The sequence below is a fragment of the Acidobacteriota bacterium genome (assembly GCA_026393755.1).
GTDB lineage: Bacteria > Acidobacteriota > Vicinamibacteria > Vicinamibacterales > JAKQTR01 > JBAXOX01.
This window is the reverse complement of the sequence record JAPKZO010000029.1, coordinates 9,048-124,390: the sequence shown is the minus strand read 5'-3', so window position 1 is coordinate 124,390 and position 115,343 is coordinate 9,048. Positions and strand designations below refer to the sequence as shown.

Below are 115,343 nucleotides of genomic sequence, written 5' to 3'. Positions count from 1 at the left end.
AGTTCTTGTCTTTCTCGACGCGGTCCCACGACTCCCCCACCATCTGCGCGAGTTGTGCGGCATTGAACTTGCCCGACTCGCCCACCACGATTTCCGTGGACTGGAGACGCGCTGCGGTCTGGATGATCGCGTCGCCGGCATTGGTGGACGGCACCACGAGCAGTTTGACCGGACGGCCTTCGCGCTCGGCAATGGCCACCACCTTGGTGAACAGCGTCTGCTCGTAATCCTTGAACAGCCGCGCGCTGTCGAAGTCGCGGTACCCGGTGTTGGGGCCCTGCAGCAGCCGCACGGTCATCACGACGATGTCGCGCGCGGCGTTGTCGGGGCCGTTTATCACCCACTTCAAGTGCGTCAGCGTGTTCGGATCGCGCACCGGGACCAGGACGCTGCCGGGCCGCACGGCCAGATCCTCCCGACTCACATCCGCTGACGGCTGCAACTGGAACTGATCGAGCTTGTGATCCTCACCCGCGCGCCGCCTGGCGGTCGCCCGCTCCGACACCACGAACGCTACGTACAGCACGAGCGTGAAGGCGATTCCGGAGATGGTCGCAACCCGCTTGGTGAACAGATTGACCATGGCGACGGAAAACAGCCCCATCGTGATCGCGGTCAGACCGATCGGCAACTCGATCGATCCGATCTTGAGATTGATCGGCACCCGCCACTCGCGCGCACCCGGGGATGTATATCGCAGGACGACCAGCGCCACCGCCTGCAGCGTGAAGCTCCAGATGACGCCGAACGCGTACGCTTCGCCCAGGATGTAGATGTGCCCGCCGCTCAGGACGACGGTAAGCAACTGCAGACAGAGAATGAGGTTGAGAAATCGGTGCGTCGTGCCGTACCGCTGATGCGGGTGCCGGAACCACTGGGGCAGCACGCCGTCTTCCGACACGCGGTTCAGGACCGCGTTCGATCCGACGATGGACGTGTTGACGCCGCCCGCGAGAATCAGGAATCCGACGATCACGACGAATGCCTGGAAGAGCAATCGCAGGCTGTGAGGCCCGACCAGGTGCATCGCGATGCCGGAGATCATGTTGTCGTAGTACTGCGGCCGGACCTCATCCGGAATCAGCGCGGTCGCGAGGAAGCTGACTGACACGGTGAGGACGACGCTGTAGACGAACACCACCAGCGCGGCCTTGCGAAGATTCAGGGCTTTCGGCGATTCGATCTCCCGGTACACCTGGGCCAGCGACTCATAGCCGCTCATCGCGAGAAACGAGTGCCCGAAGCCGATGAGCAGTGCCACAGCGGTAATGGCGGGAAACCGTGTGTCTTTCAGCCACCCAAGCGCATCGTCGGTGAATCTGAAGTGCTCCTGAACGAGCGGCGGCGGCAGGTGGCCGCCGCGCATGAACAAGGTGACGACCGACCAGAACAGCAGGATGACGACCATCACCGTCGTGATCTGAATGATCCTGAGCGCGTCGCCGCTCGACTCGTGGAGGCCGTGGGTATTGCGCCACCAGAAGTACAGGATCACCAGCATCGCGAACCCGGCCGCGAGCATGTCCTTGGGGAGCGGCAAGGCCACGCCGAACCAGGCGAGCACTTCACCCGCCAGGCCGATCATGTAAAGGCCGGCCGACACGGCGCTGATCGGACCCGTGAGGACGTAGTCAAACAACAGCGCCGAGACGGACAGCTTGGCCATGGTGCCGCCCATGGCTTCCTTGACGACGCGGTACACGCCGCCACGGACGAACATGATCGAGCTTTCGAGGTAGATCGCCCGAACGCAGTAGGAGAACAGCATCACGCCGAGGACAAACCACGGCGCCGCTCTCCCGACCGCCTGCTCCGCGATACCGCCGGCGTAGAAGGCCGACGACCCCAGGTCGCCCAGCACGATCGCCGCGGCGCGCCACAAGGAGATGAACGAGAGCAGGGCCGTCGTCGCGACGACGACACGGGTGGGCTGAATTCGGGACGGGCTCGACGCGGACGCCATCCCGGCGATTCTAACAGTCTTTCCCGAAGAGACGGGCGGAGGTAACCTAAACCGGACCCGGTGGATTCTGTCGTCGGTCTGCTGGCTCGGTCGTACGTCCGAGGTTGCGGGCGATCAGGTCCACCGCCCGATCGCGAGCGCCGGCCGACAGGTCGCCGGCCAGTTCCTCGATCGCCGTGCGCACGACATCCCGGTGGTGCACCTGCAGGCCCAGCTTCGCCACCGCGTCAAGCCACAGCTTGTGAATCAGTTCGAGATCTTCGGGCGTGAGCGGCGGGACGTGCAAACCGAGTTGGTACATCTCGAGCGCGCCGCTTCGCTGGCAGACGACCAGCCGCGATCGAAAGTCCCTGTCCTTGTCGATCCGGTCCCATGCCTCGCCGAGCATCAGCGCCATCTGGGCCCCGGAGATCTTTGCCGACTCGCCGACGACGATCTCGGTGGACTGCAGCCGCACGGCTGTTTGTGCAATCGCATCGCTGGCGTTGGTCGATGGCACGACCAGCAGCTTCACCGGACGGCCCTCGCGTTCGGCCACGGCCACGACCTTCGTAAACAGCGTCTGCTCGTAATCGGCGAAGAGGCGCGCGAGGGCCAGATCGCGGTACCCGGTATCGGGGCCCTGCAGCAGGCGCGCTGTCATCACGACGATGTCGCGCTTGTCTGTGTCGGTGTGATTCAACACCCATTTCAGGTGCGCCAGTGTATTGGGATCGCGCACGGGCACGAGCACGTTGCCGGCCCGCGCAGCCACTTCCGCCAGCCCCACATCTGGCGCCGGGAGCAACTGGAACTGGTCCAGCGGATGCCCGTGCAGCGCCTGCGCGGCACGCTTTCTCGCGGTGACCCGCTCCGACCACACGAACGCGCCGTACACCAGCAGCGTGAAGATCGATCCCGAGATCGTCGCGACCTGCTTGGTGAACAGGTTGACGACTGCCACCGAAAAGAGCGCCATGGTAATCGCGGCCAGCCCAATCGGCAGTTCGACGGACCCGACCTTCAGGTTGAGCGGCACTCGCCACTCGCGCTCGCCGGGCGATCTGAAACGCAGCACCAGCACCGCCAGCGCCTTGAACGCAAAACTCCAGATCACGCCGAACGCGTACGCCTCGCCGAGGATGTAGATGTGCCCGCCGCTCAGCAACACGGTCAGCAACTGGAGCCCGACAATCAGGTTGAGAAACCGGTGCGTGGTGCCGTACCGCTTGTGCGGCTGGCGAAACCACTCCGGCAGGACGCCGTCTTCCGACACCCGGTTGAGCACCGCGTTCGAGCCGACGATGGCGGTGTTGACGGCGCTGGCGAGCATCAACACGCCGACAACCACGACGAAGGCCTGGAACAGCAGCCGGAGGCTGAGCGGCCCGACCAGGTGCATCGCGATGCCCGAAATCAGGTTGTCGTAGAACTGCGGGCGCACAGCGTCGGGAATCAGCGCGGCGGCGAGGAAGCTGACCGATCCGGTGAACACGAGCGCGTAGACGAACACGACGACGCCCGTGCGCCGCAGGTTGAGCGGTTTGGGCGACTCGATTTCCCGGTAGACCTGGGCGAGCGACTCATACCCGCTCATCGCGAGGAAGGAGTGGCCGAAGCCGATGATGAGGGCAATGGCCGTGATTGCCGGGAATCGCGTGTCTTTCAGCCACCCGAGCGCATCATCGGTGAAATGGAAGTTCTCCGACACGGGCAGCGGCGGCATCGAACCGCCTCGCATCAGCAATGTGACGATCGACCAGCCGAGCAGGATCACGACCATGACGGTCGTGATGTACATGATGTGCAACGCGTCCGAGCTCGACTCGTGCAGGCCCTGTGTGTTGCGCCACCAGAAGTAGATGATGACCAGCACCGCAAACACCGCCGCCAGGTTGTCCCTTGGAATGGGCAGGGCAATGCCGAAGCGGGCCAGCACCTCTCCGGCCAAACCCATCAGATACAGGCCGGCGGACACGGCACTGATCGGCCCCGTCAGCACGTAGTCGAACAACAGCGCCGACACCGAGAGTTTGGCCATGGTGCCGCCCATGGCCTCCTTGACGACGCGGTACACGCCGCCGCGGACGAACATCACCGAGCTCTCGATGTAGATGGCCCGCACGACCCACGCAAACGACATGACGCCCAGGATGAACCAGGGGGCGGCCCTGCCTACGGCCTGTTCGGCGATGCCGCCGGCGTAGAAGGCCGACGACCCGAGGTCGCCGAGCACGATGGCGGCTGCGCGCCAGAACGAGAAGAACGACAGCAGGACCGTGGTGGCGACCACGACCTGTGTGGGTTGTGATCGGGGGAGCGCTTCGTTCACCTTCATCAGTCAATCCTCGACTTGTCAGCCGCCGCGGCCAGCGCTGGCGTTCTCATGCCCCGTGTGTCAGGCGTTCACGGGCACAACCTGGACCGTTGCGTCGGGCACCTCTGCCAGGAAGCGATCGATGACCGAACCGTGCATCAGGATTTCCCATCTCGATCGCAGACTCTGACCGAACACGACGTGTGTGATGCCCTCGCGGCGCGCAAACGATATCAGGCCGTCGGCGGGCCGCTGGGCCCTGACGCGTACGACGGTGCCGCCCAGCGCTTCGGCCAGCGCCGTGTTCTTCGACAGGGCTTCCCGATCCTTCGGGGCTATTCGATCGACCCGCTCTTTCGGGGTCTCGACGTAGACGGCGTACCAATGGGCGCCGAGACGCCCGGCAATCCTGGCTCCTATGCGAAGCACGCGCGTGGCCTCGGTGTTCGAGCTCATGCAGACCATCACGCGTTCGGGGATCAGAGCCGGCTCGAGACCCTCGCGTTGCCTATAGGACGCCGCCTGAGCGCCGACTTCGTCGGCCACGACCCGCAGGGCGAGTTCTCGCAGCGCGGACAGATTGCCTTTCCGGAAAAAGCTTCCGAGCGCCTGCTCGATTTTGTCTGGCCTGTAGATCTTCCCCTGTCTGAGCCGGTTACGCAATTCCTCGCCGCTCACATCGACGTTGACAACTTCATCCGCACGCGCCAGCAGCGTGTCGGGCACCGTCTCACGAACCCTCACGCCGGTCATCCTGGCGACCGTGTCGTTGAGGGTCTCAAGGTGCTGGATGTTGACCGCCGTCAAGACGTGGATCCCGGCGGAAAGCAGCTCGAGGACGTCCTCGTACCGCTTCTGGTTGCGGCAGCCGGGCACATTGGAGTGGGCCAGTTCGTCCACCAGCGCGACAGCCGGGCGCCTGGCCAGCACGGCATCGAGGTCCATGTCCTCTACCACGACGCCCCGATACGGAATACGCCGGCGCGGCACGATCTCGAGCGTCCCCACCTGGGCGTCCGTATCGGCTCGGTCGTAGGTCTCGACAAACCCGATGACGACATCCAGGCCCCGGTCTTTGAGGAGTTGGGCGTCGCGCAGCATCAGGTACGTCTTGCCCACACCTGGCGCTGCGCCGATGTAGACGCGCAGACGGGCGTGCTCGCGATCGTGGATCCGCGCGAGCATCCGGTCCGCGACGGCATCAGGTGTCTCGTCCGGCATCGTCTCATTGTAGGGGGGAGCGCCAACGGGGCCGTGTTCTTTACGGAATCTTTATGGACCTTTTAGCGCATCTTCATGTCCGTTTTTCTATTGTTGGGTAGAGAGGCAGCCATGAAGCGTGAGAGCACTCCCGACATCGACTCATTCGTTCTCCCGGCGCAGACCCTTCGCGGATCCCGCCACGAAATGCTCGCCACAATCGACCAGGCCATCGTCGGCCTGCTAGCCCTCCGGCATCTGATCGCCGGCGAGTCAGTGGTGATGCCCGGAGTAAACGGATCCCGACCGGCTAATCCCGGGCGGCGGGGGATCCCAGCCTCTCTGGCACAGGTCGGCCGGATCTTCGAGAACCTGATGTACCGACACGAGTGAAGGCTGGCTGACCATGTTCGATGCGGTTTATCTCGGCATCACCGTCGTGTTCTTCGCCGTCGCTGCCGCCTGCATCATTGGCTGCGACCGACTGAAGTGAGGAACGAGGCATGCCCGCCGAATACGTGATTCCGCTCGCGGTATCGGTCGCCGTGCTCGTGTACCTCGTCGTCGCCCTGCTCGCCCCGGAGAAGTTCTGACGATGACCCTCAATGGTTGGGCGCAGATCCTTCTATTCATGGCGGCCGTGCTGGCTGTCACCAAGCCGCTTAGCCTGTATCTGGTGCGCGTGTTCGAGCGACAGCGGACTTTCCTCGATCGCCTCATGCGGCCCGTCGAACGGGGGCTGTACTGGCTGACGCGCGTCGACGAATTGCGCGAGATGCGATGGACCGAATATGGCGCCGCCATGCTGCTGTTCAGCATGGTGTCGATGGTCCTGCTCTACGTCCTGCTGCGCGTGCAGCAATGGCTGCCCTGGAATCCCCAGGCGTTCGCGGCGGTGCCTGAAGACCTCGCGTTCAACACGGCGGCCTCGTTCACCACGAACACGAACTGGCAGGCCTACAGCGGCGAGAGCACCATGAGCTATCTCACGCAGATGGCCGGGCTGTCATTTCAGAACTTTGTGTCTGCCGGCACTGGCATCGCGCTGGCCGTGGCCTTCATTCGGGGTGTCTCCAGACGAGAACGCGACGCTCTCGGCAACTTCTGGGTGGACTTCACGAGAGCGACGCTCTGGGTGCTGCTGCCGCTGTGCCTGGTCGGCGCTCTGCTGCTGGTGTCGCAGGGAGTCGTGCAGAATCTGCGGCCCTACGACAGGGCGACACTGGTTGACCCGCAACGTGTTACGACCACAGACGCAAATGGCAGGATCACGACACGGATTGTCAACGAACAACTCATCGCCCAGGGGCCCGTGGCATCGCAGGAAGCGATCAAGGAACTCGGCACCAACGGGGGCGGCTTCTTCAACGCCAACAGCGCGCATCCATTCGAAAACCCGACACCCCTGACCAACTTCCTCGAGATGTTCGCGATTTTCGCTATCTCCGCGGCTCTGGTCTACATGCTGGGTGAGATGACGGGCTCGCGAAGACACGGATGGGCGGTGTGGGCGGCCATGGCGTTTCTTTTTCTCGCTGGCGTCACCACGACGTACTGGGCAGAGGCGCGGGGCAATCCGCTGCTGACGGGCACCGATCAGGCCGCGAGCGCGACGTCTCCGGGCGGCAACATGGAGGGCAAGGAGGTCCGGTTCGGTATTCCCGCCTCGGCGCTCTTCGCGACCGTTACCACTGATGCCAGTTGCGGAGCCGCCAACGGCGCGCACGACTCGTTCACGCCCCTTGGCGGCATGGTGCCTCTGGTCAACATCATGCTTGGTGAAGTGATCTTTGGCGGCGTCGGCTCGGGCCTGTACGGAATGCTGATCTTCGTGATTCTGGCAGTGTTCATCGCCGGCCTGATGGTCGGACGCACACCAGAGTACATGGGCAAGAAGATCCAGGCGTACGACGTGCAGATGGCCATGCTGGCGGTGCTGATCTTCCCTTTGACGATTCTCGTGCTGGCCGGCATCTCGGTGGTCTCATCGTCGTTCGGCACATCCAGCATCAGCAATCCCGGCCCCCACGGTCTGACTCAGATCCTGTATGCGTTTGTCTCCGGGACCGGTAATAACGGGTCGGCGTTTGCGGGTCTGTCGGTCAACACCCGGTGGTACAACGTGGCCATCGGCCTGGCCACGCTCGTCGGTCGGTTTCTGGTCGTGATTCCAACGCTCGCGGTCGCCGGGAGCCTGGGCCGAAAGAAACGGGTTCCCCCGTCGCCAGGGACTTTCCCCGTGACGACGCCGCTGTTCACCGTGCTGCTGGTCAGCGTCGTCGTGATTGTGGGGGCTCTGACGTTCTTTCCGGCGCTGAGCCTTGGCCCAATCGTCGAGCACTTGATGATGGGTCAAGGCCGCGTGTACTAGGGGTCTGTTGTGGCTGTTCGTCATTCGTCCGCCATCTGGGATGCCGGCATCGTCGGCACGGCGCTCCCGGGCGCGCTGCGCAAGCTCGACCCCCGTCTGATGATGCGCAATCCGGTGATGTTCGTCGTCGAGATCGGCTGCGTTCTGACAACGGCAGAGCTGGCGTGGCACATGACAACGGGCGCCGGCCACATCGGTTTTGAGGTGCAGATCACGTGCTGGCTGTGGCTGACGGTGCTCTTCGCCAACTTTGCCGAGGCGATGGCCGAGGGACGCGGAAAGGCCCAGGCCGCCACACTCCGGAAAGCCAGGACCGAGACCGTGGCCCGGCGCTGCCGCGCCGACGGGACGACCGAGACGGTTTCGGCAGCGATGCTACGAAGAGACGACGTGGTCATCGTCGCAGCGGGGGAGTTCATTCCGGGCGACGGCGAGGTCGTCGAAGGCGTGGCGTCGGTGGATGAATCGGCGATCACGGGAGAGTCCGCACCCGTCATTCGCGAATCGGGAGGCGATCGATCGGCGGTCACGGGGGGCACGAAAGTGCTGTCGGATTCGATCACGATCCGGATCACATCGAACCCGGGCGAGACGTTTCTGGATCGCATGATCGCGCTGGTTGAGGGCGCGGCGCGCCGCAAGACGCCAAACGAGATCGCGCTGAACATCCTGCTGGCGGGCTTGACGATCATCTTTCTGCTGGCGGTTGTGGCGCTTCAGCCGATGGCCATTTACTCCGGATCCCCGCAGTCGGTCTTCGTGCTGGTGTCGCTGCTGGTGTGTCTGATCCCTACGACGATTGGCGGCTTGTTGTCGGCGATTGGGATTGCCGGCATGGACCGGCTGGTGCAGCGCAATGTCCTGGCCATGTCCGGTCGAGCCGTCGAAGCCGCCGGTGACATCCATACGCTGCTGCTCGACAAGACCGGAACGATCACGCTTGGCAACCGCGAAGCCACGGAGTTTGTCCCGCTGAGCGGTGTCACGGAACAGGAACTCGCCAGCGCGGCGCAGATCTCGTCGCTGCCTGACGAGACCCCCGAGGGCCGGTCTATCGTCATCCTGGCCAAGACCAAGTACGGCCTCCGTGGCCGTGAGGTCACTCCGCGCGTGGCGTTCGTCGCATTCAGTGCCCTGACTCGAATGTCCGGCGTCGACACCGACGGGCGACGGATCCGCAAAGGTGCCGCAGACGCCGTGCAGCGCTTCGTGATTGAACACGGCGGCATCGTTCCTCCCGATCTGGATCCGCTGATCGCCCGGATCGCCCGATCGGGCGGGACGCCGCTGGTCGTGGCCGATGGCGGCCGCGCCCTTGGCGTCATCCACCTCAAGGACATCGTCAAGGGCGGCATCCGCGATCGCTTCGCCCAGCTTCGTGCGATGGGCATCAGGACGGTGATGATCACCGGCGATAACCCGCTGACCGCAGCGTCGATTGCCAGCGAGGCCGGCGTTGACGACTTTCTGGCGCAGGCCACACCGGAGGACAAACTGCGCCTGATCAGGCGGGAGCAGCAGGAGGGCAAGCTGGTCGCTATGACCGGCGATGGCACGAATGACGCCCCGGCACTCGCTCAGGCCGACGTCGCGGTCGCCATGAATACGGGGACGCAGGCCGCCAAAGAGGCCGGCAATATGGTGGACCTCGACTCGAACCCGACGAAGCTCATCGACATCGTCGAAATCGGCAAGCAGTTGCTGATGACGCGCGGGGCGCTGACGACCTTTTCGATCGCGAACGACGTCGCGAAGTACTTCGCGATCATCCCGGCGATGTTTGCGGTCACGTTCCCGGTCCTGATGACATTGAACGTCATGCGGCTCCACACCCCGGAATCGGCGATCCTGTCGGCCGTGATCTTCAACGCCGTCATCATCGTGGCGCTCGTGCCGCTGGCCTTGAGAGGCGTCCAGTACAGACCGATGAGCGCCGAACGGCTGTTGCGTCGGAACCTGCTGATCTACGGAGCTGGCGGGCTGGTCGTGCCGTTTGCGGGCATCAAGATCATCGACGTCATCATCACGGCGCTGCGTCTCGCGTAGTGGCGCAGGAAAGCGAGCGATTCGTCATGAACGTCTGGAAGAACACGATAGTGGCCCTCTTGATGACGGCTGTCATGGCCGTCGTGCTCGGACTCGGCTACCCACTCGTCGTGACGGCAATCGCGCAGGCTCTGTTTTCGGACAAAGCCAACGGGCAACTGGTGTACCGCGAAGGCAGAATTGTCGGGTCCAGGCTGATCGGCCAGCCGTTCTCCTCCGCCGGGTACTTCAGATCGCGGCCGTCGGCCGCTGGATCGGCCGGATACGACCCAACCGCGTCCGGCGGTTCGAACTTCGGCCCCACGAACAGGGCGCTGGTTGACCGCGTCGCCGCCGGCGTCGCGGCCGCTCGTCGTAAGGACCAGACGAAGCCGGTTCCGATAGACCTGGTGACCGCCTCAGGATCCGGCCTCGACCCGCACATCTCGCCGGCGGCGGCCGAATTCCAGATGGCGCGGGTCGCGCGAGAACGTGGGATTCCAGAGTCCGTGGTCAGGCGCGTCGTCGCGGAACACACGGAGGAGCGAGATCTCGGCGTGCTCGGAGAGGCCCGTGTGAATGTGCTGCTGCTGAACCTCGCGCTGGATGCGCGGTACCCGATGCGGAAATAGTCGAGGTCGATCGCCAGGTGCGCCGTGACTCCGGGGCGCCGGCTTCACTCGATGTCGGCCGCAAATCGATAGCCGACCCACGGCTCGGTGACGAGGTATCGCGGGCGGGCAGGGTCGGGTTCGATCTTCTTGCGCAACTGCCCCATCAGCACCCGCAGGTGTTCCGGTTGATCGACGCTGTGGGGTCCCCAGATGCTCTTCAGGATCACGCGGTGCGTCAGCACCTGGCCGGCATGGCGCGCCATGATGGCGAGCAACTCGAATTCCTTCGGCGTCAGCCTGACCTCGGTGTCGCCCCGGGTGACGCGTCGCCGGTCGAAGTCAATGACGAGATCGCCCCGCTGCAGTTGACCTGAATCGGGCTGGTCGCCTGCGAGCCTGCGGCGCAGCGCGGCCCTCACGCGGGCCAGCAGTTCGTCGGGGCCAAACGGCTTTGTCACGTAGTCGTCGGCTCCCTCGTCGAGCGCGACGACCTTGTCTTTTTCTGCGCCCCTGGCCGACAGCACGAGAATCGGAATGTCCCATCGCTCCCGCACGCGGCGGCAGACGTCAAGACCGTCGATGTCGGGCAAGCCGAGGTCCAGCACGATGAGGTCCGGCTGTTCCCGCTCGATCGACGCAAGCGCGTCCCGTCCAGTCCCCGCCACCTCCACGTCGTAGCCGCGCGAGCGCAGCAGTGGTGTCATTGTTCGCTGGATGGATACCTCATCATCGACGAGCAGGATGCGTGCCTGGCGTGTCATGGCGATTCCGTGCCCGGAGCCGGCCGGATGCGGCTTGCCGTCGGGACATGCATGGTAAAGCACGCACCACCACCGGGCATATTCTCGGCCCACACGCGGCCGCCCTGCGCGGCAAGCAATCCCCGGGTGATGGCCAGCCCCATCCCTGTGCCGAATGCGAGCCTGCGAGCGCTGGCCCCCCTGTAGAACCGCTCAAACAGGCGCGGCAGATCCTGCGCGCTGATGCCGGGTCCCCGATCTCTGACGGCTAGTGTCAGCCCCTCGTCATCGACCTGAGCGATGACCGCGATCGCTGTCCCCGCCGGTGCGTACTGTCCCGCATTCTCCAGGAGATGCGCGAGGGCCGCGGCGGTCAGCCTGGGATCGACCTGCACCACCTTCGTGGTCTCCGCGTCAATCACCAATTGATGATCCTGCACCGCGCGCTGCGCCTGTTGAACCGCCGCGTCGACGACCTCTGACGGATGCACCCACTCCAGCTCGGCATCCACGCCACCGGTATCGATGCGGGCCATGTCGACGATGTTCTGGAACAGGCGATTCAGCCGTTCGACTTCCGACACCACGATATCTAGTTGTTCGACGCGCTGCGTCTCGGTCAACCACGACGCTCGCAGGTTGTTGGCCGCGACCCCGATGGCCGTAAGCGGGGTTCTCAAGTCGTGGCCAAGCGACGCCAGCAGCGCCGATTTCAACTCGGCGCCATGCCGGACGCGTTCGGCCGCCTGCCGTTCCTCCAGGAACTTCACGCGCTCGATAGCGATCGCCGCCAGACCGGCAATCGCGTCCAGTGTGCCGGGGTCGACCTGGCGTCCTGCCGTTGCCAGCAGGCCGACTGCGCGAGTGCCCAGGCGAAGCGGCACCAGCAGCGCTTCCACCCCAGTGTCGGTGACGACGCGGCGGTGCCCGCCGTAGGTTCGCGTCTGCGCATCGAACTCCAGCGCTCCGCGCGCAGTCGCGAGCGCCAGGTCCAGTTCGTGTCGATCGAGGATGACGCCGGACCCGGATTCGTGCAGGTGCCATGCTTCGGGGCCAGGCAGACATATACAGACGTAATCGAGGCTGAACCGGCGCGTCATGTACCTGGCAAGATCATCGACGGCATCACGGCTCTCGGTGGTCAGCAGGATGTCCCGGCTCAGGTCGAAGAGCCGATTCAGCTCGTCACGGCGCTCAGTGGCATCATCGGCGCGCTGCCGCGCGACGAGCGAAAGCCGGCTCGCCACGAAACTGACCGCCAGGAAGGCAAGCAGTGCGACCCAGTTCTGCGGGTCCGCGATGGTGAAGGTGCCGACCGGCGGCAGAAAGTAGAAGTTGACCGCCAGGACGGCCAGCACTGAAGCCGCCACGGCCACACGCAGCGTCGAGGCGGCGGCCAGCAGCAGAATTATGAGCAGGTACGAAAAAGCAACGACGGTCGGGTTGGAAATACCGACCAGCCCACGGTAGATGAGCGTCACGAGCACGAGCGCAGCGACGCCGGCAGCGAGGTGCCACACCTCACGGAACCGTCCACCGAGTGCGAAGATCGCGTTGGTTGTCACCACACACACAAGCCTTGTCGATCGATCGCTGCGATTCTAACCCTTCGATTCACGAAAGCGTCTACCGGATCAGCAGAAACGGCAACGCTGCGCCGACGCCTTCGTAGAGCACAGCCATCTCGGCCGCAGATCGGAATGAGCAGGTGCCCTCAAACGGCACCTTCGCGATCATGCTCCGAATCCGCCAGTCTCTCGACAAGACGACCTCCAAACGGGCATCCTCGAACATGAAGGTGTCGTTGCCAACCAGGAGGGAACTCTCGCGCCCGCTCTCACGACGCCGAATCGCGTCGCCGTCGATGTGGAACGCATTGCTGCTTTCGGCCGCAAAGACGCCGGCATCGAGGAACAGACGCGGCTTGTCGGCGTAGGGCCGGCCGTGATGCACACAGAACGTCTGGCAGTTGTCGCACTCGTTGCAGAAATCATCGACGTGCAGGATCTGGCGATCCTGCATGATGATGAACTCCTCAGAACCCGTCACAACCAGCCGCCCGCCGTCGGCGCCAACGACGGGTAGTGTCCAGCGCACCGGACGCATCGCGAAGGTGTAGTTCGACCGGTTCGGGCAGACCTCGACGCACTTGTCGCACAACGCGGCGCACTGCACACAGCGCAACGCCTCACGGCGCGCGGCGGCAGCGGCGATCGTGGATTCGACCAGGGTGAAGCTCACGCGCTCGGCCGCCGGCGTCAGATTCGGCTTGAATTGATGAATCCTCTGCGCCCTCACGGCCTTGACGTCGATGATGTCCTGCGCCGAAAGACGCAAGGGCCGCGAAGACGGCTGCGCAAATGGCACGCCCAGGCGGTCGCAGATCGACTCGGCCGCTTTACGTCCGTCCGCGCACGCCGTGATGATGCTGCCGGGTTCAACGACCATGTCGCCGCCGGCGTACACCCGGTCCGGACCGGCACACCGCGTCGCGTGGTCAACCACCACGCCGCCTTTCGCGTGGCGCGTCACCTGGCTTCCATCGAGAAACGTCAACTCGGGACGCTGGCCAACGGCCACGATGACCGTGTCGCACGGCACAACAAACTCGCTCCCGGGAATGGCCTTGGGGTTCCGCCTCCCGTCGGCCCCGGACTCGCCGAGCTCGTTGCGCACGCACCGGACGCCGATGACGCTGGCGCCATCGCGGAGGATCTCCACCGGGGCCACCAGTTCCTCGAGGCGATTGCCTTCTTCGAGCGCGCCGTCGAGTTCCTCGGGGGCAGCGGGCATCTCCGGGCGCGTGCGGCGATACAAAATCGTGACCGGACTGCCGACAAGTCGCTGCGCCGTGCGCGCGGCGTCCATCGCCGTGTCGCCGCCGCCGATGATGACGGGGCGCTTCCCTATCGCCACAGCCTGCCCGCGCCGCGCACGTTCGAGCATGGCCAGGGCGGGAATGACACCAGCGCCATCGACCCCGGGCACGTCCAGCGGCGCATCGCGCTGAAACCCTGCGGCAAGGTAGACCGCGTCGAACCCTCGCGCGAGCAACTCCTCCGGGGGGCCGCTGATTCTCGTGTTGAGCGCGATCGTCACGCCGAGCGCGATGATCCGGCCGATGTCCCGCTCAATGATCTCCGACGGCAGGCGGAATGGCGGAACCATGCGCAACATTCCGCCGGCGACACCCTTCGATTCGAAGATCGTCGCCTGCACGCCATTGAGCGCGAGAAATGCGGCTGCGGCGAGACCGGACGGGCCGCTCCCGATAATCGCAACTCGCCGTCCGGTCGGCGCCGCCAACCTTGACACATACTCCGCGTGCCCGCGTTCTTCGGCGATTCGCTTCAACGCGCGGATCGCGACGGTCTCGTCGTAGTCGTTACGGGTGCACCGCGTCTCGCACACCCTCGTGCACACGTAGCCGGTGACCCCAGGCAGCGGATTGCGGGCCAGGATGACCTCGAGCGCCCGGTCGTAATCGCCCTGCGCAATGAGCCACGCGTACTCGGGCACATCCTGCTCCACGGCGCACGCTTCGACGCACGGAGCGACGACGCAATCCCATAGCCCCAGGCCTGATGCCACCTTCGGCAGGCCGTGTGGAAACGCGTTCTTCTTGTACCGCGGATTCGAGAGCGCCTCGGTGGCGGCGCGGCCGACGTTGGACAACCGATCCTGCGAGTAATCTGCGACACTGGTCGCCCCGGCGGCGTTCATCGCCGTGCCGGCGTGCGCCAGCCAGTCGGTGAGGCGTGCATAGCCTCCCGGCTTCAGCAGATCGGTACACCCGGTCACCGGCAGCGCACCGCACGACAGAACGGTGGCGACATTGAGCGCATCGACGCCCGCCGAGTAAGAAACGTGCAGTTCGCCGTTGAACGCATGGAGCAACCGGTCGAACAGCTTCATCGTCACCGGATAGAGTGACCGACCGGACATGTACACTTCGTCGCCTGGCAACCGCCCGGTGTGGTTGCGCGTGGCCAGCGTGTTGCTCAACTTGACGCCGAAGGTCAGGCCTCGTTCCGTTCCTGCGCGCTTGAGCCTGGCAATCAGGCCAACGGCCCCGTCGTAGTGCAGATCGTGGTCGAACACGGCGTCGGGAATCTCGATCTCGATAAAGCCCAGCTGGCCGTTGACGATGTCACGCACCTCGTCGCGGCCGAGCAGGGTGGGATTGAGCTTGACGACGGTGTGGAGGTTCCGTTGGTCCAGCAGGTAGAGGGCAATGCGCTCGATCTCGTCCGGCGGGCAGCCGTGCATCGTCGAGAGGGTGACGCTGCTGACAATGCGGGCGGGAATCTCGATATCGGAGAATCGTGGGAACTGGCGACGCAGACAATCAGTGATCTGGCCGATCTGGCCGGACGCGTCAGCCATCACATCCAGGAAGTGCGTCATGCGGGGGCTGGTGATGCCTTCGAAGTTGTAGCCGACGCTCATGTCGAAGATGACACCAGGACCGCCAGACGGACTGCTCGACTGGCGGTCCCATCCGAGCAGCCGGGGCAGGATGTGTACGATGGCCCAGGCAACGATGTACTCGTGTGCCGATTGATCGAGGGTGAGCTCCTGGGACCACTCGACGTTGTAGCCCTCGTCGGTCATGTCGATGCAGGGACGAGGGATCGTCAGCTGGTCCCGCACCTGAACCGTCTTCAACTCCATGAATCGGCCGCCGCAGAGGAAGGCCGAGATGATGTTCTGGCTGAGTTGGGTGTGCGGCCCGGCCGAGGGTCCCACTGGTGTCGCGAGGTGGCGGCCGAACAGATCCGGCACCGCAAATGGCGCATTCGGCGCCGGCGTGTAGAACATTGATTCGGGGATGTCGAAGATCGAGCCGTGGCGCTCGTATTCCATGAGAATCCGGGCGAGTTGCGTCGCAAACGGCTGGATTCGCATGACATCGGACATGGAAGACAGTGCTCTGAGGCCAGGACCGGCGTAAGTGAGACGGCCTCCGCCAGACAGCATACGCCAGCGGGGCTCTTGTTCCTTCCGTCAATGCGGAGCGGTACCAGGGCGGCGCGGTCAGGCTGTCCGCTTTACTCGACGCCTGCTCAAACGCATAATACCGGCGGCGGCGACGCGTTCCGTCGTCGCCAAGCCGGCACTTGGTTCTCGCTTCGGTTCCGGTCAATGTCGTCGCAATACTGTGGAGTGGCATGTACGACGCCCTCGTCATCGGGAGCGGTTTTGGAGGTGCAATGGCCGCGCACCGCCTGGTCCGGGCGGGATGGCGTGTCCTGATGCTCGAGCGCGGGGACTGGGTGCCCCGCGGGCCTGACAATCGGGACCCGGCCGCGAGCATGCCGTTCACGCCCCAGTACTCGAGAGAGAGCGCCTACAGATGCGGGGACAGCGGCTGGGAACCGCAGATCGGCAGCGTGTTTTGCGTGGGAGGACCATCGGTCTTCTACGGCGGGGTGTCGTTGAGGTTTCGCGAAGAAGACTTCGCTCCGAGCGCAGAGATCGCCGGCGATTCGGGTGCGGCCTGGCCCTTCCGGTACGACGAACTCGAGCCCTACTACGGCGAGGCCGAGCGCATCCTCGGAGTCGCCGGCGACGACAGCGAGGATCCAACCCGCCCGCCCCGGCGCGACCCGTATCCCTACGCACCGGCACCCCTGGCTCGGGTATCCGAGCGATTCCGGGATGCCGCGCGCGACCTGGGCCTGCATCCGTTTCCGCTGCCCCTCGCGATCAATTTCACCAGGAACAATGGACGGAAGCCCTGTGACGGGTGTCGAGCCTGCGACACCTATGCGTGTGCCATCAAAGCCAAGAACGATACCGGCGTCGCGGTCATTGGCCCGCTCGAGGCGCAGGGCCTCGACCTGCGGACAAATACCGTTGTCACCCAGCTCGTCGCGACGGGATCGCGCATCTCGGAGGTTCGGGCCTGGGACCGGACGCGGAGGGAAGCCGTCTCCTTCAATGCCCGGCACATCATCCTCGCTGCGGGGGCCCTGGCCTCTCCTCATCTGCTTCTCGCGTCCGGGCTCGAGCGCGTGTCCCCAGCGGGCCATGCCGTCGGAGCCTACCTGATGCGCCACTGCTCGGGGATGGTGTTTGGCTTCTGCAACGATCGTCCAGATCCCGAGAAGGTGTTTCACAAGCAGCTCGCCGTTTTCGATTACTACCGCGGTGATCCAACGACTCGCGGCCGTCGATCTGAACGGATTGGCAGCATTCAGCAACTCTCCCCGCCACCCAAGATTCTGGTGGAATCGCATGGGCCCCGCATTCTTGCCGGGGTTCCACTCGGAGGGTTCGTCGAACATCTCGTCAGTGCGCTCGTGATGGTAGAAGATGAGCCGCACGTCGAGAACCGCGTATCCATTGACTGGACCGAGACGGATGCGATCGGCCTCCCGCGCCTTGAGATTCGCCACGCTTACAGTTTGCGAGACGAGGAGCGACGTCGCATGCTCGTCGGCCGGGCAAAGCGCATCCTGAGACGGTTCGGGGCGTGGTCGTTCTACACGCTGGATGTGAGGACTTTTTCCCATGCACTGGGCACCGTGCGCATGGGCGCCAATTCGGCCACCGCGCCGTTGGACGGCTGGTGCCGCTATCGAGGACTGGACAACCTCCTCGTGGTCGACGGCAGTGCGATGCCGACCTCCGGAGCCGTGAACCCGAGCCTGACGATTGCGGCCACGGCCCTCAGGGCGGCCGATCATCTTGTGACGAAAGCGTCGGCATGAGCGATATCGGCGCCGATCGACCGATGCGGCTGTGTTTCCTCGGCTGCGGTCGCGTGGCCGACGCGCACAGCCGCACGTTGCGCCGCTTGCGCCCTGGCGTGACGTGTTCGTACGCCAGCCGGACGATCGATAAGGCCAGGGCGTTGGCGGAGAAGCATGGCGGGGCCCCGGTGTTTGGCAGTTACGGCGAGGCGTTGGCGAGTCCCGATGTGGATGTGATTGCGGTGGTGACGCCCCCGGGCAGCCATCTCGAGTGGACGCTGGCGGCGATCGACGCCGGCAAGGATGTCATCCTCGAGAAGCCGCCGGTTCTTCGCTCGTCGGACTTCGGCGCCATTCAGAAGGCGTGCGAGGCGCGGAGCCGATTTGTCTACATCGCGGAGAACTACTTTTACAAACCGATCCTGGCAGCCGTGCGCGACACACTTGGCGCTGGGATTATCGGCGAACCGCTCTTTATCAACCTGAACGCGGTGAAGCGGCAACGCGCGGAGACCTGGCGGGATGATCCGCGCGAGGCCGGGGGCGGGGCGCTGTTCGAGGGCGGGATCCATTGGATTAATTTTGCCGGCGCACTTGGCTTCACGATCCGCAGCGTCAAAGCGGCGCGGCCGGGGGCGGCGGCGGGCCTCGAGCGCAGCATGGCGCTGCTGATTGAGTACGACGAGGGGCCTGTCGGCGTGCTGTCGTACTCCTGGGAGGTCGCATCCCCGCTCAAGGGGCTTCGGGTGTCGCGTATCTACGGGCGCGAGGGGAGCATCGTGTTCGAGTCGAACGGGCTGTTTCTCGCGACCTCAGGCCACCGGTGGCGCATTCGATTCCCGAATCTCGGTGACATGTTAGGCTACACGGGAATGTTTGCCGACTTCCTGCGGGCGTGGCGGGCGCGAACAGAGCCGCGCATGACGCTGGCCCGGGCGAGGCGCGATATCGAAGTCATCGAAGAAGCGTATCGATCCGCCGGCGTGGCTCCCGGGTAGGCCCCTATGTTTGATTACCGCCGAACGCCGTATCTTGCCTTCCTCTACGCGGCCGTGATCGGGTCCACCGTGATCGCGATCGTCGAGATGCCCGCTCGGCCGCTGACCCTGGCCCAGTCGGTGCTGTTCTACGCGCTGTCGTACCTGCCGGCGCTCGGTCTTTCGATGTTGAGCGACCCCGCGTCGAAACGGGCCAGGGCGGAGTACATGAAGATCGACTTCTATGCGCCGAAGGACGGCACGGACGCAAGTGCCGCGGCGGCCCGCGCCTCACGCACGACGCACGTGACGCACGTAACGCACACGACGCGGAAAGGAAGGATGACATAGTGCAGGCCGGTCACGCCGCACTTGCTGGCACGATCGCCTCGTTCGCGCCCCAGATGACCGCAGCGGCGGGCGGCCCGACCATCCATGGGTGGGAGGCGATCGGGGTGGTGTTTGTCACGCATTTTCTTCCCAACCTCGACATCATCCCCATCAAGCTGAAGTGGGCGCCGGACCGTTTCCACTGCACGTATTCCCACTCGCTGCTGTTCGCCGCAGTGGTGGGGCTGGCGCTCTGGCCGATCAACGCCTCGTGGGCGCTGCTGGCCGTCGTCAGCCTGCTGCTGCACTTCGCCGCCGACCTCGGCAGCAGCGTCGGGCTCCCGCTGCTGCTGCCGTTCAGCCGAAGAAAGTTCTCGCTGTATCTGTGGGCGGACACCGGCCACTCCGGGTGGTTTGCCTTCAAGAGCACCTACGAGCAGGCGTGGACGTGGATCACTGAGGGCGGGATGTTCGTCGTGTTCGCGGTCCGATTGTACCAACTCGGGGTGTGGCCGCTCGGATGATACACGAGCCGGGCGAAAGGCCAACACCGTGAGCTTCGCGGATCTTCCTGCTCTGGGCACCACCGCGTTGTGGGCCGCCACGTTCCTGATCGCGCTCGTGAGCGGGCTCATCCCCTTCGTTATCAACATCGAGCTGTACCTGCTGGCCGTAGCGACGCTGACCAAGGCGTCTCCGGTCGCCATCGTGGCCTTGACGACGGCGGGGCAGATGCTGGCGAAGTTCATCTTGTACCAGGTCGGCCGAGGCGCGCTGAAGGTGAAGTGGATTCGGAGCAGTGCGACATCCAAGGCGGCGGACGCGTTCGTGAAGCACCCGGCGAGCGGCATGACTATCGTGGCGGTCAGTGCCGTCACCGGGTTTCCGCCGTTCTACGGCGTGAGCCTGATGGCGGGCACGCTGCGGCTTCCGCTCGTCGCGTTCCTGACGGTGGGAACCGTCTGCCGCGCGATTCGTTTCGGGGCAGTCTACTGGGCGCCCAGCCTGTTTGACTTCTCCAGGTAGCCCCTCCGGACACGACCCGGCTTCTCTTTGGCGCGCCAATCGAGTGGCGGTGGATCGACGCGTCTATTCCGGCCCGGGACGCTTGTCTTTCGAGCGTGGCCTTGTATCATGGGCGCGTCCGCCTTGTTCGCATACTGAGGCGGATCCGCCAACATCAGGAGGATTCCGATGGTACGCCGCGCCAGTCGATTGCCGGTTCCAACGCTCGTCATTCTGCTCGTCACTGTCGCGTCTCTGATTGCCGTTGTTGCGCAAGATCGCGCGAACTACGCGCCGGCAGCCGTCACGGCCGCCGATTACGCACGGGCCGAGAAATTCCTCGGACCGGGCGTGTCGGGACTGGTCGTCGGCGGTTCCGTGACTCCCGCCTGGCTGCCGGATGAACGCTTCTCCTACCGCAGCGTCACCGCCGATGGGACGGAGTTCGTCCTCGTCGATCCGGTCAGGCGCACGCGCGGGCCGGCGTTCGATCACGCGAAGCTCGCGGCCACACTGTCGGCGGCGGCGGGCATCACGGCCACGGCGCGTGAGCTGCCGTTTCAGTCGATCGAACTCTCGGCGGACACGAAGATGGTGTCATTCGACGCGGCAAAGCGCCGATGGTCGTGCGACGTGGCCGGGGCGAAGTGCGTCGCCACAGGCGATGCGATTGGCGGACGCGGCGCGGGCGGGCGCGGGCGGGGGGGACAGGGCGGCCGGGGTGGCCGGGGTGACGCCGCCGCTGGCGTGACATCGCCGGACGGCAAGCGCGCGGTCTTCGTCCGCGACTGGAATCTCTGGGTGCGCGAGATCGCCACGAATCAGGAGAAACCGCTCACCACCGATGGCGCGAAGAACTTCGGGTACGCCACCGACAACGCGGGGTGGGCCGGAAGCGATCGCGCGATCGCGCTCTGGTCGCCGGATTCGAAGAAGGTCGCGACATACCAGCAGGACGAACGCGAGGTCGGCGACATGTACCTGGTCGACACCAGGGTCGGCCATCCCACGCTCAAGGCCTGGAAGTACCCGCTGCCCGGCGACAAGGCGGTGGCCATGCTGCAGCGCGTCATCATCGACGTCGACGCCGCGCGCGTCACGCGTCTCCAGATGCCGCCCGACTACCACCGCGCGACGCTCGGCGACAATTTCAGCCTCAACGACATGAAGTGGAGCCCGGACGCCGCACAACTGGCGTTCGCGTCCACGTCGCGCGATCACAAGCAGGCAACCGTCCGTCTCGCCGACGCCGCCACGGGTGCGGTGCGTACGGTGTTCGACGAGACGGTGCCCACGCACTTCGAATCAATCGCCGGCTGGCAGGTCCTGTGGACGACCAACGAAGTGATCTGGTCATCGCAGCGCGACGACTGGGGACAGCTCTATCTCTACGACCTGGCAAGCGGGAAGCTCAAGAGCCAGATCACCAGCGGCGAGGGCCCGGTGACAGAGATTGCACGGGTAGACGAGAAGACGCGGACCATCTGGTTCACGGCGCTCGGGCGCGAGAAAGGCCAGGATCCGTATTTCCGGCACGCCTACCGCATCGGAATGGACGGCAAGAATGTCGTGTCCTTGTCACCCGACGATGGCGACCACACGGCGCAGTTGTCGCCGTCAGGCCGCTTCTTCATCGACACGTACTCGAAGCCGGATGTTCCGCCGGTGGTCACGCTGCGGGACGGCGACGGCAAACTGGTGATGCCGCTCGAGCGGGCTGACATCTCGAAACTGCTCGCCACGGGCTGGAAGCCGCCGACGCCGATTACGATGAAGGCGGCCGACGGCAAGACGGACATCTACGGGCTGCTCTTCCGGCCGACCAGCTTTGATCCTTCGAAGAAGTACGCCGTCGTCAACAACGCGTACCCGGGCCCTCAATCGGGCAGCACGGGCTCACGCACGTTCTCGGCCGCCAGAGGCGACCGGCAGGCCCTCGCCGAACTCGGCTTCATCGTCGTCACGATCGACGGCCGCGGCACGCCAAACCGGTCCAAGTCGTTCCACGACGCGTACTACGGGGCGATGGGCCGCGACAACACGCTGCCGGACCAGGTGGCGGGTATGAAGGATCTGGCCCGCAGATTCCCCTGGATTGACCTCGACCGGGCCGGCATGTGGGGCCACTCTGGAGGCGGCTTCATCGCGGCCGACGCGATGTTCCGCTATCCGGACTTTTTCAAGGTGGGCATCTCGGAGTCGGGCAATCACGACCAGCGGAACTACGAAGACGACTGGGGCGAGCGGTACCAGGGTCTGCTGGTGAAGAACGCCGACGGCACAGACAACTACGCGGCCGAGGCCAACCAGACGCTGGCGAAGAACCTCAAGGGCAAGCTGCTGCTCGCGCACGGGATGATGGACAACAACGTCCCGCCGTCCAACACCATGCTGGTGGTCGAGGCGCTCATCAAGGCCAATAAGGATTTCGACCTGCTGGTGCTGCCGAATCAGCCGCATGGATACGGCGATCAGGCGCCGTACATGATGCGCCGGCGCTGGGATTACTTCGTCAAGTGGCTGCTCGGCGCGGAACCGCCGAAGGAGTTCCTGATGCAGCCAGCGCCGTCGGGCGGGCGCGGGCAGTAGAATAGGCTCGTCCAATTTCTGGAGTCACATCATGCGCCGAATCCGTGTGTTCCGCACCACCCTCCTCGCGTCTCTCGTTGTCGTGCTGGTCGCAACGCTGGCGTCGGCCCAGCCGGCCAAACGCGCCATCACACTCGATGACCTGCACAAGATCAGGCCGGTCGGCGATCCGCAACGGTCGCCCGACGGGAAGTGGGTGGCCTACACCGTCGGGACCACCGACGTCGAGAAGGACAAGCGCGACTCCGACATCTGGATGGTGAGCTGGGACGGCACCCAGCAGCTGCAAATGACGTTCACCGCGGACAGCCGCGAGAGTGCGCCGCGCTGGAGCCCCGATGGCCGTTACCTGTCGTTTCTCACGAGTCGCGGCACGGAGGACGAAAAGAAGCTGGGCGCGCAGATCTGGCTGCTCGACAGGACTGGTGGTGAGGCGCAGAAACTGACCGACATCAAGGGGGGCGTCAGCGACTATTCCTGGTCGCCCGACGGCAAGAAGATCGTGTTCGTCGCCAGCGACATCGACCCGACCGATGAGCCGGAGAAGATGGAAGGCTGGAAGCGCAAGACCGAGCCCCCCATCGTCATCGACCGGTACCACTTCAAGCAGGACATCGAGGGGTATCTCAAGAAGCTGTACTCGCACATCTGGATCTTCGACGTCGCGACGAAGAAAGCGGAGCAGATCACCAAGGGCAACGTGGACGACAGCTCGCCGGCGTGGTCGCCAGATGGCACGCGACTCGCGTTTGTGGGCCGTCGCGATCCCGACGCCGATCGCAACGAGAATTCCGACATCTTTGTCGTCGACGCCCGCCCGGGCGCCGAACCGAAGAAGCTCTCGACGTTCGTGGGAACCAACGGAGGACGTCCCGCCTGGAGTCCGGATGGCCAGTGGATCGCGTTTCTGCAGGGCGACGAAGCGAAGTACTCCGCCTACCAGCAGGAGGTGCTCGCGATTGCCCCGGCGGCGGGCGGCGCGGTCAGATTGTTGACCACGGCCCTCGACCGGCCGGTGGCTGATCCGCTGGTCTGGACGGCCGATGGCAAGGCGCTGCTGTTCGAGGTGGCCGATGATCGCGTCACGTACATCGGCCGGACGACCACGGCTGGCGGTGCGGTCGAGAAGCTGACGTCTGGCCGCCGCACCGTGTCGAATCTCTCGCGCGGCAGCGACGGCGCGCTGACGCTGGTGACGGGCACCGCCACCGAATTCGGGGAAGTGTGCGCGTTCGAGAACGGAGCGTTCCGCAAACTGACTCACCAGAACGACGCGCTGCTCGCCCAGTTGCAGTTGGCCACCACCGAGGACTTCACGTCGAAGAGCAAGGACGGCACCGTCGTCAACGGCCTGATGGTAAAGCCGGCGTCGTACACGGCCGGCCAGAAGTACCCGATGGTGCTCTACATCCACGGCGGCCCGAACGGGCAGGACGAGCATCAGTTCAGTTTTGACCGGGAGTTCTTCGCCGCCAACGGGTACGTGGTCCTCTCTGTCAACTACCGGGGCAGCAACGGGCGCGGAGGCACGTATCAGAAAGCCATCTTCGGCGACTGGGGCAACAAGGAAGTGGTCGATCTGCTGGGGGCCGTTGATCAGGCGATCGCCGCGGGCGTGGCGGATCCCGAACGGCTGGGCATCGGGGGATGGAGCTACGGCGGCATCCTGACGGATTACTCGATCGCGACCGATCCCCGATTCAAGGCGGCCGTCAGCGGGGCAGGCAGCGCGCTCCAGCTCTCGATGTATGGCAGCGACCAGTACATCGTGCAGTACGAGCGCGAGATTGGCCCGCCCTGGAAGAGCCGCGATCTGTGGATCAAGATCTCGTATCCGTTCTTCCAGGCCGATCGGATCAAGACGCCGACGTTGTTTCTGGGCGGCCAGAAGGACTTCAACGTGCCGATCATCGGCGGCGAGCAGATGTACGAGGCGCTCAAGAGCCTGGGGGTGGACACGCAATTGGTGGTCTATCCCGGCCAGTTCCACGGATTGACGGTGCCGAGCTACCAGCGCGACCGGCTGCAGCGGTTCCTGGCCTGGTACGACAAGTACTTGAAGCCGGCCAAGTAGCGCCGTTACGCCTGTTCCACCGCCGCGGCCACGGCGTCGCGCAACGCCGTCAACCCTGCCGCCACATCCGGACCGAGGTGCACGCGCAGTGCGCGGCGGCCACGCTCGGCGAGCACCTGGAAGTCGCCCCGCGCCTGTGCCGCTTTCACCACGCCGAACGTGTACCTGCGCCCTGGCACCGGCAGGTCGAGCACGTCGTCGCATGTCACCTGCAGGAAGACGCCGCTGTTGGGCCCGCCCTTGTAGACCTGGCCAGTCGAGTGGAGAAAACGCGGGCCGAACCCGAGGCAGGTGGCCACCCGGCGGCGATCGCGAACCAGATGCCGGGTCGCCTGGAGCAGCGTCTGGTTGGCGGTGTTCATCGGAACGTAGGCGACAAGCGCCGCGTAGTCGCCGTTGCCAGCGCGGCCAAAATGAGCGCGGAGGTACGCCTCGGCCGATCGGTTGGCGCCGACCAGCGCCTTCAACTCGGCGGCGTTCCGATCGTCCGCGAAGAACATCAGCGGGCCATCGGCGAGGATCGGTGTTTCGGGAGGCAATGAACCCGCCGCCTCGTACGCCTCCGTCAACCGCTTTGTGGCGATCTTGCTGGCCTCGACATCGGGCTGATCGAACGGGTTGATGCCAAGCAGCGCGCCCGCCACAGCGGTCGCGATCTCCCAGCGAAAGAACTCCTGCCCCAGTGAGTACTCGTCCGCGACCGAGATTCGCACGACGGCGTGGCCGGCCTGCTCGATGGCCGCCACCGACACGTCCTGGTACACATCCGGAGCCGTCGCAAGACGCAGATACACAAACATGCGATCGTCTCGATACTGGCCCGGCATCCCGGGGGTTTCGAGATCGACCGGGATGATTCCCATCCCGTTCTTGCCCGTCGATTCCGCCACCAGTTGCTCCAGCCAGGCACCAAGGTCGCAGATTCCCGGCGATGCCAGAATGGTGAGCTTGTCCTTGCCGTGGCGGGCCAGCACGCCGAGCGTCACGCCCAGCAGCACGCCCGGGTTGGCGGAAGCCGGCACACCCGCGGAACACGCATGCACCATCTGCGCCGCGCGATCGAGGAACCGGGCGACATCGATGCCCATGATGGCGGCGGGCACCATGCCGAAAGCGGAGAGCGCCGAATAGCGGCCGCCGATACTCGGCGCGCCGTGGAAGATGTGCCGGAAATGGCGGCTGGTCGCGAGGGTTTCGAGCGACGACCCGGGATCGGTGATGGCGATGAAGCGCCGGCCGACCTCGCGGCTCCCGACCCGTTGTTGCACACGGTCGTAGAAGTACTCGAGCAGGATGTTCGGCTCGAGCGTGCTGCCAGACTTGCTCGATACGATGACGATCGTATTCGCCAGATCGACGCTCGACGCGACGGCCGCGATTTGCCCGGGATCGGTCGAGTCGATCACGTGGAGGTCCGGGGCCCCGCTGACGCGGCCAAACGTCATCCGCAGCACTTCCGGGCACAGGCTCGATCCGCCCATCCCGACCAGGAGCGCGTGCGAGAATCCCGCCTGCCTCACATCTTCTGCCAGCGCCCTCAAGACGGCGAGTTGCGCGATCTGATCGCCGACAATCGACAGCCAGCCAAGCCAGCGGGATTCGTCGGCATGACTCCACAACGACGCGTCGCGCGCCCACAAGCGGGTCGTGCTGTCGGAGGCCTGCCAGGCAGCCAGCGCCTCATCTATCGCCTCGCCAAGCGATCCCGCAACCGATCGGATCACCGCCCACCAGCCCGTTGCGGCACGGCCGCGCTCTTGGCGGCCACCGCGTCAAGCAGGCGGCTGAATGCCACGGCGAACTGCGTCACACCGTCGGCGAGCAGATGCGCGGTCACCTCGCGGATCGAAATGCCGCCGGCTTCGATCCTTCGGAGCGCAGCCGCGGCATCTTCCGGCGAGTCCTCGAGGCTGGCGCGAACCTCACCATGATTGCGGAAGGCCTCGAGTGTGGCCGGCGGAATCGTGTTGACGGTATCGGCGCCGATCAGTTCCTCGACGTAGATCACGTCGCGGTAGGCCGGGTTCTTGGTGCTGGTGCTGGCCCAGAGCAGTCGCTGGGTCCGGGCGCCCCGTCCGGCGAGCGCCTGCCAGTGCGGTGTGCGGAACGCCTGCAGGTAGCGATGATACGCGAGTCGCGCGCTGGCAATCGCCGCCTTGCCGGCCAGCTTCGCGAGACGGTCCCGCTCGTCGGCGTTGGTCGAGGCGGCGGCCTTTTCGGCGAGCCTGGCATCGATGACGCTGTCGATCCGGCTCACGAAGAAGCTGGCCACGCTGGCCACGCGGCTCAGATCGCCGCCGGCAGCCGCACGTGCGTCCAGCCCGGCGATGTACGCCTCGGCCACCTTCTCGTACATCTCGACCGCAAACAGCAGCGTCACGTTAATGTTGATGCCGTCGCTGATGAGTTGCCGGATCGCAGGGATGCCTTCGGGGGTGGCAGGCACCTTGACCATCAGGTTGTCGCGGCCGACCGCCTTCCATAACCGGCGCGCTTCATCGAGCGTGCCCGGCGTGTCGGCGGCCAGCGTCGGCGACACCTCCAGGCTGACGAACCCGTCGCGACCGTTGGTGCGCTCGTAGACCGGGCGCAGGATATCGGCGGCGTCCTGGATGTCGGCAATCGCCAGCGCCTCATAGAGCGGCTTGGGGCCGATGACGCCTGCCGCGACATGCCTCGCGAGCGCATCGGTGTAGTCGGTGCTGCCCGCGATTGCTTTTTCGAAGATGGCGGGGTTCGACGTCACGCCAGCCACGCCGTCTTCGTCGACCATGCGGCGCAGTTCACCGTTCTCGATGATCTGCCGGCGGATGTAGTCGAGCCAGACCGACTGCCCGTATTGCCCGAGTGCCTGCAACCGATTCATGCGAGTTGTCCTCCCAGCACGGTTCTGGCCACCTCCGCGACATGTTCGGACGTGAAGCCGAAGTGTTTCATGACGACCTTGAGGGGCGCCGACGCGCCAAACGTCTTCATCCCGATAACAGCGCCGCGCTGGCCGATGTAGCGATCCCATCCGAGCGTGGTCGCGGCTTCGACAGCCACGCGGGCGTCCACCGCCGGCGGCAGGACGCTGTCGCGATAGGCCCGATCCTGCTTCTCAAAGAGGTCCCACGACGGCATGCTGACGACGCGGGCCTTGATGCCCGATGTGAGCAACTGCTCGCGGGCGTCGAGGCACAGCGCCACCTCGCTGCCGCTCGCAAGCAGCAGCACGTCCGGCGAACCGTCGGCCGCATCGGCCAGCACGTAGGCGCCCCTGGCGACCCCCGAGGCCGGCGCGCACCGGGTCCGATCAAAGGTCGGCAGCGCCTGCCGCGTCAGCAGCAGCGCCACCGGTTCGTGCGTGAGCGGCATGATCAGGCGCCACGCTTCGAGCACTTCGTTGGCGTCGGCCGGCCGCAGCGTGATCAGGCCGGGCATCGCGCGCAGTGACGGCAGCTGCTCGACGGGCTGGTGCGTCGGCCCATCCTCGCCGACGCCGATCGAATCATGCGTAAACACGTAGATGACCGGCAACGCCATCAATGCGGCCAGGCGCAGCGACGGCCGCCCGTAGTCGCTGAAAATGAAGAAGCCCGACCCGTACGGCCGCACGCCGCACAGGCAGAGACCGTTCAGAATCGCGCCCATCGCGTGTTCGCGGATGCCAAAGTGCACGTTCCGGCCTTCGTACGCGCCAGCGGCGAAATCACTGGCGCCTGGCATCACGAGCCGTGTCTTCGTCGAGGGCGTCAGGTCGGCCGAACCGCCCATGATCCACGGCACCCGCGCGGCAATCGCATTCAACACTTTCGCCGAGGCTTCCCGCCCAGCCATGCCCTTGGCGTCGGCCGGGAACGTCGGCAATCCCGCGTCCCACGCTTCCGGCAGCTCCCGGCGTTGCATCCGCTGCAGATGATCGGCCTGCTCGGGGTATTCGCGCGCGTAAGCGTCGAGACGCGCCGTCCACTGCTCGCTCAATTGCCGGCCGCGACGACCGATGCCGGCCGCGAAGTGCTCGCGCACCTGGTCCGGCACGAGGAACTGCGCGGCTTCGGGCCATCCGTAGTTCTGCTTCGTGAGGCGGACTTCCTCCGCTCCGAGCGGTTCGCCGTGCGCCTCTCTGGTGCCCTGCTTGTGCGGCGCGCCGTACCCGATCACGCTCGAGACGATGACGAGCGTTGGCCGGTCTGTGGTGGCCCGAAATGTCGAGAAGGCGTCATCCAGTCGGGCGAGATCGTTGGCATCCGGAACGCGCACGACGTTCCATCCATAGGCCGCGAACCGTGCGCCGACGTCCTCAGAAAAGGCGAGCGTGGTTGATCCTTCAATCGTGATGTGGTTGCTGTCGTAAATCCAGCAGAGGTTGTCGAGTTTCAGGTGCGCGGCGAGCGACGCCGCCTCGCTCGAGAGCCCTTCCATCATGCAGCCGTCGCCAACCAGTGCGAAGACGTCGAAGTTGAACAGGTCGTAGCCGGGACGGTTGAAGTGCTGGCCCATCCAGCGGCTCGCCATGGCCATCCCCACGCTGGTGGCGGCACCCTGGCCGAGCGGCCCGGTGGTGGTCTCGACACCGGTCGTGATCCCGTACTCGGGATGACCGGGACACCGGCTGTGCAACTGGCGGAACTGCTGGATCTGGTCGAGCGGGACGGCGAGTTCGCTGGTTGTGCGCGAGTCGGCGTCAACCGCCTTCACGCCGATCAGATGCAGCATCGAGTACAGCAGCATCGAGGCATGGCCAGCCGACAGCACGAAACGATCGCGATTGGGCCAGAGCGGTTGATCCGGATCGAATCGCAGGAAGCGCTGCCACAACGTGTACGCGACCGGCGCCATGCCCATCGGCGCGCCCGGATGACCCGAGTTCGCCGCCTGGATCGCGTCCATCGACAATGTGCGGATGGTGTTGATGGCCAGTTGTTCGAGCTGGGCCGACGCGTCGATCACGCTGCTTCTCCTCTGGTCACGGGAAATGCACTCCTGGACACTTTCTGTGGGCTTCATCTTACCGAATGAAACAAGTGTCCGTCACCCCCGTGAGGCAACCGATCTCGCATTGAGATCGTCATGAGAGTGCTTTCGTGGGAGTCCGCCTCGCAACCAACCAGACACCGGCCGCCGCGACCACACCGAACTCCGTCGTCAACACCCACCAGGGCAGTTGCCAGCCTCCGCCCGAGGCCGACACGCGCCACACGAAGTACGTCAGCAGCGAGGTTTGCGTCCAGATCAGCAGCGGAACCGTCGCTCGCTCGACGAGAAACGGGCAGAGCCACAGGAGGTACCACGGGTAGACGGTCGGCGACAGCAGCAATGCCACACCCATCGGCCACGCCCACGCCGATGGCGCGAGCTCTCTGGATCTCCACCGGAACCACGCGGCCGCCACCAGGCCCGCAACCAGAGGCAGCGCCACCAGGGCGCGCATGCCGATCGCGCTCTGGGCCATCGCATACACCGGCCCGTTGAAGCGCCACTTCGCCAGGTAGGCAGGCAACGCCCCGATCGGCGCGGTCAGCGTGCCGCCCGTGAATGGCAGCGCCAGCAGCAGCCCGAACCCCGCGGCGATCACCGCGTCCCGAACACGAATCCTCCTCCAGAACAGTGGTGCGAGGACGATCGGCACGAACTTCAATTCGATCGCCGCCACAAACGCGATGGCCGCCAGCCATCCCATCCGATTCGACAGCGCCAGAAAGGACACCATCAGCAGCGCGGCGCCCACCACATCCAGATGGCCGCTCCCCGCGATTTCGAGAATGACCAGCGGATTCCACGCGTACACCAGCACGAGCCACGCGCTTCGACCGGACGCCACCAGCCATCGCATCACCAGAAAGATGATGATCAGATCGAGCAGGACGAAGGTCAGCTTGAACGCGATGACCGACTGGTCAATCGCGGCGATGCCTCGAAACACCCACTCCGCAAACGGCGGATACATCGTCGGCTGCCCGGGGTGATTCATCTTGCGCGTGGTGTCGGTGTGCAGGAAATCAAGGGCCGGATCGGCCGGAACGGCCTGGTAGGGATTGACGCCGAAGGCCTGGGCGCGGCCGTCCCAGATATACCGGTAGATGTCGTCGGACAGCGTCGGATCGGCCGGGACCAGGGGCGCGCGGCACAGTACAGCCAGCGCGAGGCACACCCAGAGACCCGCGCGGCCAGGCACCCGGCCTCGCGAAATCAACCACATCGCGAACAGGTAGATGGCCGACGCCACCGCGGCCAGCACCAGGACGATCCCGGTGTCGCGGCGGACATCAAGTCGGGCCGCCACCGCCATGGTTGCGGCCAGCGCGACGCCGAGTGGAATCAGCAGGGTGCGCAAGGGCGTGAACTACGGCGCGAGACGCGCTTCACGCGTCTGAACCAGAGACGCGTCCATCTTGTCGAGCACCACTTCGCCGCTCGGCCGCCGGAATCCGAGCGTCAACGCACCAGTCGGGCATTCGGCGACGCACGCGGAACAGCGGACACACTCGGGATCGACCACGGGAAGGTCCTTGTTCGCGAAGTTCATCACGTCCACCCCCGCGTGGCAGACCCGCGTGCATTCGGTGCACGACGTGCACAAGGCCTTGTCGGGGAAGATCCGGAAGCGAGTGCCGCGCGCGTAGATGTGCATCAGTGCGCCAAGCGGGCAGGCAAACCGGCAGAAGGCGCGGCCGCTCAGGAAGAAACACAGCCCCAGCCCGAACACGCCGGCCATCATGACGTCGACCAGCCAGGCGTAGTTGAGGTACGGGACGGCGTTGTAGAACCAGCCGAAGCCAATCGCCGCCCACGAGGACGCCCCGTTGGCCCAGCCCCACAGGTGAAGTCCCAGCAGCGCGACGGAGAGGGCGAGCACACCCTGCCCCAGCATGTTCAGCCGGTTCCACTGCGGCCCGTGCGGCATCTTCTCGCGCTGCCGGTCTCCCACCGTCTCGGCCACGGCGCCCCACGGACAGATCCACCCGCAATACCCGCCCTTGCCCCATCGACGCACCATCAACGGGAGGATGGCAGCCAACTGCAGGGCCGAGATCTCGACCCAGAGCCACATCGGGCGATCGGCAAAGACGTTGGCCACGTTGAGCGGAAACGGCACGATGAGCCCGTACGCCCGCCAATAGGCCCGCTCATGCCCGCGGAACCCGTCAAGGCGTTCGAAAAGAGCGTCGGCTAGAACCCGCATTCGCTCGCCGGGCTCGAAGTAGCCGTTGCGGCCAGCCCACGGCAGGAGGATCTCGGGCAGCAGGCAGAGAAAAAACCACTGCACGAACATGAGCGAGAGCGTCTGCCACAGCACGTAGCGAGTACGCGTGCGCCGGATGCGCCGAATGCCGAAGATGGAGACGACCAGGGCATAGACGAACGTGAAGTAGAACGATGGGCGGCCAAGCGCCAGCTTGATCGTGTACAGCAGATGGGGTTCGGTACCAGCCCGCTGGCCAATCGCGCCGCCGATCGCATCGATCATGCGAGGCACGTCGTAGGGAAAGGCCTGGTACCTGGCCACGACCTGCTGGAACGGGAACTCGGGATAGCTGCCCTTCCAATGCAGGACCAGGAAGCACAACAACAGGGACAGTCCCAGCCACGCCCAGGTCACCGCGTCCCAATCGCCGCGCAGCGGCAGATGCGAACGCCTGAAGAACCCGGCCGGCCCCTCGCGGCCGATCATCGCGAACACGGCGTGGTTCGGGATGGTCGTCTGCCGCTGGTCCGCATCGAGCAGCGTGACCGTGGCGGGTTCGATGCGGGCGACAGTGGTCGCCGGCAGGATCTGAATGGACCCCGGCCCCTCCGGGCTCTTCATGGTCCTCATCGTCGCCGTCGTCACATAGGGTGACACCGGAGCCTCGATGTGTACGTCGGCGGATGGATCTCGCTCCAGCGCGCGGAGCTTGTCGAGGTTCTCCCGGGACGGCTTCGAAAGCGCCGCCTGCCGATGACTCAGCGTGACCTTGGCACCGCAGGAGACCAGCGCGACGGCCGCCTCGACGGCGGCATTGCCACCTCCGACGACGAGCACCTGCTTCCTGGCGAATTCCTGCGGATCGTAGAGGCGGGTCTGGACCTTGTCCAGATGTCCGCCGGGGCAATCCAGTGTCCGGTGGATGCCGCGACGACCGATGGCCACCAGGACGCGTTGCGCCCGCGTCACGCTCGTGTCGGCGTGGTGCAGCCGGCATTCGTGGCCCGCCTGTTCGATGTGATCGATCCGCGAGACGATCGGCTCGATGCCTGCGGCCACGCGCTGGCGTTCGAGTTCGGCGAGCAGATCGGCCTTCTTGGATGCGGTGATCAGGAGGGCGCTCTCCGGGTCGCCGCCGGTCGGGTAGGCGTGAATCTCCATCCGCCCGGGAATGTCGGCGATCGTGGCAAACGCTCTTGTCGCGTCGTACACGGCACAACGGAGCCCGGCGCGCTGCGCCGCGATGGCCGCGGCGATGCCCGCTGCGCCGGCGCCTACGATGGCGACGTCGAGCACGCCGGGATCACTGGAGGCCTTGAAGCCAGGCTCGCTCAGGATGTATGTGATCGCGCTCGCGCCGCCTGCCGCCGAACGCTTGAGCAACGGCGTGCCGGCCAGATCGCCGATGATGCGAACGCCTGGGATGGCGGTGGTTCCGCCCGGGCCGGATTGCGGCAGCGGTTCAACCGTCCCGGCCGGCCATTGGGCGTGCAGCCATCGGCGATACGTCGCGAGCATCAGACGCGAGCTACCCTGAACACGCGTGCTGCACTTCTTCCACCGTCTTGGGAATGGGCGAACCGAGCACTCTGTGTCCGTCCTTCGTCACCAGGACGTCGTCTTCGATGCGGTAGCCGCGCGCGTCGCGATACTGCTCGACGGTGTCGTAGTTGATGAACGCGGCGCACGTCTTTGCGGCCTTCCACTGATCAATCAGCGCCGGGATGAAATAGAGTCCCGGCTCGACGGTCAGCACGAAACCCGGCTCGAGCTTCCGCGCGAGCCGCAGATAACCCAGGCCAAACTGCGTGCTGCGCGCCACACTGTCGTCGTAGCCGACAAACTGCTCGCCGAGATTCTCCATGTCGTGGACGTCCATGCCCAGCATGTGGCCCAGGCCGTGCGGGAAGAACAGCGCGTGCGCGCCGGCCGCCACCGCTTCGTCGACATCACCCTTCATCAGGCCGGCCGCCTTCAGATCGGTCGCGAACGTGCGCGCGGCCAGCAGGTGCACGTCCTTGTAGGGCACGCCTGGCTTGATGGCGTTGATCGCGCTCACCTGCACCCGGAGCACCATCTCGTAGATCTCGCGCTGGCGCGACGTGAAGGCCCCGCCGACCGGGATCGTGCGCGTGATGTCGCTGGCGTTGTGATTCGGCGTCTCCACGCCCGAATCCAGCACCATCGCGTCGCCGGCCTGCAGTTTGTTGAGGTGGAACGGATTGTGGAGCGTTTCGCCGTGCACCGAGCAGATCGGCGGGAACGAGAAGGCAAAGCCTCGCGCCGTCGCAATCCGCGCGATCTCGGCGACGATCTCGCGCTCGTAGCGCCCGGGGCGCGCAGCCGGCATCGCCGCCAGGTACATCTCGCGCGACACATTCACCGCCGCATCGATGTCGGCCACTTCGGCCGCGCTCTTATAGCTGCGGTGCGCCACGATGGCCTTGTGCAATGCGGCCGATCGGTAATCGCGCACCGCCGACGGGTGGAGCCCGAGCAGCCCTGCCAGTTTCAACGTGTGCTCGGGTCGATACGGCGCCAGGAAGTGAATGCGGCGCCCCTGGCCGATGGCCGCCGCCACGCGCGGCGCCAGCTCGCGTGCCGGCGCAACCGACGAGATGCCGGCCGGCCTGGCATGATCGGCCATGGTTGGCTGCGGGCCGTTCCAGACGATGTCGGCCACCGTGAGGTCGTCGCCGAACACCGTCTCTGTCCCCTCGTCGATGTCGATCGTCGCGGCCAGCCCCGGCTGGTCCACCGCGAAATAGTAGAGAAAGGTGCTGTCCTGACGGAACGCGTACGTGTTACCCGCGTAGTTCATCCCGACCTCGTCGTTGCCCAGCAGCAGGACGAGTCCGGATCCAACGCCTGTCCCGAGCCGGGCGCGACGTTCACGGTAGATGGCCGCATCAAACATATCTGATCACCTCGCGGGGGTCTGTCTCGTCGATAGTGTAGAACAGAAAGCTGTCAGGCTGGATTTCCACCACACCGTACTCCCATTCAGTTTCGTCCTGCCGACCAGGTGATGCCGCCATCCAGGGTGACAAAGCGGCGGCCGTCGCGCGCGGTTACGATCGCCGAGCGGCCGTCAGTAGCCTCCACCGCGACCAGATCGACGCGCTCGGGAAATGGGCGTGGCGTCCATCGCGCGCCGTCGGTCGTGACGATGACGGAGGCATTGCGGCCAACAATCCAGCAGACGGTGGCAGACGCCGCAGAGCCCGCAAGAAGATCCGCCAGCACACCGGTCGATTGTGCCTGCCACGTCGTCCCGTGATCGGTCGACCGGAAAACGCGATTACCCGGCTCGATGCGCCATGTGGCGGAACCGTCCGGAGACGCGATATCTCGCAGCACCGGGGCGGACACCTTCATCGCGAGTTGCTGTCGGGACGCGCCTGCGGCCTCGGCACGGGCGGCCGCCGGGACGGGAGCCGGAAGCGCCGCCGGGGCCGCGGCGAGACCCGCAGGCGGAGGCGCATCGAGGCGTGCCTCGTTTCCCGCGGTCGCACGACGTCCGGACACGCTCGCGACCTCTCTTGTCGCACGATCCGCGCTCGCGGCTCCAGATTCTCGTGGCGGAGTGCCGCGCCACTCCCTACTGGCGTCCGGTTCCGTCTTGATCGATCCGCCTTCCGGCAGTCGGATGTCCGCCATCACGTGCTCCGGGGCGGGAGACTGGTCTGCGCCCGAAGGCGGGACGCTCGAGGGGAAGTACGGCGCAATCACCGGACGGACGGCCACGTACATCACGACCATCGCCGCGACCGAGACGGGAACGAGCCACCGCATGGGCAGCGACCACCAGCGTTTCGATGCCATCGCTTGTGCGACGGCGGGTTCCGGCCACGCACGGGCGATGAACGCCAGCGCTTCCTGGCAGCGGTGGCAGTCCGAAAAGTGGACATCGAGATTGTCGCGTTCGCTGGCCGAGAGCGAGCCCTCCGCGTATGCAGCAAGCATGTCGGCACCGGGGCACGCCTCCGCATCCACACCCGGCTGCAGCGTGGCGCGCAGCAGCCGGTCCGTCTCGGCATCCCGCTGACGTTCCGTGCTCACGTGTGGCCTCCCCTCTAGAAGAACGAATCCAGCTCGATTTCTTGCACCGGCTCCGCAACACGAAGGCGTCATGCCGGCGGAAGCGCCTGCCCCAGATCGAACGCCTGATCCGTCCGTGCGCAGTCGAAGCAAGCGGCTACCTGCGCGTCTGAGAGCCGGTCGACTTCACGGAGCCGCCGTTCGACGGCCGCCCGCAGGTCACGGCGCGTCCGTTCCAGTTTGCGCGACACGGTCGCTTCCGATTCACGGAGCAGGCGTCCAGCCGCGGCCATCGTCAGTTCCTGCGCGTAGTAGAGCGAGAGTCTCAGCCGGGCACGCGCATCCAAGGCCGCCAGCGCCGCAAGCAGCGCCGCCCGGACGACTGGCTGGTAGCGGGCCCGATCGACGTCTGGCGGAAGGACATCGGCTGCCGGCTGCGCAAACCCGTCCCGTTCGGGCAGCGGTTCGAAACGCCGCGTGGCCCGATGATGATCGACCATTCGCTGCGCGAGGACCGCCCGCAGCCATCCGGCCAGCGAGCTTCGGCCATAAAAGTACTCGAACAACGACCGGCGGGATCCGTCGCGCTCCTGGATCCCAAACAGGTCGGCGTAGAGGGAATCGGACAGCTCGCGGGCCGTGTCCGGCGGAGCCACCTGACGGGCGGCACGAAGGAGAACAGGGCGAAACTCGGCGACGAAGTGCTCCCAGGCGACCGCGTTGCCGCGGACGCAGCCGCAGGCGAGTGCCAGATCCTCGAGTTTCAGCGACTCGAGGTACTGTTCGACCTCACGCGCCGACGGAGAGTAGCCTCGAAAGCGCTGACACGCGCTTCGGGAGAGACATGCGGCAAACTCCTGCTCGGTGATCGCCCATCGGTCCGCCTGCGCGATCTGGTGCAGACGCCGGACCGTTCCGGTATCGATGGAAACGTCGGGCGGGGTGGATCTGGTCGTCATCGTCATGCGCCGCGATCATCCTACACCCCGCCGGCGTCCCGATTGAGTATTGACGTAGCGGCTGCCCCTCGATACTGTTTGGCGGATTGCCTGCATCGATTCATCCCGACGTGTCCGTCGGCTGTCTGGTTCCCGCAAAGGAGTGATCGTATGCGCATGTGTCGTCCTCGTCCTCTTGCCAGGTTGCTCGCCGCGGTCGGCGTCCTGGCGCTGCTGCTGACGGTCGTATCTATCGATCTCGGCGCCCAGGCGCTCTCTCCCGATCTCGCGAAGACGTTCAAGTTCCGCTCCATCGGGCCTTCACGGCAGAGCGGCCGCTTCGTGGACTTTGCCGTTCCCGAAAAGGAACCGTGGACCATCTACGCCGCCACCGGGTCGGGAGGCCTGTGGAAATCGGTCAACAACGGCACGAGTTGGGAACCGATCTTCGACAACGAGGCGGTGATCTCGATTGGCGACATCGCCGTCTCCGCGTCAGATCCAAAGATCGTGTGGGTCGGCACGGGCGAGCATACGTCATCGCGCAGCACCTACTGGGGTGATGGCATCTACAAGTCGATTGACGCCGGCAAGACGTGGGTGAACATGGGCCTCAAGAACTCCCAGCACATCGGTCGTGTGCTCGTCGACCCGAAGGACCCGAACATCGTGTACGTCGCGGCGCTTGGCGCCCTGTATTCACAGAACGACGAACGCGGCGTCTACAAGACGATCGACGGCGGCAAGACGTGGACCAGGTCGCTCGAAGTGAAGGCCGACGGCCGGATGGTCGGTGCGGCTGACCTCGCCATGGATCCGGTCAACTCCAGGATCCTCTACGCGGCAACCTACGACAAGGAGCGCAAGCCGTGGACGTTCAACCTCGCGGGTCCCGGCGGCGGCATCTACAAGACGGTGGATGCCGGCAAGACGTGGACAAAGCTCGCGGGCGGGCTGCCGGGCGGCATGCTCGGCCGGATTGGCATCGACATCTACAAGAAGAACCCCCTCATCCTTTACGCGAACATCGAGAACGGCAACAAGCCCGGCATGTCGGATGCGGACCGTTTGGCCGAGCTGCGCGCGGGCAAGTCGAGCGACGGAATGATCGGCGAAGAGGTGTACCGCTCGGATGACGGCGGGAAGACGTGGAAGAAGGTGAACGAGAAGCTCGCGTCCGGACGCGGGGCGATGCCCACCGCGGTCGCCCAGGCTCCTGGCGACGCCCAGGCCCAGCAGCCGCCGCAACCTGCGCGGCAGGGCCGGGGGGGCGCGGCCGCACCCGCCGCGGCCGCCGGCACCAACGTGTCAATCGGCGGCGGTCCCGGCTACTACTACATGCAGATCCGCGTCGATCCGAACGACGCAGGTCATGTCTACGTGCTGACGGTCGGCGTGCTCGAATCGAAAGACGGCGGCAAGACGTGGACATCGCCCTTCCGGTTTGGCGGCGACAACCACGCGATGTGGATCGATCCGGCCAACTCAAACCACATGCTGCTCGGGTACGACCACGGCATGGGCATCACGTACGACGGCGGCAAGAACTGGTATCACCCGGACGAACTGCCGCTGGCGCAGTTCTACCAGGTGGGATTCGACTATCAGATGCCCTACAACGTCGCCGGCGGCCTGCAGGACAACGGCTCGGTCCGGGGGCCGAGCACCAAGCGCAGCGGCGGCCGCATTGTGTTCGAGGACTGGCAGACGGTGGGCGGCGGCGACGGTATGTACAACGTGACCGACGCGAACAACAGGTTCCTCTACAACGAATCACAGCAGGGATCGATCTCGAGGGTCGATCTCTACACGGGCGAGTCGAAGGGCATCCGCTACGCCGACAACACGCTCCGTTACGCGTGGACGGCGCCGATCCTGCTGTCGCCGCACGATCCGGCGACGGTCTACCACGGGGCGAACGTCCTGCTGAAATCCACGAACCGCGGTGACACCTGGACGGTCGTCAGCCCCGATCTCTCGAACAACGACAAGACGAAGCTCATCGTGCCCCCGCCCCCGGCAGTCGGCAAGGGCGGCGACGGCAACATTCAGTACCAGACCATCACGTCCATCGACGAATCCGCCCTCGTGCGTGACCTGCTCTATGTCGGCACCGACGATGGGAACGTGTGGGTGAGCAAGGACGGCGGCAAGAACTGGACGAAGCTGAACGACAAGATCGCCGGCAACCCCGGGTACTACGTGAGCCGCGTCATCGCGTCGCGGCATGCGCCGGGCACGGCGTACGTAAGCTACACCGGCCTCCGCAATGACGATTTCAGAGCTTTTCTCTACAAGACGACCGATTTCGGCGCCACGTGGGCATCGGTCACGGGCAACCTGCCCGCCAGGTCAGTCAACGTCGTTCGCGAGGATCCGTACAACCCGAATCTGCTGTTTGTGGGCGTGGACTGGGGTGTCTACGTCAGCCTTGACGGCGGCAAGAACTGGACGGAGCTCAAGAACGGCATGCCGACCCAGCCGGTGCACGATCTCCAGGTCCACCCGCGCGAGCACGAACTGATCGTCGCCACCCATGGCCGCGGAATCTTCATCACCGACATCTCGGCACTCGAGGAGATGAGTGGCGCGGTCCTTGGCCAGGACTTCTACCTGTTCGACGTGACGTCGAAAGTGAAATGGGTGACGCGTCGCGAGAACGTGTCGGCGTCGATCAACTACGCCGGACAGAGCGCGCCGAACGGCATCCTGATCAACTACTACCTCAAGGGCCCGGCCCAGGGTGACGTCGTGGTCAAGGTGATGCAGGGTTCGTGGGTGCTGGCAGAAACCAAAGGCCCGAATGCGGCTGGCATCAACCAGGTGCTATGGAATATGCGCGGAACGCTGGCGACGGCGCCAGGGGTGACCGCATCAGCCGGCGGCCGTGGCGGGCGCGGCGGCGGGGCGGGCGCTGGCGGCCTCGGTGGCGGGCGGGGCGGGCAACAGACTCCGCTGGCCTATGCGACGTTTGGCGGCAACGTTCCGGCCGACGCCGGCGAGTACGTCATCAGCGTCACCGCCGGCGGCAAGACGATGACGCGGAAGGCGAACATCCTCGAGGACGTCTGGTTCGACAAGGTTTACTGAGCCAGTTCCTCGTATGCGGCGGTCAGCACGCGCGGGATCAGCGGGCCGTGATCCGGGAAGCCCTTCAGCGGATCTGAAATCCCAAGGATCGCGTCCCGCGTCCTGCCGGCCTTGATCTCACCTCGGACGAACTCGAGCAGGGCGCCCAGGTAGTCCCGCATGTAGGCGAGGTCCGCCTTGCTGCCGGTTACCTGGAACTTCGGATTCGCGTGGCCGAAGATGTAGATAGTGTCGGCGGCGTGATCGGCGGCAACGACATCAAGGATCTTCGTCCAGCTGGCGATCGACGCGCCGGCGGGCTTGTCGATGTACGGGTGGCTCCGATTGAAGACCAGATCGCCCATGTGGACGACGTTCGCCTTCTCGAAGGTCACGACGGAATCGCCGCTGGTGTGCGCCGGTCCGTAGTACTTGAGCGCCATCGTGTCGGCGCCGACGGTCTCGCGCCACGTCGTCGTGTAGGTCGTATCGGCCACGACGATCTCCGGCGCCGGCGCATCCGGCCTGGCCGCAGCGGCACGCGCCGCGGCCTCGCGCTGCAGTCTCGGCTCGTTGACGTGCGCGAGGATCTTCTTCACCGCCGGCCTGAAGACGGGGTTGCCGCCGGTGTGGTCGCCGTGGTGATGGGTGTTGACCAGGTAATCGATGATCCTGCCGCCGCTGCGCTCTTTGATGCCATCAAGGCAGATCTTCGCGGTGGCCGGCATCTGGGCATCGATGACCACCACGCCGTCCTTGGAGATGTGGTAACCAATCGTGCCGCCCTGGCCGGTGAAGAAGCCCACCGTGCCGCGGAGGGCGGTGAACGCCGTCTGTGGCGCCGCTTGCGTGGCTTGCGCAAACAACCGGCGGACATTGAGCGTCGAGGCGGCGAGCGCCAGCGACGAGGACGTCAGGAACTGACGACGATTCAGGGACATCGGCGGGCCTCCTTCCGTAACAACAACCGGTTTCAGCACGTGTTCCGGCGCCCGGATCTGGCCGCCGTCACCAGGCCGTGAAGCCCTCTCTCAAGACTCCATTGTAGCCGGTCGACACGCATCCGATACCGGCGGGTCGCTTCCTGTTCCCACACCGAAGCCACCACGGGGGGGCTACGAGATTCGCGTGTCCGTAGGGGCACGGCATGCCGTGCCCTCCCTGGCGCGACGAATTGCACCCCGGCGGAACAGGTGGACTTCCGAACAACTGGAAGGCGATGCACCTACACAGATACACTGGGTGGATTCCAAGAGGCATGCAGATGGCGATAGAAGACCAGGCCAGCCTCGAGCTGACCGCAGAGCAGATGCAGCAGATGGGCGAGGAGACGCTTGCGCACGTCGTGGCGCACGTGGCCAGCCTCCATTCACAACCGTCACGTGGCAACGTGGACGCGGCCGACCTGTGTCTGTCGCTGCGCGAACCGGCGCCCGAACACGGATCCGACTTGGGGTCTCTGCTCGGCCCGCTCTTCAACGACTGGATTCCACGGTCCTTCACCACGCCGGGCCCGGGCTATCTGGCGTTCATCCCGGGAGGCGGGCTGTATCCGGCCGCGCTCGCCGACTTCATCAGTGCCGCGACCAATCGCTACACCGGCGTCTGGCTTGCCGCGCCTGTGCTGGTCCAGCTCGAATCCAACGTGCTCGACTGGTTTCGTGCGTGGATGGGATTTCCGGAGACCGCGCGAGGACTGCTGACGACGGGCGGATCGATGGCGGGGTTCAACGCGATTCTCTGCGCGCGGGAACGGGATCTTGGTGACGATATCCGGCGCGGTGTGCTTTACACGTCCACCCACGCGCATCACTCGATTGAGAAGGCGGCGCGGCTGGCTGGCATCAGGCCGGATCGGATTCGGCTGATCCCGGTGGATGCCGCGTTCCGCATGCGAATTGACGCGCTCGAGCACGCGATCCGGGACGACCGCGCGCGCGGCCTGCGTCCCTTTCTGGTGGCGTCCTCGGCCGGCACGACGAATACGGGGGCCGTGGACCCGCTCGACGCAATTGCCGATCTCTGCGCCATCGAACACGTGTGGCACCACGTCGACGGGGCGTACGGCGCGTTCTTCCACATGTGCGAGCCGCTTCGACCGCTGCTCTGCGGCTTGTCCCGGGCCGATTCGCTGACGCTCGATCCGCACAAGGGCCTGTTCATGCCTTACGGCATCGGCGCCCTCCTCGTGCGCGACGGCGCCTGGCTCCGCAGCGCACACGCCGTATCGGCCGGCTATCTGCCCGGCACGCCCGACCCGGATCTGTTCTACGACCCAAGCCAGTACGGGCCTGAGTTGTCGCGGGGATTCCCGGGACTAAGGGTGTGGCTCTGCCTGAAACTGTATGGCGCCGAGCGGTTCCGCGCGGCCCTTGCCGAGAAGCGGGCGCTCGCAGTCCAGGCGGCCGAGCGCATCTCGCGCCTGCCCGGCGTGGTGATGGTAGCGCCTCCGCAGTTGTCGCTCTTCGCGTTCCATCTCTCGTGGCCGGGCGCCTCACTCGAGCAGGAGAACGCCGCGACCAGGGCGCTGCTGGAACGCGTCACGGTCCGGGGCCGCGTGATGATCACCGGATGTTCTGTCGACGGCCGGTATCTCGCGCGCGTCTGCGTCCTCAGTTTCCGCTCGCGCCAGGCGCAGATTGACGCGTGCGTCGAGGACATCGCCGCCGAAGCCGCCGTGCTGTGTGGCTAGAACTTCTGCCTCGATCGGACCAGTGATGGGCCGGCCGGCCCCGATGTCCGCTTGGCGGAAATATCGCCAGGCAGCAGTGGGCGTTCGGCCAGCGTCAATTCCACCTGGCGTGGCTTTCCATCGCGGACGACGGTCAGGCTGAGCGCCGAACCCACCTTGAGGGTTCCCAGCAGCTGACTGAGCTTCCGCGGTTCGTCGAGTTGGATGCCATTCGCCACGGTAATGATGTCACCGCCCAGCAGGAGCGGCTGTCCCGTAATCACCAACTCGAACTCGCCGCCATGCAGTCCCTGCAGATCGGCCGGGCTGCCAGGCTCGACCACTTCGACGAGAAACCCGTCCACCAATGGCACGCGAAGCAGTTCCTTGAGCACCGGCACGACGAATTGCCCCTGGACGCCGAACCACGGCCTGATCACTCGCCCGTTGGTCAGGAGACTTGGAATGACGGACTTGATGAGATTGGCCGGCACGGCGAAGCCGATGCTCTGAGCGTCCGGCAGATTCGCCGTCGTGATTCCGACCAGGGCGCCGCAACGGTCGACGAGTGGGCCACCGGAACTTCCGGGGTTGATGGCGGCATCGGTCTGGATGAGCGGTTCGGTCAGCGACCAGGTCGATCCGGGCAACATGCGATTCACGGCCGACACGATTCCGCGCGTCAGCGTCTGTTCGAGACCCAGCGGGTTGCCAATCGCGTACACATCGTCGCCGACCAGCAGGCGCTCTGAATCTGCCAGATCCGTGACGGGAAGCGTGCCGGAGTTGGGCTTGGGAATGCGGATCAGGGCGATGTCAAACTGAGGATCCGCGCCGACCAACTGCGCAGGCAGGGTGACGCCGCCATCCAGGGTGACGGTGAGCAACTGCCGTCCGTACACCACGTGCGAGTTGGTGAGGATCAGGCCCGAGGCGTCGATGATGACGCCCGATCCGCTCACGTGCTCGATACGATGGTCGATGTCGTACGGGTTGATGGTGGACGACGAGATCGCGACGACGCTGGGCGACACGCGCTGATAGACCGCCGAAAGAGGCTCACGGCACGGCTCCACGGCAGCGGCCTGGCCGCCGGAGGCGATGGCCGGATCAGCCCCGGCGAGCCCCATCACGGCGAAACAGGCGGCGATTCGGACACCCGAGACGGTACTCACGCGCAGGCGGGCAGCGATGTTCATGGTGATACTCCTCTGGCGACGGGGTCCGCTTCCTTGATGCCGATGGGAGCAGTTGCGCGCTGGTGACAAACAGGGATATCCCTCACTATGGCTTACGCCTGGCGCGGGATCGGCATTTACACCCCGCGCTAACGGCTCAGTAACGCCATCAGATAGCGCAATTCGCCGCCTTTGGTCCCCGAGCCAGCGTATGATACGGGCGCGTTCAACGAGGAGACGAGATGATTCTCACCAGCCCGGCCGCGACCGCCGCGCCCACCCCGGATCGATTCCCTGTCCGAATCTGGCTCATCGCGCTCGCCGGATGGATGTTCGATTTCTACGACCTCGTCCTGTTTTCCTTCCTGCTTGTTCCGATCGGCCGCGATCTCGGGCTCACCAATGCGGAAGAGGCCGTGTTGCTCGGCGTGGCGCTCGGCGCCTCCGGCATCGGCGGCATCTTCTTCGGCTATCTCGCGGATCTGTACGGCCGCCGCAAGGTGATGACCTGGACGATTCTCATCTACTCGATCGGCACGGCGCTCACCGCCTTTTCGACCGGGTACTGGACGGTCCTGGTCTTCCGTTTGATCACGGGTCTTGGCGTCGGCGGCGAATGGGCGGTCGGGCACGCGCTGCTGGCCGAATCGTCCCCGCAGAGGATGCGCGGCCGCGCGTCTGCCCTGCTCCAGGCCGGCGAACCCATCGGCGTCGGGCTTGCGGCTGTCGCGGGATTCCTGCTTGCACCTGCGATCGGGTGGCGAGCCGTCCTGCTGGTCTCGTCGGCAACGGTCATGATCGCGTTCATCGCGCGGCGTCACTTGCCGGAATCCGTCCTGTGGAATGCCCAGCGAGACACGCACCTGTCGCCGGTCGCCGCCATGCGCGCCATCTGGCAGCGGAACCTCGTGTCGGTCTGCGCGCGGGGCTGGATTCTCGGCACCTTCAAACTGGGCACATACTGGACCTGCTACACGTGGCTCCCCAAGTTCCTCCAGCAGGAATTCCACCAGCCCATCGGCCGATCCACCCTGTGGATGCTGACGGCGCAGCTCGGTCAACTTCTCGGCATGCTCGCCTTCGGCACGCTCGCCGACCGCTACGGGAGACGAATGCTCTTTACCGGCTACTCCCTCCTCACGGCCGCAGCCATCTACCCGCTGGCCTTCCACTGGCAGTGGCTGCTCACTGAGCCGCTGCTCTTCTGGAGCGCGCTCTTCTGCCTGGGCCTCGGATCGGGATGCACGGCAGGCTTCGGCGCCTTGCTGGCCGAACTGTTCCCGACCGACGTCCGCAACTTCGCCATGGGCGCCACCTACAACATGGCGCGGGGCGTTCAGTTCTTCGCGCCGATTCTCGTCAACCAGGTGGTCGTGATCTACGGACTGACCGGCGGATTGAGCGTCCCGATGCTGCTCGCGCTCGCGACGGCTACGTGGGTCTGGACGCTGCCAGAGACGCGGCACCGCGACTTGTCGGCCATCCCCACGAAGTAGTGTCCTGAAGGACTTTGCGCCAGAGTTCTCCATAGAATGAATCGAGCGGGACACAGCGTGCACCTTGTCATCACTGATTCGGGACTCGGCGGTCTCGGCATTTGTGCCGCCATCGAGAGCGCGCTTCGGCTGTCCGGCAACGCGGCTGGCGTCCGGTTGACGTACTTCAACGCGTGGCCCGAACAGGGACGCGGATACAACTCCCTGCCCGACCAGGTCTCCCGGCTTGCGTACTTCGATTCTGCGCTCGCTCAAATGAACCAGCTGCGGCCCGACCGGATTGTCATCGCCTGCAACACGCTCTCGGTGCTCTTCGACCGCACCATGTTTGCACGCACCTCGGCAACCCCGGTCGTCGGCATCATCGACTGCGGCGTGGCTCTGTTCCACGACGCGTTGAGCGCCGAACCGGGAAGTTCCATCGCGCTGTTCGGCACGCGCATTACGATCGAGTCCGGCGTGCATCGCGATCGGCTCGTGCAACTGGGGACGGCGCCGGAGCGGATCGTTCCGGTGCCCTGCCATGGCCTGGCGGTGGCGATCGAGCAGGACGCTGGCGGCGCGGAGGTCGAGCGCTTGATCGACCAGAGCGCGTCCCTGGCGGCGGCATCCCTGCCGCAGAGTGGAGCGCTGTTCGCCGGGCTGTGTTGTACTCACTATGGCTACGTGGCGGATCGGTTTCGCACGTCACTCGAGCGCGCCTGCGGGCGCGCCGTCCGGACTCTTGATCCGAACATCGCCCTCGTACGACTGGTCGTTCCAGCATCTGTCGCGGCATCGCCTGGCGCGTCGAGCGGCGCGATCCGGGTTGACGTGATATCAAAGGTGGCGCTCGACGAGCGCACGCAAGACGGAATCGGACGGCTCGTCGCGCCAGTCTCTCCGGCAACCGCGCGCGCCTTGCAGTCGTATGCGCATGTGCCAGGTCTGTTCTGATTTGTCAGCGGAGATACAGCATGAGGGTTCTTCTGCTTACCGGCCCCGGCGGCGACGCGCAAGGATGGGGCGACAACAGCGTCACGCAATCGGTTGCCGACGCGATCGGCGCGTCCGGATACTCGGCGTCGATCGCCTACGTGGAAACCGAATCGGAGTTCCTCGCCCGGCTCGACCGGGGAGGATTCGACATCATCTGGAGCGCGCTCTACCACATCACGCCGAACGACAAGTTCATCGGCCGCAACGAGGGCGGCATGTGGGTGGCTGATGTGCTCGATGGCCGGTCGATCCCGTACATCGGGTCGAACAGCCAGACGATGAAGGACATGATCGACAAGTACCACACCCACGTCGCGCTCGCGCGCCGTGGCGTACCAGTGCCCGCCCACCATCTGCTGCGGAGCACTGACGATATGTCCGTCGTTCGGTATCCGGCATTCGTCAAACCGATGTGCGAGTCGCGCTCGGTCGGCATCTCGGATGACAGCGTCGTGGACAACGAGGAGCAATTGAGGCGCCAGGTGGCCTACATCGAACGCGAGTTCGACGAAGCCGCCCTTGTCGAGGACTTCATGCCCGGCGACGAGTTCACGGTTCTCGTGCTGGGCAACGGCGACCATCGCGAATGCCTGCCCGGCCTGGTAACGGTCGATGCGCAGCACTACGGCAAACACAAGGTCCTGCGGAGCGACCTGCGCGGCGTCGGACTCACACACATCCATCCTCCCGGGCCACGATCCGACGAGGCACAGGCGCTGGCCACGCAGACGGCCAACGCGATGAACTGCCTGGATCACGTCCGTATCGACGTCAAGACCGATGCCGGCGGCGCGCTCAGGATCATGGAGGTGAACGGGATCCCGGGTTTGAAGCCGCACAAGAGCTGGGGGCCTCAACTCTATACGCTGCATCACCACTCGCCCGGCGGCGAGATGGAAGACTATCGGCTCCTGGTCAAAGCGGTGGTCGATTCGGCACTGGAGCGGTACGGACTGTAGGGGCGCGTGAAGTATTCCTCCACCATCCGAGACGCCTCACGCGGGTAACCCGTCGGCCCGCCCGCCATCGTCGCGGTGAGGAAATCTCTCCACAACTCCACGTGCTGCATCGTCGTGATGCGGTTGCGGAACATCGCCGCGGCCTTCTGGGGCTCCGTCTTCATCCGGGCGAGGATGCCGGACACCTCTGCGGTAAAGCCCGCGGTGCCGTAGTTCGCGAGGTACGCGTGCCAGGCCCGATCGGGCCCGGACGCGGTTCGAAACGGTTTCGAGAGGATTGTCATGGTCTTGCTGAACGCCGCGTGTTCCTGCCTGTCGAGCCGGCGGAGTCCACTGTCGGTGATGCGATACGGAACCAGTTCGAGGCCGGCGATCCGCTTTCCGTCAAACTGCAAAGACACGCAGAAACCAATCTTGCGGTGGAACAACTCCGTGTGCTGATAGAACAGGAAATTGCCGAGGCTGTACACGATGGGCCGGCCGTTATGCCATTCGATTCCCTGCGGCACGTGCGGATGATGCCCGATGACGGCATCGGCGCCGGCGTCAATCATGGCGCGGAAGGCTGTCACGACGTACGGCGGCGGATAGGGCACGTATTCCAGGCCGCAGTGCGCGATGGCGATGACGACGCCCCTGGCCTTCCTGCGGTTGCGGATGGCGGCAACGGCCCGCGGAATGTCCCAGCCGAACACGCCTGGTCCGCCGCGCGACGCTGTCAGATCTTCGCCTTCGCTGATGTTGACCAGGTGGATGGCCAGGCCGTTGCGCTCGAGCGAGAGCGGCGCGTGGGCTTGATCCTCGGTGAGGCCGGCGCCGACGGTCGCCACGCCGCTGCGCGCCAGCACCCGCAGCGTCTCGCGAAGCCCGCGCACGCCGTAATCGAGGACGTGGTTGTTGCCGAGACACGCGACGTCGAAGGGCACGGCGGTCAGACCCTTGACGTGCCCGGGGGCGCCCTTGAACACCGCGCCGCTCTTCCACACGGGTTTCGCGGCCGTGGTCAGCGCGCACTCGCAGTTGACAATGCGGAGGTCGGCCTGGCGGAGCACGGGCAGCAGATCGCCATACGCGGCTTCGGGATCTTCGCGCACAAGCGAATCAAACGCGCGAATCGGGGCCCAATCTGACGCCACGAGGACGGTTGTTCGCGGTTTCCGCCCGGACCGACGTGAGGGGGTGGTTGTCGCCCGTTGGCCCGAGTGTGTCATTTCTTCATTCTTGCTTCTTGCTTCCTGGTTCTTGTCTCGTCATTCCGGCGAAAGCCGGAATCCAGCCAGCGTCTATGGCACAACCCGAAACGCCGTCAGCAACTCCGTCTCCGCCGATCCGACCTTGGCGCGCACACGCAGAAGGTATGTGCCTTGTCCGAGGCTGCCGACGGGCAGTTCAAACCGCGCCCGCCCGTTGACCAGGTCGGGCACCGGGAGCGCCGTCAGTTCGCGCCCGTCTCGGGTCATCACGTGCGCGTCGAGTTTCGGTGTCTCGCCCGTCCCGGGCGTGTAGCACTCTGCATCGACCAGCACGCGGTCGTTGTGTCCGAACTGGCGCACCACCGCCGGCACCGGATCTCTGGCCGCACGAATCGTCCGGAACTCCGCGAGGGACCTTGAACGGTAGAACTTCGGCGTGGCCAGTGACACCGGGGCCATCGCAAAGTCGGGCACCGTGAGCGCCTGGGTCCAGCGGTCCGCCACGCTGTTGTCGGCGGTGCGCGCCGAGTATCGAAGTTCATACTCTCCAGGATCCAGCGTGAAGATCTCGACAGGGCGTTCCGCCTTTGCGTCCGCCGCGGCCGTCAGTGTGTGCACGGGCCCAACGGGTGCTCCTCCCTTTGCGGACACGATTTCCACATCCAGCCTGTTGATGGGCAGCGGACGGGCGATGTCGGGGAGAGCCCAGGTCACCACCGCCCGGGGGCGGCCATCGCCGCCACGCGAGAGCCCGACCCAGATCTCCACAGGCCGGCGGCCGGGCTCCGTCGTCTTGAGGAGATCCTGCGCGCTGGCGACACCTGGCGGTAGCGTCCTGGCCGCCGCCACGGCCGCAGCCTCCATTTCCTTGGTGCTTGGCGCCCAGTAACCCCGGCGCGCGAGCACCCGAACGCCTGATCGGCGCACCTTCACGCTGATCTTGTGGTACTTCCCGTCATCGGTCGCCCTCGTCGGCATGTACCCGAGCACGTAGTAGGCGCTGGTTTCGTTGAGTACCTGCGCCATGCCAAGTTCCATCGCGTTGGTGTTGACCACCGCGCGCCCGCCCGTCTCGCCGGCAAGCTGGAAGAGCGACGCGCGCGCGTCTTCGCGGATGGGCATGCCGAGGCTCTCGGGATCCACCGCGTCGATGGTGACATTGGCGCGAACGGCGGCGTCGATCACGACCTGCATGTCTTCGCGCAGACTCGGCTGTCCGATGCCGAACAGGATCGGCGGGCCCTGGCTCACGAAGATGACCGTCTTTCGGCCTTCGCGCAGGCCGCCGAGTTTCACGCAGAGGCCGGCCAGCGCGGAGAATGTCACCTGCGCGCGCATCCTCCGCGGATTCTCCGATCTGAGCTGGGCTTCCTCGAGAAGGCTGCGCACCGGATAGTACTCTCCCTGGCGGCCTTCGAACTTCGCCACCACGTCGAGCAGTTCCTGCTTCACGCGTGTGAAGCGCAATGCGTCGAGCGGCGTCAATGGATCCATCATCGCCACGAGATCGGTCGGCCAGAGCCGCTCGATAAAGTCCTTCAGTGCGCGGCGGATGGGAATGGTGATCGCCGGGTGTTTGTCGACGTGGTAGTCATCGAGGAAGATCACGAACACGCGCACGTCTTCGCGGGCCGCTTCGGCTTCGGCGTGCTCCTGGGACCGAATCGCCAGCGACTCCTCGTCGCCTTGCGGCCGCCGCCCGTCGAGTCGTACGTACCGGAGTTGATCGACCTTCTGCGGCACGCCGTCTTCTGAGACGTCGAAATCGGCGGCCTGCAAGTCGGCTATCAGCAGGTCGCCCCGGCCCAGCACGGTCACGTCGACGCGGACAAGCTTGACGCCGGCCTTGAACACCGGCGGTGGCTGCTGCGGAGCGGCCTGCGATTGATCGGCGGCAGCAGTTGTCAAGGGCCCCCGGGGCGCGCCTCCGGGTGCCGCGGCCAGCGCCGCAGCCGCCAGGACGACGAGCATCGGAGTGACGGACTTTCGCCGCATGGGGCTGAACCACTCTCCCAGGATTCCGCACGTTCCCACTCCTGGAAGGCCTTGACGCGTTTGTTTGAACGGTATCATCAGACCCCCGGCCGGGTCCAACCGCGCCACCACGCGCCGGGCGCGGCGCCGCGTGGGGCGGGCGCGCAGCCTCTGTCTGCTATAGTGTGCGCCGGAGTCTCGCGTCTCTCGACAGGAGGACCTCATGTCTGTTGCGAAGCGTTCATATGTGTCTCACGCGGTGTTGACTCTCGTTCTTGCGGCCGCGATCAGTGTGGCCGGTTCTGCCCAGAATCCGCCTCCAGCCCAGAACCCGCCGGCAGGCCAGGCGGCAGCCGCCCGACCGCAACGGGAAAATCCGCGGGCAAAGGTCCCGATGGATCCGGATCGGGCCAGAGCCCTCTACGTATCGAAGGACCCCACCCATCAGTCCCTTGGCACCGACTACCAGCGCGATATCGATGCGCGAGTGGCGGCGGAGGCCAGGTATCCAGAACTCTGCAAGGGCATCATCGATTTCAAGAAGGTCACGTATCGGAGCAGCGTCGGCGACATGGACATCCCGGCCTACCTGTTCCAGCCGCTGCAGAAACGCGGTGCGAAGGGCCATGCCGCCATGGTCTGGGTCCACGGCGGCGTGCACGGCAACTGGGGCATCACGATGTTCCCGTTCGTCAAGGAAGCGGTGGAGCGCGGCTACGTCGTGATCGCGCCCGACTACCGCGGGAGCACGGGCTACGGGGAGGCGTATCACCAGGCCATCGACTACGGAGGCTACGAGGTCGACGACGTGGTGTCGGCCGCGGACTACCTGAAGACCCTCCCGCACGTCGATCCGGAGCGCCTGGGGATCATGGGGTGGAGCCATGGCGGATACATCACGCTGTTCTCCGTGTTCCGTGAGAAGACGCCGTTCGCGGTCGGCGCCGCCATCGTGCCGGTAACCAATCTCGTGTTCCGGCTCTCGTACAAGGGCCCTGGCTACCAATGGGATTTCGCCACACAGAAACGGATTGGCGGGCTGCCCTTCGAGAAACAGGCAACCTACATCGAACGATCGCCGCTCTATCACGTGGACAAGCTCCACGTGCCGCTCCTGGTCCATGTCGCGACAAACGACCAGGATGTGAACTTCGTTGAGGATCAGCAGATTGTGGATGCGCTGCGATCACGCAAACCGGATCTCGCGGAGACGAAGGTCTATGTCGATCCGGCGCCGTGGGGATCGAGCGTCGGCCACGCCTTCAGCCGCCGGGTTGATTCCACCACGCTGCAGCGCGTGGATTCTCCCGCGCAGATCGATTCGTGGAACCGCACCTGGGTGTTTCTCGAGTGGGTCCTGCGCCCGTACGAGGATCGATCGAAGCCGGCGCCCCCTGTGCGGGTGCGCTAACTGCCGACTTTTCGCAGCGTCCGGACGACACGCCCGACAGGTTTGCCGTCGACGCTGACCACGACACGCACGAGGTGGTCGCCGGGGGGAAGCGAACCGAGCGGGATCGCGGCGAGCGCAACCCGGCGGCCATCGCTACCCGGCGAGCCCACCCGGGCTGGCGCCGTCGCCACGACCGGGCCGGATGCCGACGCCGCAATCTCCACGGCCGCTGTCACTGCGGAGGTGTTCGGCACGCCATACACCTCGAAGGAGCCGAGCGCGCCGGTCTCGCTCTCGAAGATCAGCCGCGGCGCAAAGGCCTGCCCGCTCGCTATCCCAAACACCAGCGCGCTCATCTGCACAGCCCCGTCACCCTTCTCGAGCTCCACGGCAAGGTTCTGATCGACAGTGCCACCCCGGCCCGCCCCGTCTGTCGCTGCCACTCGCATGCGATACGTCCCGGGCCGTACTGTAAAGCCGGCCACCACCGGCCGGGCGCCAAGATCAGTCGGTTGCGAGGTCCACTGCACGACCAGTTTGCCCTTGTCGTCGAAGAGTCCGACGGCGGCCGACGCAAGGGGCAGGCTGGCTTCGAATGGCTCGAGCATCACCACGATCTTCAGGTCCTTGCTGCCGGCATCACGGGCGGGACACGCCACGGCCCGAATCGAGAGGTCGCGATACGCCGTTGCGACGCGGAGCATGTCTCGCGCCGACAGCGCCTTGGTGCCAGCCGCTGCTCCGGCGCTCTTGGCGATCTGAACCTCAGATCGCGCCCGGACTTTCACGTTCTCGCGGGTCACGCGAAGCTCCACGCGTGCGGCCGAGCCTGACCGCTCGGCCGCGTCGGGTTCGAACGAGGCCAGATAGTAGGCCGACGTCTCGCGCCCCACTCTCGCCATCTCGGCCTTGGAATCGCCAGACAGCCGAATCAACGCGTTACCAGACGCGCCAGCGAGCGTCTCGATCCCGGTGTCGGATGCGGCAGTCGAGCCGCCTTGAACGTCGGGTGGAAGGTAGACGGCGTACAAGTCCGCGGATGTCTTGTATGCGGCGGTCGAGATGTCATTGAACGCGCTTCGCCGGATTTCGCACGCCACCGCTCCTCCGCTGAAGGTCTTGCTGACGATGGCATCGGTGACGATGGGCGGGGCGAGTCCGCCGGAGATGAAGACGATGGTTGTTCGGGCGCCACCGGGGAGGCTGGCCATCACGCTCTGGATCGCGCCGAGAGAACGTTGCGTCCTGCAGGCAACATCCGCCGCGGCCTGGGATTGCGAGGCCTGGCTGACGAACTTCCCAACCGCGGTCCGAATGCCGTCATGCTGCGTGGTGGGGCCCGGTTCGAACTTTCCCTTGGAGATGACGAGGAGGCTGACCACATCGCGCACGGTCAGATTGTCCAGCAGCGCGTCCACGGCGTCTTTCACCGTCTGTTCGCGGCCCGACGGAATCGATTCGTCCTCCAGCATGAGAATGACGTTCCGGCCTCCGTCTGACGGATGGTTGCTCGCAAACGGAGGCGCCAGCGGCGCGAGAGTGGTGCCATTGGCCGCGACCTGTCGGCTGCCAAGCCGAATCAGTTCGAGCGACTGGATGTCGCGTGCGCGGCCGCCAATCCTCAACGACACCTCGGCCGGCTTGAGATCGAGAACCGGGGCGCCGGCGCTCCCGACCGCCCGGAAATCAACGGTCACAAGTCCAGCCCCTCTGGCGGCTTGATCCTGCGGCCGACCGCCGCCCCCGGCGGCTGCGCGGGGAGCCGTGAGTGGGCTGGACAAAAGGCAGGCGCAGACGTAAAGGACGAAACGGCGGCTTCTCATGCGCGTACCATACCCGGTTTGCGTCTCGGGTGCGAGTGCTTCGGTTAGCGGTTGGAGGTTGCCTTGCGGTGCCGGAAACGACAGGATAGAAGACTCCGGCGAGCCGGGGTCCCGATGCCCCCGTCTGGCGGCCGTGACGTGAGGCGCGTGAGAACAGGGGCGCTGTTGTGGAGGGAAGGAATGTCGTGAAGGCTGTTATTCTCGCTGCCGGCAGAGGAAGCCGGCTCGACAGCCGCCCCGTCAGCAAGCCGCTGTGCCCGGTCAACGGCCGGGCCCTCATCGAGTGGGTGATACTGGCCGCCCACCAGGCGGGCATCGCGGAATTCGTCGTCGTGACGGGCTACGCCAGGGAGGCGCTCGAACGCCATCTGCGCGACTTCAGCCGCGGGCGGGATTTCAATATCACCTGTGTGCCCAACGACGACTGGGCGAAGGAGAACGGCCTGTCGGTCTGCGCAGCCCGCAACCACGTCGGCGATCGGTTTGTGCTGCTCATGTCCGATCACATCTTCGACGCGGACATTCTCGCCAGGTTGATCGCTCAACCGCTCGGCGACGCGGATCTCATGCTCGCCGTCGATGATCGCCTTCTGGGCAACCCGACAGTGGATCTTGACGACGTGACGAGGGTACTGGTCGAAGACGGCCTCATCTCAAAGATCGGGAAGGGCCTGCCCTCCTACAACGCGTTTGATACCGGCATCTTCTTCTGCACGTCCGCGCTGTTTGCGGCGCTCGGCGACAGTCAGCAGTCGGGCGACTTCAGCCTCACTGGTGGCGTGCGCGTCCTGGCGGAACGGCGGAGAGCCGGAGCGATGAACATCTTCGGAGGATTCTGGATCGACGTGGATGACGAACGCGCCCTCCAGAAAGCCGTGGTGCTCGCAACATCGTGAGACGACCTGGCGCGCGACAGGCGATCCAGGGTGCGCTGACCGCGGTCGGCCTCGCCCTCCTGCTGTACCTGATCTGGCGGATTGGCCTCGCGGCGGTCTGGGAGAATCTCACGCATTTCGGCTGGTGGCTCCTGCTGACCTGCGCGCTGGGAACCCTGTGGCTGTTTCTGCAGGCGTGCGCGTGGTGGAAGATTCAGGACACGTTCTTCGAACGGGTAGCGCTCTCGGAGCTGTTCAAGGTCAAGATCATCAGCGACGCGTTCAACCTGCTTCTTCCATCGGCCAGCATGGGGGGCGACGCCATGCGGGCCTTCATGATCAGGACGCAGGTGCCGCTACGCGTCGGTGTGCCGGCGGTCCTGTTCGACAAGACCGTCGAGATTGCGGCGTCGGTGGTGTTCCTCATCACTGGCCTGGCGCTGGGCCTGGTGTTCCTCCGCCTCCCGCAAACCCTGGTCATTCCGGCGGTGGTCAGCATCGCGGCGACCATCGTCGGCATCGTCCTGCTGGTTGTCGTTCAGCGACGCGGCGTCACCAGCAGTCTGCTGAAGCTCGGGGTCTTTTCTCCCAGCGCCATCGCGTGGATCACGAGCAAGCAGAGTCAGTTCCTCGCGATGGACGATAACTTCCGATTGCTTTATTCGGGAGGCGTGAGCCGGGCAGCGCTTCCGCTGCTGTTCCACCTGAGCGGAAGAGTGATCGGCGCTCTGGAGTTCATGATCGTCCTGGCCGTCCTCGGCGCACCCATCACTCTGGTTCAAGCCCTGTTCATCAGCACGATCGTGACAGTGGGCAACACGGTCTTCTTCCTGCTTCCTGGCCAATGGGGCGTGATGGAGAGCGTCCACATTCTGGTCGTGCAGAGCCTGGGCTATCCGCCGGCGGTGGGTCTCAGTCTGTCGATTATCAGGAGAATTCGACGGCTGGCGCTGGTCGGCGTGGCGCTGGTGCTCTTCGCGATGAGGCGGGACAAGGGAGCCTCGGCGCCGCAACCGTCCCTCTAATGCGCGTGGGTCTTCGGTGCCGGCGTCTGTCCAGGCATGAGCCCGGCAGCCGTGAGCAGCAGCGGCCCGAGCGCCTCAATCGCGACATCGCCGTGGTGCCCGTCGCCATTGCGGCGATTGCTCCACAACAGATAGTCCGTGTCGCCGCTGGTCGGCCTCATGGCATCGTACACGTGCGGCATGATAGGCACGTGATCCCCGTACCAGCAGACGTGAACGGGACGCGATCGGCTGTCCATCCAGCTCTTCAGGGTGGCCAGCATCCGGTCGGCGTTCTTCAGGTGACGCAAATAGACGGTCAGATCGTGGAGCGAAGATGACGGCGGCAGGTCGGCCATGAAGTCGGCGGCCTCTCCTGGCCGCACCGATTCCAGGTGCAGCGGGCCGTGGTTCTCCATGGTGATGGCAAAGACGAAGACAGGTCTGTCGCTCTGGTCGACCAGGCGTGTGATCGTGGCGGCAACGGCCGCGTCGCTGACGTAGGGTCCGAACCTGTCGCCGTGTGAGAACGACCGCACGTCGACAATCTCATCGAATCCGAGGTGAGGAAACACCTCGTCTCTCGCATAGAACGACGAGAGATAAGGGTGCACGCACACCGTCCGGTATCCCAACCCGCGCAAGTGGCCAACCAGCGTGACCAGCGGACGGCGTGCCAGCCAGCGGTACGGGTTGAAGCGATCGATGCCGAGCGTCTCGCTGGCCAGGCCTGAGAGAAACGAGAACTCCGTGCGCACGGTGTTGGCTCCCCACGCAGGAACCAGCAGCCGTCCCTCCGCGGCCGCCACGCGGCGGATGGCGTCGAAGTTCTCGAGCACGTCCGGGCGGACGCCTGCATAGAGGCGCCGGACATCAAAGAACGATTCGCTCTGGATCGCCACGATGTCGGGGCGATCGGCAGTCTGAACGCCGCCCGCGCTGAAGGGCGTGGGCACGGGTCCCACGCGCGGGCGTCGTTTCGCTCGACGATACAACCAGAAGTTCGCAACCAGCCCGTAGCGCCGAAGGTCGACCACCGGATCCAGCGTGGGTTCGCCAACGATCCGTCCGCCGGCCCAGACCAGCACTGCCCCGAGTATCGCACTCCCGGCGGCGAACACCGCGAGCCCCGCGTCGGGGAGGGAACGCCTCCAGTTCTGCTCCAGCCGCCAGAGGCCAAAAGCCGCGGCGAACGCCACGCCGCCGTACAGAAGGAACCGCGCGACTCCGAAAAACGGAACGTACAGGCGCGGGTGACGCATCGCGTAGGACACGAACTCGAAATCGGTGAAGATCAGCGGCTCTTTGAGCCGGTCGTGTTTGACGTTGCTGACGGTCACCATCAGCACCCAGAACGCCATGGCCAGCACGAGAACCAGAAGTGGCCGCTGAAACGCGACGAGCGGCACGCCCACCAGCAGCAGCCAGAGACCGAGATGAATGGCATAGGCGCCGGCTGGACGAGATGATAACTGCGGCCGCAGCGTGAGATAGGACTCCAGCACGAGGGTCAGGCCCCATCCGGCCGCGACGATCAGGAGAAGTTGTGCGCTGGTCATGCCATCAGGACTGAGTCCCGTCGATTAGACCACGAAAGTCGACGCGCGCCCTGTGTGGTTCTGACAATGCGGATCGCGCCCACGCTAGAAACAGACCCCTATCTCATACGAAAAGCGTGCCTCGTGCGTGTGCGCGGCGATCTCGTGAAAGCGGCCTCGCCGATCAATCCCTTCCACTTTCAGCATGCCAAAGACGGGCGTCCGCGGAATCCGGACTGACACGCTCGCCGCCGATACGAGGCGCGAGTCGGTCAGGCGGCTGTCATCCGTGATGTCGCCCTGGTAGCGGTCCAACCCCTGGATCGAGGCAAACCGGCGGTAATCGGCGTCGGCCGTCGCACGCCAGACACCCATCTCCGCTTCGGCGTGACCGATGAGCGTGGTGCCGAGTGCGTAATAGTACCCCCAGTTGTGCAGCGTCGTCTTGCTCCCCCACGTGGAGTGTGTCGCCGAGTACTGATTGAACGGCAACGAATTGACCATGCTGAAATTCAGCGCGGCGCCCAGATCGATTCGGGTTCGGAGTCTGCCGGCGTACGTGGTCAGACTCACGGTCGGCCCTGGAAAGTGGACTGACGACAGCTTGTCGGTGAATCGCGTGGGCTGCTCGCGTGGAAGCCACTTGTCCTTCATCCCGAGGTCGTGGCCGTCATACGGGGCGACGGGGATCTTCTGAACCATGTCCCACGCCACCTGGGCTCCGAGCCAGAGATCGTGCCCGTGCCGCAGGCCCTGACCGTCCTGGCGGATGTCCCTCCACCACCAGCCCAGCAGTGTGGTCCGCGCGCTAATCGAGAACTCCTCCACGTTGAGACCGAGCGCCTTGGCATCGAAATGAAACCCGCTGTCGATGGTGCCGTCGGTGCGCCCGCTGCCGGTGCCGGCCTTGCCGTAACCCGGCAGCGTGACCGTGCGCAGGTCGAGACTCAGGACGTTCTGCGTAGCGGCATCGCTGTCTGCCAGCGGCGCCCCACGCAGGCCTCCCGTGGAGAGCCTGAAATCGTGCCATTGATCGGTCGCCACGCGTGGCGGCCGGCCCTTGCCGTCAAGCAGGTCATTGATGGCGACGAGGGGATTGGTCGCCAGCTCGCCCAGACGATTGGCCAGGCCGTGGCGGTTGCGGAAGTGATTGCTGACCTGGAACAGCGATTCGGCAATCGGCACGGATCCAATCGCGGTGTACACGTGATCATTGATGGAGGAGATTTCCCGCCATTCAGCCCCGTATTCCCAGAGCAGCGATCCGCCTGCGGCAAACAGGAACGACCCGCCGGGCCCGAAACCGTTGCTGCGCGCAAAGGAGTAGTAAAGCGCGCCCGCCGCTCCGTGAGTCCAGTTGAGGCGGAAGTTGTTGGAGTCGAGTCGCAGCCCTTCGGAGGTGAACCACTTCCTGGTCTGGTCGCGCCACGTCAGCTTGAACTGCCAGTCCTCGATAAACGAGGCGTACTTGCGCCAGTAGTTCGACGCGGAGTACGAGAGAAAGCCTCCCATCTCCAGCATCGCGCGGCCCGTGTTCGCGCGGCGTCGCTGACCTGTGGGCGGTTCCGCCTGACTGTCCTTGTCGGGATCTGGCGGATCAAACGTGACGTTGGCCAGAAGCGAGCGTGGAACCGCGCGGGTGTCTGGGGTGTGTATGACGTCTATCGGGACTGGCGCCTGTGGAACGTCCGCCCGGGACGCCGCCGGTATGGCGGCGAGGACGCCGAGCACAAGACACACAACAGCCACCGGGGAGGTCTTGGGGCCGGGACTAATTACACGCACGGTCTTCGGGAAAGTACAGAATTGTAATCGGGCGGTATTCCGGGCCGCCGCACCTCTTGATATTACAATTTTGTAACGAAAGAAGCGTGCCGTCGATAATTCGTCCCGACCCCTGGCGCTCTCTGTGCGGAAATTCACTCCGGGAGTTATCTGCCTATGGCAAGGCCGTCCTTGCGCGGGTCGGAACCGGCCATCAGCACCCCCGTAACCGGATCGATAAGAATGCCCTGGAACCCGCCGAACGCGCCCTTGCGTTCGATGACGCGGTGCCCTCGGGACGTCAGCCCGTCCCGGGCCTCGCGCGACATCGCCGATTCGAGCGCCACGCCGCCGGCCATGTGCCTGAATCGCGGAGCCTCCCCCGCCTCCTGCACGTTCATGCCGAAGTCGATGATGTTGGCGAGCACCTGCACGTGCCCCTGTGGCTGCATGTCGCCGCCCATCACGCCGAACGAGAGCCAGGGCCGGCCGTCTTTCATGACCATCGCGGGCACCAGCGTGTGCATGGGCCGTTTGCCCGGCGCCACGCGGTCGGGATGCCCCGCGTCCAGCCTGAACCCGGCGCCTCGATCGTGCAATACGATGCCCGTGTCACCCGCTACAATTCCCGCCCCAAACGCTTCGTACAAAGACTGGATGAGCGAGATCGTGTTGCCCTGATCGTCGGCGGCCGTCAGGTAGATGGTGTCGCCGCGGTCGCGGCCGTCCCGGAAGTTGTCGTAGGGCGGAGTGGCGGCGCTGGCCGTCCCCGTCGCCGGAACCACGCCGGGCAGATAGTCGGCGGCCGAGTGCGCAGGATCAATCTCGCGCCGGCGCGTGGCGGCGTACTCCTTTGAGAGCAGCATGCGGAGTACCGCGTCGGGGACCGCCGCGGGATCGGCGAGGTAGGCACCACGATCGGCAAACGCGATCCGCTTAGCCTCGACCATCAGATGCAGATACGCCGCCGAGTTGTGGCCAAGCGCCTTGAGGTCGTAGCCCTCAATGATGTTCAGCATCTCGAGCGCGATGATGCCCTGGGTGTTGGGCGGCATCTCGAACACGTCGTACCCGCGATACGACGTTGAGATCGGCGTGACCCAGTCGGCTTTGTGCGCGGCCAGATCCTCGGCGGTGACAAATCCTTTGCGCCGCTCGAGGTCGGCGGCAATCGCTTTTCCGATGGCGCCTCGATAGAACGCGTCGCGCCCATCGCGCGCGATGAGCTCGAGCGACGCGGCCAGCTTCGGATTCCTGAAGATCTGCCCGGTGCGCGGCGCATGACCGCCCGGAAGAAACACGCTGGCCGCCGCCGGATCCTGCGCCAGGATCGTCTCGACCTCCAGCCACTGCTGCGCGATGATCTCCGACACGGCAAACCCGTCTCTCGCGTACCCGATGGCCGGCGCGAGCGCTTTCGCAAGCGTGATGGTGCCGTGCCGCTTCAGCAGCTCGCTCCACCCGTCGACCACGCCCGGCACGGTGACGGCCAACGGCCCCCGATTCGGAACCTCCTTCAGCCCGCGCGCAGCAAAGGCCTCCGGCGTGGCCAGCCGCCCGGCGCGGCCGCTCGAATTGAGCCCCTGAAGCGCCTTGGTTTTCCCGTTGTAGACGATGGCGAACAGATCGCCGCCAACCCCGTTCATGGTGGGCTCCACGACGGCGAGGACGGCGGCGGCCGTCACCGCCGCATCAATCGCGTTGCCTCCCGATTCGAGCACGGCAAGCCCCGCAGCGGAGGCCAGCGGCTGACTGGTGGCAATCGCCCCTCGGCGAGCCATGACGACCGACCGCGTCGCATGCGGATTCGACGCGGGTCGGTCGCCTGGAAATTGGGCCTGGCTCGTGCACGTCACGACGGCAAGGATAGCAACAACCATGGCGACACGCACGGCAGACTCCTTTGCTTCTTACTTCTTACTTCTTCTTGCGTGTCGCCGATTCGAGCAGCGCTTTGAACGCGGCGTCGTCGGTCTTGAAGTCGGTGGCAGCCTGGCCGACCCGCGTGATCCGGATGCTCCTGATCGGATCGGCCTTCTTGATGTCCTTCAATGCGCTGGCCCCCGCGACGACCTTCCCGATCGCAGTGAATTTTCTGTCGAGCCCCGCATTCTTCTCGAGCGTGACATAGAACGCGTTCGGCGCCGACACGCCAATGATGCCTGCCGCGTCGTGCTTGAGCGCGGCGTTAGTTGCTTTCGGCAGGTTCAATACCGCGACGGACTTCTGAATCTCGGACGCGATCACGCCCTGGATCTGGGTCTTCGTCACGTCGACTTTGCCAATCGGCGGAGCCTCCGGCCCGCCGCCGCGCCCACCACCGCCGCCGCGTCCCCCGCCGGCCGGCGGTGTCTTGCCTTCAACCGTGCGGATGAAGTTGGCCACCTGCACAGGCGCATTCACGAAATCAAGCGTGGTCATGAACTGCTTCTGCGCGTCGCCGGCCCCGACCGTGATGCTGGCGTACAACCCGTCAGGCAGATAGACGCCGTCGCGCGTCAGCGGCTTGTCGAGATTCGCCACGCCGTAGACCATGACAGCGGTCGCCAGCGCCGACCACTGCTGATGTTCGGCGTAGGGCGTCAGCTCGCTGTAGAGATCGTTCAGCGTGTGCCACGCGTAGCTGTAGGTGTAGTTGACGTCCTTGCCATCCGGTCCCGGCCGCGCACTGGTCGACTGGAGCTGAAGGATCGGCACGCTGTCGACCTCAAAGGCCCTCGAATCCGTGCTGCTCGGCGTCGTGGCGTGGGCTCGCGGAAGCGTCTTCTGGAGCTTGAACGGCCACCTCGGATTGAGGTTCGCGAGCGGAGCGGTGATCTTCTGGAAATCCGCGTACCACGTCTCCGGCACAGACACGCCGGTGATGGCGTACGGTGTCGAGTCCGACTCGGTCATGAAGACGATCTTGTCGTGCAGTTCCGGGTGCCGCTTGAGCCACGCTTGCGACCCGACCAGCCCGTTCTCTTCTGCCGCAAATGCGATGAAGATGATCGATCGCTTCGGCTTGGCGCCCGATGCGGCGATGAGACGAATCGCCTCTACGCCTGGTCCAAATCCGGATCCGTCGTCGACGCCGCCGGTGCCGGAGCTGAAGCAGTCGAAGTGCGCACCGATGACGATGTACTCATCGGGATACGTCGTGCCCTTCAGGGTGGCGACGACGTTGTGGTACTTGATCGGCCCCATCTTGAACCAGTTGCGGACGTCGAATTCGAGGACGACCGGCTGCTTCTTCTCGACGAGCGTCTTGATCTCGTCGTACTGGGTGTCAAGAAGCTTGATGTCGGGCAGCACCGGGAGCTTGTCCCACGAGGCGGCGTAGCCGTCGAGCATGCTGAGTGGCGGCTCTGAATTGTTGCCAGGTTGGGCTGACGCGGGCGGCTTGGACGACTGAATGGTCCCGAGCGCACCAGCATCGATGAGCGCCTTGGTGAGTGCGGGCACCATCTCGGCGTCCAGGTACTCCGACGATCCGTCCGCGAGTTTGGTGCCGCGGCGGCCGTCGCGGCCGAAGCCCGAGTTGCCCCCAATCAGCACCCACGCACCCTTGAATGCGGCCTTGTTGGCGTTGATCTCGGCAAGGCCAGCCTGAACGGCCGTACGCTTCTTGTCGAAATTCTCCTTGCTCACCGGCTGAGTGGCTGTCGCGCGGCCGGGCACCGAAAACGGGTCGGCCTTGAGAATGACGACGGGCCCGCGCTGACTGCCCTTGGTGCCGGCCGTGAAGCTCGGCGTCCCGAATCGCAGCGCCTTCTCGGCCGGCTTGAGCATCTTGCCGAACCACGGCCCGCGGTTGAAGCCGACCGGGATTTCGCCAACCTCCTCGAGTTGCGCGTCGAGCCCGAACTGCTTGAACTGCCACACGGCCCACTGGGTGGCATCGGTGTACGCGTTGGTGCCGGTTTCCCGACCGCCAAACCGGTTGCTCGCGTAGTCGTTCCAGGTCATCGCCTGGTTGTCTTTGGTGCCCAGTTCGATGATCTTGCGGACAACCGGATCGTCCTGTCCTTGCGCGAAGGCCTGGAAGCCGATCGCGGCACCGGCGGCCATCAATCCACAGATCAGCCATCTCAACGTGCGTGTCTTCATCAATCCTCCGATACGTGCAGAAACATCATGGCTTCACGGTCTTCAGCTGCACCGTTGCGGTCTGGCCCGCGGTCACCGTGAAGAACGTCGCGCGGGATTGCAGCTTCTCGAGCGTCTCTGGATCATATGCGGGACCGGTCGTGCCGGTGCTCGATTCGAACGCAATCGCTCCGTACCGTCCGGGGACCAGCGGGCCGCCGATGATCCGGCCGGGTTCCGTCGGAGGCGCCGGGATCGAGGTGCTCGATCCGGAAACTGCCGTCGGCAAGGGCGCGGACGGCGCGTTGAGGGCCGTGCCGCTCACGGTTCGCGTCACGCGGACGTAGGGCGACCCCTCAAACCATCGCGCGGGATCGTCACTGAAGATGATGACGTCGACACCGGACGCGGGCTCGCCACGGGAATCGGTGACGCGGCCTTCGAACGTGCCCGTGTCCGTCGTCACGACGATGTCGATATCGGTGATGTGCTCCGTGCCGTCCAGCTCCAACGGGGTTGCCATAATGTCCTGACCTCCCCGGCGGACCGACTTCAGAACGGCCCCACGGCCCGAGGCGAACAGTCTCACGAACCCGCGAAGGCCGGTCAGTTCGAACGTGCCATCATCAGCCATCGGCGCCGGCCGGCCCGTCGACGTACCTGGTGAGAAAGGGGTTGAGGGGTTGACGGTGGAGCGGGCGCTGACCATAATCCGCGCCTGGGTGGTCACCGGTTGCGATCCGATGCTCGTGGTCACCCTGGTCGTCAACTCAGGCATCTTCCCTTCCACAACGACCCTGCCAGATATGGTGGCCCCCTTGTTCAACTGGAGACTGACCGTCACCTCGTCTCCGTTGACACTCACCGACGCAACCGCGCTCTCGCTCACGCCACCGCCGGCCGGGCCGCCGCTTTGCGTCTGGCTGGCCACCACGTAGTAATCGCCTGGCGGAAGATCTGAAGACATGAAGGAGCCGTCGGGCCGTCGTGGCACGCCACGGTTTACCTGGTAGGAATTGTCGCGGGACGTCAGGAAGATGCTGCCGCTGCGCTGCGCGAGCGGAATGCCTGACGAATCCAACACTGTTCCGGTGATGCGCCCCATCTTCGCGCGCAGCAGGGTGATGTCGACACTCGGCGTGTCCTGCCCGGCGCGCACCGTGACGAGGCGCGCGCCTCCCATCGAGGCTGCCCCTGGATAGAATGTCGGGGCAAACCCGAAAGTCTGCCCTTCGCGTTCATACGTCGAAGGCGCGTAGGAGTACGGCATGAAGGAGGCGGAGACGTAGTAGTCGCCAGGGGGCACGTCCCACAGCCGATACTCGCCGAGATCGTTCGTCATGTTGAAGCCGCCGCCGCCTGTCGGCACGAGGCGCCGGACTCCCCCGGTGCTCACCCACCGCGATGCCAGCAGTTGGGCGCGAGGCAACGGGTCGCCGGTCTCATCGAATACCTTTCCCGTTATCGCACCCGTCCGCTCCATGCGGAGTGTGACGGTCGCCGATCCGTTGTCGGCCAGTCGCACGGGCTCGATCTGAGACGGGGCGCTGAAACCCGAGACGGAGTTTACGGACAGCGTGAACCGGCCGGCAGGCAAACCGATGAACTCGAATCGGCCGGCTCCGTCGGTCTCGGTCTGCTTCTCGACCGTGCCTGGCGGCGGACCACTGGCTGCTCCCCTCGGCGGAAGCTGCGCGCCCGGGCTGGGTGTTCCCGATGACGGTTGAGGGATCATGGAGAGCAAAGCCCCGGCGGAACCCCTACCGGTCGACGGATCCTGGAGAGCATCGCCTCTCAACATGACGGTCGCCCGCTTGACGGGCGCCCCATTGCCGGCAGCGACGATCTGGCCGCTGATCTTGCCGGTTCCGGTCGGCTTGACCGGAGCCACGGTGCCGGTTGGAGGGTTCTGTGGGGCCGCCCGCGGGTCGGCCTGGCCCCACACGTCAGCGACCAGCCAGCCCGAGAACCCGACCACCCCCCAGATCACGGCTAACGCTTGGACATGCCAGAATCTCTTCATGTGGCCCCCACGGCCGCGTATGTTAGCGCAAATTGTCGCTCCGGATGCCGCCAACCCCCGCATCCCTTCGGGTACAATCTGCCCGGGATCCGAGCGCGACTGAGTCGGGGAGCCGGAATCCAGATCGGGGAGGTCCTCCATGCGGACGGGAAGAAACCAGCGAAGCGCTGTTCTCGCGGCCGTCCTGACGACGCTGTTAACGGGACACGGCCTGGCTCAGCCGCAGAGGGTGCCAGGGGCGATCCGGGTGCAAGTCACACTCGTGCCCATCAACGTCATCGTCACCGATCAGAACGACAAACCGGTTACTGATCTGACGAGCGACGACTTCGTCATTCTGGAGGACGGGGTCAGGCAGGCCGTCGCCCACTTCTCGCTGCAGACGCTGGTTGCCGCCGCTCCTGAACAAACGGCCACCAGGGCACTGCTGCGCAAGGTTCCGACTGCCTCGCTCGAAGCCCAGACGCGGCGGACTTTCGTCATCGTGCTTGGACGGGGCAGACTGCAACAGCCATCAAAGGCCGTCGACCGACTGATCGATTTCGTGAAGGGGTCGTTGCTGCCCCAGGACATGGTGGCGGTCATGGGATGGAATCGGGCGACCGATTTCACGACGGACCACGGACAAGTCGTCCAGGTGCTGGAACGGTTCAAGAAGTACCACGAGGGGGTCGAAGCCAGGATGGCCCTGCGCTTCAGCGGGCTGGCCGCGATCTACGGCAGCAAGGAGATTCCTAAGAACCTCCAGCCGGACATCGACAGGATCTTCGTTGTTCCTGGCGCCCTGACGGCGCGTCAGGTGCCGCCGGGCAATGTGACCGACGCGAGCCGGATCAAGGACGACGTGCGCCAGGCTACGGGCGGCCTGCAGCGCATGGAAGCCGATACCGCGGGCACGATGTCGGCGCTCGATCAACTTCAGGTCGATTCACTCACCGATCTTTCGTTCGACGACTATGTCTCGTCACAGTCACAGACGATGCAGGACGTGCAGAATCTGTATACCGCCGTCGAGTACCTGCGCTACATGGATGGCGAGAAGCACCTGCTGTTTTTCACCGAGCAGGGCCTGTTTCTGCCGCGTCTCGAGAACGACAAGAGCCTGGCCGCCATGGCCAACGATGCGCGTGTTGCGATCGACACGTTTCAGACCGGCGGCGTCGACGCGTCGGGGCTGCCTTCGGCGGCCACGCCACCGCCGATGGTCGGGGCTATGGGCGGGCGGGGTGGGGCGGGCGGCGGTCAACAGCCGCGCGCCGGCAATGCCAGCCGTCTGTTCGCACTCTCGAGCCTGCGGAACATCAGCATGATGACGGGGGGGCGTGCATCAATCCACGGCGACATCGGCCAGGCGCTCTCGACGGTCGATGAGGTGACGCGTATCGAGTACCTGCTTGGATACTACCCAAGCAAGACCAATTGGGACGGGAAGTACCGCAACGTGGTCGTGCGCGTGAGACGGCCCGGACTGAAGGTGTCGTATCGGCGGGGCTACTACGCAAGGGAATCGCTCCAGCCGTTCGATCGCAAGGCGTTCCTTTCCTACAGCCGCATCGCGGCAGCAGCTCAGTACGATCTCGAGGTCAAGGACCTCAAGGTCAAAGCGAAGGCGACGACTGTCGCCGCGGCGAGCGGCGGTCAGGAGGTCCAGGTCGACCTGGCGATTGACGCGTCGAGAGTCCCGTTCAAGGAGGAAGACGGCCTCCACAAGGCGACGCTCCAGCTCACGACCTTCTATGGTGATGCGCGCGGCCGATTTCTTGGCGACGCGTGGCAGACGTTGGATCTGAATCTGCGGCCGGCCACGTGGGAACGCGTCAAGAAGGAGGGCATCGTGTGCTCGACGCGCGTCCCGCTGAGGGTGCAGGGCCAGACCTTCAAGATTGTCGTCTATAGCTACGAGGCGGACCTGGTCGGCAGCGTGACGACGAAGTTGAAGAACTAGAGGCGCGGTGTCAGAACCCGTTCCAGCGGCGAAGCAGCCAGCCGCGTGCGCGGGTTCTGACACCGTCCCCAGTAAGACCTACTTGAAGAGCGGATCCGGACTCACAGTCATCTTTTTGGTGGCGATCTCCTTGCCGTCCACCGCAAAGGTCACTTTGTAGACCCCGGCGTCCACCATCATGCCGCCGCCGCCCCGGCCGCCGCCACCACCGCCGCCCGCTCCGCCACGGCCGCCGGCCGCCGGCGCGCCTGCCGCAACGCGGTTGAGGCCCCAGAACACCTTCTGGAGTCCTTTCTTGATGCTCGGCCTCAAGGCTTCCGCCGAACTCTGCGAGAGCTCCGCGATCTGGTTACCCTCCAGGTCCTTGATGGTCACCGTGACCGTCTTCGCGTCGGCCTTCAGGTAGTAGTAGATGTTCTGGCCAACGCGCGGATTGTCGGCCTTCGCCATCTCGCCCAGCGTGTCGCCACGGCGTTCGAACCGATTCCACTTGACCGTGTTCTTGATGTCGAACAGGTACGCGTTCTGTTGAAAGACATCGGCCTTGAATTCCTTGATCGGACCGATGTCCACGATATAGAAACCGCGGCCGTAGGTCGCAATGGCCATCTCGCGATCGCGCTTCTGGATCGCCATGTCGCGGATGACTGTGTTCGGAGCGCTCGTCGAGAACGCCGTCCACGCCTTACCCTCATCGATCGTCACGAAGATCCCCTTCTCGGTCCCGAGGTACAGGACGCTGGCGTTCTCCGGATCCTGTTCGACGTCGAAGATGGCGGCATCCATCCCGCCGCTGATGTTCGTCCACGTCTTGCCGAGATCTTTCGTGACAAACAGCCACGTCTTGTCCTCGCTGTGGGAGCGGTAGCCGCTGAATCCGAGGTACGCGGTGTTCTCATCGAACGCCGACGCCACGACCCGCTTCACCCAGCGGTCGCACGGGATGAGGTCGCCTTTAACTCCGGCTTTCGGCTTGCACCCTGCGTCGTAGAACTGGTCGGTGATGGAGACCCACTTGTTGCCGCCATCCGACGTCACCCACACGTTGCCATCGTCGGTGCCCGCCCACAGCAGGCCCGGTTTGCGCGGCGACTCCGACACTGTGTAAACCGTCGCCCACTGAAGGTTGGTCTTCCTGGCTTCGTCCAGTTTCGTCTTGTCCGCCTTCGACAGATCGGGACTGATCCGCACGAAGGTGCCTTGCGCGCCGCGGCTGACCGACTTCCACACGTACTGCGACGCGATGTAGACGATGCCCGGATTGTGGGGCGACAGGACGATTGGCGCGTTCCACTGGTAGCGGAGCGCGGGCTCGCCGGCCGCTGTCTGCTGCGGCGTCAGCCGCACCGCGAGCGTCGACGCCTCACCCGTGTTGAGGTTCATCCGGCTCGACCCGCCGAACTGGCTCTCGTAATAGATGTACTCAGGATTCCACCAGTCGCGGACGACGTAGAACGCGTCTCCCGTCGGCAGATAGGTCCAGTCGTTGCCGAACAGGCCGTAGCTGTTGCGGTTCTGCGACGGCCCGAGCCACGCGCCGTTGTCCTGGGTGCCCCCCATGAGGTTGTACGGCATCTCGTTGTCCACCGACACGTCGTAGAACTGCTGAACGTTGATGGTGCTCTTCTGGCTCCAGTGTTCGCCGCCATCCCAGCTTTCCGACAGACCGCCGTCGTTGCCGCTCAGGATGTGCTGGCCGTTGAGCGGATCGGCCCACACCACGCGGTGGTCGACATGCGTCTTTCCATTGCCGCGGTCCCACTGCGCAACCGTGAGCGTCTTGCCGGCGTCCTTTGACACCGTCGTGTTCGTGTCGCCGCAGTAGAGAACCTTGTCGTCCGTCTGGTCGACCCAGATGCGGCCGTAGTACCCGCCCTCGGTCTGGTTCACCTGGGCGCTTCCAACCTGGGCGGCGCCGCGGCCTGCTGGCTGCGTTGCGGCAACTGCGCTGGCGGGTGTCGGTGTCGCCTGTCCGCGACCAGCGGGCTGTGCCGGCGGCAACTGAGGGTTCACGATCGCGGGGGACTTGATCACTGGCGGCGTCTGCTGCTGAATGCCCAGGGCTTCGCGTGTTTCGTTGGTTTCATCCTCGCGCGCCTGCGCGGCGGCGTCGAGATCGCTGTCATTCACCTGCGGGACCGGCGGTCCTGCCGGCGCCGCCACCTTGTATTCCGTCATCCGCTTCCAGGTCCTGCCCTGGTCGTCGGTGCGGTAGATCATGCCGTTCATCTTGACCGGCGCGATGTTGGCCAGCGCGCCCGAGTAGAGAATCTCGAGCACGTGGCGGTTGATGAGCTGGAATCGTCCCTTGGCCTCGGATGAATCTGCGGCCGCCGCAGGCTTGGCCATCAGCTTGGTCATTTCCGTGATGTTAAGCATCAGATCCTTGTCCGATGCCAGCGCCTTCCTGGCTGCTGCCTGAAGTTTCGCCACGTCCACGCCGCTCCTGGTCACGAAGTCCTTGTCTCCAACCAGCGCGTTGAACTTGGTCACCAGGTCCGCTTCGGTCGCGCCGGTGACCGGCACGAACTTCGGCGCCAGCGCGGCCAGTTCCGCGTTGATCGTAAAGCCCTTGAACTTCTCGATCGTGAATCCGTCGCCGAACAAAACCGTGCCCATCGCGCCGCCGCGCCCGCCGCCACCACCTCCACCCCCGCGCCCGCTCGCCGCCGAGGCGGCACGGAAGTTGGCCACGCCGTCGCCTTCGCGGAAGCCAACGACGATTTCCTCGTCCATCCGCGCGTACACGATCTTCGGGTTCTTCTCGAAGATTGTCAGGCCTGTCCGCCCGGTTGGCGTGCCCTGAGCAGGCAAGCCGCCCGCCAGCCGGCTCCACGTCTTGCCGCCGTCGGTCGTCTTGAACAGGCCGTTGTCTGCATCTCGATCGTCGTACGTCCATGCACGGCGATAGTGCTTGTAGGCTGAGGCGATGACGATGTTCGAATTCTGAGGGTCGATGACAAAGTCGCCAACGCCCCGGTCCTTCATCGGCCCGAGATTGGTCCACGTCTTTCCGCCGTTGATGCTCTTGAACAGACCGCGCTCGCAGTCCATGTCGTTGGAGTAGAGCTTGCCTTCGGCTGCCGCGTACACGATGTCCGGGTTCCTGGAGTCCACGGCGATCATCGGGATGAAGTAGCTCTTCTCGAGTCCAATGTGCGTCCACGTCTTGCCTGCGTCAGTGGACTTCCACATGCCGTTGCCGTGCGTGCTCGCGCGCGCATGCATCGGCTCCCCGGTCCCCAGATACAGAATGTTCTGGTTGGAGGGCGCAATCGCCATCCAGCCCATACTCTCGGTGCCGTACTTCTCGAAGATCGGCTCGAAGTGAATGCCGCCGTCGATGGTCTTCCAGACGCCGCCGGTGCCGCCCAGCACGTAGTACGTCTGGCTCTGGCCGCGGGGAACGGCGATGCCCGAGATGCGTCCCGAGAAGGTCATCGGCCCGACCCAGCGCCAGCCGAACTGGTTGAAGTCGTCTGCGGTGACCGGGCTCTGAGGTGCGTTCTGGGCGTAGTCAAGTGCGCCCAAAATGCAGACGAGTGACAGAAGAGAGACGAAGAAGTGCGTTCGCGATGATCTGAACACTGATCCTCCTTGGTGCGACGACTCGCAATGACGGATGCGTGCGCTTGCGAGGCGATCCGATGGTTCTGTCCGGGGCCGCAGAACGTGCAGAGCATATCTCATGATGGTCGTGTCGGTGGTATCCTCCCTGCCACGGCCCCGCTTCCGAGGAGTGCGCTGTGCACGGACGTCATTGGTCTTGTCCTGATCGCTTCTGCCAGCTCTCGCTGGCCGCCCCGGTTCTAATGTGCGTCGTGTTGTTGCTGTCGGCGGCATGCGGACCCAAAGCGCCGCCTGCCACCACGCCGTCGCCGGCACCGCCGACAGGTGCCGCATCCGCGAGGCCGCCGGCCCAGCCCGTACCATCTCCTCCCACCGCGGCACAGCCAGGCGCAGCCCCGGCAGCAACGCCGCTGGCAACAAAACCGAGGCCACCCGCTCCGCCGCCGCTGCTCGGCCACCTCTCGCGCGCCAGTCTCAAGGCGTATGAATCATGGAAGCCGCTGTTCGCGGCAGCACCATACGTACCCGACGAAACAGCCGTCGCCGCCATCAAGTCGGGCGCACAAGACGTCACGGTGCTGCTCATTATGGCCACCTGGTGCCCGGACAGCAAACGTGAGTTGCCGCGCTACTTCACGGTCATGGACGCGGCCGGCGTCTCCGATTCAACGTTGACCATGGTTGGGGTGGATCGGACAAAGAAAGACAGCGAAGGGCTCACTGAAAAGTGGGGCATCACGCGGGTGCCGACGTTCGTGTTCTTCCGTGGCGGACAGGAGCTCGGGCGTGTCGTCGAACGCGTTCCCGCCGGCAGCACACTCGAAGCCGAAATCGCCAAAGTGCTCGGGCCGAAGTAGAGATCGCGGATCCGTCAGGCCGGCATCCATTCTCGCGCCGCGGTTCAGAAACGGATTCTTCTGCTACTCGTCCAGGCGGCGCGTGTTGGTTTCCGACATCGGCCACATGATGGCCAGGCCGATCGCGCCGTACAGCATGATGTAGTACGCCGGCGCGAGGGGGTGGCCAAGCGTCTCGATGAGCCATGCTGATACGAGCGGCGCGCTGCCGCCGGCGAGCGCCAGCGTGATGCTGTACGCGAAGCTCATCGATGTCACGCGCGAGCGCAGGGGAAAGATCTCCACCACCATCGCTCCCTGCATGCCCAGCGCCATGCCAATCGGCACCGCGACCAAGAGCTGCCCGACGATGAACGCACCGGGGGTGCCGTAGAGCATCATCTGGAGCGCGGGGTAGATCAGCGCCATCACCGCGACCGTGAGCAGTATCATCTGCCGCCGGCGCCCGATCTTGTCGGACAGCCAGCCGCCCAGCGGCTTCGACAGAAGTACCACGACCAGGGTGAGGGTGTTCGCCAGCAGAAACTCCGAGCCGTGTGCCGTGGCCAGGCTCTTCCGCCGTTCCACCGCGTACGTAAACGTCAGGTAGTACGCCGCGTTGGTCATCGCCACAATGCCGAACGTCTGGATGATGGGCAGCCAGTCGCCCAGGAGCGAAGGCAGGAGCTTCGGCCGGATCATCCTGGCCTTGAGACCTTCCGCTGTTTCGATGATGCCGCGCCGCAGCAGATATCCGACAATCAGGAACACGACGCTCCCGACAAACGGAATGCGCCAGCCCCAGGTGGTGACCTGATCGGGTGGCAGCGACGCGTTTACGAGCCACGCCGTCCCCGATCCGAGAATGAAGCCGATCGTGGTGCCGGCGGCCGTCGAACTGCTAACGAGGCCGCGCATCAGAGGCGACGATCCCTCGGTGGTATAAACCATCGATCCGGTGAACTCGCCGCCAAGCGAGAAGCCCTGGATGAGCCGCATCGACACCAGCAGGAGCGGGGCCGCCACGCCAATCTGATCGTAGGTCGGCAGCAGGCCAAGGATGAGCGTGGCAGAGCCCATCAGCGCAATCGAGAGCGTCAGCAGTGCCCGGCGGCCGATGCGATCGCCGATCCGGCCCAGCACGAGGCTGCCGATTGGCCGCGCGAGAAAGCCGAGCGCAAAGGTGCCGAAGGTCAGAAACTGCTGGGCGGTGTGGCTCGACTGCGTGAAGAACTGCTTGCCGATGTCGCTTGCGAAGTAGCCGTAGACGGCAAAATCAAACCACTCGAGCACGTTGCCGATCAGTCCGGCGAGTGCGGTGCGCAGTGCTGATTGTGTGGGAACTGGTGCGTCTGCCATTGAGTGTCTAGCCCCCCCGGATGAAGTGCGCATTCTACCTTGGTTGGCGCGAACAACACGACAATCGGCGTCTCACCCGGGCGTGAGACGCCGATAGAAGTTGCGCAGAGTGCGGTCGGACTTAGCGATACGCCATCAGACTGCCGCGGTAAGGGATCACCTGCCCCGGCCTCACGGTGATGTCGAACGCGACCGGCTCGCAGCCCTCGGCTTGCAATTCAATCTCGTGCATCCCCGCCGCGAGTGGCACCGGTTGCCCGTCGAAGTCCCGGGCGATCCCGATGAACTGACCGTCAACGTAGACCGCCGCGTCGTCCGGGTCGATGAGGAAGCTCATGCCGCCATAACCGATGCCTTGCCTCATCGGGAATCGATAGGCGTATGAAGGCGCCCATCCGTAGTCGAAGCGGAAACCATACGGACTTCCCGCAAAGATCGAGATGCCAAGGCCGAAGCGCACCCTCGGGCGGGAGATATACGGGCGATAACCATATCCGCTGTATCCACCATATCCACCGTTCGAGTACGAGCGGTTGTCGTACCGGCGCGTATCGTACTGGCGAGACGCGTACTGCCGCGTGTCGTACTGGCGAGACGCGTACTGCCGCGTGTCGTACTGGCGAGGCGCGGTCTGTCGCGTGTCGTACTGGCGAGGCGCGGTCTGTCGCGCAGCGGTCTGAGCGCTGGATTGGACGCGCGGCGCAACGCGCTGAACCGCCACATCTCGAGGCGCCTCGGCTTGGCCGGCCCCGCGGGCCTGGCGCCCGTTCGCGCGGTCGCTGTTGGCCTGTGCGCGAGTGGCGCTTCCGCCGTTGTTTGGCTGTACTCGAGCCGTCTGCCCCTGCCGGCGGTCGCGCCCGTTCTGATCGCTCGATGCCGCGAGGGCAGGAATCGCGCTGACGGCCAGCGCCAGCATCACTACACCCGTTGCAGTCGCTCTGTTGATGTTCATGATGACCTCCCCGTTCGCCGCCCGCTGGTTAACCCGTCCGACGCGTGCCTCCAGTGACCGCGTCTGGCCAGTGCAGGCTGGCAACCACGTACATCGCAACGAGCGTGCCACCCTGAATAGCGTGATTCCTTGGCAATCAGTGCGGAAACTCCCTACCCGCGCAAGAACTGTCTCACATTGAGGACACAAACAAATCAGAATCGGGGAAACGCGGCCGGCCAGAGGATCGGGAACTCCATCAACGCGCCCAGGCGGTCCCCGTACAGCGAGAGCATGGTTGGCCACTCGGCGGCGGCCATCGCCGCCGGTGTCTGCGTGGGCAGCATGCGGAGCGGGACCACAATCGGCGCGATCGGCGGAGCCGCAGCCCGCACAGGAATGCGGTATGCCCGTCCGGCACGAAGTTGTGTCGTGGTCAGCCCATTGGCCTGCTGGATAGCCCGGATCGAGGTGCCGTACCGGGCCGCCAGATGTCCGAGCGTCTGGCCGGGTTGGACCACGTGCCGCACTGTGGATACCGGCGGCCGGACAATCTTGGCTTCAACCAGGTACGGAAACGCCCTCCGCCCAAGCTCCTGGGCCACCGGATTGTAGAACCTGACGTGATAGTGCGTCCGGTGGAGCGGAACGTGGCTGATGATGGCGTTTCTGGACCCTCGCGAGAACTGAAAGATGCGATCGAGCCAGTCCTTGTCTTCAGAGATGCTCAACGCATACTTGTAGAGCAGTTTCTGGATTCGCGTGTCGAGGAAGATGGCTTCGACATCCGTGCAGGTGACCAGCGCCCTGACCAGCGCCCAGTTCTTCGGCAAGTCCAGATTGGCGGCCGTACCGACTTCGAACCACTTCCGCTGCCCGCCCGCGTAGTAGAACCCGAGGTCGGCGTCCCGTCCGGCCTGATGCGACCCGTGGCGCTTCATGCGCCCGCCATCGGCATAACTGAGATCGCCGACCACAATTGACTGGGCGTCTGGGAACAGTTCGTGGACCTTGTTGACGGCCGTTTGGATGCCGGCAATCGTCTCCGAGGTGCCCCATGTGTCGGCGGACGGTGCAATCGCCAGGCCGGGCCCTTCCGACAGATTCACGGCGTTGATCAGGATGGCGCCCGACGGCGTGCCGATGCTCAACGAACCCAGGGAAGGCAGATCGGACTCGACCCGCTGCTTCAATTCCTCGTCTGTCAGGTCGAGCAGCGCCGCCGGGTTCTCGCGCGCGGGACCGGCCGCCGCGTGCAGACCTGACGGCCCGGCAATCCCCGCCGATCCAAATTGGGGAACGCCGCCCGAAGGCGACCAGGCCATCAGCCAGAGCCCGGCGATCAGAGTGACAGATGTCGGCATTGTACGCCTGCACACTGTACCTGATCGCCACCGCCGCCGGTCAAGCGTTATTCGTTCTTTTTCGCCTTCTTGTGTTCAGCCTTATGCTCAGTTGGCGGATCCAGGCGGTCCACCAGCGCATCCAGGTCCTGGAAGCGGAACACCTGGTCCATCATGTTGTGCGCCTTGAGCACGGGCTGATAGCGGTGTACGGCCTTGTAGACGGGGTCGTGCACCATCTTGGCCCAGCGGTCCTTCACCTTCTGATCCGAACTCGCGGGCACGTACTCCAGGTACTGCTTGACCAGCGGGTGATTCGGCGTGATGTCCATCGCCATCGTCGTGGAGGCGCCGACGCCGTGCGCAATCGTTCCAGCGTCTTCTTCCTCCTCGCCGCGCCGCTTGATCAGATCTTCGAAGATGGCCGGCTTCTTCATGTTGACGATGTTGGTCGGCCAGGAGATGCCCGCCTTGAGAATGTTGAGCACGCGATCATTCGGCGCTTCCGCCTCGGCCGCAATCCACGGAGAGTACAGCGGTTGCACCATGTGGCCAGGCGAGAAGTAGAGGGCTCGCCCGGCGCCGCGCCAGAAGAACTCCCATGCCGTCTCGTCAATATCGGCCAGGACCTTCTCTACGAGGCCGACCATCGGGTAGTTGAAGCAGCGCGTCACCAGCCCCAGCGACTCCAGCGCACAGCCCACGTATCCCGGGCGGGAATTGTTCTGGCACAACTTGATGAACGCCTTCAGGACCCGCTCGGTTTCCCTCGTGCTGCTGTCCGGCGTCAACTGCTTCATCAGCGATTCGGCAAGGCACAGGCCAAGGCCGGCGTGCATCATCGTCAGCGACTTGTCCGGCATGCCGGCGGCCTGGCCGTCAATCAGAATGCCATGGGCGTCTTCGCTGCAATCCCATTGCAGGTTCCATGTCCGTAGCGAGTACACGTGGCCAAGTCCCTCGACCGACCAGATGTTCTCGTAGTCTCCGATGCCGTACGCCTTGTCCATGAACGTGGCCAGGTCGAATTCGCCGGACTTCGGGATGCCGATCCTTTCCGGGTTGTTTCTCACCAGAGTGAAGACGTTCCGGGTGTTCTTCGCCTGCTGGGAGTGGATGCCTTCCTGCTGTCCGAGGGTCGCGTCCGCCGCGAGCTTGCCCTGAGTCAGCAGATGGTCTGTCACTTTCACCCAATAAGCGGGATCCATGGCTTTGAGCGTCAGCACGTCGAACATCATGTCGACCGCCTTGCTCTGATATTCGTCGCCCGCAATGAACATCACCGCGGCTGGATCGCCAAACTTCTCGACGGTCCGCTTCGTGCTCCTGTAGAGCTGACCGGAAAACGTGTCGGGGTCCTCACCGTTCGGTCCTGGCGCCGGCGGATTCTTGGGGTTCACGTGCTTCTCCGGGAAGCCGGCGATCTTGGCGATCTCCTGTCCCGCATAGAGGCTCTTCGCGAAGGCGTAGCGCATGACTGCGGTGGCTATTTCTCTCATGGCGTCTCCTCACGAACCGGATAGTTGCGTCGGCAATGGAGAATCGTCGGGCCGGCGTCCCATCCCGGCCCCGCTCCTGGCACCATACTACTCCTCTGCGGGTTAATCCTTCGGCCCGATCATTTCCTCAGGGCGAACGGCTCTGTCGAATTGCTCTGCTGTCAGCAATCCCAGCTCGAGAGCGGCTTCCTTCAGCGTCTTGCCGCCGTGGTGCGCCGCTTTGGCGATTCTGGCGGCGTTGTCGTAGCCGATGACAGGGCTGAGCGCCGTCACCAGCATCAAACTGCGGCCCAGCAGTTCGTCGATGCGCTCCTGGTTGACCTCGATGCCCGCGATGCAGTGGTCTGCGAAGCTGCGGCAGGCGTCGGCCAGCAGGCGGATCGACTGCAACAGGCTGTAAATCATGACGGGCTTGAAGACATTGAGTTCCAGGTGGCCGTTGCTGCCGGCAATTGAGATCGTTGTGTGGTTTCCGATCACCTGCGCGCAGACCATGGTCATGGCCTCGGCCTGTGTCGGATTCACCTTGCCCGGCATGATGGACGAGCCGGGTTCGTTCTCCGGCAGGTGAATTTCGCCGATCGCGCAGCGCGGGCCCGACGCCAGCAGCCGGATGTCGTTCGCAATCTTCATGAGGGAGCACGCCAGGGTGTTCAAGCTGCCGGAGGCTTCCACAATGGCGTCGTGGGCGGCCATGGCCTCGAACTTGTTCTCGGCGGTGGTGAAGGGGAGCGCCGTAATCCGGGAGACATGTGTGGCAAACAGCTCCGCAAAGCCGTTCGTGCAGTTCAACCCGGTGCCGACCGCCGTTCCCCCCTGCGCGAGCTGGGATAGACGTGGCAGGCAAGACTCGACTCGGGCGATGCCGTACTTGACCTGGGTCGCGTAGCCGGAAAACTCCTGGCCCAGCGTCACCGGCGTCGCGTCCTGAAGATGTGTGCGGCCGATCTTCACGATGTCCTTGAACGCGACGGCCTTGCCTTGCAGCTCGTTTTGCAAGTGCTCCAACGCGGGGATCAACTCGTGGTCCAACTCCTCGACGGCGGAAATATGCATCGCCGTCGGAAATGAATCGTTCGAGGATTGCCCCAGGTTCACGTGGTCGTTGGGATGGACAGGTGACCTGGAACCGAGTCGCCCGCCCAGAATCTCGATGGCGCGATTGGCAATCACTTCGTTGGCATTCATGTTGGTCTGGGTGCCTGAGCCTGTCTGCCAGACGACGAGCGGGAAGTGGTCGTTCAGGGCGCCGTCCATCACCTCCTGCGCGGCCGCCGCGATGGCCGTCCCGAGGGTCGTGTCGAGAATGCCCAGTTCCATGTTGGCGAGGGCGGCTGCCTTCTTCTGCACGCCCAACGCCCGGATGAGAGGCAACGGCATCCGCTCGGTCCCGATCTTGAAGTTCTCAAAGGACCGTTGCGTCTGCGCGCCCCAGTACTTGTCGGCGGGAACGGCGATGTCTCCCATGGAATCGGTTTCGGCGCGGGTTTTCACCGGGTCCTCTGCTGTCGAGGGTTGTTTGTTCGACATCTCTTCGTCCTCTATCCCGTGTTCTCGCACCACGGCGTCTCGACGTCAAGGGACGGGTCGGAGAGGCACGCTCTTGGTGTGACGACCGACCGCGTCGCGCCTCACGCCGCCTTGAGATCCCGCAACATGATGAGCAGCATTCGCGTTGGCTCTGATGCATCAAGCGCGTGTGGAACGTCTGCGGGCATGCGCACGATGGTGTCCGGCGTCGCCCGGACGGGCGTGCCGCCGATTGTCAGAGTGAGCGCGCCTTCGAGGACCATCACGAGCGCATCAAATGGCGACGTGTGCTCGGTGAGCCCCTGCCCCGCGTCGAACGCAAAGAGGGTGATGTTGCCGCCGCTGGTCTTCGCCAGCACGCGACTGGCTATTCCGTGTTCGGTGGGGCTGACGAGCGACTGAAGCCGCAGCGCCTCGGCTGGCGGAATCATTGGATTCGTGATAGCCATCGGATCTTCCTTCCTTTGCGAGGCCGACGCCGAAGCGTCCGCCGACGAGGTGTTCCGCCCTATCGCCGGTCCAGTGATGTCCCGATTAACGAGCGGGCGGGCCGAGTCGCCCGAGGTCCGCGGCGGCGGCGTCCACAAGCGCGGCCTCGCGCGCGAGGGCCTTCGCCGCCCGCGCGATCTCGGCATCGACGCCGTCATACTGCTTCTGCTCGATGCCCTCGCGCACGCCGGGCAGCGTCTTGACGTCGTACCCGGTGTAATAGCCCGGCGCATACAGCAGATGGCGATACCACTCCCGGTGCGGGAGGCCAGCCGGGTCCAGGAGTTGCCGCTCGCTCTGTATCAGTTTCGCGTTGACCGCGCGAATCGCCGCGGTGTTCCCGGCGAGCTGTGAGGACGCGGCCGCGAGCGCCTTCTTGTATCGCCCCGCCGCCGCGGTCAGCGCGGTGGACGCGTTCTCGAGCGGCGCGAAGTTCAGCGCTGGCGGCACGGCTTCCGCGACTGGCGCGGCGAGCGGCCGCCGCGGATCGCGGGTGGCGGCAAACACGCCCTCCTCGATCTGCCTGTTGCGTTCGCGCACGTCTTCCTGCCGGCGCTTCAGCAGCGCCTGCACATCATCGACGTACGCCTTCACCGTCTCGGCCAGGCGCGTGAAGTCGAATGGGAGGATGTCCGCATCAGCCAGACGGATGACAGCCGTACCGATCGTCTGCGCGGCCAACCGGCCATACGCAAAGTCGGTGTCCTCGAAGTGCGTGTACTGGTAGAAGTCGTCATAGATCGAATGGTAGATGCCGTTGTTGTCCTCGCCGCCGTAGCCGAGGTTCAGCGTGGGGACGCCGCTGTGCTGGAGAAAGGGCGTGAAGTCCGAACCGGAGCCGAGCGCGCCAATCCGCAGATCGTCGCGCGTGCGCGCCTCGTTGCGTTCCACGGGAGTGCCCTTTTCAATGGTGGCCGCCTGCAGGCGTTTCCACGCGCTGACCTTCGCCTCGGGATCCTCCACCGCGCGGGCGACGCCGTTGATGAATGGCTCGAGCGTGTGCGAACCAGCCATGTCGAAATAGCCGCGGCCGTTGCTGTCGGTGTTGATGTACACCACCGCGTGCGACTCGAGTTCGGCGGCGTGCGTCTCCACCCACTCGGTGGAACCGAGCAGCGCGGGTTCTTCGCCGTCCCACGCCGCGTAGATGATCGTCCGCTTCGGCTGCCACCCTTGCTTGCGCAATTCGCCGAGCGCGCGCGCTTCCTCGAGTTCGGCCGAGATGCCGCTGACCGGGTCGCCTGCGCCGTTCACCCAGGCGTCGTGATGATTGCCCCGGATGATCCACTCGTCGGGGTATGTGGAGCCGGACAGCCGCGCGATCACGTCGTAGATGGGCGTAATGTCCCAGTTGAACGCAAGCTTGAGATGAACGGTGGCGGACCCGGGACCGATGCGATACGTGATCGGCAGCGCCCCGCGCCAGTCCTCTGGCGCCGGCGGGCCGTTCAGCGCGGCAAGCAGCGGCTGCGCGTCGCCGTAGGAGATCGGCAGCACTGGAATCCGCGTGATCGTCCGCGCCTCGGCCACCGCCAGGCGCTTGGCCTCGGGCGTGGCGCCGACGCCCGGCGTGAGCGGGTCGCCCGGGTAGACGGGCATGTCCATCACGCTTCCGCGCTGCACGCCGTCTCGCGGCCGCATCGGTCCTTCCGGGAACACGTCGCCCCCGAAGTACCCGTCGTCTCGAGGATCGGAATAGATCAGGCATCCAACCGCACCGTGTTCGGCGGCGACCTTCGGCTTGATGCCGCGCCATGACGCGCCATAGCGTGCGATGACAATCGCGCCCTTGACCGACACGCCGAGCCGCTCGAGTTGCTCGTAGTCCACTGGCCTGCCGTAGTTGACGTAGACAAGCGGTGCCGTGACATCGCCGTCGATCGAGTAGGCGTTGTACGTGGGAAGCTGCTCGGCCTTCTGCCCGGAGGTGGGGTCCACCGCCAATGTCGGTTCTTCAAGCTTGGCGACGAACCGGGTGGGCGTCACCATCTCCAGCAGCCGCGTCTTTGGCGTGGGAAACAGAACGTCGAACCGCTCGATCTTCGCGTCCCAGCCCCACTCCTTAAACCGCGCCAGCATCCACTCGGCGTTGTCCTTGTCGTACGGCGATCCAACATGATGCGGCCGGGCGCTCATCCGCTCGTCGTACCCGCGGATGTTGACCGCCACCGGCAACGCGCGGAATGCCGCCTCCCACCGCTCGCCAGGTGATACCGCCGCCGGCGAGGATTGAGCGTTGGGACTCGATACGGCGGCCACGGCTGCCGCGATCGCCACGAGAAATCGACCGCCTCGAAGAGTTGTCATGAATGTGCTCCCGGTCGTATTCTCCCGATCGGACGCGCGGTTGGCAAGCGGGCTGATTCCGGAGAGCGCTGCAGTCGTGCGGGAAACTACACCGGTCTTCGCGGTGCCGGGAAACCTCTGAGCGCCGAATTCAATCCCTCTCGGGAACCTCGGCCGGAATTGCACCGTAATACATTGTGACGCAAGGCATCTTGCCAAGCGAGGTAACCGCGGAGGCCATCATGGCACCTGCTACCGAACGGGCAGCGTCGGTCGAGGCATTCGACAGTTGGCGAGAGCAGTTGCGCCGGGGGGGGCTGGAGTTAGCCATTCTCCTGGCTGTGGCTCGGAGCCCTCGCTATGGCCTCGAAATCATCAGTCACCTCGAGGCGTTCACTGATCTTGTCGTCACCGAGGGGACGATCTACCCGATCCTCGCCCGCCTCAGCCGTGACGGCTGGCTGGCGCCCGAATGGCGCGAAGAAGGCTCGCACCCGCGCAAGTACTACCGCCTGACGAACCGCGGACAGGCGCGACTGACGTACATGACCGATTCGTGGAAAGCTTTTGCCGCCAAGCTCGACCGGTTGATCGTGGCGGCGCAAGGAGATGGCAATGACGCTCACTGAGGTCGGCGAGTCGAGGGTCAACGGATATCTGTTCATCCTGGATCGATCCCTGCGGTCGTTCCTGCCGCGCGAGATCGCCTCCGACGCGGTGCGTGAGGTCGCGTCGCACATCCGCGAGCGGTGCGATCAGGCCGAGGCTGCCCCAGACGAGCGCGCCGCCATCGAGCGTGTGCTTGCCGAGCTTGGCCCGCCGCTGCGTGTGGCGCAGGCGTATTCGCACGAGATGACGCTGGACGAGGCGGTCACCACCGGCCGTTTCGTGCCGATGGCACGGGCTCTTTGGCATAGCGCGACGTCATCGGTTGTCGGTTTCGGATGGGCCATCCTGGTCTTTACCGGCTGGTCGATGGGGGTATCGCTTCTCGCCATGGCCGTGCTGAAGCCGGTCTTCCCTAACAACATCGGCTTCTTCACGCTGAACGGGCAGCCCAGAGGATTCGGGATGGAGTTCGCGCTGCCGCCCGGCACCGAAGCGCACGGCGGCTACTGGCTCATGCCCGTTGCGCTGGTGGCGGGGCTGGGCGTGCTGGTGGTGACGCAACGACTCTCTCGCCGGATCCTCCTGTGGATGCGCGCGCGCAAGCCGTCGGCCAGGATCGCGCTGAAGATTGAGGTGCTCGACCGGAGCAAGTAGCGGTTGGGGGCTCTCTGCTCGCCGCGCTCGCCACCGGGCACAGCGAGACCGATATACGATCTGGTTCTTTGTCGGGGGTGAACCGTCCGGGGTTGCCCCATCGTCGTGGGCATCGCGTGGCTCTCGCGCTGAACCGGCGGTTCGGGAAAACGGCGGGGTCAAGAGAGAACCAACATGATCTCGATCGTCATTCCGGCACATGACGAGGCGCGCCTGATCGGGCGCACGCTCGCCGCGCTCCAGACCGCTGCGCGGGCCCAGGACGAACCATACGAGATCATCGTTGTCGATGATGCGTCGGCCGACGCGACCGCCGAGGTGGCGGTGCGGCATGGGGCCCGCCTCGTGATGGTCAACTATCGGCAGATCGCGTCGGCGCGCAACGCCGGCGCCAGGCACGCTCTGGGCGATTTGCTGGTGTTTGTCGATGCGGACACTGATGTCTCCGAGGCAGTCCTCCGCGCGGCCGTGCGTGCCATTCGTTCCGGGGCGGTCGGGGGCGGTGCGAAGGCCCGGTTCGATGGCCGCGTTCCCCTCTACGCGACCGCGCTGCTGTGGTTGTGGCTCTGTCTCCAATGGGCCGGGCGGCTGGCGGCGGGATCCTTCATCTTCTGTACGCGGCAGGCGTTTGAGACCGTTGGCGGGTTCGATCAGACACTCTATGCCGGAGAGGATGTTGATCTGAGCTGGCGACTCAAGCGGTTGGGCGCGTTCGTGATCGTGAAGCAGCCGGTGGTAACCTCCGGCAGGACGGCTCGCTCTCACACCGTCACCGACGTGCTCCGCCTCCTCCCCGGCGCGATATTCCTCGGGCGGAGATATTTCAACACCCGCCGCGGTCCCTGGTACGAGCCGCGACGCGACGGACAGGACGGCCGATCTGAGCCGAAGTGATCGCTACATGAACGTTCCAAGCCGGAGGCTCGGCCAGCACAACGCTGCGGGAGGGACAGTGTGATCAGTGGGTCGCCCGATCGTGCGCGGCGCTGCACGCGGCTCGAGGCGGCGTTCACGCTGCTCTTCGTCCTGGTCGCCGCCGTCTCGTGGGTTGGGATGTTGCTGGCGGAAGCAGGAGCATTCACCCTCGGCCGCCTCCTGGCTGGTGCCGGTGTCCTGGCCGCTGTCGTGTGGGTGTGGATCGGGCGCGAACCCGGGACCGGCCGCCCCAGCGAGCCCGCTCGGCCAGTCGCTGCGCACGTCTGGCTCGCCATCTTGCTCGCGGCCGCCGCCGCGCTCTACGGGCGGCCCGGCGAGTACCTGATTGAAGGCCGCGACGCCTCTGTCTACCTGGCCATCGGGCAATCGATTCACCGGACCGGCGGCATGGTGTCGCCCGACGAGGTCCTGCGCCTGCTGCCCGACGAAGCGCGCGACGCCCTCCTCAAGCGCGATGGATCGTGGCCTCAGCTGTTGAACCGCTTCCCGGGCGGCCTCCAGGTCGGCACCGGGGATCTCGTGGTGCCCAATTTTTTCCACCTGCTTCCCGTCTGGATCGCCGTGTTCGTCGGACTGTTCGGTCCGCACGGCGGATACTACGTGAACGCGGTGTTCGGCGTGCTTGGTGTGCTCGCCGCATGGCTCGTCGGACGCCGCGCGTGGTCGGCCAGCGCTGCGGGCATCGCGGCGACGCTGCTGGCCGTCAACTTCGGCCAGGTGTGGTACGCGTGGACGGCCTCGTCTGAAATGCTGGCCCAGTGGTTCCTGCTGGCGGGGATCTTCTTCACGCTCGTGGCGCGAGACAACCAGAGTCGGTGTGCCGGCGCGTGCGCGGGTGCGGCAATCGGCCTTGCGGGCATGGTCCGCATCGATGCATTGATTGTTCTGCTCCCGCTCGGCATCGCCTGGCTCGTGCTCGCCAGGCGCCGTCGGCTGCTCGGACCCGCCTGGCCCTGGTACGCGGCGACGATTGGGCTGCTCGGCGTCCACGCGATCGCCCACGCGCTCCTTGTCTCCACCCCGTACACGCTTCGCCTGGCGGCGATGGCTTTCAATGCCGTCGCCCGGGTCATCGCTCCGCTCGGCGGTATGCCGGCGCTGGGCCTTGCTGCCGCAGCGCTGGTCGGAACCTGGGTATTCGTCAGGCTGCTCCCCTCGCCAGCGCGGCTACCGGTGCTGGCAGGCTTGGCCATCCTGGCTCCCGCTGTCGCCTCGCCTGGCGTCGTGAGGACGGCGAGTCTGCTCCTGACACCGGCGGGAGCGGCCGTGATGCTCGCGGCCTTCATCTGGGTAGTCTCGAAAGACGGCGATCTCCGCCTGCTGCCGCTCATCGCGCCCTTCGCGGCGGAAATGATCCTCTGGCTCGCCTGGCGGGAAAAGACCGCCTGGCCGGCCGACTTCCGGCGGTTCGTGCCCGCTGTGCTGCCGCTCGGGTTCCTCTTTGTCGGCGCCCTCGCGGCGCGGGTCGCCGCCATCGGAGTCTGGGCCCGTCGCATCGCCTGGATCGTCGTCGCCAGCCTCGCCGCCGTGTGGCTGGGCCAGGCCTGGCCGGCGCTGCGCCTCCCGCCCATGCAGGGAGTTCACGCGGAGGTCGGACAGATCGCCGACCGCATCCCGCCCTCGGCGATTGTCATTGCCGATCGATCGACGCCGAGCCACTTGCCGCTCGCCCTGCAGGCGACGTTCGACCGCGCGGTTCTTCCGGTGATGGAGCGTGTGCCGCCCGGCGGTGCGCTGCAGGCATTCATCGCGAGGGCGCTGGCCGCAAAGCGGCGTGTCTTCGTGATTCTGACGGACTACCCGGGCGACCCGCCGCGCCGGTTATGGCGAAGTGACTTTGGTGGGCTCAGTGTCACCTTCTCTGGTGGGGCGTCTCTGGCGTACACCGTGCTCGAGTCGTCTTCGGTGGCCTTCCCACGGCGGCTCCAGACGGTCAACACCGCGGTGGACTTGTACGAGATCGAATCCGCGGACGCCGCGCGGGCGGTTGCGCTGCCGTTCACGGCCGATTTCGGAGACCGGGACTTCGCCTTCGTACTGCGCGGTTTCTACGGCGGCGAGTCGATGCCCTCGGCTCGCGCTCGATGGACGGCTGGCGAAGCGCAGATCGCTCTTCCGCGCGTGGCGATCGCGCGGCCGGAAGCCACGCTGGTCGTGCGGCTGGCCGCCGCCCGATCGCCCGGCGTCCGGGCGCCGACGGTCCGCATCGACATCGACGGCACCGAGGTCGGCATCATCGACGGTCCAGGACCGGGGTTCTCGGAGTACCGGTTCGCGCTGAACGCCGCGGTGGTCGCCCGACTGGCGGCGCGGGACTCGGTGCTGACCATCCGCACGGATACGTTCGTGCCGAAAGCTACCAGTCCCAGTAGCGATGCGCGCGTGCTGGGTGTTGCGCTCGACTGGATCCGGTTAGAGTGATCGCCCTTGGTAGCTCGACAGGCGCCGGGCCTCACGCGCCACGGACCTCACCGCGAGCCAGGCCCGCGTTGTCCAGCTCGAGAGCGGTACGAGCGATTGGCGGCTTCGCAGGTAGTGCGCGTCAATGCGTTCGAACATCTCAATCCGGCTCCGGGGCGAGGCGTACGCCAGCCGGATCCCGAAGCCGGCCCGGAAGTTTTCGCGCACGAGACGCGCCAAGCCGGGTGAGGCCTCGCCGAACGGGTAGGCAAAACTCCTGACGGGGCTGCCGATCAGATCCTCGATGTGTCGGCGGCTGTCCAGCACTTCGTGCGCCGCTGCCTCGGGGCTCAGCCTGGAGAGGCGGACATGCGACAAGGCATGGGCGCCGATCTCGATGCCAGCCGCTGCGACCTCTTTCAGCGCGGCTGCATCGAGCAGGCGCTCTCTGGGCGTCGCCGGAGGCCAGCCTTGCCAATCGGTCTCGCCGCCGATGCGGCCGGCCACAACAAACAGCGTCGCCGAGAAGCCGGCGCCGACGAGCCGCGGCAGCGCCTCGCCCGCGAAGCTGGCCAGCCCGTCATCGAACGTCAACATCAGCCGCCGTTCTGGCCACCCGCCCCGGGCGTGGCCGGCCAGCAACTCGTCGAGGGTCAGCGTCGCCCATCCCTCGCCAGCAAGAGACGACAGGTGTTCTTCGAAGCGGGCGGGTGACACGCAAAGCGGCGGCGGTCCGTCGCTGATCGAGTGGTACGCGAGAATCGGGACGCGCCGCGCGAGCGCGCTCACGTCGATCCTCCGCGTTCGGCGGCTTGCTGGGCCGTCATGATCCCGCGCGCCTCGCGGCAAGCGTCGATGACCTTGAAGTACTGCCGAATGTACGCATCGGCGGTCCAGCGCTCTTTGAGGGCGCGATGGCCGTTCTCCCCAAGCGCACGCCGCAGCGAGGAGTTCGTCCGCAACCCGTCCAGCGCCTGCTGCAACCCGGCCTCGTCGCGGAACAGGATCCCGCCACGCGAGTCGTTCACGATCTCCGCGATGCCCGCGAGATCCCGGGCGACGACCGGGGTCGCCTCGGCGAAGGCCTCGAGCATCACCATCGGAAACACCTCGTAACACACTGACGGCACGACCAGGGCGATCGCGTGCCGATAGAGCGACCGCAGCTGCGCGTAGGGCTGCACGCCGAGAAACGAGACGTTTGGCATGCCGGCCGCGGCCGCGCGAAGGGCCGGCTCCTGGCCGCCTTCGCCCGCGACGAGGAGATCCGCCGCGCCGGCCCGTCTGAATGGCTCGAACAGCGTGTGCAGCCCCTTGATCCGCTCCAGGCGCCCCACGAAAAGAAAATACGGTCGTGGGTGCGGGGGCGAGCCACTGGACGACGCGGGCGGCAGGTCCGGCAGGAAGTGCGGCAGGACCGTCGTCGGCACATCCATGCCCATCTCGCGGTGCTTGTCACGCACGAACCGGCTCGGCGCGAGGAACCGATCGATCGCACGCGCTCGCCGCCGGAGCAGCCCGGTCGCTCGCCAGAGTTGAGGAGGCCTCGCCCCGCTCAGGCAGCACCAGAAACAGCGGCGCCTGTCGCACAGCCGGCGGCCGAACTTCCACAGGATGTGCATCGGGCAGATGAGCCACTGCTCGTGGATCGTGTACAGCTTGATCCCGCACCCGTAGCTGAAGGCCCCGGCGCCGATCAACGACACATTGTGGAAGTTGATGACGTCGTGTCCGCCCGATTCGAGCAGGCGCTTGAGCCGCGGCTTCAACAGCGGCAAGCAGGTCTGGTGGGTCGCCAGGGGTGAGAGGGACCCGAAGGGCGATTTCAAGCGATGAACGGTGACGTTCTCCGAGGAGCCGTACTCGAGTGAGGGTTCGCCGGGATGCAGGAGGTAATACGAATCGAGGTCGTGAACGACGTCCACCAAGTGTCCTCGACGTCCCAATTCGACAGCGAGGCGATGGACATAGGTGGCGTCCCCCCCGAAGTGATACGGGGGGTAGAACGTCGTCACCATGCAGAACTTCATCGCCCGTCATGATCTCCGATCACGCTCGAATTGGCCACTCCGCGCCGGACCGCGCCCACGTCCGCGGAGTTGCGCGTTCCGGCACCGTGCGTCTGGCCCGGCTGTCCGGCCTCGGTGCGGTGTGCCGGCCCGGACGGCCGTCGGTGCCGCTGGTGGCATGGAGACGTCTGACGTATGATTTTCATCCCGCCACCAATGCTGGCGCTGCTCGGGCAGTCGACGTCTACGGCATGAAACCGAATGAGGTAAGTTCTCGCGCCCGTGCGTCCGACCGGGCCGATGGCGTCACCGCCAGCGCGCCGACGCCACGCGTGTCAATCGTCGTGCCCGTTGTCAGCGGCGACGAGAACTTCCGGGCGTGTCTGGCGAGCCTGGCACAACTTGACCCACCGTCGGCAGAACTGGTGGTTGCCGTAGACGGCGGCGACGAGTCTGCCGTCGCGCTTGCCCGTGCACACGGGGCCCGTACGATCGTGCTGAACCGGCGCGGAGGACCGGCCCGCGCCCGCAACGCAGCCGCACGGGTGGCGGATGGCGACATTCTCTTCTTCGTGGACGCCGACGTGACGCTGCGGCCCGACGCGATCCGTCGAGTCCTTGCGGCGTTCGCCGAGTTTCCCAGCCACGCCGCCATCGTCGGTTCCTATGATGATGCGCCGGGGGCCACGAACTTCCTGTCCCAGTACAAGAACCTCTCGCACCGGTTCGTCCACCAGACGGCGCGCGACGAGGCGTGTGCATTTTGGAGCGCGTGCGGAGCGGTGCGGCGCGAGGTGTTCGAGCGCGTGGGGGGATACGACGAGAGCCACACCCGCGCCAGCATCGAAGACATTGAACTGGGATCGCGGCTGCTCGCATCGGGCGCGCGGATCCGCATGGTCAAGTCGTTGAGCGTGACGCACCTGAAGCGCTGGACGACTTCCCGCCTCTTGCACTCGGAGATTTTCGATCGCGCGATTCCCTGGACGCGTCTGATCCTCGCCAACGGGCACATGCCGGATGACCTCAACCTCCGCTGGTCAGGTCGCGCCGCCGTGGCCGTGGCGTCGGCGCTCGGTGTGTCGCTGGTCGCGTCCGCTTGGTTCCCGTGGGCGCGGCGCGCGGCTGTCTTGTTCGCGGTGGTGGAAATTCTTCTCGACGCGCGCCTCGCGCAGTTCTTCGTGCGGGCGCGCGGTCCCGTCTTTGCTGTGCGGGCCCTAGCGTGGCAGTGGGTGCACTATCTGTGCTGCGCTGTCGGGTTCTGCCTCGGCGTGTCGATCCACGTGCTTCGTCTTAGCGGCCGCCCCGTAGTTGTGCCGGCCCGCCCGGGAACCAGCCCGCACAAGGGCGATCCGGGGCGCGAGTGACCACGCCCGGGCGGGTCATCATCGCCGGGGCCGGCCCGGCCGGACTGGCTGCCGCCAGGTCTCTCGCGGTCGCCGGCGTGGAGGTGCTCGTCTGCGAGCAGCGGGCAAGAGTGGGCGGTCTCGCCCGAACGGAGTCGTGCCGCGGCTACCGATTCGACGTCGGCGGGCATCGCTTCCTCACCCGGATGCCCGAGATCCAGCGGCAGTGGCAAGAGACGCTCGGCGACGACTTCCTCAGGGTCCCGAGATTGTCGCGCATCCTCTATCGCGGGCGGTTCTTCGACTACCCGGTCAATCTGGTCAACGTCGTGCGGAACCTTGGGGCGTGGGAGAGCGCTCGCATCATCGCCAGCTACCTCAGCGCGCGCGTGCGTCCGTCGCCACAGGAACGGACGTTTGAAGAGTGGGTCGTCAACCGGTTCGGCCGGCGGCTGTACGAGGCGTTCTTCAAGACCTACACCGAGAAGGTCTGGGGCATGCCGTGCTCAGAGATCCGGGCGGATTGGGCCGCGCAACGCATCCGTGGCCTGACGATGCGCTCGGCTATCGCCAGCGCACTCGGCCGCCGCAACGGCGCCGCCTCGCTCGCACGCGAGTTCCACTACCCGCGCCTCGGCCCCGGCCAGATGTGGGAGCGCTTCGCGGACCTCGTCGTGGCGGCGGGCGGGACCGTGCGCCTCGCAACGCCGGTCATGCGCATCCATCACGATGGCCGACGGGTTGACCGCGTCGAGGTCGGCGGCGACGTCACCGAGACACTGAGCGCGGGGCACGTGATTTCGACTCTCCCGCTCAGGCATCTCCTGGAACGCCTCGATCCTGCGCCCCCGCCGGACGTGCTCGCGGCGGGCCGCGCCCTGCGGCACCGCGACTTCATCATGGTTGGCCTGATCATCGACACGCCGCGCACGTTTCCCGACACGTGGCTTTACGTGCACGGCCCGGAGGTGCTGGTCGGCCGGATCCAGAACTTCGGGAACTGGAGCGCGTCGATGGTTTCGGCCCCGCACCGAACCAGCCTGGGGATGGAGTACTTCTGCTCGACCGGCGATGCGGTGTGGTCCCGAACCGACGCCGAGCTTCTCGAGTTGGCCACGCGCGAACTGCACGCGCTGGGCCTCGCGCCCGCGGCCCGCGTCGAGGACGGATGCGTGATTCGGCAGGAGAACGCCTACCCGGTGTACGACTGCGGGTACCGCGCGAACCTCGCAATAATCCGCGACTACCTGGGGCATTTCGAAAACCTCCAGACAATCGGCCGCAGCGGTACACACCGGTACAACAACCAGGACCACTCGATGCTGACCGGGCGCCTGGCTGCGCTCAATGTGCTCGGCGGACAGCACGATGTCTGGGAGGTCAACGCCGAAGAGTCGCACGTCGAGGATGTGCCGGCCGCCGGACGAGTCGCGGGCGCTTGATGCCGATGAGCGAACCGCAGCGGTCTCCGTTTCGCGCCACGCTTGCGGGGGGCGCCTGGCTTCTGGTTGCCGACAGCCTGTTTGTTCCGACCGCCCTCGTCATTTCCGTGTTCCTGGCGCGACGCCTGGGACCGTCGCAGTACGGACTGTTCGCACTGGCCGCCACGGTGATCGGCTGGGTCGAGTGGCTGGTCGCGTCGTTCTTCTCGCGCGCCGCGATTCGCCAGATTGCTGTCGCGAGCGACTGGCGGCCGGTCGGATCGGCCATCGTCCGCGCGATGCTCGCGGTGGGCGTCGCGATCGGGGCGCTGCTGGCAATCTGCGCCGGGCCGGCAGGCGCGTTGCTCGGCGATCGAGCGGTGGTGCCGCTCTTGTACCTGGCCGCGCTGAGCGCCCCGCTCGCCGGTCTCGCGCTCAGTCACCGGCTCGTGCTGACCGGATTGGAGCGGTTCCGCGCGCGCGCCGTCGCGAGCAGCATCCGCTGGATCGGCCGCTTGGTGCTTGTCCTTGTCCTCGTCCAGGTGGGGTTTGGCGTGAACGGAGCCGTCGTCGCCACGGTTGCAGCTACCGCGCTGGAACTTGTCGCGGCCCGGTGGTTCGTCCGTCCATCGCTTCTTGCGGCCGACCGCACGCCCTGGCGGGAACTGGGCCGTCTGGCCGCCCCGCTGTTTCTGGCTGGCGTATCCGTGAGGGCGTTCGAGCGGGTCGATCTCCTCTGCCTCCAGGCGATCGGCGGACGCACGGCCGACACCGGCATGTACGGCGCCGCGCAGAGCCTGGCTGCGCTGCCGGGATTCGTCGCGACAGCATTCGCGCCTGTCCTGTTGTCGTCCGTAAGCAGGCTGGTGGCCGTCGGCGACGGGGCGTCTGCGCACAGGCTCAGCAGAGAGGCTCTCCACTGCGCTTTCTGGCTTGCGCCGGTCGCAGCCGTCGTCGCCGTCGCGTCGGGGGAGATCGTGCGGCTGATGTTCGGCCAGGCCTTTGCTGCAGCAGGACCGATACTGGCCGTGCTCTCTGTGGCGAGTCTGGCGAACGTCGAGCTCGTCCTGGCCTCGACACTGCTGGTGGCACACGACCGGGTGGGCACGACTGTAGCCATCGCGGCCCCGCTCGTGCCGGTGGCGATCGTCGGTCATCTGCTGGCGATCCCGCGGTTCGGCGGGTTTGGCGCCGCCGTCGTCACGGCCACCGTGTCGTGGCTCGCTGCGGGCGTGGCGCTACTCGTGCTGAAACGAGTGGAAGGCATCGGACTGTTCGTCTCGAGCGCGGCCCGTGTGAGATTTCCGCAATGAGCGTCCTGGACGACTCGAAGATGTACGCGCGTTTCGCATGGGGGCTGCGGGGCTTCCTGCGCCACACCCTCACGGTGGAAGAGGCGCTTGCGACCGTTCGCCGCCGGCTCGCGGAGCGTGAACAGAACTTCCTCCGCCTCGTCAGGAAGGGCATCTTCGGGTATGCCCGCAGTCCGTACCGGCAGTTGCTCGAAGCCGCCAGTTGCCAGATGGGCGACATCGAGCGCCTGGTGCGCAGCGACGGCCTGGAAGGAACCCTTCGCGCCCTGAGAGACGCCGGGGTCTTCGTCACCTTCGAGGAGTTCAAGGGGCGCACGCCGATCGTGCGGAACGGGCGGGTCATCAACGCCGGGGCGCACGATTTCCGCAACCCCTACCTGAGCGCCGCCTATGCGGCCGAAACCAGCGGGAGCACCGGTGCAGGCGCGCGGGTCGACATCGACCTCGACAACCTCGCGGCCCAGGCGTCTCAGGTCCTCCTCGCCCAGCACGCCCACGGTGTGGCCCACGTGCCCATGGCGATCTGGCGTGCCCCCTTGCCCGACGGCAGCGGCATCGCGAACATCCTGCGGGCTGCCCGATTCGGCAACGTTCCGGAAAAATGGTTCTCGCCGATCGGGGACCAGGACCTGCGGCCGCCCCTCAGATTCCGAATCGCCACGAAAGGGATCGTCGCCCTGGCACGACTGTACGGTCGGCCTATTCCGAGCCCCGAGCGGGTCACGATGAACCAGGCGGTGGTTGTGGCGCGCTGGGCGATCGCTACGAGGCAGGCTTGCGGTGCCTGCGTCGTCCGCGCCCACGTCAGTATGGCGCTCCGGGTGTGCCTCGCCGCGCGAGCGGAAGGCCTGGATCTGTCCGGCGTGACCTTCGTCAGCGGGGGCGAGCCTCCTACCCCAGCCAAGGTGAACGCAATCACCAGCACCGGCGCCGGCTGGCTGCCGGTCTACATCTCGAGCGACGTGGGATGCATCGGGGCAGGGTGCGCCAGACCTGTGGATGGCAACGACCTCCACCTGTTCAAGGATGGCGTGGCGGTCATTGTGTCGGAGCGCCACGTGCCGGGCTGGGACGCGCCGCTCGGCGCGTTCTGCTTCACCAGTTTGCTTCCCGCCGCGCCGATGCTGCTGCTGAACGTCGAGAGTGACGATGTCGGTGTGATTGAGACGCGCAACTGCGGCTGCCCACTGGAGGCTTACGGCCTGACCGACCACCTCCGCGAAGTCCGAAGCTTCAGCAAGCTGACGGGCGAAGGCGTGACACTGGTGGGCAGCGACATGGTCCGCATTCTCGAAGAGGTGCTGCCGGCGCGATTCGGCGGCAGTCCCCTGGACTACCAACTGCTCGAGGAAGAAGATGATGTCGGGCACACCCGGCTTTACCTCGTGATCAGCCCGACGATCCAAATCGATGACGAGGCAGTGGTCGTTGACACCGTGCTTGCCTCGCTGCGGCAGGACAGCGTCGCCACCGCCGACGCCGCGGCAATCTGGAGCCAGGCCGGCACGTTGCGAGTCAGGCGTGCGGTGCCGGCGTGGACAGCCCGGGGGAAGTTCATGCCGTTGCGCGGACCGCGGAGGTGAACATGTGCAGGCGCGGGAGTTGGCGATGACAGGACATCGGTGGGCAACCTGGCTGATCGTCATCGCGATCGCGATCCAGATGCTGGCGTGCGACACGCGTTCTGCGGTGCGCCCTCCCGCTGCGGGGTCGGTCAGGTTGAAGGTGCTGGTCCTGCCGTCACTATCCTCGGCACCGCTGTTCGTCGCGGCCGATGGAGGGTACTTCGCGGCGCAGGGGCTGGATGTCGAGTTCGTGAAAGTGAGCCGGTCGACCGACGCGCTGCTGGCGCTCGCCCGTGGCGCGCTGGACGTGTGGACCGGAAGCGTCAGCCTCGGCCTGCTCAACGCCATCGGACAGAATGCCGGCATCAGGGTTGTGTCCGACAGGGGATTCATCGCCCCGACTGGCTGCGCGTACGGTGCGCTCGTCGTCAGGCGGTCGTTGGTGGAGCATCGCACTGTGGGTCGGCCTGCCGACCTGCGGGGCCGGCGCGTGGCCCTGAACCCGTCATCTTCCCCGGGCTACGTCACCGAGAAACTACTGGCCCAGGCCGGGCTGGCACTCGCCGATATCACGATCGTGGACCTGCCCGAGGGAGCGGTTGTCGCCGACGCGTTACGCAGCGGGTCGGTCGACGCCGCGTTCGTCCTGGAGCCGTGGTTGACGCGCATCGTGCAGGCGGAAACTGCGGTCATTCTCGCGTCGGCCGGGCAGGTGGCACCAAACTACCAGCACCTGGTCACGGCGTACGGTCCGTCCCTGCTGACGGGAAATCCTGACGCGGGCCGACGGTTCATGACGGCCTATCTCGCGTCGGTCGAGCAGTACAACGAGGGAAAGTCCGCCCGCAATCTCGAAATCGTGGCGAGGCATACCGGGCTCGACGCCGATCTGCTCCGCAAGGCCTGCTGGCCCTCGGTCCGCGGCGACGGGCGCGTCGACACGGGCAGCATGATGGAGTTTCAACGCTGGGGCCTTGGGAAACATCTCCTGGACCGCGCGCTCACGCCGGGCCAGCTCTGGGATTCGGCGTTCGTGGACTTCGCGAACCAGGCGCGCCGATGAATCTCCCCGCTTTCGATCCGCTGGCTGAAGGGTTCGATCTCTGGGCCCAGACATTTGGGGTGGCCCGCTTCGAGCCGTTCTTGAAAGGCCTGTCGGGCCATGGCGGAACGGTCCTGGATGCGGGTTGTGGCTCCGGGATCCTGGCGGTTCACGTGGCGGACCACGCCGCGCGAGTGGTGGGCATGGACATCTCGCGTGCAATGCTGGCAGTGGCCGCAAGACGCAGCATCGAGGCGCAGAAGCCGAACGTCGAGTTCGTTCGTGGCGACCTGCAGGCGCTTCCCTTCGGCGACAAGTCGTTCGACTGCGTCATCAGCAGTGCGGCGCTCTACAATACGCGCCTGGAGACTTCACTGCCCGAACTGCGCCGGGTGGTCAGGCCGGGCGGGCGCATCCTGATTGCGGATCTCGTCCAGCGCCATCCTCGGCTGGACCGGCTGCCGGCCTGGGCGATACTGAGGGCACTGGCGGCCGCGCCTGGGCACGCGAGGGCTTTCGGGATCCGGACGATGTTCCGCGTCCTGTTGTTTCGGACCAGCCAGGGGTGGGTCCGCCACTACGTGCGACCAAAGCTGACGCCGGCCGAGTTCCGCGACGCGTACAGCCGTCATCTGCCCGGGTGTCGGATCAAGGCCCGACGCTGGGACATGTTCGTGTTCTGGGAAGACACACGCTGAGGACCGCTGCGAACAATGGACCTTCGATGCTCCCGGATCGCCAAGGTGTACCCGCCGGGTGGCAATGGCATGCGCGCGCTGGAGGACGTGAGCTTCACCGTCCGCGCGCAGGAGTTCGTCTGCATCATCGGGCCGAGCGGCTGCGGCAAGACCACCCTGCTCAAGATCATCGCCGGCCTGCTGGCACCGACGTCGGGAGAGGTCACGTTTTCCAATAGCGCGGAGAGCGGCCGGCCTCGCACTGCGCTCGTCTTCCAGGAGCACGGGCTCTTTCCCTGGATGTCGGTACTGGAGAACGTGGCGTTCGGACTGGAGATGCAGGGCGTGGCCCAGGCGGAACGGCACAGCCTGGCGCGCGCGTTCATCGCGAAGGTCGGGCTCACGCCGTTCGCCGATCACTACCCCTATCAACTGTCGGTGGGAATGCGCCAGCGCGTCGGCATCGTTCGGGCCTTCGTGTCCGATCCGCAGGTGCTCCTGATGGATGAGCCGTTCGGCGCGCTGGACGCGCAGACCCGGATGGTCCTCCAGGATGAGCTGCTGAGAATCTGGAAGGACGACCGCAAGATCGTCATCCACGTGACCCACGACATCGACGAGGCCGTCCGGCTCGGAGATCGTGTGTTTGTGATGACCGGTCGTCCCGGGCGGATCAGAGAAGAGATCGAGATCCCGTTCGAGCGCCCCCGGGAAGTGGCGAGCAGGACGCCACCGCAGGTAGCGGAAATTAGATGGCACATCTGGAAGATCCTCGAGGAAGACGTACGGAAAAGCCTGTCGATCCCGACGTCGTAACCCGAAGCCCGAGCCGCGATCGGTGGCGCGCGATCGTGCTGCCAGGTGTCGTCGGCGGCGTGCTCGCGGCGTGGGAAGGGGCGGCGCGCCTGGGCTGGTTGCCGCCGCTGCTCCTGCCGGCGCCGTCTGCGATCGCCTCGAAGGTCGCCGCGCTCGCGGCGAGCGGCGAACTGGCCCGCCACACAACTGCGACGGTGTGGCGTGTGCTCGTCGGGCTCGCGCTGGGCGGCGTGCCTGGAGCGGCGGTCGGGCTGGCGATGGGCTGGTCGCGTCGGGCGCGCGCGCTGGGCGATCCATTGGTAGCCGCCATGCACCCAATCCCGAAGATTGCCCTCCTGCCTCTGGTCATGGTCGTCTTTGGCATCGGCGAGTCGGCAAAGATCGTCGTCATCGCCACGTCAGCGTTCTTCCCGATACTGATTAGCGCCATGGAGGGCGTACGACAGATCAGCCCGATTCACTTCGAGGTCGCCCGCAACTGCGGTGCGAGCCGGGCGAAAGTCCTGACGCGGGTCGTTCTGCCCGGCAGCCTGCCGCTGCTGCTGGCCGGCGCGCGGCTCGCGCTGAACACGGCGCTTCTGCTGACGATTGCCGTCGAGCTGGTGCTGACGCAGAACGGGCTGGGGTCGATGATCTGGATGGCCTGGCAGACGCTGCGCATTGACCAGCTCTACGCCAGCCTGTTCGTGATCGCGGCGCTGGGAATTGTCTTCAACGCCCTCCTGCAACGCCTCTCGGCCGCGCTCGTGCCGTGGCAGGAAGAGCAGCAGGTCTGAACTGGCCGGGCCGGAGCCAGCGTCTGTTTCTGGCGGGAGGGATTGCGGTAGAATCCACGCGTCCCAAGGAAATCTCCTTGCACCGAAGGGAATCGCCATGCGCCTGACTCGCCTATGCCTCATCGCCGCGACCATCGTCGGCGGCGTCGCCGCGTCTTCGACACTCTCCTCCCGGCAGGCCGGAGTTGACCCGGCGTCGGCCATGCACTGGCGTCAGATTGGGCCCTCGCGTGCCGGCCGCGCGCGCCCGCTCGCCGGCGTGCCGAGTCAGCCGAACGTCTTCTATGTCGGTTTCGACAACGGTGGCGTCTGGCGGTCCACCGATTACGGCTCGAACTGGACCCCAATCTTCGATCGTGAATCCACCGGCTCCATCGGCGCGATCGCCGTGGCGCCTTCTAATCCGCAGATCATCTATGTCGGCACCGGCGCCGCCATCATCCGTCCGGATCTGTCGACCGGCAACGGCGTGTACAAATCCACCGACGCGGGAAAGACATGGACGCATCTGGGGCTCTTCGATAGCCAGATGATCGCGATGATCGACGTCGATCCGCGCGATCCCAATCGGCTCTTCGTCGCCGCCCTCGGGCATCCGTACGGGCCAAACGCCGAGCGCGGCGTGTTTCGATCGACCGATGGCGGGAAGACCTTCCAGAAGGTGCTCTACAAGGACGAGTACACCAGCGCGAACGACGTCCGCATCGATCCGTCCGAACCAAACACGGTCTATGCCGCGCTCTGGGTGCAGCAGCAGAGCTACATCGAAGGCGGCGCGTTCGGGAGCACCGGTGGTGGCATCTTCAAGTCCACCGACGGCGGCACCACGTGGAAGCAGCTGATTGAGGGGTTGCCCGCCGTCATTCAGGCCAACCTCGGCGTGGCGCCGGGCGATTCGAAGATCCTCTACGCGACGATCGCGGGGGGCCCGCCTTCGCCTGGGGCTCCGGCCGGGCAAGGCGCAGCGCCGGCAGGACGGGCCGCGGCTGGAGGGCCGCCTGCGGCCGGGGCTCCGGCCGGGCGTGGCGGCGGCGGCAGCATCGGCTTGTACAAGTCTGTCGACGGCGGCGATCACTGGTTCCTCGCGGTGCGAGGGCCGAACGGTTCGGGCACCCGGACGCCCGACAACCGGCCGCTTGGGCGCATCGGCGGCGGCGACCTTCCGCCTGTCATCGTCGACCCGAAGAACCCCGACGTCCTCTACACCTGTTCGACGGTGCTGTGGCGATCGGAGGATGCCGGCCAGACGTGGAGCGCCGTCCGCGGCGCACCCGGCGGCGACGATTATCAGGGTCTCTGGATCAATCCGAACAACACCGACATCATCTTCGCCGTGGCCGACCAGGGCGCGGTCGTCTCGGGCAATCGCGGCACGAGCTGGAGCAACTGGTACACGCAGCCGACGGCGGCGATGTACCACGTGACGACAGACAACGCGTTCCCGTATCGCGTGTGCGGCGGCCAGCAGGATTCCGGATCGGCGTGCGTGGACAGCCGCGGAAACGATGGTCAGATTACGTTCCGCAACTGGAGCCCGGTTGGGATCCAGGAGTACGGCGAAGCCGCGCCCGATCCGAAGAACCCGGATCTGGTCTACGGCAGTTCGCGCAACAACGTCACGCTCTTCAACCGCAAGACCGGCCAGATCAAAAACGTCGGCCCCGATCTTTCCGCGCCTGACGCGAAGGGCATGACCTACACCCGCAACGTGCGGACGATGCCGCTCGAGTGGTCGCCCGTGAACCCGAGCGTCCTCTTCTACGCGCAGAACGCCGTGTTCCAGACCGCTGACGGCGGCAGGAGTTGGGCCCGCATCAGCGGTGACCTGACGCGACAGGCGTGGGACGTGCCGGCGAACACCGGGAAGTACGCGAGCGGCGTGACGCCGGCTCCGACGGGTTCGATCACCGCGCTGTCGCCGTCGCCGATCGACGCAAACGTGCTCTGGGCCGGCACAGACGACGGGCGGATCCAGGTGATGACGGGCGTCGGACGCACATGGACCAATGTCACGCCTGCGGCGATCAAGCCGTGGACGCGCATCTTCAACATCGAGGCGGGACATTTCAGCGCGCTCACCGCGTACGCCGCGGCAAACACGATGCGCCTCGACGACATGAATCCGCACTTCTGGCGCACCGACGACGGGGGCAAGACGTGGAAGGAAATCAACACGGGGCTACCCTCCGGGGCGGTCTCCAATTCCATTCGCGAAGATCCGCGTCAGAAAGGGCTTCTGTACGCGGCAACCGAGACGCAGGTGTGGGTGTCGTTTGATGACGGCGACCACTGGCAGTCGCTGCGCCTCGACATGCCGGCGGTCTCCGTGCGCGACATCGCCATCAAGGACGACGCCACCTGTATGTGCTCTGACCTGGTGGCAGGCACGCACGGTCGAGGGTTCTGGATTCTCGATGACGTGGCGCCGCTCAGACAGGCGGCGGCGCTGCGTGCGGCGGAAGGCGCGCGCGCGGCCTACCTGGTAAAGCCGGTGACCGCTGTGCGTGTGCGTTTCGGCATGAACCCGCCCACGCCGTGGCCGCCCGAGGTGCCGGCGGGAGAGAATCCCCCGCCCGGCGCCATCCTTGACTACTACCTCGCGGCCGACGCGGCTGGGCCGGTCACGCTGGAGATTCTCGACACAGTCAGACGCGTGGTACGCACGTATTCGAGCACGGATCCGGTGCCCGCGGTTCATCCGGCCATCGATCCGATCGCGTACAACAAGATCTGTCAGGAAACACCGAATGCCCCGGATTGCTCGCTGCCTCTGTACTGGCCAGCTCCGCCAATGGTCGTCTCGACCCGCGCGGGCATGCACCGCGTCTGGTGGGACATGCACTACGACCCGATCGGCGAAGGGGGTGGGGGGCGCGGCGGTGGTGGCAGTGCCGGCGCTGTGCCGCATCGGACGTACCCTTCAGTCAATTCTCCGTGGGCGCCGCCCGGATCCTATACGGTGCGCCTTACGGTTGACGGCAAGAACTACACGCAGCCCATCGCGCTGAAGATCGATCCGCGTGTCACCGCGTCTGCCGCCGATCTGGCGACGCTCGCGTCGCTCACGAGCGAGATGTACGAGGGTGCCCGAACGGCGCATGCGGCCTACCAGCTGGCGCGCGCCCTGGTTGCGCAGCTTGACACGTTGTCGGGCGACGACGTGACGAAGTTCAAGGCCGCCGTCGTCGCGCTTGCGCCGGCGGCTGGCGGAGGATCGGGCGCCGGACGCGGCGGTCGGGGCGCAGGGGCCGGCGCAGCAGCCGCCGGCGGGCGCGGCGGCCCGCCTTCGCCTGGGGCTTCGGCCGGGCAAGCCGGGCGGAGTACGGGAGGCGCGGCGGCTGCCCCTACGCTTCAGAGCGTGAGCACGGAGATGTCGTCAGCGGCCATGGCAATGCAGGCGGCGGAAATCGCGCCGACCGCTCGCGAAGTGGCAGCATGCGCCACCGCGCGCACGAATGCCGCGGCCGTGATGGCGAAGTGGACGGCGCTGACCAGCGTCGATCTGGCCGCGTTCAACGCGAAAAGGAAGGCCGCCGGGCAGCTGGGCGTCTTGATGCCCAAGCGTTAGCGGCCTTAGGGACCATTCGATCGGGGAGGTATCACCGGCGGAGCGTCGCGAATTCCGAGGCGCTCCGCTCTCGTCGAACTCTTTCACCCCAACCCAAGCTCGCGCAGCAGCGCCTGGAACCGCGCGTGCCCGTGCAGGTGATCGAAACACGGCATGAATCCGATCCAGACCATCAGCGCATCGTGCTCGGCGAGCCCCTTCTCCAGGCAGTCGAGTACGGCGCTGTCGTTCGCCGGCGCCAGGTGAAGCATGGCGATGGCTGAGGACGGCACGTACCCCGTCTGCGTCCGGCGCGCCACGTCTTTGAGCGCGGCCAGGGCCGCCGTTCGGTCACCGGCCAGACCGCGGACCCACGCGACGGACTCGGCCAGCCAAGGCAGACCGCCGGTTGCCTCGGCCGCCTTCTCGAAGCTCCGAAGAGCGTCCCGGAAGTTCCCGAGTTCGACGTGCGCATACCCCAGGTAGAAATGGGCGAGGCCGTTCGCCGGGTCGAATTCCAGCACGGTGCGCAGTTCCTCGATGGCGCGATCGTACTGGTGCGCCAGAATGTGGGTCCACCCGAGGTTCGGGCCTACGACCGGAGAAAGCGGGTCGAGGTCCTGCGCGAGGCGCATCTCGGTGAACGCCTCGTCGAATCGACCGACGATGCTCAGATAGTGCCCGTTCCAGAGACGGGTCAGCGCGGAGCCCGGGTTGAGCTCGATGGCCCGGGCGAATCCGCGTCCGGCGGCGTCCCACTTCCAGCTGTAAAACGTGTCGATCAGAGCGAGCGACGCGTGAGGCTCGGCGAGCGTGTCGTCGATGTCGAGCGCCCGGCACGCGAGATCGCGCGCCTTCGGAAGAACCGACGCCGGGGGCGCAAACGCCCAGATGCCCAGGGTGCTGTAGCAGTTCGCGAGGCCCGTGTAGGCCGCCGCGAATTGCGGATCGAGATCGATGGCCTGCTGGAAGCACTCCATCGCGTGCTGAATCTGCCCCCTGAATCGCCGGTGCCAGAAGGTCCGGCCCTTCAGGTAAAGGTGGTAGGCCTCCAGGGAATCCGTCGGACGCCGGGCGACTCGCGGGTTCGTCAGCAGCTTGACCTTCAGCTTCTGCAGAATCGCCGCCGAGATCTCATCCTGAATGGCGAACAGGTCCACCAGCCGGCGATCGTACTGCTCGGACCACACGTGGTACCCGTCGGCGGCGTTGATGAGCTGCGCCGAGACTCTGACGCGATCTCCCGACTTGCGCACGCTGCCCTCGAGCACTGACGCCACGTTCAGCTGCCGGCCGATCTCCCGCACATCGCTGTCGCGTCCCTTGAAGGCAAACGACGAACTGTGGGCCACCACTCGGAGTTGCCTGACCGCCGTGAGGCCGTTGATCAACTCCTCGGACAATCCGTCGCAGAAGTACTCGTTTTCGGGATCGCCGCTGATGTTGGCGAATGGAAGCACGGCGATGGCGGTTGGCGGAACGGTCGCGCCGGCGGTGTCTGCGACGAAACCTGACGGGCGGGCCGACGTCTCGATGGTCCCGATCTCGGCGATGAACTTGTAGCCGACGCGCGGGATCGTCTTCAAGTACTTTGGCTGATGCGGGTCGTCGTCCAGCGCCTGGCGCACCTCCGTCACGCAGTGCGTCAGCACGGCCTCGCTCACGTTCGTGTCGGCCCATACGCTGTTCAGCAGTTCGTCTCGGGTCACCAGGCGGCCGCGACGTTCGACGAGCAACCTGAGCGTCTCAAACGCCTTCGGGCGAAGCACGACCGGCTGCCCGCCTCGGAGGAGTTGGCGTTCGCCGGCCTCGAGGGTGAAGTCGCCGAAGCGGTAACTGCGCGTGTCGCCGGGCATGGCAGGACCCTCCCGATCGCTGAGATTTTGCAGCTTTTCGTCAGGTTTGTCATCTGGCGCGTTGCTAGGCTGCCCTTTGTCGAGGAAACGAAAGGAGCAGGTACGATGCGCATCAGGATGATTGGCGTTCTCGTTGTCGGAATCATGGTCGCGGGCGGGTTCGCGCTCACCGCGGCCCGGTCGGCGTCGCCGCTTGTGGCGGGCGGCACGGAGGTAGCGCTGGCTAACTGGACACCCGGACAGGGAATGATCGGGCCTGGCGGGAAGATCCGCGGCTGGACCACCGTGTTCAAGGACACGCTGGTCGGGCCGGCGGGTGAGTACTCGAGCGCGGCTGGACCGGTCGTCATGAACTGCGATCTCGACGACACCGTGACCGGCCCGTGCTGGGGAACGTTCGAGTTCGAGAATGCCGTGGGCAAGTGGGTGGGGACGTGGCAGGGCACATTCAACTTCGCGACCGGGGCCGGAAGCTACAAGGCTCAGGGACATGGCCAGGGCGGTATGAAGGGGATGGTGCTCGAAAACGACGTGGTCTACCCGGGCGGTGCCTTTGCGGTGAATGGTGTGCCGACCGGCTACGTCTACTCCACGGTCAAGAACGGCGACAAGGACTAGAGCCGGTTTCAAGACGCGATTTCAAGTGCGCCGGGGTCGCCACGTCGTGACCCCGGCGTCCGTCATTCGTCTGCCTCACCAATCCTTCCGCCTGGGGGCTCCTCGCGAAAGTCACAGCGGCAGCCAGGTGCCCACGCCCGCCTTCAGCGCGCGCTCATAGACCAGCGGCGCCGTGGCGATATCGTCCAGCGCCAGTCCGAGATTGCAGGCCATCGTGCGCTCCCGCGGCGTCTCTCTTCCGGGCCTTCGGCCGGACACCAACTCCCCGAGGTCCGCGTGGATTGGAGGGATGTGCTGGAAGTAGCCGATGTGCCGGTAGTGTTCCAGTTGTGGCACATCGTCGGTGCAGAACTTGTCGACCTGGCGCAACGCGTCCGGATGCCAATAAGAGTCGAAGTCCACGAGCGACGCAAACGCGCCCTCGGCGAACCAGCCACGTTGGATCGTCGCATGCGGCTGACGCAGGATGGGGCCTGCGGTGACGACGATGTCGCATCCGACGACCGCCTCTTTCGGCTCAGTGACGGGAATGACGTCCAGCCCGCACTGGGTGCTCATGTCGCGCGCGTACGATTCACGCGTCGCGCGATCCACGTCGAAGGCGCGAACAGTGCCCAGTTGGAAGATGACCTTCAGGGCTTCCAGATTGCTGCGGCCCTGCACGCCGCAGCCGAGTATCCCGACCGTGCGCGATTCCGGGCGCGCCAGGCATCGAGCAGCCACCGCGGTTGCCGCGCCGGTGCGCTTCGCGGTAATCCAGGTACAGTCCATCGCCGCAATCGGAATGCCCGTCTCAACGTCGTTGAGCAGGAGCAACCCTGTGATGTACGGCAGGTTGCGCCGGTGGTTCTCCGGGTAGCCGCCAACCCACTTCATCCCGACCGCATTCTGCGAGGGGATATAGGCCGGCATGGCATGAAGGAACGCGTCTGGTCGTGTATGGACGCCGGGCTTGGGCGGCATCTCGACGCGTCCTGCGGCCTTTTCGCGGAACATGGCTTCCAAGGCCGTGATGATGTCCGCCATCGACAGCCCGAGTCCAGCCACGTCGGCCTGGGAGAGATAGAGAAACTCGCGCCCCAATCGATCCGTCACGGTTGATCTCCTGTCGGGTGCGGCGGACTCGCGGCTGCTACTTCTTTACGAGTTCCACGCGCCTGTTCTTCGCGCGGCCGTCCTCCGCGCGATTGTCGGCGATTGGCGCTGTCTGGCCGTACCCTTTCGCGGTCAGCCTGTCGGCCTTGACGCCCCGCTCCACGAGCGCGGCCATCACGGCCTGGGCGCGATCCTGTGACAACTTCAGGTTCGCCTCGGGTGTGCCGACGTTATCGGTATGCCCGGCGACCTCGACGCGGAAATCGCCCGCCGCTTTCAATGCGCCAGCCGCGGCGTCCAGGGTCTTGGCCGAGTCGGGGTTGATCGTCGACTTCCCTGTTTCGAAGTTGATATACAGCGCGACGAAACCGTCCTTGGAGAGCTTGTCAACCAGTTCGGTGACACTGACCTCCTGCTTCATCTCCTCGCGTTCGGATACGGTCATCACGTAGTTGCTGCCATCCTCGTCGGCCTGCAGGAACGCCCAGACCTCCTTGCTGCCCTTGACGAACTTCATCGTCAGGCCGTAGCTCAAGCAGCCGTTGCCCATGTCGGGCATGCGTTCCTGTTCGTAGTTGGCCTTGCACCAGCCCGGGTACTGGCCCTCGATCGTGCCGCCGGCCTTCTTTGCTGCGTTCTCGAAGTTCCGCATGATCTGCAGGCCGCTCGGAGGCGTCGCTCCGTCGTTCAATTCGTACTTGATCCACTGCACCGGTCCTTCGACCGCGATCGGCTTCGTATTGCGGTCGGTGTCGGGAGGGCCCACCGGGAACGCCCGGAGATCGAACTGCCTGCTCTGGCATCCAGTGATATGCATGTTGGGAAAGCGGGTGAACAGCGGGTGATCCTTGCAGCCCGCTTCGTCCTGCTGTGCCTGCGCCGAGACAGCTGCGAGCAGACACAGCACCATGGCACCAACGGTCAGCCTCGTCATCGTTCTCCTCCGGTTCACGTCGCGGGTCAATTCCGGTCGGCAACCGGCCGAGTCCGCGCCGCCCCCGGCAGTTGGCTCCACGAGGCTAACGGGGCGTTGTCGCGGAGTCAAGGCTCGGCTGGCAACAGGCTCGGCGCGACCAAGAAGGGGCGGGGAGACGGTGGGGCCAGATGGGACGGCACTGACGGCCCACACTTCGCCCGAGACGCGTCACACGCGCCGTCCCGCGAGCCCCGCGCGCGAATATGGCAGCCTCGAACAGCTACTGCTTGATGACGATGAACCACGCAGCGACAATCGGACCCTGTGGACCGCGGCCACGTCCGCCCCGTCCCGCCGTCGGTGGCGGCGCGCCAGCCGCTGGCGGCGGAACCGGACCGCGCTCGGGCTGGAAGAGGTACACGTTGTGCGTCATCGGATCCACGGCGATCGTCTTTGCGCCGGCAAACGTGGCGACCGTCGCAACCACCGTGTACTTGTCGGGCGAATCCTGGTGGACGACAGTCACATTGCCCTCGCCCCCATTTGGAATGTAAATCAGCTTCCTGGACGCATCCCATCCCAGGGCGTCAACGCGCGTGCCGTTCGTGATGGACGCCACGACCTTGCCCGTGCCCGCATCGACGACGACAGAGGTGTTGCTGCAACCGGAGAAGATGCGGTTCGACGCCTTGTCGTAGGCGATGCCGGTCGGCCCTTCGCAGGGTGCGAGCGGCCAGGATGCGGTCACCTTCCACGTCTTGACGTCGATCACCTGGATCGTGTTCTTGCCTTCGTTGTTCACGAAGACGTGTCCCTTGCCATCGGCAGCGGCGCCTTCGGGGGCCGTGTCTTCCAGCTCGACGGTGGCAACAATGTCCCCGGTCTTGGGATCGATCGCTGTGAGCGTGCCGATCGGACGGCTGTGATTGGTGAGGATGATCTTATCGTCGGGCTCGTCGTACATGATGCCGTCGAGACCGGGGCCGACCTTGATCTGCCTGAGCACCGCCAGTGTCTTCAGATCGAACATCGTGACGGTTTCGTCGCCGCTGTTGGTCGTGAAGCCGTGGCCAGCCTTGGTGGCGAAGCCGGCGCCATGCACGCCTGGCGTGTTTGGAATGTCGCCGAGCACTTTGCCCGTCGCGCCTTCGACGACCATCATGTGGGTGGAACGCGAAACGAACACGCGGCCCGTGGCGGCTTCGACGGCAACGTAGTCGGTGCCGCCGTCGCCTTTGATATCAAACTTCTCAACCTTGAACGTCTGCGCGTGCCCGACGGGAGGCGCGGCAAGACTGAACGCGCAGACGATAGCGAGTGTAATGAGCAAGTGTCTGGTCATACTGGGCCTCGTTGGTGGGTGCGAAACGCAAGTCGACGGCCGCGAGAAGTGCCGCAACGAGATGGCGTCAATTATAGCCTCGATCTGCCGGGCCGCTGGCGTTGCCGGGTACCGACACGCTCAGGCTGCTGGTCGACGGAGCCACGGACACCCAGACGCTGGTCGTGCACAACGACCCGCGCGTGGGTGAGAGGCCCGCCTAATCGACCCCGTGCTTGATCACTCTGTTCTTGCCTTGCGACTTCGCCCTGTACATCGCGTCGTCGGCCTGCATCAATAAAGCCTCTGGGGTCAGGCCCTGCTCATATCTGGCGAGGCCTATGCTCAGGGTGCGAGAGACGGCCGTGAGAGGCGCGTCCTTCGTCTCAACTGTGATTTGCTCCTTCTCGAACGTCGTGCGGATTCTCTCCGCCACCACCCAGGCGATCGTCAGATCGGTGTCCGGGAGGATGACCACAAACTCCTCCCCGCCGTATCGGAACGGCCGGTCGTGTTTCCGAGTCTGTTTCCTCAGGAGGCCGCCGAGGCAGGCGAGCATCGCGTCGCCGGACGAATGACCATAGTCGTCGTTGATCGACTTGAAGTTGTCCACGTCGATCATCATGAGGGCAAACCGATTCTCGCGACGTTGACAGCGGTCGATCTCGTCTTCAAGTGAAGTCATCAGATAGTGGCGGTTATAGAGTCCCGTGAGCTTGTCCGTGACGACGAGTTCCTGAATCTCCCGGTTCCTGGTGTCGAGATTTTCCAGCGATGAGAGAAGCTCCCGGTTCAGATATTCGATCTTGTCGATCTGGGACCGGGTCAGCCGCTTCTCCTTGCGTAGCAGAAAAAGGAGATTGTTCAGATTCTCGCCCAATTCCTCCACGATTGTCGGACAGGCCGTCAGGAAGACATCGCAGGCCCTGCAGTTCTGGTACTTGTCCGCGAAAGAGCCCTGGATGTCCCCCCCGCAGTACGTGCCCGCGATCTGCCAGCAGCGGGCCGCTTCATCATGGTAGGCGGGACAAACCTCGCGTGTGCAGGTCTTCTTCTGCAGGCAGTGAATGAGATGGGGATTCTGAAAACATGCCTTCTCGTCCCGAATCGCCCGGTCGAAAAGAGGGACGATCTCTTCCCGGATGCGGCCGATGATCGCCTGGCAGGCAGCGTCTCCAGCTGTATCATCCAGCATCGTTCCTCCCGGAGTGTTCCTCCGCTTGATCCCTGCAGTGCCAGTGGACTGGTCGCGCGTCGCGACGTCACGTTGTCAGTAACAGTCCCGAAGCTTAGTCTTCCGCCGCACGCACCACAAGAGACAGTTCGTTATTCCGCTAAATTCGGACGGCCTGCGTGTCCTGCCCACCTCCTGCTCGAGCCGCGTCACCAGGAACACGATCGACGCGCGGCTGACGCAAACGACTGTGTGGGAAGGGTTTGAGTTTGGCTGGGAGGCAGGGAATTGAACTCCGAGACGCTGGTCCGGAATCTCCTGGCCGCTCAGTGAAATCTGGACTTGCCGCGCGCGTAGCGTGGGCCAGGGGCCCCTGACCGCGGCCTTCGTTCTTCTCTCCGCTCCGGCGCCAGCGGGACACGCAACGTCACTGAGTCAGGGATCTCAACACGGCATCGAAGGTGGCGAACGGGTAGGCGCCGACAATGGTCTGCGACCCGATGATGAAGGTCGGCGTGCCGAAGACGCTGTACTGCTGCTCGGCGGCTGTCTTCATGTTCGTGATGCCGTTCCGGAGGCTGGTGAGAGTCAGACACGCGTCAACCTCCGCGCCGGTCATCCCCGCCTGGGCGACGACCGCCTTGATCGCGCTTGTCGGGTTCCCGCTGCCTGCCCAGGTCGCCTGCGCCTGGAATAACAGGTCCAGTACGGTGAAGTAGCGATCGCCGGAGCAGCGGGCCACCATGGCCGCCGACATCGCCACGCTGTCCAACGGGTAGTCGCGGTAGATGAGCTTCACCTTGCCGGTATCGAGATAGGCGGCCTTGATCTGGGGCAGGGTCACCGCGTGGAACGAGGCGCAGTGGGAACAGGTCAGCGACGAATACTCGATCATCGTCACCGGCGCGGCTGCATTGCCCAGCACCTTGTCGGCGAGCATGACATCGAGGGTCGGAAGTTCGACCGTGGGACTTGGCCCGACCACGGAGGAGTGCGTCGCATTTCCTCCGCAGGCCGTGGCAACGGCGGCCAGCGCGATCGCCAGCGTGGGAATCAGGGCGAACCGGTCACTCCGCATCATCCGGCCATTCTGGGGGCACCCAATTCTATCGCGCCAGGAAGCGGCCCGCGTCAAGGCTGTTTTGCACGTCTGACGCGACACGCTGTGTGCGGCGCTCGGAAACGAGGCCTGTTCTCGCGCGTGGAGGCGAGAACGAGGGCTGGCGGTGGGCGAGGCGGACGCGGCGGCGGCGCGCCGGGTGGCGTCACGTCGTTCACGGCGTTGAACGGCTCCTTCAACACGCTCGTGGCGCTGACGCAGAACGGCATGGACATGCCCCCAAACAAGGCTCAGGTCGATACCTGGGAAGCCGGTTGCAGGGATTACTCGGCAACGCTGACGGCCTGGAAGGCGATGCAGGGCGTGTGGACCTGGTGAACTTCAACGGACTGCTCACCAGGAGCAACCTGACGCCGTTGAAGGTCACGCCCACGGCGCTGACGGCGCCGGCGTCGTGCACGTTCGTTGCGCCGGCTGCCGGGAAGCAGTAACGGCCTGTCGTTATCAGTCGCTGCGGCCGCTCTCGTGGCCTCTGGGAGTGGCTTGGTTTGCCCTCGGCTGAACCTCTCCCAGACGAGGACGAATCCCGCGGCGCGTTCGATGAGCCCAGGCAGACAGCCGCTGGTTACCTGCTCGATGACCCTTTCCGCGGCGCGTTTGCGGAATACAGATCAGGAGGTACACTCAATGAATCGTCACAGCTTCCGGATCGCCTGCATCGTCGTCCTCGTAATCGGGTTGGCCGGCCCCGCCGCCGCGCAGGGCCGCGCGTGCTCCAACGACACAGTGAAAGGCGCGTGGGGCTACACCGAGACGGGTTCGGTGATCGCGCCTGCTCCCACGGGCGGCACCGTCGTCGTCGCCGCCGCTGCCGTCGGCAGGTACAACTTCGACAAGGCGGGGAACTTCGAGGGCGAGCAGAATAGCAGCGCCAACGGAGTCGTCGGCCCCGACACGAAGCAGGGAACCTACACAATCAACCCCGACTGCACGGGGACGCTGACGCTCACGGCCTACAGGGGCGGCGTGGCGCAGCGTCTGTCCGTCTGGGCGTTTGTCATCGACGACAACGGGCGGGAGATGCGGGCCATCATGACGTCGATGACGCTCCCGAACGGCACCCCCTTGTCGCCGATCATGACCATGACGGCGAGAAAGGTGATCCCGGGCCGGGAACAGGACGAATAGGCGGGCGCGGGCGGCCTTCGCCTCTATAATGAGCCGGGAGCGTGGCGCCGATGGCCATCGACCAGGAGCGCTGGCGACGGGCGGAGGAGCTCTTTCACGCGGCGCTCGCGCGGCCGCCCGAGAGCCGTGCGGCCTTTCTCGAGGAAGCATGCCGCGGCGAGACCGATCTGGGCCACCAGGTCGGCATCCTCGTGGCGAACGACGAGCGCGCCGGCGCCTTCCTGGAGACGCCGGCGTTCCTCCAACTGGACACCGCGATGCCCGATCGCGGTTCGCTGGTCGGCCGCCAGCTCGGGACCTACGACCTCCTCTCCTTCATCGGCGCCGGCGGAATGGGCGAGGTGTACCGCGCCCACGACAGCAAGCTCGGCCGCGACGTCGCGATCAAGACGCTGCCTCCCGAGTTCGCGCGCGACGCCCGCCGCCTGGCACGCGTCCACCGCGAGGCGCGGACGCTGGCGTCGCTCAACCACCCGAACATCGCCGCGATCTACGGCCTCGAGGAGTCGGACGGCCTCGACTACCTCGTGCTGGAACTGGTGGAGGGGGATACGCTTCGCGGGCCGTTCAACGTGTCCACCGCTCTCGACTACGCCGGCCAGGTGGCAGGCGCGCGGCCTCGAGGTCGACCTTCGGGCGGACATCTGGGCGTTCGGTTGCCTGTGTTTCGAACTGCTCGCGGGCAAGCGCGCGTTCCCCGGCGATACCGACGCGGGAACGATCGGCGCCATCCTCTATCAGGAGCCCGACTGGACGGCGCTCCCCGACGGCACCCCACCGGACGTCCTCGGCCTTCTGCGCCGGTGTCTCCGCAAGGACCCGAATCGCCGGCCGGGAAGCATGGCCGAGGTGCGAACGGTTCTCGAGGAGACGCGGCGCCAGCCTGCCCGTTGGAGGCGCGCCCTGGCCCAGCTACGCCGGCCACGGTGCGCCGTCCCCGCGGCCGCACTCCTCCTTCTGCTGGGGTACGCCGGGGTGCGCCTCGACCAGTACGTTTCCCGGGTCCGCTGGGTGAGACAGTAGGCGGTGCCGGAGATCTCTCGGCTGGTCGAGGCGGGCAATTACGAGGCGGCCTCTCGACTTCTCCGCCGCGCGGGCTCGATCGTGCCAGGCGATCCCGCCGTGGCACAGATTCGCGACAGGATCGCGATGCCGGCGACCTTCGGGACGAACCCGGCCGGCGCGGAGGTCTGGGCGACCGGCTACCGGCCAGACGACGAGGACTGGGTGCGCCTGGGAACCACGCCGTTCACCACGAAGTTGCTGCCAATCGGGTTCTACCGCGTCCGCCTGCAGAAGCCGGGATTCGAGACCATCACCGCGAGCGCCGAAGTCCGCGGCGGCAACGTGATGGATTTCGATCTCGACCCGGTGGGCAGTCTCCCGCCAGGGATGGTGCGCGTCTCCGCCGGCATTGCGAGCATTGGCGCGCTCGACGATGTCAAGGTCGGACCGTTTGTGATCGACCAGCTCGAAGTCACGAACAGGCAGTTCAAGCAGTTCGTGGATCGCGGTGGATACCGGCAGCGCCAGTACTGGAAGCAGGAGTTCACCAGGAACGGACGCCCCCTCGCCTGGAGCGAGGCGATGCAGGTATTCCGGGATGCGACCGGCCAACCCGGCCCCTCTACATGGGCGGGGGGCGGGTACCCGAGTGGCCACGACGACTACCCGGTCAATGGCGTGAGTTGGTACGAAGCCGCGGCCTACGCGGAGTTTGCGGGGAAGCGCCTGCCCTCAATCTACCACTGGCAGCGGGCGGCCAGCCCGGGCTGGTTCTGGGAGATCGTAGAACTCAGCAACTTCCGCGGCGACGGGCCGGCCCCGGTCGGTTCGTCCCGCGGCCTCGGCGCCTACGGCACGCTCGACATGGCCGGCAACGTGAAGGAGTGGTGCTCGAACGAGGTGGCCGGGCAGCGCTACGTCCGCGGCGGTGCCTGGAACCAGCCGGTGTGGACGTTCGCGGGACCCGACGCGCGCTCGCCCTGGGATCGTTCGCCGGAGAACGGCTTCCGCTGCGTGCGCGACGGGGCGCTCGACGGGGCGGCGCTCGACGCACCGGTGAGGCGGGAGTTGATGGACCGAGGCGACGAGAAGCCCGTCCCGGACCACGTGTTCGATCTCTGCCGAAGTCTCTACGCGTACGATCCGACCCGCCTCGACGGGCGTACCGAGGGCGCTGTCGTGGAGACGAAGGACTGGAGGCGGGAAACGGTGTCGTTTGCGTCGGCGATCCCGAACGAACGGATCACGGCGTACTTCTACATTCCCAAGCGCGCGACGCCGCCTTACCAGGCGGTTCTCTACGCAAACCCCGGCATGGCGATGAGGCTCCCGACACCAGAAGACGGCGAGGAGCGGATCTTCGAGTTCATCGTCAAGAGCGGGCGGGCCTTCCTGCACCCGGCGCTGAAGGGCTACTACCACAGGCGCTACGCCGCGCCGCCCGCCGGCCCGAACGACTCGCGAGACCGCCTGGTGGCCGAATCGAAGGAATTCCGCCGCTGCATCGACTACCTGGCGAGCCGCGCGGACGTGGACCGCGAGCGCCTGGGTGTCTTCGGCGTGAGCCGCGGCGCAACCGTCGTGCCGATCTTCGCCGTGGGTGAGGATCGGCTCAGGTCCGCGGTCCTGTTCAGTGTCGGTCTGACGGCGAAGCGCCTCAGGCGCACCGAGGCCGATCCGTTCAACTTCCTCCCCCGTTTCAAGGTGCCCACCCTGATGGCCGCGGGACTCTACGACTTCTCGTTCCCCATCCGAGACGTCGCAGCGACGGATGCTCGCCCTTCTCGGGACGCCCGAACGGGACAAGCGACTGATCCACTGGCCGGGGGGCCACGGTGACCTGGCGCCGAATTACCCCGAGCTGACCAGGGAAACCCTCTCCTGGTACGACCGGTATCTTGGCCCGGTGAAGTAGGCTGGTCGCCGGCTAGGTTGCGGGGTTCTGGCGGGTCAGTTCCGCAAGGAGCCACGCCTTGGCCAGCCGCCAGTCGCGCTTGGCGGTCTCCACCGAGATGTCGAGGGCGCGCGCCGCCTCCTCAACCGTTAGCCCGGCGAAGTAGCGCAGTTCCACCAGGCGGCTCTTGCGGTGGTCGAGGCGGCGGAGTTCCGGGTAGGCGAGTTCCATCAAGCGGTCGCGCGATCCGGGTTCGCCGTCCCGCCAGGCGGCGAGCAGCGCAGTGATCTCCGGGCCGCCCTCTGTGGCCACGCGCTCCGTATCCTAGACCGTTCGTCCTGACGCAACCGCGCGGGCGGATGCGTCCGTCCATGGTGGTGTAGCATACTTGACTCGAGATGATATGGCGGCGTGCCAGGATGCCGGCGCGCAGGACAGTCGGCCTTCTGGCGTTGCTCGAATCTGCGGGAACCGTTGAAAACCGCGAGGGCAAGAATGCGAAGTGCCGCAACCCGAATCCTTGCTGCAGCAGGCATCGCGGCGGGTCTTGCGTGGGCTGGCGCTGTGATCTATTGCGGGGCGATCCGTCAGGGCTACGACCCGGTCAATCAGTTTGTCAGCGAGCTTGCCGAGCGAGGCAGTTCCACTGAAACCGTCATGCGCATCACCGGGTTCTATCTCCCGGGGCTGCTGGTTCTCGCGTTTGCCGCGTTCGTGCTCATCCGCTCGGCAGGCTGGGCCGTTGCAGTTCTCCTCATCATTCATGCGGCTGGCATTTGGGATCATGCACGTGTGGCTGGCGGCCTTCGCGCTGTCGATTTGGCCATCGACTACCGAGGTCAGTAATCGGCCGGTAAGCAGGATAGCGTAGCGGCCCCCGGGCAAATGGAGCCGACCCGCTTAGGAGCTGGCCCCTGTTTCAGCAGAGTCTCGAAGATTCTCTCAAGATAGACGATGAACCGCTTCCTGATCGTCAGCCCGCTGACGCGGGCGAAGACGACGTAGCCGATTGTGATGACAAGGACTTGAAGGTTTGGCTGGGAGGCTGGGATTTGAACCCCGAAACGCTGGTCCAGAGGCGCAAACTTCGACGGTGACGGTGACGGTGACGGAATATGTCGGTCTTGTTGGGGTTTTCGGCGGGGATCTTCAGGACTGGTGGGGTCGAGAATGCTGGTTTCGTGCGCAGTTCATCAAGATCGATGTTTCTCACCGATGAGGGCGACAGATTCGGGTTGCACCGCAGCGGGTATGGAGGGGCTCGTCTCAGGCAGCGTTCTGGTCTCGGGATTGCGCCACAATTTGGTCCATGCCTTCCGTCAGTCTCAAGGCCCACTACGACGGCAAGATCATCCAACTCGATGAGCCTCTCGACTTGCCGGCGAACGCGCGCATGATGGTGACCGTCCCGCCGCCCGTCAGTCGTCGATAATGAAGGTCACCATCATGTTGACCTGATACTCCGAGATGGCATCGTTGGTGATCCGCACGTGCTGCTCCTTGATCCACGCACTGCGGACCTTGCGCAGCGTCTTGTTCGCCCTGTCGATACCTTGCTTGATCGCGTCCTCGAAATCGATGGTCGACGTCGCGCTGATCTCAGATACTTTGGCTACAGACATCTTGTCCTCCATTGTCTCGGCATCCATGCCGAAATCGGTGGTGATCGTGGTCGCGCCCGGCGCGGCGCCTACGCCCCGCGACTCCCGCGAAACACAAAGGTCAATACAAAGCCCGCCAGAAATCCGCCGATGTGCGCCATATAAGCGACGCCGCCCGTCTGCGCCGTGTTCGCGATGGAACCGATGCCGCTGAAGAACTGCAGGACGATCCAGAGCCCAATGACTATCAGCGCGGGCACCTGAATCACCTGCTGGCCCTGTAGCACTCGGACCTTTCCCTGTGGGAACAGCAGGATGTAAGCGCCGAGCACCCCCGCAATCGCCCCCGAGGCTCCCAGGTTCGGTATGTTCGAACCGACGCTGAACGCCAACTGAGCAAGAGTCGCCGCGAGCCCACACAGGAGGTAGAAGACCGTGAAACCGATGTGCCCGAAACGGTCTTCCACGTTGTCGCCGAAGATCCACAAGTAGAGCATGTTGCCGCCCAGGTGAACCCACCCGGCATGCATGAACATGGACGTGACGAGCGTCAAAAGATCACCGAGGGGATTGGCGAGGAAGCGGCTGGAAACGAACGCCCACTTCCCGATAAAGACGTCACCACCACTCTGCTCCACAAAGAAGAACAGGACATTCAGCGCGATCAAGGCATACGTGACCAGCGGAACAGTTCTGCGACCGGTATCATCATCGCCGATTGGCAGCATAAGATTTGTCTCCTGCTCCTCTGGTGCGCCTCCACCCGTGCGGACCACTCACCGCTCGCGGGCGGGGATGCCTCCCTGGTCCAGCATCAGAACCAGAGGCTGCGCGATCGCACCAATGCTACGCCCGGCGCGCCGCGACGACTGTTCAAACGGGCACACCCGCGCGCCCTGGCCATACGTCAGCGGTGTCTGCCCAACTGTTCAGGGCCATGCCGTGCGGCTCGGAAAGCCGTCCCGACCAGCTTCATAAGTGTGCTCCCCATTTGCCCCGGGCACTTCATGTACTACCAACATTAGAAGGTCTGAGGCATGGCCTCCTTAGAACTTGATTGAGACTTCTGTTTCCACTTCTACTGGTTGTCCATCCACGACCGTCGGCTGGTACCGCCGCTGCTGGACATTTTCCAGGGCTGCGGCTTGCAGTGGTTGCGGACCTGACAGGACTGACGCATCTTTCACCTTTCCATCAACGCCAATCAGGACCCGCATGCGCACGGTTCCGTGAACGTTCGCGCCCTTCCCCCTTTGCGGATCGTTCAGTTTCGGTTGAGAGACTAGTTTTGCCGCTTGCGCGTCCTCGGCGACGCGGACCGGCCCCTTGTTCGGGACGGCTCGTTGATTCGCTGGCGGCGCTTCGCTCGGCGGCTTCGTCGCCGGATCGGACCGCGGTCGATTTCCGGCCCCCTGCTTCGGAGGGGCCTTATCTGCCGCCTGTTGCGCGGCATCTTGCTTGGCCTTGTCGGCAGCGTCCCGCTTGATCCTGTCGGCGGCTGCCTGTTGCTGCGCAGTGTCCTGTCTAGCCTTGTCGGCAGCGTCCCGCTTGATCCTGTCCGCGGCTGCCTGTTGCTGCGCAGCGTCCTGTCTAGCCTTGTCGGCGGCTGCTTGTTGTTGCGCAGCGTCCTGTCTAGCCTTGTCTGCGACATCCCGCTTGATCCTGTCGGCCGCTGCCTGTT

At 65.4% G+C, this 115,343-nt stretch carries 86 protein-coding genes (1 of these 86 only partly in view); 41 read left to right on the top strand and 45 right to left on the bottom strand.

Translation table 11 applies throughout. The annotated features are described in order from the left end of the window. The 3 genes in view from NTV05_12815 to NTV05_12805 are tightly spaced (at most 60 nt apart) and all read right to left on the bottom strand, a layout consistent with a single transcriptional unit that may run on beyond the window. On the bottom strand, nt 1-1,963 hold the 5' portion of the coding sequence (locus tag NTV05_12815) for an APC family permease (GenBank protein ID MCX6545277.1). The gene continues 305 nt to the left of window position 1, outside the view; the window shows 1,963 of its 2,268 coding nt (coding positions 1-1,963); it begins with the start codon at nt 1,961-1,963; its stop codon lies beyond the left edge, outside the window. Nucleotides 1,964-2,009: 46 nt separating this feature from the next. After that, on the bottom strand, nt 2,010-4,280 hold the full coding sequence (locus tag NTV05_12810) for an APC family permease (protein MCX6545276.1): 2,271 nt from the start codon (nt 4,278-4,280) through the stop codon (nt 2,010-2,012). Nucleotides 4,281-4,340: 60 nt separating this feature from the next. Continuing rightward, the gene (locus NTV05_12805) at nt 4,341-5,480 is read right to left on the bottom strand and encodes a universal stress protein (protein ID MCX6545275.1); all 1,140 of its coding nucleotides are present in this window, start codon (nt 5,478-5,480) and stop codon (nt 4,341-4,343) included. Nucleotides 5,481-5,591: 111 nt separating this feature from the next. On the opposite strand from NTV05_12805, the gene NTV05_12800 reads away from it, so the two are divergent. The 5 genes from NTV05_12800 to kdpC all read left to right on the top strand — a co-directional run bounded on the left by NTV05_12800 (nt 5,592) and on the right by kdpC (nt 10,487). Then, entirely contained in the window at nt 5,592-5,852 is a 261-nt protein-coding gene (locus tag NTV05_12800; GenBank protein ID MCX6545274.1) for a hypothetical protein, read from the top strand. A 110-nt stretch (nt 5,853-5,962) separates the two neighbouring features. Beyond that, complete coding sequence (gene kdpF, locus NTV05_12795) at nt 5,963-6,052, top strand: K(+)-transporting ATPase subunit F (GenBank protein ID MCX6545273.1); 90 nt, start codon at nt 5,963-5,965, stop codon at nt 6,050-6,052. Between the two features lie 2 nt (nt 6,053-6,054). Continuing rightward, a complete protein-coding gene (gene kdpA, locus NTV05_12790; GenBank protein ID MCX6545272.1) occupies nt 6,055-7,830 on the top strand; it encodes a potassium-transporting ATPase subunit KdpA in 1,776 nt (591 codons plus the stop codon). Between the two features lie 9 nt (nt 7,831-7,839). After that, nucleotides 7,840-9,876 (top strand): potassium-transporting ATPase subunit KdpB, encoded by a 2,037-nt coding sequence (gene kdpB, locus NTV05_12785; protein ID MCX6545271.1) that lies wholly within the window; start codon nt 7,840-7,842, stop codon nt 9,874-9,876. Nucleotides 9,877-9,902: 26 nt separating this feature from the next. Next, a complete protein-coding gene (kdpC, locus tag NTV05_12780) occupies nt 9,903-10,487 on the top strand; it encodes a potassium-transporting ATPase subunit KdpC (GenBank protein ID MCX6545270.1) in 585 nt (194 codons plus the stop codon). Nucleotides 10,488-10,531: 44 nt separating this feature from the next. On the opposite strand, the gene NTV05_12775 is transcribed toward kdpC, so the two are convergent. Genes NTV05_12775 through ygfK form a run of 3 tightly spaced genes read right to left on the bottom strand, consistent with a single transcriptional unit; the run spans nt 10,532 to nt 16,129 of the window. Then, nucleotides 10,532-11,230 carry a response regulator transcription factor gene (locus tag NTV05_12775; GenBank protein ID MCX6545269.1) on the bottom strand — a complete coding sequence of 233 codons (699 nt, stop codon included), beginning with the start codon at nt 11,228-11,230 and terminating at the stop codon, nt 10,532-10,534. After that, nucleotides 11,227-12,777: a DUF4118 domain-containing protein gene (locus NTV05_12770; protein MCX6545268.1), complete on the bottom strand. Its 1,551-nt coding sequence runs from the start codon at nt 12,775-12,777 to the stop codon at nt 11,227-11,229. The genes NTV05_12775 and NTV05_12770 overlap by 4 nt, the downstream gene beginning before the upstream one ends. 58 nt (nt 12,778-12,835) lie before the next feature. Next, nucleotides 12,836-16,129, bottom strand: a complete 3,294-nt coding sequence (gene ygfK / locus NTV05_12765) for a putative selenate reductase subunit YgfK (GenBank protein MCX6545267.1) — start codon at nt 16,127-16,129, stop codon at nt 12,836-12,838. A gap of 251 nt (nt 16,130-16,380) precedes the next feature. Here ygfK and NTV05_12760 point away from each other — a divergent pair, with 251 nt between their 5' ends. The 7 genes from NTV05_12760 to NTV05_12730 all read left to right on the top strand — a co-directional run bounded on the left by NTV05_12760 (nt 16,381) and on the right by NTV05_12730 (nt 24,882). Further along, nucleotides 16,381-17,925, top strand: coding sequence for a GMC family oxidoreductase (locus NTV05_12760; GenBank protein ID MCX6545266.1), 1,545 nt, complete (start codon nt 16,381-16,383; stop codon nt 17,923-17,925). After that, a complete protein-coding gene (locus tag NTV05_12755; GenBank protein ID MCX6545265.1) occupies nt 17,922-18,905 on the top strand; it encodes a Gfo/Idh/MocA family oxidoreductase in 984 nt (327 codons plus the stop codon). The genes NTV05_12760 and NTV05_12755 overlap by 4 nt, the downstream gene beginning before the upstream one ends. Nucleotides 18,906-18,911: 6 nt before the next feature. Continuing rightward, on the top strand, nt 18,912-19,235 hold the full coding sequence (locus NTV05_12750) for a hypothetical protein (GenBank protein ID MCX6545264.1): 324 nt from the start codon (nt 18,912-18,914) through the stop codon (nt 19,233-19,235). Further along, nucleotides 19,235-19,738, top strand: coding sequence for a metal-dependent hydrolase (locus tag NTV05_12745; GenBank protein ID MCX6545263.1), 504 nt, complete (start codon nt 19,235-19,237; stop codon nt 19,736-19,738). Before NTV05_12750 ends, NTV05_12745 begins: the two co-directional genes overlap by 1 nt. A gap of 28 nt (nt 19,739-19,766) precedes the next feature. Next, nucleotides 19,767-20,240, top strand: a complete 474-nt coding sequence (locus NTV05_12740; protein ID MCX6545262.1) for a hypothetical protein — start codon at nt 19,767-19,769, stop codon at nt 20,238-20,240. A 168-nt stretch (nt 20,241-20,408) separates the two neighbouring features. Continuing rightward, complete coding sequence (locus NTV05_12735; protein MCX6545261.1) at nt 20,409-22,808, top strand: DPP IV N-terminal domain-containing protein; 2,400 nt, start codon at nt 20,409-20,411, stop codon at nt 22,806-22,808. Nucleotides 22,809-22,839: 31 nt separating this feature from the next. Continuing rightward, nucleotides 22,840-24,882: a S9 family peptidase gene (locus NTV05_12730; protein ID MCX6545260.1), complete on the top strand. Its 2,043-nt coding sequence runs from the start codon at nt 22,840-22,842 to the stop codon at nt 24,880-24,882. Nucleotides 24,883-24,887: 5 nt separating this feature from the next. On the opposite strand, the gene NTV05_12725 is transcribed toward NTV05_12730, so the two are convergent. The 8 genes from NTV05_12725 to NTV05_12690 form a co-directional block, all read right to left on the bottom strand. Then, nucleotides 24,888-26,606 carry a bifunctional transaldolase/phosoglucose isomerase gene (locus tag NTV05_12725; protein ID MCX6545259.1) on the bottom strand — a complete coding sequence of 573 codons (1,719 nt, stop codon included), beginning with the start codon at nt 26,604-26,606 and terminating at the stop codon, nt 24,888-24,890. Further along, nucleotides 26,603-27,748, bottom strand: coding sequence for a transaldolase (tal, locus tag NTV05_12720; GenBank protein ID MCX6545258.1), 1,146 nt, complete (start codon nt 27,746-27,748; stop codon nt 26,603-26,605). Before tal ends, NTV05_12725 begins: the two co-directional genes overlap by 4 nt. Beyond that, a complete protein-coding gene (gene tkt / locus NTV05_12715; GenBank protein ID MCX6545257.1) occupies nt 27,745-29,871 on the bottom strand; it encodes a transketolase in 2,127 nt (708 codons plus the stop codon). The genes tal and tkt overlap by 4 nt, the downstream gene beginning before the upstream one ends. Nucleotides 29,872-29,932: 61 nt before the next feature. Beyond that, nucleotides 29,933-31,198 (bottom strand): glycosyltransferase family 87 protein, encoded by a 1,266-nt coding sequence (locus NTV05_12710; protein ID MCX6545256.1) that lies wholly within the window; start codon nt 31,196-31,198, stop codon nt 29,933-29,935. 9 nt (nt 31,199-31,207) lie between these two features. Beyond that, entirely contained in the window at nt 31,208-33,568 is a 2,361-nt protein-coding gene (locus NTV05_12705; protein ID MCX6545255.1) for an NAD(P)-binding domain-containing protein, read from the bottom strand. Nucleotides 33,569-33,578: 10 nt separating this feature from the next. Then, the gene (locus NTV05_12700) at nt 33,579-34,967 is read right to left on the bottom strand and encodes an aminopeptidase P family protein (GenBank protein ID MCX6545254.1); all 1,389 of its coding nucleotides are present in this window, start codon (nt 34,965-34,967) and stop codon (nt 33,579-33,581) included. Nucleotides 34,968-35,053: 86 nt separating this feature from the next. Beyond that, on the bottom strand, nt 35,054-36,112 hold the full coding sequence (locus NTV05_12695; GenBank protein ID MCX6545253.1) for a zf-HC2 domain-containing protein: 1,059 nt from the start codon (nt 36,110-36,112) through the stop codon (nt 35,054-35,056). Between the two features lie 68 nt (nt 36,113-36,180). After that, complete coding sequence (locus NTV05_12690) at nt 36,181-37,056, bottom strand: sigma-70 family RNA polymerase sigma factor (GenBank protein ID MCX6545252.1); 876 nt, start codon at nt 37,054-37,056, stop codon at nt 36,181-36,183. 144 nt (nt 37,057-37,200) lie between these two features. Here NTV05_12690 and NTV05_12685 point away from each other — a divergent pair, with 144 nt between their 5' ends. Further along, nucleotides 37,201-40,119 carry a hypothetical protein gene (locus tag NTV05_12685; protein ID MCX6545251.1) on the top strand — a complete coding sequence of 973 codons (2,919 nt, stop codon included), beginning with the start codon at nt 37,201-37,203 and terminating at the stop codon, nt 40,117-40,119. On the opposite strand, the gene NTV05_12680 is transcribed toward NTV05_12685, so the two are convergent. Beyond that, entirely contained in the window at nt 40,113-41,039 is a 927-nt protein-coding gene (locus NTV05_12680; protein MCX6545250.1) for an MBL fold metallo-hydrolase, read from the bottom strand. The genes NTV05_12685 and NTV05_12680 overlap by 7 nt on opposite strands. A gap of 323 nt (nt 41,040-41,362) precedes the next feature. On the opposite strand from NTV05_12680, the gene NTV05_12675 reads away from it, so the two are divergent. Next, nucleotides 41,363-42,790, top strand: a complete 1,428-nt coding sequence (locus NTV05_12675) for an aminotransferase class V-fold PLP-dependent enzyme (GenBank protein ID MCX6545249.1) — start codon at nt 41,363-41,365, stop codon at nt 42,788-42,790. Here the strand turns inward: NTV05_12675 and NTV05_12670 are convergent. Beyond that, on the bottom strand, nt 42,787-43,968 hold the full coding sequence (locus tag NTV05_12670; protein ID MCX6545248.1) for a trypsin-like peptidase domain-containing protein: 1,182 nt from the start codon (nt 43,966-43,968) through the stop codon (nt 42,787-42,789). The two genes, NTV05_12675 and NTV05_12670, sit on opposite strands and share 4 nt — an antisense overlap. A 221-nt stretch (nt 43,969-44,189) precedes the next feature. Between NTV05_12670 and NTV05_12665 the strand changes: the two genes are divergently transcribed. From NTV05_12665 to NTV05_12655, 3 genes are read left to right on the top strand one after another with little or no spacing between them, the layout of a single operon-like run. Beyond that, entirely contained in the window at nt 44,190-45,443 is a 1,254-nt protein-coding gene (locus tag NTV05_12665; protein MCX6545247.1) for an MFS transporter, read from the top strand. 57 nt (nt 45,444-45,500) lie between these two features. Next, nucleotides 45,501-46,379, top strand: coding sequence for an aspartate/glutamate racemase family protein (locus NTV05_12660; GenBank protein MCX6545246.1), 879 nt, complete (start codon nt 45,501-45,503; stop codon nt 46,377-46,379). A gap of 20 nt (nt 46,380-46,399) precedes the next feature. Continuing rightward, the gene (locus NTV05_12655; protein ID MCX6545245.1) at nt 46,400-47,380 is read left to right on the top strand and encodes an ATP-grasp domain-containing protein; all 981 of its coding nucleotides are present in this window, start codon (nt 46,400-46,402) and stop codon (nt 47,378-47,380) included. Here NTV05_12655 and NTV05_12650 read toward each other — a convergent pair. Together NTV05_12650 and NTV05_12645 are read right to left on the bottom strand one after the other, a co-directional pair. Further along, nucleotides 47,323-48,516, bottom strand: a complete 1,194-nt coding sequence (locus tag NTV05_12650; GenBank protein ID MCX6545244.1) for a CapA family protein — start codon at nt 48,514-48,516, stop codon at nt 47,323-47,325. The genes NTV05_12655 and NTV05_12650 overlap by 58 nt on opposite strands. A gap of 147 nt (nt 48,517-48,663) precedes the next feature. Continuing rightward, nucleotides 48,664-50,568 carry a VWA domain-containing protein gene (locus tag NTV05_12645; GenBank protein MCX6545243.1) on the bottom strand — a complete coding sequence of 635 codons (1,905 nt, stop codon included), beginning with the start codon at nt 50,566-50,568 and terminating at the stop codon, nt 48,664-48,666. 202 nt (nt 50,569-50,770) lie between these two features. Between NTV05_12645 and NTV05_12640 the strand changes: the two genes are divergently transcribed. Then, entirely contained in the window at nt 50,771-51,958 is a 1,188-nt protein-coding gene (locus tag NTV05_12640; protein MCX6545242.1) for an alpha/beta fold hydrolase, read from the top strand. On the opposite strand, the gene NTV05_12635 is transcribed toward NTV05_12640, so the two are convergent. Further along, nucleotides 51,955-53,637, bottom strand: coding sequence for a hypothetical protein (locus NTV05_12635; protein MCX6545241.1), 1,683 nt, complete (start codon nt 53,635-53,637; stop codon nt 51,955-51,957). The two genes, NTV05_12640 and NTV05_12635, sit on opposite strands and share 4 nt — an antisense overlap. 311 nt (nt 53,638-53,948) lie before the next feature. Here NTV05_12635 and NTV05_12630 point away from each other — a divergent pair, with 311 nt between their 5' ends. Beyond that, nucleotides 53,949-54,659: an NTP transferase domain-containing protein gene (locus tag NTV05_12630; protein MCX6545240.1), complete on the top strand. Its 711-nt coding sequence runs from the start codon at nt 53,949-53,951 to the stop codon at nt 54,657-54,659. Beyond that, the gene (locus NTV05_12625; protein MCX6545239.1) at nt 54,656-55,663 is read left to right on the top strand and encodes a lysylphosphatidylglycerol synthase transmembrane domain-containing protein; all 1,008 of its coding nucleotides are present in this window, start codon (nt 54,656-54,658) and stop codon (nt 55,661-55,663) included. The genes NTV05_12630 and NTV05_12625 overlap by 4 nt, the downstream gene beginning before the upstream one ends. Here NTV05_12625 and NTV05_12620 read toward each other — a convergent pair. From NTV05_12620 to NTV05_12600, 5 genes are all read right to left on the bottom strand, one after another. Beyond that, nucleotides 55,660-57,201, bottom strand: a complete 1,542-nt coding sequence (locus tag NTV05_12620) for an LTA synthase family protein (GenBank protein ID MCX6545238.1) — start codon at nt 57,199-57,201, stop codon at nt 55,660-55,662. The two genes, NTV05_12625 and NTV05_12620, sit on opposite strands and share 4 nt — an antisense overlap. Before the next feature lie 84 nt (nt 57,202-57,285). Then, complete coding sequence (locus NTV05_12615; GenBank protein MCX6545237.1) at nt 57,286-58,929, bottom strand: DUF3943 domain-containing protein; 1,644 nt, start codon at nt 58,927-58,929, stop codon at nt 57,286-57,288. Between the two features lie 182 nt (nt 58,930-59,111). Then, nucleotides 59,112-60,836 (bottom strand): gamma-glutamyltransferase, encoded by a 1,725-nt coding sequence (gene ggt, locus NTV05_12610; GenBank protein MCX6545236.1) that lies wholly within the window; start codon nt 60,834-60,836, stop codon nt 59,112-59,114. A gap of 25 nt (nt 60,837-60,861) precedes the next feature. Next, a complete protein-coding gene (locus NTV05_12605) occupies nt 60,862-63,033 on the bottom strand; it encodes a M28 family peptidase (GenBank protein ID MCX6545235.1) in 2,172 nt (723 codons plus the stop codon). A gap of 25 nt (nt 63,034-63,058) precedes the next feature. Continuing rightward, nucleotides 63,059-65,035, bottom strand: a complete 1,977-nt coding sequence (locus NTV05_12600) for a carboxypeptidase-like regulatory domain-containing protein (protein MCX6545234.1) — start codon at nt 65,033-65,035, stop codon at nt 63,059-63,061. Nucleotides 65,036-65,174: 139 nt separating this feature from the next. Between NTV05_12600 and NTV05_12595 the strand changes: the two genes are divergently transcribed. Continuing rightward, complete coding sequence (locus tag NTV05_12595) at nt 65,175-66,980, top strand: VWA domain-containing protein (protein MCX6545233.1); 1,806 nt, start codon at nt 65,175-65,177, stop codon at nt 66,978-66,980. Between the two features lie 78 nt (nt 66,981-67,058). Here NTV05_12595 and NTV05_12590 read toward each other — a convergent pair whose 3' ends face one another. Then, complete coding sequence (locus NTV05_12590) at nt 67,059-70,568, bottom strand: hypothetical protein (protein MCX6545232.1); 3,510 nt, start codon at nt 70,566-70,568, stop codon at nt 67,059-67,061. A 158-nt stretch (nt 70,569-70,726) separates the two neighbouring features. Here NTV05_12590 and NTV05_12585 point away from each other — a divergent pair, with 158 nt between their 5' ends. Beyond that, a complete protein-coding gene (locus tag NTV05_12585; GenBank protein MCX6545231.1) occupies nt 70,727-71,407 on the top strand; it encodes a thioredoxin family protein in 681 nt (226 codons plus the stop codon). A gap of 63 nt (nt 71,408-71,470) precedes the next feature. Here the strand turns inward: NTV05_12585 and NTV05_12580 are convergent, their stop codons facing one another. The 7 genes from NTV05_12580 to NTV05_12550 all read right to left on the bottom strand — a co-directional run bounded on the left by NTV05_12580 (nt 71,471) and on the right by NTV05_12550 (nt 80,844). Continuing rightward, nucleotides 71,471-72,745: an MFS transporter gene (locus NTV05_12580; protein ID MCX6545230.1), complete on the bottom strand. Its 1,275-nt coding sequence runs from the start codon at nt 72,743-72,745 to the stop codon at nt 71,471-71,473. A 121-nt stretch (nt 72,746-72,866) separates the two neighbouring features. Next, complete coding sequence (locus tag NTV05_12575) at nt 72,867-73,697, bottom strand: hypothetical protein (GenBank protein MCX6545229.1); 831 nt, start codon at nt 73,695-73,697, stop codon at nt 72,867-72,869. A gap of 194 nt (nt 73,698-73,891) precedes the next feature. Continuing rightward, nucleotides 73,892-75,040: a penicillin-insensitive murein endopeptidase gene (locus tag NTV05_12570; protein MCX6545228.1), complete on the bottom strand. Its 1,149-nt coding sequence runs from the start codon at nt 75,038-75,040 to the stop codon at nt 73,892-73,894. Nucleotides 75,041-75,087: 47 nt separating this feature from the next. Continuing rightward, a complete protein-coding gene (locus tag NTV05_12565; GenBank protein ID MCX6545227.1) occupies nt 75,088-76,518 on the bottom strand; it encodes a hypothetical protein in 1,431 nt (476 codons plus the stop codon). Between the two features lie 102 nt (nt 76,519-76,620). Continuing rightward, nucleotides 76,621-78,048, bottom strand: a complete 1,428-nt coding sequence (fumC, locus tag NTV05_12560; protein MCX6545226.1) for a class II fumarate hydratase — start codon at nt 78,046-78,048, stop codon at nt 76,621-76,623. A gap of 101 nt (nt 78,049-78,149) precedes the next feature. Beyond that, nucleotides 78,150-78,497 (bottom strand): cupin domain-containing protein, encoded by a 348-nt coding sequence (locus NTV05_12555; protein ID MCX6545225.1) that lies wholly within the window; start codon nt 78,495-78,497, stop codon nt 78,150-78,152. An 85-nt stretch (nt 78,498-78,582) separates the two neighbouring features. Continuing rightward, entirely contained in the window at nt 78,583-80,844 is a 2,262-nt protein-coding gene (locus tag NTV05_12550; protein MCX6545224.1) for a M28 family peptidase, read from the bottom strand. A gap of 221 nt (nt 80,845-81,065) precedes the next feature. Here NTV05_12550 and NTV05_12545 point away from each other — a divergent pair, with 221 nt between their 5' ends. From NTV05_12545 to NTV05_12530, 4 genes are all read left to right on the top strand, one after another. Further along, nucleotides 81,066-81,452 (top strand): PadR family transcriptional regulator, encoded by a 387-nt coding sequence (locus tag NTV05_12545; GenBank protein ID MCX6545223.1) that lies wholly within the window; start codon nt 81,066-81,068, stop codon nt 81,450-81,452. Then, the gene (locus NTV05_12540; GenBank protein MCX6545222.1) at nt 81,439-82,086 is read left to right on the top strand and encodes a hypothetical protein; all 648 of its coding nucleotides are present in this window, start codon (nt 81,439-81,441) and stop codon (nt 82,084-82,086) included. Before NTV05_12545 ends, NTV05_12540 begins: the two co-directional genes overlap by 14 nt. A 174-nt stretch (nt 82,087-82,260) precedes the next feature. Beyond that, complete coding sequence (locus NTV05_12535; protein MCX6545221.1) at nt 82,261-82,980, top strand: glycosyltransferase; 720 nt, start codon at nt 82,261-82,263, stop codon at nt 82,978-82,980. Between the two features lie 60 nt (nt 82,981-83,040). Next, nucleotides 83,041-85,443 carry a glycosyltransferase family 39 protein gene (locus tag NTV05_12530; GenBank protein ID MCX6545220.1) on the top strand — a complete coding sequence of 801 codons (2,403 nt, stop codon included), beginning with the start codon at nt 83,041-83,043 and terminating at the stop codon, nt 85,441-85,443. Here NTV05_12530 and NTV05_12525 read toward each other — a convergent pair. Next, the gene (locus tag NTV05_12525; GenBank protein ID MCX6545219.1) at nt 85,435-86,211 is read right to left on the bottom strand and encodes a polysaccharide deacetylase family protein; all 777 of its coding nucleotides are present in this window, start codon (nt 86,209-86,211) and stop codon (nt 85,435-85,437) included. The genes NTV05_12530 and NTV05_12525 overlap by 9 nt on opposite strands. Then, complete coding sequence (locus NTV05_12520; GenBank protein MCX6545218.1) at nt 86,208-87,440, bottom strand: glycosyltransferase family 4 protein; 1,233 nt, start codon at nt 87,438-87,440, stop codon at nt 86,208-86,210. Before NTV05_12520 ends, NTV05_12525 begins: the two co-directional genes overlap by 4 nt. A gap of 20 nt (nt 87,441-87,460) precedes the next feature. Between NTV05_12520 and NTV05_12515 the strand changes: the two genes are divergently transcribed. From NTV05_12515 to NTV05_12475, 9 genes are all read left to right on the top strand, one after another. After that, nucleotides 87,461-88,798, top strand: coding sequence for a glycosyltransferase family 2 protein (locus tag NTV05_12515; GenBank protein MCX6545217.1), 1,338 nt, complete (start codon nt 87,461-87,463; stop codon nt 88,796-88,798). After that, nucleotides 88,795-90,219, top strand: a complete 1,425-nt coding sequence (locus NTV05_12510) for an NAD(P)/FAD-dependent oxidoreductase (protein MCX6545216.1) — start codon at nt 88,795-88,797, stop codon at nt 90,217-90,219. The genes NTV05_12515 and NTV05_12510 overlap by 4 nt, the downstream gene beginning before the upstream one ends. After that, nucleotides 90,219-91,511: an oligosaccharide flippase family protein gene (locus NTV05_12505; GenBank protein ID MCX6545215.1), complete on the top strand. Its 1,293-nt coding sequence runs from the start codon at nt 90,219-90,221 to the stop codon at nt 91,509-91,511. The genes NTV05_12510 and NTV05_12505 overlap by 1 nt, the downstream gene beginning before the upstream one ends. After that, the gene (locus NTV05_12500; protein ID MCX6545214.1) at nt 91,508-93,094 is read left to right on the top strand and encodes a hypothetical protein; all 1,587 of its coding nucleotides are present in this window, start codon (nt 91,508-91,510) and stop codon (nt 93,092-93,094) included. Before NTV05_12505 ends, NTV05_12500 begins: the two co-directional genes overlap by 4 nt. A 25-nt stretch (nt 93,095-93,119) precedes the next feature. Further along, nucleotides 93,120-94,139 carry an ABC transporter substrate-binding protein gene (locus NTV05_12495; GenBank protein ID MCX6545213.1) on the top strand — a complete coding sequence of 340 codons (1,020 nt, stop codon included), beginning with the start codon at nt 93,120-93,122 and terminating at the stop codon, nt 94,137-94,139. Further along, complete coding sequence (locus tag NTV05_12490) at nt 94,136-94,816, top strand: class I SAM-dependent methyltransferase (protein MCX6545212.1); 681 nt, start codon at nt 94,136-94,138, stop codon at nt 94,814-94,816. The genes NTV05_12495 and NTV05_12490 overlap by 4 nt, the downstream gene beginning before the upstream one ends. A 15-nt stretch (nt 94,817-94,831) precedes the next feature. Then, entirely contained in the window at nt 94,832-95,611 is a 780-nt protein-coding gene (locus NTV05_12485) for an ABC transporter ATP-binding protein (GenBank protein MCX6545211.1), read from the top strand. After that, complete coding sequence (locus tag NTV05_12480) at nt 95,548-96,387, top strand: ABC transporter permease (GenBank protein MCX6545210.1); 840 nt, start codon at nt 95,548-95,550, stop codon at nt 96,385-96,387. The genes NTV05_12485 and NTV05_12480 overlap by 64 nt, the downstream gene beginning before the upstream one ends. A gap of 97 nt (nt 96,388-96,484) precedes the next feature. Then, nucleotides 96,485-99,955 (top strand): glycoside hydrolase, encoded by a 3,471-nt coding sequence (locus NTV05_12475; protein ID MCX6545209.1) that lies wholly within the window; start codon nt 96,485-96,487, stop codon nt 99,953-99,955. Between the two features lie 83 nt (nt 99,956-100,038). Here the strand turns inward: NTV05_12475 and NTV05_12470 are convergent, their stop codons facing one another. Further along, nucleotides 100,039-101,790, bottom strand: a complete 1,752-nt coding sequence (locus NTV05_12470) for a winged helix-turn-helix domain-containing protein (GenBank protein ID MCX6545208.1) — start codon at nt 101,788-101,790, stop codon at nt 100,039-100,041. 105 nt (nt 101,791-101,895) lie between these two features. On the opposite strand from NTV05_12470, the gene NTV05_12465 reads away from it, so the two are divergent. Next, on the top strand, nt 101,896-102,408 hold the full coding sequence (locus NTV05_12465) for a hypothetical protein (GenBank protein ID MCX6545207.1): 513 nt from the start codon (nt 101,896-101,898) through the stop codon (nt 102,406-102,408). Nucleotides 102,409-102,519: 111 nt separating this feature from the next. On the opposite strand, the gene NTV05_12460 is transcribed toward NTV05_12465, so the two are convergent. The 5 genes from NTV05_12460 to NTV05_12440 form a co-directional block, all read right to left on the bottom strand. Beyond that, the gene (locus NTV05_12460) at nt 102,520-103,503 is read right to left on the bottom strand and encodes an ornithine cyclodeaminase family protein (protein MCX6545206.1); all 984 of its coding nucleotides are present in this window, start codon (nt 103,501-103,503) and stop codon (nt 102,520-102,522) included. 37 nt (nt 103,504-103,540) lie between these two features. Beyond that, nucleotides 103,541-104,437, bottom strand: a complete 897-nt coding sequence (locus NTV05_12455) for an OmpA family protein (GenBank protein MCX6545205.1) — start codon at nt 104,435-104,437, stop codon at nt 103,541-103,543. A gap of 262 nt (nt 104,438-104,699) precedes the next feature. Then, on the bottom strand, nt 104,700-105,761 hold the full coding sequence (locus NTV05_12450; GenBank protein MCX6545204.1) for a YncE family protein: 1,062 nt from the start codon (nt 105,759-105,761) through the stop codon (nt 104,700-104,702). Between the two features lie 199 nt (nt 105,762-105,960). Next, nucleotides 105,961-106,935: a GGDEF domain-containing protein gene (locus NTV05_12445; protein ID MCX6545203.1), complete on the bottom strand. Its 975-nt coding sequence runs from the start codon at nt 106,933-106,935 to the stop codon at nt 105,961-105,963. A gap of 406 nt (nt 106,936-107,341) precedes the next feature. Continuing rightward, the gene (locus NTV05_12440) at nt 107,342-107,995 is read right to left on the bottom strand and encodes a DsbA family protein (GenBank protein MCX6545202.1); all 654 of its coding nucleotides are present in this window, start codon (nt 107,993-107,995) and stop codon (nt 107,342-107,344) included. 120 nt (nt 107,996-108,115) lie between these two features. On the opposite strand from NTV05_12440, the gene NTV05_12435 reads away from it, so the two are divergent. Together NTV05_12435 and NTV05_12430 are read left to right on the top strand one after the other, a co-directional pair. After that, nucleotides 108,116-108,352, top strand: coding sequence for a hypothetical protein (locus tag NTV05_12435; protein ID MCX6545201.1), 237 nt, complete (start codon nt 108,116-108,118; stop codon nt 108,350-108,352). A gap of 309 nt (nt 108,353-108,661) precedes the next feature. Beyond that, entirely contained in the window at nt 108,662-109,162 is a 501-nt protein-coding gene (locus tag NTV05_12430; GenBank protein MCX6545200.1) for a hypothetical protein, read from the top strand. A 23-nt stretch (nt 109,163-109,185) separates the two neighbouring features. Here the strand turns inward: NTV05_12430 and NTV05_12425 are convergent, their stop codons facing one another. Beyond that, nucleotides 109,186-109,806 (bottom strand): hypothetical protein, encoded by a 621-nt coding sequence (locus tag NTV05_12425; protein MCX6545199.1) that lies wholly within the window; start codon nt 109,804-109,806, stop codon nt 109,186-109,188. Nucleotides 109,807-110,188: 382 nt separating this feature from the next. Between NTV05_12425 and NTV05_12420 the strand changes: the two genes are divergently transcribed. Beyond that, nucleotides 110,189-112,006 carry an SUMF1/EgtB/PvdO family nonheme iron enzyme gene (locus NTV05_12420; protein ID MCX6545198.1) on the top strand — a complete coding sequence of 606 codons (1,818 nt, stop codon included), beginning with the start codon at nt 110,189-110,191 and terminating at the stop codon, nt 112,004-112,006. A gap of 88 nt (nt 112,007-112,094) precedes the next feature. On the opposite strand, the gene NTV05_12415 is transcribed toward NTV05_12420, so the two are convergent. After that, nucleotides 112,095-112,373, bottom strand: a complete 279-nt coding sequence (locus NTV05_12415; protein ID MCX6545197.1) for an ECF-type sigma factor — start codon at nt 112,371-112,373, stop codon at nt 112,095-112,097. Between the two features lie 183 nt (nt 112,374-112,556). Between NTV05_12415 and NTV05_12410 the strand changes: the two genes are divergently transcribed. Together NTV05_12410 and NTV05_12405 are read left to right on the top strand one after the other, a co-directional pair. After that, nucleotides 112,557-112,907, top strand: a complete 351-nt coding sequence (locus NTV05_12410; protein ID MCX6545196.1) for a DUF998 domain-containing protein — start codon at nt 112,557-112,559, stop codon at nt 112,905-112,907. Nucleotides 112,908-113,370: 463 nt separating this feature from the next. Next, nucleotides 113,371-113,493: a hypothetical protein gene (locus NTV05_12405; protein ID MCX6545195.1), complete on the top strand. Its 123-nt coding sequence runs from the start codon at nt 113,371-113,373 to the stop codon at nt 113,491-113,493. Here NTV05_12405 and NTV05_12400 read toward each other — a convergent pair. The 3 genes from NTV05_12400 to NTV05_12390 all read right to left on the bottom strand — a co-directional run. Further along, nucleotides 113,480-113,683: a dodecin family protein gene (locus NTV05_12400; protein ID MCX6545194.1), complete on the bottom strand. Its 204-nt coding sequence runs from the start codon at nt 113,681-113,683 to the stop codon at nt 113,480-113,482. The two genes, NTV05_12405 and NTV05_12400, sit on opposite strands and share 14 nt — an antisense overlap. Nucleotides 113,684-113,751: 68 nt before the next feature. Continuing rightward, entirely contained in the window at nt 113,752-114,390 is a 639-nt protein-coding gene (locus NTV05_12395) for a rhomboid family intramembrane serine protease (protein ID MCX6545193.1), read from the bottom strand. A 318-nt stretch (nt 114,391-114,708) separates the two neighbouring features. Next, nucleotides 114,709-115,343, bottom strand: a 635-nt coding sequence (locus NTV05_12390; GenBank protein MCX6545192.1) for an energy transducer TonB, incomplete at its 5' end; no start/stop codon positions are given.

What these genes read in the sequence shown, in the direction of transcription:
- NTV05_12810 (MCX6545276.1), bottom strand. Translation starts at nt 4,280, where the DNA reads ATGAAGGTGAACGAAGCGCTCCCCCGATCACAACCCACACAGGTCGTG.
- NTV05_12805 (MCX6545275.1), bottom strand. Translation starts at nt 5,480, where the DNA reads ATGCCGGACGAGACACCTGATGCCGTCGCGGACCGGATGCTCGCGCGG.
- NTV05_12800 (MCX6545274.1), top strand. Translation starts at nt 5,592, where the DNA reads ATGAAGCGTGAGAGCACTCCCGACATCGACTCATTCGTTCTCCCGGCG.
- kdpF (MCX6545273.1), top strand. Translation starts at nt 5,963, where the DNA reads ATGCCCGCCGAATACGTGATTCCGCTCGCGGTATCGGTCGCCGTGCTC.
- kdpA (MCX6545272.1), top strand. Translation starts at nt 6,055, where the DNA reads ATGACCCTCAATGGTTGGGCGCAGATCCTTCTATTCATGGCGGCCGTG.
- kdpC (MCX6545270.1), top strand. Translation starts at nt 9,903, where the DNA reads ATGAACGTCTGGAAGAACACGATAGTGGCCCTCTTGATGACGGCTGTC.
- NTV05_12775 (MCX6545269.1), bottom strand. Translation starts at nt 11,230, where the DNA reads ATGACACGCCAGGCACGCATCCTGCTCGTCGATGATGAGGTATCCATC.
- ygfK (MCX6545267.1), bottom strand. Translation starts at nt 16,129, where the DNA reads ATGTCCGATGTCATGCGAATCCAGCCGTTTGCGACGCAACTCGCCCGG.
- NTV05_12760 (MCX6545266.1), top strand. Translation starts at nt 16,381, where the DNA reads ATGTACGACGCCCTCGTCATCGGGAGCGGTTTTGGAGGTGCAATGGCC.
- NTV05_12755 (MCX6545265.1), top strand. Translation starts at nt 17,922, where the DNA reads ATGAGCGATATCGGCGCCGATCGACCGATGCGGCTGTGTTTCCTCGGC.
- NTV05_12750 (MCX6545264.1), top strand. Translation starts at nt 18,912, where the DNA reads ATGTTTGATTACCGCCGAACGCCGTATCTTGCCTTCCTCTACGCGGCC.
- NTV05_12735 (MCX6545261.1), top strand. Translation starts at nt 20,409, where the DNA reads ATGGTACGCCGCGCCAGTCGATTGCCGGTTCCAACGCTCGTCATTCTG.
- NTV05_12730 (MCX6545260.1), top strand. Translation starts at nt 22,840, where the DNA reads ATGCGCCGAATCCGTGTGTTCCGCACCACCCTCCTCGCGTCTCTCGTT.
- tal (MCX6545258.1), bottom strand. Translation starts at nt 27,748, where the DNA reads ATGAATCGGTTGCAGGCACTCGGGCAATACGGGCAGTCGGTCTGGCTC.
- tkt (MCX6545257.1), bottom strand. Translation starts at nt 29,871, where the DNA reads ATGAAGCCCACAGAAAGTGTCCAGGAGTGCATTTCCCGTGACCAGAGG.
- NTV05_12705 (MCX6545255.1), bottom strand. Translation starts at nt 33,568, where the DNA reads ATGCTCGCGACGTATCGCCGATGGCTGCACGCCCAATGGCCGGCCGGG.
- NTV05_12700 (MCX6545254.1), bottom strand. Translation starts at nt 34,967, where the DNA reads ATGTTTGATGCGGCCATCTACCGTGAACGTCGCGCCCGGCTCGGGACA.
- NTV05_12690 (MCX6545252.1), bottom strand. Translation starts at nt 37,056, where the DNA reads ATGACGATGACGACCAGATCCACCCCGCCCGACGTTTCCATCGATACC.
- NTV05_12685 (MCX6545251.1), top strand. Translation starts at nt 37,201, where the DNA reads ATGCGCATGTGTCGTCCTCGTCCTCTTGCCAGGTTGCTCGCCGCGGTC.
- NTV05_12680 (MCX6545250.1), bottom strand. Translation starts at nt 41,039, where the DNA reads ATGTCCCTGAATCGTCGTCAGTTCCTGACGTCCTCGTCGCTGGCGCTC.
- NTV05_12675 (MCX6545249.1), top strand. Translation starts at nt 41,363, where the DNA reads ATGGCGATAGAAGACCAGGCCAGCCTCGAGCTGACCGCAGAGCAGATG.
- NTV05_12670 (MCX6545248.1), bottom strand. Translation starts at nt 43,968, where the DNA reads ATGAACATCGCTGCCCGCCTGCGCGTGAGTACCGTCTCGGGTGTCCGA.
- NTV05_12665 (MCX6545247.1), top strand. Translation starts at nt 44,190, where the DNA reads ATGATTCTCACCAGCCCGGCCGCGACCGCCGCGCCCACCCCGGATCGA.
- NTV05_12655 (MCX6545245.1), top strand. Translation starts at nt 46,400, where the DNA reads ATGAGGGTTCTTCTGCTTACCGGCCCCGGCGGCGACGCGCAAGGATGG.
- NTV05_12645 (MCX6545243.1), bottom strand. Translation starts at nt 50,568, where the DNA reads ATGCGGCGAAAGTCCGTCACTCCGATGCTCGTCGTCCTGGCGGCTGCG.
- NTV05_12640 (MCX6545242.1), top strand. Translation starts at nt 50,771, where the DNA reads ATGTCTGTTGCGAAGCGTTCATATGTGTCTCACGCGGTGTTGACTCTC.
- NTV05_12620 (MCX6545238.1), bottom strand. Translation starts at nt 57,201, where the DNA reads ATGACCAGCGCACAACTTCTCCTGATCGTCGCGGCCGGATGGGGCCTG.
- NTV05_12605 (MCX6545235.1), bottom strand. Translation starts at nt 63,033, where the DNA reads ATGAAGACACGCACGTTGAGATGGCTGATCTGTGGATTGATGGCCGCC.
- NTV05_12600 (MCX6545234.1), bottom strand. Translation starts at nt 65,035, where the DNA reads ATGAAGAGATTCTGGCATGTCCAAGCGTTAGCCGTGATCTGGGGGGTG.
- NTV05_12595 (MCX6545233.1), top strand. Translation starts at nt 65,175, where the DNA reads ATGCGGACGGGAAGAAACCAGCGAAGCGCTGTTCTCGCGGCCGTCCTG.
- NTV05_12580 (MCX6545230.1), bottom strand. Translation starts at nt 72,745, where the DNA reads ATGGCAGACGCACCAGTTCCCACACAATCAGCACTGCGCACCGCACTC.
- NTV05_12575 (MCX6545229.1), bottom strand. Translation starts at nt 73,697, where the DNA reads ATGAACATCAACAGAGCGACTGCAACGGGTGTAGTGATGCTGGCGCTG.
- NTV05_12570 (MCX6545228.1), bottom strand. Translation starts at nt 75,040, where the DNA reads ATGCCGACATCTGTCACTCTGATCGCCGGGCTCTGGCTGATGGCCTGG.
- NTV05_12565 (MCX6545227.1), bottom strand. Translation starts at nt 76,518, where the DNA reads ATGAGAGAAATAGCCACCGCAGTCATGCGCTACGCCTTCGCGAAGAGC.
- fumC (MCX6545226.1), bottom strand. Translation starts at nt 78,048, where the DNA reads ATGTCGAACAAACAACCCTCGACAGCAGAGGACCCGGTGAAAACCCGC.
- NTV05_12555 (MCX6545225.1), bottom strand. Translation starts at nt 78,497, where the DNA reads ATGGCTATCACGAATCCAATGATTCCGCCAGCCGAGGCGCTGCGGCTT.
- NTV05_12550 (MCX6545224.1), bottom strand. Translation starts at nt 80,844, where the DNA reads ATGACAACTCTTCGAGGCGGTCGATTTCTCGTGGCGATCGCGGCAGCC.
- NTV05_12545 (MCX6545223.1), top strand. Translation starts at nt 81,066, where the DNA reads ATGGCACCTGCTACCGAACGGGCAGCGTCGGTCGAGGCATTCGACAGT.
- NTV05_12540 (MCX6545222.1), top strand. Translation starts at nt 81,439, where the DNA reads ATGACGCTCACTGAGGTCGGCGAGTCGAGGGTCAACGGATATCTGTTC.
- NTV05_12535 (MCX6545221.1), top strand. Translation starts at nt 82,261, where the DNA reads ATGATCTCGATCGTCATTCCGGCACATGACGAGGCGCGCCTGATCGGG.
- NTV05_12520 (MCX6545218.1), bottom strand. Translation starts at nt 87,440, where the DNA reads ATGGTGACGACGTTCTACCCCCCGTATCACTTCGGGGGGGACGCCACC.
- NTV05_12515 (MCX6545217.1), top strand. Translation starts at nt 87,461, where the DNA reads ATGATCTCCGATCACGCTCGAATTGGCCACTCCGCGCCGGACCGCGCC.
- NTV05_12505 (MCX6545215.1), top strand. Translation starts at nt 90,219, where the DNA reads ATGCCGATGAGCGAACCGCAGCGGTCTCCGTTTCGCGCCACGCTTGCG.
- NTV05_12500 (MCX6545214.1), top strand. Translation starts at nt 91,508, where the DNA reads ATGAGCGTCCTGGACGACTCGAAGATGTACGCGCGTTTCGCATGGGGG.
- NTV05_12495 (MCX6545213.1), top strand. Translation starts at nt 93,120, where the DNA reads ATGACAGGACATCGGTGGGCAACCTGGCTGATCGTCATCGCGATCGCG.
- NTV05_12490 (MCX6545212.1), top strand. Translation starts at nt 94,136, where the DNA reads ATGAATCTCCCCGCTTTCGATCCGCTGGCTGAAGGGTTCGATCTCTGG.
- NTV05_12485 (MCX6545211.1), top strand. Translation starts at nt 94,832, where the DNA reads ATGGACCTTCGATGCTCCCGGATCGCCAAGGTGTACCCGCCGGGTGGC.
- NTV05_12480 (MCX6545210.1), top strand. Translation starts at nt 95,548, where the DNA reads ATGGCACATCTGGAAGATCCTCGAGGAAGACGTACGGAAAAGCCTGTC.
- NTV05_12475 (MCX6545209.1), top strand. Translation starts at nt 96,485, where the DNA reads ATGCGCCTGACTCGCCTATGCCTCATCGCCGCGACCATCGTCGGCGGC.
- NTV05_12470 (MCX6545208.1), bottom strand. Translation starts at nt 101,790, where the DNA reads ATGCCCGGCGACACGCGCAGTTACCGCTTCGGCGACTTCACCCTCGAG.
- NTV05_12465 (MCX6545207.1), top strand. Translation starts at nt 101,896, where the DNA reads ATGCGCATCAGGATGATTGGCGTTCTCGTTGTCGGAATCATGGTCGCG.
- NTV05_12455 (MCX6545205.1), bottom strand. Translation starts at nt 104,437, where the DNA reads ATGACGAGGCTGACCGTTGGTGCCATGGTGCTGTGTCTGCTCGCAGCT.
- NTV05_12450 (MCX6545204.1), bottom strand. Translation starts at nt 105,761, where the DNA reads ATGACCAGACACTTGCTCATTACACTCGCTATCGTCTGCGCGTTCAGT.
- NTV05_12445 (MCX6545203.1), bottom strand. Translation starts at nt 106,935, where the DNA reads ATGCTGGATGATACAGCTGGAGACGCTGCCTGCCAGGCGATCATCGGC.
- NTV05_12440 (MCX6545202.1), bottom strand. Translation starts at nt 107,995, where the DNA reads ATGATGCGGAGTGACCGGTTCGCCCTGATTCCCACGCTGGCGATCGCG.
- NTV05_12430 (MCX6545200.1), top strand. Translation starts at nt 108,662, where the DNA reads ATGAATCGTCACAGCTTCCGGATCGCCTGCATCGTCGTCCTCGTAATC.
- NTV05_12425 (MCX6545199.1), bottom strand. Translation starts at nt 109,806, where the DNA reads ATGTCCGCCCGAAGGTCGACCTCGAGGCCGCGCGCCTGCCACCTGGCC.
- NTV05_12410 (MCX6545196.1), top strand. Translation starts at nt 112,557, where the DNA reads ATGCGAAGTGCCGCAACCCGAATCCTTGCTGCAGCAGGCATCGCGGCG.
- NTV05_12405 (MCX6545195.1), top strand. Translation starts at nt 113,371, where the DNA reads ATGCCTTCCGTCAGTCTCAAGGCCCACTACGACGGCAAGATCATCCAA.
- NTV05_12400 (MCX6545194.1), bottom strand. Translation starts at nt 113,683, where the DNA reads ATGTCTGTAGCCAAAGTATCTGAGATCAGCGCGACGTCGACCATCGAT.
- NTV05_12395 (MCX6545193.1), bottom strand. Translation starts at nt 114,390, where the DNA reads ATGCTGCCAATCGGCGATGATGATACCGGTCGCAGAACTGTTCCGCTG.